The sequence below is a fragment of the Streptomyces sp. NPDC026246 genome, from assembly GCF_055567995.1.
On record NZ_JBVHPJ010000002.1, the window covers coordinates 337,685 to 453,027 of the forward strand.

Sequence of the window (115,343 nt, forward strand, 5' to 3'; positions counted from 1 at the left end):
CCACCATCGTGTCGGTGAGGACGGGTCGGCCCCCGACCCCGTCCACCGACGCGACCCGATGGAGGCTCCATGCCGAACGCCCCGTGGACCGGCGTCGTCCCGCCCGTCTGCACACCCCTGACACCGGACCGCGAGGTGGACGTCCCGTCGCTGCTCCGGCTGGTCGACCACCTGGTGACCGGCGGGGTGCACGGGTTGTTCGTGCTCGGCTCGACCTCCGAGGCGGCCTACCTGACGGACGCGCAGCGCGCACTGGTCGTCGAGTCGGTCGCCGCGCACGTGGGCGGGCAACTGCCGTTGCTGGCCGGGGCGATCGACATGACGACGCCCCGTGTCCTCGGCCACGTCGCCGCGGTGACGGCGGCCGGGGCGCAGGCCGTCGTCGTCACGGCCCCGTTCTACGCCCGCACCCATCCTGCGGAGATCGCCCGCCACTACCGTGCGGTCGCGGCGGCGAGCCCGGTGCCCGTCCTCGCCTACGACATCCCCGTCGCCGTCCACACGAAGCTGCCGGCGGAGGTGGTCCTGGAACTGGCCGCGGACGGCGTGCTCGCCGGGCTGAAGGACTCCAGTGGCGACCTGGCCGCCTTCCGCCGGGTCGTCACCGGGGCCCGGGACCTCCGGCCGGTCTCCGGGTTCAGCGTGCTGACCGGCTCCGAGCTCCTGGTCGACGCGGCCCTGGCGATGGGCGCCGACGGGGCCGTGCCCGGCCTCGGCAACGTCGACCCGGACGGCTATGTGCGCCTGGACCGGCTGCACCGCGCCGGTGATCTCCCAGGGGCCCGGGCCGAACAGGAGCGCCTGTGCGCCCTGTTCGGTCTGGTGTCGGCCGGAGACCCGGCGCGCATGGGACCGAACTCCTCGGCGATCGGCGCCTTCAAGGCCGCCCTGCACCTGCGGGGCGTCATCGACTGCCCCGTCACGGCCGAACCGCAGGTGCCGCTGTCACCGGACGAGGTGGAGCGGGTCGCCCGGCACCTCCTTGCGGCCGGACTCCTGTGAGGCGCCCGTCCGGAGGTCAGGACGGCGTGCGCGCGGCCGCGGCCAGCAGCCGGGTGACGTCGTCCGTGCACAGGGTCAGTGCCGCCCCGACGGTGGCGAGGACGTCCCGCTCGGCCGGGGTGTAGGGCCCGTCCGCCAGCGCGATGCGGGCGCCCTGCAGCAGGATGGACTCGCGGCCGACGGTGGCCAGGTGCGGGGCGAGCGGGTCCAGGGCCTCGTGGAGCTCTATGGCCAGTCCCGCGCCGCAGGGTTCGCCGGTGATGCGGCCGGTGTCCGCCTCCAGCGCTTCGACGAGGGCGGCCAGCTGCTCCTCCGTGCAGTCGTCGAAGCCGGCCGCGCGCACGGCGAGCACGGCGGCCTCCAGTGCCGTACGGGAGGAGGCGCCGCCCGCGGCGAGCACCGCCAGGGCGACGGTGTGCACGGCGTCGCGGAGCATCGCGGAGAAGCGGGTGGTGGTCGGGTGGTCCAGGACGTCGGTGCCGAAGTGGCGGCGGCAGGCGGCGCACTCGATTACCGGTCCGGTCTCGCCGCGCGGCATCACCGGCACACCGCACACGGCGAAGCGCCGTTGCCCGGTCAGCCGCTGGTAGTTGCGGTCGCCGCCGCAGCCGGGGCAGAAGAACTCCCCGTCACCGGCGGCCGTCCACGCGGTACGGGTGCCCAGGATGCGGGCAAGCCCGGCGGCACGGCCGTTTCGTCCCCGTCCTGGCAGCACGTCGCACCTCCGTCACGCCGCGCGGCAACGTCGCCGCGCTTGCGTGATGTTAGCCACATCCGGGACGAGGAGTCAGCACCCCGGAGGAGACCTTTCCGTGACCCTCACAGCAATTGGCCGGTATGTGACGGGGCTCCGCCCGCCGGACCGCGGCGGACGGAGCCCTCGAATCGCCTCCAGGGCTGGTCAGCGCGTCGTGCGGTTGACGGCCGAGACGACGGCCTTCAGCGAGGCCCGCGTCGTGTTCGCGTCGATTCCGATGCCCCACAGGACCTTGTCGCCGATCGCGCACTCGATGTAGGAGGCGGCCTGCGCGGAGGCGCCCTCGCTCATCGTGTGCTCCTGGTAGTCCAGCAGGCGTACGTCGATGCCGATGGACTGCAGCGCGTCGAAGAAGGCCGAGATCGGACCGTTGCCGGTACCGGTCAGCACGGTGTCCTTGCCGTCGACGGTGGCCTCGACGGTGAGCGTGTCGACGCCGTCGCGGTCCGTGGTGGACTGCCCGTTCCTGACCTGGATGCGGCCCCAGGGGTTCTGCGGGTTGGGCAGGTACTCGTCCTGGAACACGGCCCAGATGTCCTTGGGCGTGACCTCGCCGCCCTCGGCGTCGGTCTTCGCCTGGATGATCTTCGAGAACTCGATCTGCATCCGGCGGGGCAGTTCCAGCTTGTGGTCGTTCTTCAGGACGTAGGCGATACCGCCCTTGCCGGACTGCGAGTTGACCCGGATGACGGCCTCGTAGGAGCGGCCGACGTCCTTGGGGTCGATCGGCAGGTACGGCACGGCCCACTCGATGTCGTCGACGGTGACGCCCTTGGCGGCCGCCTCGGCCTCCATCGCGTCGAAGCCCTTCTTGATCGCGTCCTGGTGGGAGCCGGAGAAGGACGTGTAGACCAGGTCGCCCACGTACGGGTGGCGCGGGTGGACCTCCATCTGGTTGCAGTACTCCCACGTGCGACGGATCTCGTCGATGTCGGAGAAGTCGATCTGCGGGTCGACGCCCTGGGAGAACAAATTCATGCCCAGGGTGACCAGGTCGACGTTGCCGGTGCGCTCGCCCTGCCCGAACAGGCAGCCCTCCACGCGGTCGGCGCCGGCCATCAGCGCCAGCTCTGCGGCGGCGACGGCGGTGCCGCGGTCGTTGTGCGGGTGCACCGACAGGCAGACGTACTCGCGGCGGGAGAGGTTGCGGCCCATCCACTCGAAGCGGTCGGCGTGCGTGGAGGGCGTGGAACGCTCGACGGTGGCCGGCAGGTTCAGGATGATCTCGCGGCCCGGGCCCGGCTGGTAGACGTCCATGACCGCCTCGCAGACCTCCAGGGCGAAGTCCAGCTCGGTGTCGGTGAAGATCTCCGGGCTGTACTGGTAGCCGAACTCGGTCTCGGGGCCCAGCAGCTTCTCGGCGTACTCCATGACCAGGCGCGTGCCGTCGACGGCGATCTGCTTGATGTCCTCCCGGGAGCCGCGGAAGACGACCCGGCGGAAGACGGGGGCCGTGGCGTTGTACAGATGCACGGTGGCGCGCTTGGCGCCCTTCAGCGACTCCACCGTGCGCTCGATCAGGTCCTCGCGGGCCTGGGTCAGTACGGAGATGGTGACGTCGTCGGGGATGGCCCCGGGCTCCTCGATGATGGAGCGCACGAAGTCGAAGTCGGTCTGGCCGGACGCCGGGAAGCCGACCTCGATCTCCTTGTAGCCCATCTTCACCAGCAGATCGAACATGGCGCGCTTGCGGGCGGGCGACATGGGGTCGATCAGGGCCTGGTTGCCGTCGCGCAGGTCGGTGGAGAGCCAGCGGGGGGCGGTGGTGACGCGCTGGTCCGGCCAGGTGCGGTCCGGGATGTCGACCTGCTCGTAGCGGCCGTACTTGTGGATCGGCAGGGAACTGGGCTGCTGGCGGTTCGCCATGATGCGGTGGCTCCTCAAGGGGTGTCCGGAAGGACGGCCGACGACGCAGCACCAAGCTCCGCGGGGAGGGAGTCGGCCTCGACTACAGGCCCTCGCCGCGGCAGCTAAGGAGAAGCAGCCCGAAACGCATGATGCGCAGCATGCTAGCCGAGCCCCCTCCGGCGCGCGGGGTCGTATCAGTATGCGGGACCGGACGCCCATACGGGACAAAAAGTGCGCCATACCACTCCGCTACAGCGCGTGAGCACTGGTGTCCCGGTATTTCACCAATCATGGTGGCGAGTAGTGACAGTACGGTCACGCAGTGCAAAGGTGCCGGACATGACGACGCACGGGGGCTTCGAGCCCGTCTTCTGCACCATCGTCCCGCCCCACGTCCTCGACCGGCTCGCCCAGGCCGAGGACCCCGCACTCGCCGGGCCCGCCCGCCGCACCCTGCAGCGCGACGCCTTCGAGCGCACCCAGCGCCGGCTGACCACGGTCCTCGGCGCCGCGGCGGTCCCCTCCGTCGCCGAGGGCCGGCCGCGGCGCACGATCCACGACGCCCGGCACGGCACCGAACTGCCCGGCCACCGGGTCCGCGGCGAGGGCGACGAGCCGGGCGGGGACGCCACGGTCAACCGCGCCTACGCGGGGCTCGGCGCCACCTTCGAGCTGTTCCTGAACGCCTACCGCCGCGACTCCATCGACGGCGACGGTCTGCCGCTGGACGCGACCGTGCACTACGACCGCGACTACAACAACGCGTTCTGGAACGGCGAGCAGATGGTCTTCGGCGACGGGGACGGCGAGATCTTCCTCGACTTCACCATCCCGGTCGACGTGATCGGCCACGAACTCGCGCACGGCGTCACGCAGTACACCGCCAACCTCACCTACTTCGGGCAGCCGGGCGCGCTCAACGAGTCCCTCTCGGACGTCTTCGGCGCGCTGATCAAGCAGTACGCGCTCGGCCAGAGTGCCGCCGAGGCCGACTGGCTGATCGGCGCGGGCCTGCTCGCCCCGCGGGTGACGGGCACGGCGCTGCGCTCCATGAAGGCACCCGGCACCGCCTACGACGACGACGTGCTGGGCAAGGACCCGCAGCCGGCGACGATGGACGACTTCGTGCGCACCGGGCGGGACAACGGCGGCGTCCACATCAACTCGGGCATCCCCAACCACGCCTTCTACCTCGCGGCCACGGCGCTGGGCGGCCACGCCTGGGAACGGGCGGGGCAGATCTGGTACGACGTGCTGACCGGCGGCGAGCTGAAGCAGCAGGCGCTGTTCGCGGACTTCGCCGCGCTCACCGTCGCGGCCGCCCGGGCGCGGTTCGGTGACGGGGAGGAGCTGGACGCCGTGTCGAAGGCGTGGGAGAGGGTCGGGGTGCGGACGCCGTAGTTCCGTACTAGACAGGTGCCATGCGGATTCAGGTGAGGCGCACGGGCGGGTTCGCGGGCATCGAGCGGTACGCCGAGGTCGACACCTCGGGCCGCTCGGACGCCCCCGAGTGGCACGACCTGGCCGAGCAGGCCGTCGCCGCGGGCCGGAGCACACCGCCGGTCGGCGTCCCGGACGGGTTCAGCTACCAGATCTCCATCGACGGCAGGACGGTCTACGCGGCCGACCCGCGGCTGACGGACGAGCAGCGCAGACTGATCTCGCGCGTGCTGAAGGAGGGGGCGTGACGGAGGGCGGGGCGTGACGGCGGGCGGGGCGTGAGGGCCCGTTCCGACGCGGCCGTTGACTTCCGTTACCGACGGTACGGATGATCCAGCGCATGGTGACTGACGCAGGCAAGGCGATCCCCCGCTTCCCGGCCGGCTTCCTCTGGGGCGTGTCGACCTCGGCGCACCAGATCGAGGGCGCGGCCGGGCTGCGCGAACCCTCCGTGTGGGACGCCTTCACGGCCGAGCCGGGGCGGGTGAAGGACGGTTCGACGGCCGAGGTGGCCTGCGACCACGTCCACCGCCACCGCGAGGACGTGGCGCTTCTGGCGGACCTGGGCGTGGACGCCTACCGCTTCTCGGTGTCCTGGCCGCGGGTGCGCTCCGCGCAGGGCCTGGACTTCTACGACCGGCTGGTGGACGAGCTGTGCGCGGCGGGCGTCCGGCCGGTGCCCACGCTCTTCCACTGGGACCTGCCGGCGGACCTGGACTGGCTGGAGCGGGACACGGCCGCGCGCTTCGCCGAGTACGTGGAGCGGGTGGCGGGCCGGCTCGGTGACCGCGTGACCAAGTGGATCACACTGAACGAGCCCGCGGAGCACACCCTGCTCGGTCACGCGCTGGGCGTGCACGCACCCGGCCGGCGGCTGCTGTTCGACGCGCTGCCGGTCGCCCACCACCAGCTGCTGGCCCACGGGCTGGGCGTGCGCGCCCTGCGGGCCGCGGGCGCCACGGACATCGGGATCGCCAACTCGCACGGGCCGACCTGGCCGGCCTCCGACGCGACGGCGGACCGGGAGGCCGCCGACTTCTACGACCTGCTGCTGAACCGCCTGTTCGCGGACCCGCTGCTGCTGGGCCGCTACCCGGACGGCATCGCCGATCTGATGCCCGGCGACGTGGCCGCCGATCTGGAGGTGATCGCCGAGCCCCTCGACTGGTACGGGATCAACTACTACGCCCCGACCAGGGTGGGGGCGCCGCAGGGAACGGAGATCGAGTTCGGCGGGGTCACCATGCCCGCGGAACTGCCCTTCTCCGTACGGCGGATCGAGGGCCGGCCGGTCACCGACTTCGGCTGGCCGGTGGTGCCCGAAGGCCTCACGGAAGTGCTCACGACGTTCCGCGACCGCTACGGCGACCGCCTCCCGCCCGTGGTCGTCACCGAGAACGGGTGCTCCTGTCCCGGTCTCGACGACCAGGACCGGATCACCTACCTGGACGGTCATGTGCGGGCGCTGCACGCGGCGATGGAGGCGGGCGTCGACGTGCGCGGCTACTTCGTGTGGTCCCTGCTGGACAACTTCGAGTGGGCGGAGGGCTACGCGCGCCGCTTCGGCCTGGTCCATGTCGACTTCGGCACCCAGGAACGCACCCCGAAGTCCTCGTACCGCTGGTACCGGGACATGCTGAAAAGCCGGACGGTGAAGGACTGATGCGTATCGCGAAGATGGTTGCAGTCTGAACTGCGCTGCGAGCATAGTTACTTGTGTGATCCGCGGCCGGATCCCCGCACTTCCCGTGCCGGCCGGGTCGCCGACCGCTCGCGCCGCCCTCGCCTGTTCTTCCACCCCCCACGGAAGGCGACCCCCGTGTCCCCCCACACGACGTCCACCCCACGGTTCCTCGAGGCGGTGCGCCCCGGCCGCGCCGACTGGCTGGAACTGCCGCCGCTGCGGACCAGCGCCGGTCTGGCCCGGCGCGCCCTGCGGGACCGGCTGGCCTCGTGGCAGGTGCCCGACGAGGTGTGCGCCGACGCCGTGCTGCTGGTGTCGGAACTGGTCACCAACGCCGTGCTGCACACGCTCAGCGAACGGATCCTGTGCGGGGTGCAGCTGCTGACCGACGCCCGGCTGCGGATGGAGGTGCACGACGGGGACCGCTCCGGGCGCGGCATCCCCGCCTGCTGCCCGGGCCCGGACGACGAGGGCGGACGGGGCCTGCTGCTGGTCCGGGAAGTCGCGGACGCCTGGGGTGTCGTCCGCTCGCCGCTCACGGGCGGCAACGCCGTGTGGGCGAGCTTCGCGACGGCGTCCTAGCGGCCCGGGATCAGAACCCCAGACGCCGCAGCTGCTTGGGGTCCCGCTGCCAGTCCTTGGCGACCTTCACGTGCAGGTCGAGGAAGACGGGCGTGCCCAGCAGGGCCTCGATCTGCTTGCGGGACTTGATGCCGACCTCCTTCAGGCGCTTGCCCTTGGGGCCGATGACGATGCCCTTCTGGCTGGAGCGCTCGATGAAGAGGTTGGCGTGGATGTCGAGCAGGGGCTTGTCGGCGGGGCGGTCCTCGCGGGGGAGCATCTCCTCGACCACGACGGCGATGGAGTGCGGCAGCTCGTCACGGACCCCCTCCAGGGCGGCCTCGCGGATCAGCTCCGCGACCATGACCTGCTCGGGCTCGTCCGTCAGGTCGCCCTCGGGGTAGAGGGCGGGGCCCTCGGGCAGCAGCGGGATCAGGAGGTCGGCCAGCAGCTGGACCTGCTGGTCGCCGACCGCCGAGACCGGGACGATCTCCGCCCACTCGATGCCCAGTTCCTTGCCCAGCTGGTCGACGGCGATCAGCTGCTCGGCGAGGGTCTTGCCGTCGACGAGGTCCGTCTTGGTGACGATGGCGACCTTCGGCGACTTCTTGATCCCCGCCAGCTCCTTGGCGATGAAGCGGTCGCCGGGGCCGATCTTCTCGTTCGCGGGCAGGCAGAAGCCGATCGCGTCGACCTCGGCCCAGGTGGTGCGCACCACGTCGTTCAGCCGCTCGCCGAGCAGCGTGCGCGGCTTGTGCAGGCCCGGGGTGTCGACCAGGATCAGCTGGGCGTCCTCACGGTGCACGATGCCCCGCACGGTGTGCCGGGTCGTCTGCGGCCGGTTGGAGGTGATCGCCACCTTCTGCCCGACCAGAGCGTTCGTCAGGGTGGACTTGCCCGCGTTGGGGCGGCCGACGAAGCAGGCGAAGCCGGCACGGTGGGCGGTCTCGCCGGACTTCTCGGATGACTCTGCGCGAACACTCATGCCGCCATTCTCCCTGATCCTCCGGGCCGCTCCGCACAGCGGTCCGTCCGCCCCCGCGGCCGTGTGCTCGCCGGGCCCCCGATGCGCGGTGCGGCTCAGTCGAAGACGAACGGGCCGGGCGACTGCGGCCCGGTCGCCGTGCAGGTGGCGGTGAGGCCGAAGGCCGTCAGCCGCAGCGACCCGCCGTGCGCCTCCAGGCGGTCGCCGCGGGCGACGGTGCCGCGCAGGGGGCCGACCTCGACGGGGGCGCCGGCCGCCAGGGCCGGGTTCGCCCTGCCGGTGAAGGAGACCGTGCCGCCGCCGGCCCTCTTCAGGGTGAGGGTGGAGGTGATCGTGTCCTTGCCGAGGGAGATCGGGGCGGTGATGGCCGAGGACCTGATCGTGAAGGTGACGGCGGTGCCGCTCTGCGTCGCGGTGAGCGTGCCCCGGCCGCTGCCGAAGCCGCCGCAGTCGGCGCTGATCGTCGCGGTCACCGGGGTGACGGCGTGGGCCGCGGGGGCGAGGGCGAGCGCGAGGGCCGCGAGGGCCCCGGCCGCCGGCGCCGCACCCGCGGCGAAGCTGTCGCGTCTCATGGGATGCCGGTTCTCGTTTCTCCCCCCGGTCGCGGGGGGAGTTCAGCCGGCGGTCAGGGTGGCCCGGACCGTCCCGTCGGGCCCGGCCAGGAGCACCGGCGTCTGCGCGCTGCCGAGGTCCCGCACGGCTGCCCGGTCCTCGTCGGCGACCGACTCCGCGTCGGTGACGACGGCCGCCGCCTCCAGGGAGCGGGCGCCGGAGGCGACGGCCATCGCCACCGCGGTCCGCAGGGCGCTGAGCCTCAGCGAGTCGAGGGCCACGGTGCCGGCGACGTAGGTCCGCCCGGTCTCGTCCCGTACGGCGGCCCCCTCGGGCACGCCGTTGCGGGCCCGCGCGGAACGGGCCAGGGTGACGATCTTGCGGTCCTCGGGGTCGAGCGCGCTGCTGTCGGTCATGATCCGAGCATACGGAAGGGTCAGGGCCGGTCCAGGCGGAGGCGGTCCGCCCGGGGGAGCCCGGCGACGACGAGGTCGTAGGAGTCCTCGACGAGTTCCCGGACCAGCCGGTCGGGGAGGCCCCCGTCGGCCGTGACGGTGTTCCAGTGGCGCTTGTTCATGTGCCAGCCGGGCACGACGAGCCCCGCGTGCTCCCGGCGGAGGCGGACGGCCTCGTCCGGGTCGCACTTGAGGTTGACCTTCAGGGGGCGCGCGTCCAGCGACGACAGGGCGAAGAGCTTCCCGCACACCTTGAAGACCGAGATCTCCGGGCTGAACGGGAAGTCCTCCTCGGCCGCCGCGAAGGACAGGCAGAAGGCGCGCAGCTCCTGGGGGGTCACTGCGCCTTCTCCTCCTGCGGGGCGTCCTGCGGCTCCACCGGCTCCACCAGGACCGTCACGATCTTGTTCCGGCGGCCGGCCGCGGCCTCCGCGGTCAGCCGCAGCTCCCGCCCGTCGGGCAGGGCGACCACCGAGGACGCACCGGCGATGGGGACCCGGCCCAGTTCCTTCGCGAGCAGGCCGCCGACCGTCTCGACGTCCTCGTCGTCGAACTCCTCCAGGCCGTACAGCTCGCCCAGGTCGCCGATGTCGAGGCGGGCGGTGACCCGGAAGCGGTCCTTGCCGAGGTCCTCCACCGGGGGCAGCTCGCGGTCGTACTCGTCGGTGATCTCGCCGACGATCTCCTCGAGGATGTCCTCGATGGTGACGATGCCGGCCGTGCCGCCGTACTCGTCGATGACGACGGCGACGTGGTTGCGTTCCTTCTGCATCTCGCGCAGCAGGTCGCCGGCGTTCTTGGTGTCGGGCACGAAGAAGGCGGGCCGCATGGCCGTGGAGACCTGCTCGGTCTCGGCGTCCCGGCTGATGTGCGTCCTGCGGACCAGGTCCTTCAGATACACGATGCCGACGATGTCGTCCTCGTTCTCGCCGGTCACCGGGATGCGGGAGAAGCCGGAGCGCAGGGCGAGGGTGAGGGCCTGGCGGATCGTCTTGAAGCGCTCGATGACCACCAGGTCCGTGCGCGGGACCATGACCTCGCGGACCAGGGTGTCGCCGAGCTCGAAGACCGAGTGCACCATGCGGCGCTCCTCGTCCTCGATCAGCGACTCCTTCTCGGCGAGGTCGACCAGCGCCCGCAGCTCCGCCTCGGAGGCGAACGGGCCGCGCCGGAAGCCCTTGCCGGGGGTGAGGGCGTTGCCGATGAGGATGAGCAGCGAGGGGATCGGGCCCATGATCCGCGCCAGCGGCACCAGGACGTACGCCGAGACCGTCGCGGTGTTCAGCGGGTGCTGGCGGCCGATGGTGCGCGGGGAGACCCCGACGGCGACGTACGACACGAGGACCATGACCGCGATGGCGACCAGCAGCGCCTCGGTCGTGCCGTCGAACTCCTTGAGGCAGCCGTAGGTGATCAGCGCGGCGGCGGCCATCTCGCAGGCGACGCGGACCAGCAGCGCCACGTTCAGATAGCGGGTCGGGTCGGCGGCGACCTGGGAGAGCTTGGCGCTGCCGCGGCGGCCGGAACGCACGGCCTCCTCGGCCCGGAAGCTGGAGACCCGGGCGAGGCCCGCCTCCGCGCAGGCGGCGAGCCAGGCCACGACCACCAGGGCGACGGCGCCCAGAACGAGTTGAGGACTCATCGGCGGGCGTTACGAGACCGTCGGCGCCGGGGACGGGCCGGTCAGGCCCCGCTCCGCGCGCCAGCCGTCCACGATGGCCGCCTGCAGCCCGAACATCTCGGCCTTCTCGTCCGGCTCCTCGTGGTCGTATCCCAGCAGATGCAGCACTCCGTGGACGGTGAGCAGCTGGAGCTCCTCGTCCATGGAGTGCTGGGTCTCCGCGTCCTTGCCCTGCTTCTCGGCGACCTCGGGGCACAGCACGATGTCGCCGAGCAGGCCCTGCGGCGGCTCGTCGTCGTCCTTGGACGGCGGACGCAGCTCGTCCATGGGGAAGGACATGACATCCGTCGGGCCCGGGAGGTCCATCCACTGGATGTGCAGCTGCTCCATGGCGTCGGCGTCCACGACGATCACCGAGAGTTCGGAGAGCGGGTGGATGCGCATCCGCGCGAGCGCGTAGCGGGCGATGTCGAGGATCGCCTGCTCGTCGACCTCGGTGCCGGACTCGTTGTTGACGTCGATCGACATGGTGTTGTGCTTGTCTACTTCCCCTTGTGCGCGGACTTGCCCCGGCTCTTGTGCGTGCCGTTCTGGGTGCCGTGCGTGGTGTCGTACTTCTCGTACGCGTCGACGATACGGCCCACCAGCTTGTGCCGGACGACGTCCTGGGACGACAGCCGGGAGAAATGCACGTCCTCGACGCCGTCCAGGATGTCCTGCACCTGGCGCAGACCGCTCTTCGTCCCGTCGGGCAGGTCGACCTGCGTCACGTCACCCGTGATGACGATCTTCGAGTCGAAGCCGAGGCGGGTGAGGAACATCTTCATCTGCTCGGGGCTGGTGTTCTGGGCCTCGTCCAGGATGATGAAGGCGTCGTTGAGCGTCCTGCCCCGCATGTACGCCAGCGGCGCGACCTCGATCGTGCCGGCCGCCATCAGGCGCGGGATGGAGTCCGGGTCGAGCATGTCGTGCAGCGCGTCGTAGAGCGGGCGCAGGTACGGGTCGATCTTCTCGTAGAGCGTGCCCGGGAGGAAGCCCAGCCGCTCTCCGGCCTCGACCGCCGGGCGGGTCAGGATGATGCGGTTGACCTGCTTGGACTGCAGGGCCTGCACGGCCTTGGCCATGGCGAGGTAGGTCTTGCCGGTGCCGGCGGGGCCGATGCCGAAGACGATGGTGTGCTTGTCGATCGCGTCCACGTAGCGCTTCTGGTTGAGCGTCTTGGGGCGGATCGTGCGGCCACGCGAGGACAGGATGTTCTGCGTGAGCACCTCGGCCGGGGTCTCCTGGCCGTCGCTCTCGCCGTTGTCGCTCGCCTTGAGCATGGCGATAGAGCGTTCCACTGCGTCCTCCGTCATCGGCTGCCCGGTGCGGAGCACCAGCATCATCTCGTCGAACACGCGCGCGATGAGGGCGACGTCCTTCGGGTCGCCGACCGCGCTGATCTCGTTGCCCCGGACGTGGATGTCGGCCGCCGGGAAGGCCTTCTCGATCACGCGCAGGAGGGAGTCGCCGGATCCCAGCACGGTCACCATGGGGTGCTGGGCGGGGACGGTGAACTGCGCTCTCGCCTGCTCCTGCGCGGAGGTGTGAGCTGTCGGTGATTGAGTCATGGGCCGGCGCTTAAGGCCTGCGGTTCCTCCTCGTCACGGCCGCGCAGCTGAGGGCGGCCTCGCGATTCCCAGGGTACGACGGTGCGGTGACAACGCCGTAGGGGTTTTGGGGACGGGAGGACGAGCGGCAGCCGCGGCGGCTCCCGGCCGGCGGGGGGCTTCCCGGTGCGACCGGGTCACGCCGAGCGGCGGAATCCGATCGTCGGCACGGCACGCCGCAGCGGCCACGGCCGCACCAGTTCCTCCGGCACCAGCCCGGCCAGGAACCCGTACCGGCGCAGCGCCTGGGGGTCCTGTCCCTCGACGGACTGCACCCTGCGCCACCAGGCCGCGATCTCCGACCACCCCGGCGCCGACAGCGACCCGCCGAACTCCTGCACCGACAGCGCCGCGGTCAGCCCCGCGAACGCCAGCCGGTCGGCCAGCGGCCAGTCGGCCAGCGTCCCGGCCACGAACCCGGCGACGAACACGTCCCCGGCCCCGGTCGGGTCGAGCGCCTCGACCTCGATCGCCGGCACCTCCGCCGTCTCCCCCGTCCGCCGGTCCACGGCGTACGCACCCTCCGCGCCGAGGGTGACGACGGCGAGCGGCACGTGCTCGGTGAGGGCGTGCGCGGCGGCCCGCGGGCAGTCGGTGCGGGTGTAGCGCATGGCCTCCTGCGCGTTCGGCAGGAACGCCTCGCAGTGCTTCAGGTCGGGCAGCCGGGCCAGGTCCCACAGGCCGGTGTCGTCCCAGCCGACGTCGCCGAAGACGCGGGTGCCCTTGCTCGCGGCCTGTGCGATCCAGGGCGCGCTCACGCCGGGCGCGAGGGAGGCGACGGCGGCCCGGGCGCGCGGCGGGCAGGCGGGGGCGGGCTCCTCCGGGGGCGGCTCGTGGCCGTGCGAGACCATCGTCCGCTCCCCCTCGTAGGCCATGGAGACGGTCACCGGGGAGTGCCAGCCGGGCACCGTGCGCGACGCGGACAGGTCGATGCCCTCGCCGTGCTCCAGTGCGTCCCAGCAGTACTCGCCGTAGTGGTCGTCGCCGAAGGCCGCGGCGAGGGAGGTGCGCAGCCCGAGCCGGGCGAGCGCGGTGGCCATGTTGGCGACGCCGCCGGGGCTCGACCCCATCCCCCGCGCCCAGGACTCCGTCCCGCGCACCGGGGCGGAGTCGAGCCCGGTGAAGACGATGTCGAGGAAGACGGTGCCGGTGAGGTAGACGTCCCAGGGCGGGTCGTCCGGCGCGCGCAGCGGGGCGAGGGGATCGACCTGGTTCTGCCGGTGCGATCCCTTTCCGGCCGGGCCCTTTCCGGCCGGGTCCTTTCCGGCCGGGTCCTTTCCTGCCGGGGCGGTGGACGCGATCACGATGCGCTCCCTGACGTGGTGCGGATCAGGCCAGTCTGCACCACGCCGCGGGGAAGCGGCCGCTACCAGCGGGGCATCGTCGGCGTCACCCACCCCGGGTCGGCGATCCGCATGGCCGCCGCGTCGTCCCGGTCCCGCAGCGCCCCGTCGTCCTCCAGCCAGCGCCGGTGGAGTACGGCCAGCCGCTCGCGGTCCAGTTCCACGCCGAGCCCGGGGGCGTCGGACACCACCACCCGTCCGCTCTCGAAGGCGATCCGCTCGGTGAGGACGTCCTCCGACTGCCACGGGTAGTGGGAGTCGCAGGCGTGGTGGAGGTCCGGGACGGTGGCGGCCACGTGGGTCATCGCGGCGAGCGAGATGCCCAGGTGGGTGTTGGAGTGCATCGACACGCCGACCCCGAAGGCGCGGCACACGGCGGCGAGTTGCTGCGTGCGGCGCAGCCCGCCCCAGTAGTGGTGGTCGCAGAGGACGACCTGGACGGCGTCGCGGGTGAAGGCCTCCTCGATCTCGGCGAAGGTCGTCACGCACATGTTGGTGGCCAGCGGCACGCCCGTCTTGGCGGCGACCTCGGCCATGGCCGGCGTGCCGAGGGCGGGGTCCTCCAGGTACTCGAGGACGTCCCCCAGTTCCTCGGCCACGCGCAGGGAGGTCCCGACCGACCAGGCGCCGTTGGGATCCAGCCGCAGCGGGTGCCCGGGGAAGGCCTCCGCGAGGGCGCGCACGGCCGCGATCTCCTCGTCGGGAGGGAAGACGCCGCCCTTGAGCTTGAAGGAGGTGAAGCCGTGGCGTTCGGTGAAGCGGCGGGCCTGCTCGACCACTCCGGCCGGATCGAGGGCGGCGCCCCAGTCGTCGGTCCCGGCCGGGACGCCCTCGGGATGGGCGGCCCATTTGTAGAACAGGTAGGCGCTGTACTCGACCGCGTCGCGCACCTTGCCGCCGAGCAGCGCGTGCACGGGCAGGCCGAGGGCCCTGCCGAGGGCGTCGAGACAGGCGACCTCGAAGGCCGAGACGACGGACAGCCGGAGCTTGTCCGCCGTCTGGACGCCGCGCAGCCCGCCGACGTCGACGGCGGTCTCGACCCGGGAGCCGTCGACCGCGACCCGGTCCGCGAGGGTGAACAGCCCGTTCAGATCGCTGACCGGGTGTCCTTCCAGCCGTTCGGCCAGGGGCCGGGCCAGTTCCAGGTACTTGGTGTCGCCGTAGGTCTCCCCCACGCCGGTGACCCCGTCCGCCGTGACGACCTCGACGATCAGCCGGGGCGTGTACGGCTGGTGGACGCCCTGCGTGTTCAGCAGCGGCGGGTCCGCGACCAGGATCGGCGTCAGCCGTACGTCGGTGATGGCGAGGTTCACGGGGCGGCTCCCACGAGGTCGAGTCCGGTGGCGAGGAGGGCGGTGAGGGCGGCCAGGTCGGCCGGTGCGGGGTCGGTGAGCGGGGCGCGTACGGGGCCCACGGCCTGGCCGCGCAGGCGGGCGGCGGCCTTCACCAGCGACACGGCGTACCCGGGGACGCGGTCGCGCAGCTCGACGAACGGGACGTAGAAGCCGCGCAGGAGCTTGTCGACGGTGCCGTCGTCGCCGTCGCGCAGGGCGGTGAAGAAGGCGCCGGCGATCTCGGGGGCGAAGGCGTGCACGGCCGAGGAGTAGGCGGGGACGCCGACGGCGGCGTAGGCGCGGGCCTGGACCTCGGCGGTGGCGGCGCCGTTGAAGAACAGGAAGTCCTCGGGTGCGGCCAGGGTGAGGCGCTGGAGCCGGTCGAGGTCGCTGTGGCCGTCCTTGAGGCCGATGACGGTCGGCAGGGCGGCGACGCGGCGCAGGGAGTCGGCGGTGAAGGCGGTCCGGCCGCGCTGGTAGACGACCAGCGGCAGCGGTGTGCGGGCGGCGATCTGCTCGACCTGGGCGGCGAGGCCGTCCTGCGGCGCCTCGACGAGGTAGTGCGGCAGGACGAGCAGGGCGTCGGCTCCGGCGTCCTCGGCGATGCGCGCGAACCGGGCGGCCTGGGCCCAGCCGTAGCCGATGCCGGCGACGACGGGGACCCGGCCCGCGGCCTCCTCGACGGTGAGGGCCACGACCCGCCGGTACTCGTCCTCGTCCAGGGAGAAGAACTCGCCGGTCCCGCAGGCGGGGAAGACCGCGCCGGGGGAGGCGGCGAGCCGGTCCGCGACGTGGGCGCGGCAGCCGTCCGCATCGAGGGTGCCGTCGTCGCGGAAGGCGGTCAGCGGGAAGGACAGCACCCCGTTCGCCATGCCCTCGCGCAGCCGCCGCGCGACCGCTACCGCACCAGCGCTCACGTCATCTCCTCACGTAGACGTCATCCACGTATGAGAATGCTGGCTGTGTATGCGAACGTCAACAGGTGCGACCACGGCGGGGCGCGACAAGGGTCCCGACCAGGCGAAGGGGCGCGTTTACCCGGGCTTCCCTCCACCAAACTCAATGTGCTCCAGATCACATCGATCCGGCTCCCGTGTCCGAGTACTTGCTTGATACAAATTGCCCGCGCGTTCCTGTCCGTCGACGGTCGTCGCCCCTCCCCCCTGATCGCCGCTCCTTTCGCACGCCCTGGGAACGCCCGTGTTCGCCCCCCGCACCACTCCCTGGCCCCTCGTCGCCCTTTTCACGGCCGGGTACCTCGCCCCGTATCTGCTGCCCACCACCGTGGGCCGCCTCGACTCCGGGCTCGCGCTCTCCGCCACCCAGGCCGGCGCCGTCGGCAGCGCCCTGCTGCTGAGCTCGGCCGCCGCCGGATTCGCCCTGGCCGCACGCGTCGAGCGGATCGGCGCCCGCACACTCGCCCGGCTCGGCCTCGCCCTGGCCCTGCTCGGCTACGGCGGCGCCGCCCTGACCACCGCCGTCCCGGCCGTCGTCACCGGCGCGATGATCGGCGGGGTCGGCTCCGGCACGGCCACCACCGTCGCCGCGGCCCTCATCGCCGGGCAGAAGGACCCCCACCGGGCCTCCACCGCCGGGCTGCTCAGCGTCTCCGCCCTCGCGGGCGCCGTCTATCTGACGGTGCCTCACCTCGGCCCGGGCCACGGGCTGCCGCTCGCCGCGATCGCCCTCACGGCCGCGGCCGTGTGGCCGCTGACCGGCAAGCTGCCCGCCGGGACTCCCCCGACCCCGGTCCGGACCGGCACGGCCCGTCTGCCGCACGCCCGTTCCGGGCTGGTGCTGGCCGCCGCCATGGTGTGCTGGTCGCTCGCCCAGAACTCGCTGTGGGGCGTGAGCGGCCGGATCGGCCTGGAGCAGGCGCACCTCGGCGAGGCCACCGTCGGAGCCGTCTTCGCCGTGGCCCTGGGCGCCGGGCTCACCGGCGTGCTCGCGGCCGGCGCCCTCGGGGCGCGGCTCGGCCGGGCGGTGCCGATCGGCCTGGGCACCACGCTCATCGCCGGCTGCATCGTGCTGAGCGCCTCCGCGACCGGGTTCGGCAGCTTCGCCGCCGGGGAGATCGCCTGGAACACGCTGTACCCGGTGGTGCTGTCCTACCTGATCGGACTGGCCGCCTCGCTCGACCCGCGCGGGCGGTGGGCGGTCCTGGTCGGCTCGGCGTCCTCGCTGGGCACGGCGGCCGGGCCGCTGACCGGCAGCGTCCTGTCGGCGCAGGCCGGTTTCCCGGCGATGGGCGCCGTCCTCGGGGCCGGGCTGCTGGTCATCGCCCTGCCGATGACCGCCGTCGCCCTGCACACCGGCGGGCGCCCGCTGCTTCCCGGCGCGATCCGCCGCCGCGGCGGCCACCCGGCCGCGCTGGTCGCCGTCGCCACCGGCACGCCCACCGGCGCGGTCCCGGAGATCGGCGCCCCGGAGCAGCCCGTGGTGGAGATCCCCGTGGAGGCCCCGGCCGTCCCCGCCCAGCGCGCCTACGGCAAGGCGGGGTCCGAGGCCTTGTGACGGCCTAGCCGAAGGTGTACGCCTCGACCTCGGCCAGGTAGCGCGCCCGCAGCTCCTCGTCGTCCTCCAGGAACGAGGCGAGGAAGGAGTTGCGGGCCAGCTCGCGCAGCCGCTCCTCGCCGAGTCCGAGCGTCTCGCGCACGGCGGCGAAGTTGTCCCCGGCGTAGCCGCCGAAGTACGCCGGGTCGTCCGAGTTGACCGTGCACATCAGGCCCGCGTCCAGCATGGCCGGCAGGGGGTGCTCGGCGAGGGTGTCCACCGTGCGCAGCCGGACGTTGGACAGCGGGCACAGCGTCAGCGGCACCCGGTCGCGCACCAGCCGCTCCACCAGCGCCGGGTCCTCCACGCAGCGCAGCCCGTGGTCGACCCGCTCGACACCGAGGACGTCCAGCGCCTCGGTGATGTACTCGGGCGGCCCCTCCTCACCAGCGTGCGCGACCCGGCGCAGCCCCAGCGCCGCGGCCCTCTCGTACACCTCGCGGAACTTCACCGGCGGGTGCCCGACCTCGGCGGAGTCCAGGCCGACCCCGGTGATCCGGTCCAGGTAGGGCTGGGCGGCGTCCAGTGTGGCCAGGGCCGACTCGGCGGACTCGTCGCGCAGGAAGCACAGGATCAGCCGGGTCGAGACACCGTGGTTCGCCTCGCTGCTCCCCAGCGCGCGCCACAGCCCCTCGACGACCGTGCCGAGGTCCAGACCCCGCCCGGTGTGGGCCTGCGGGTCGAAGAAGATCTCGGCGTGCCGCACGCCCTGCGCGGCGGCCCGGGCCAGGTAGGCGTTCGCCAGGTCCTCGAAGTCCCGCTCGGTGCGCAGCACGGCCATGAGCTCGTAGTACAGGTTCAGGAAGGACTGCAGGTCCTCGAAGCGGTACGCCTCGCGCAGCTCGTCCGTGTCGGCGTAGGGCAGGGTGACGCCGTTGCGCGCGGCGAGCTCGAAGGCGAGCTCCGGCTCCAGGGTGCCTTCGATGTGAAGGTGCAGTTCGGCTTTGGGGAGGGGCATCAAAGCATCGTACGGGCGTTTCACCGACGCTTCGGAACCGGTACCCGGAGTAGGTCGCGTGCCACGCTGAGCTCGCCCTCGTACCCGGCGGCCCGCGCCTGCCGCTCGAACTCCTCAGGTTCGCCGTAGCGCTGGCTGAAGTGGGTCAGCACCAGGTGCCGCACCCCGCTCTCCCGGGCCACCCGCGCGGCCTGACCAGCCGTCAGGTGACCGTGCTCGACGGCGAGTTGCTCGTCCTCGTCGAGGAAGGTCGACTCGATGACGAGCATGTCGCAGCCCTCGGCCAGCGCGTACGCGCCGTCGCACAGCCGGGTGTCCATCACGAACGCGAACCGCTGCCCGCGCCGCACCTCGCTGACGTCCTCCAGCGAGACGCCGCCGAGGGAGCCCTCGCGCTGGATGCGGCCCACGTCCGGGCCCTTGAGGCCGTGCGCGGCGAGCCGCTCGGGCAGCATGCGCCGGCCGTCGGGCTCCACGATCCGGTAGCCGTAGGACTCCACGGGGTGCGACAGCTTCCGGGCCTCCAGCACATACCCGCCGGTGCGGGCGAGCGGGCCGTCGGCGGCGACCGGCGCCTCGGTGACGCCGACGGTCTCGCGGTAGGCGGTGGCGTACCGGAGCCGGTCGAAGAAGCGCTGCCCGGAACGGGGGTAGTGGGCGGTGACCTCGTGCGGGACCCGGTCGAGGTTGATGCGCTGGATCACGCCCGCCAGGCCCAGGCTGTGGTCGCCGTGGAAGTGTGTGACGCAGATCCGGTTCAGGTCGTGCGCGGCCACCCCGGCACGCAGCATCTGCCGCTGCGTGCCCTCGCCGGGATCGAAGAGGATGCCCTCGCCGTCCCAGCGCAGCAGGTAGCCGTTGTGGTTGCGGTGCCGGGTCGGCACCTGGCTGGCGGTGCCGAGGACCACGAGTTCACGTACGGACAAGGCGCGTCATCCCGGGGGCCACTGCAGACCGCGGCCGCCGAGCACGTGGCCGTGGACGTGCCAGACCGTCTGGCCGGCGCCGCTGCCGGTGTTGAACACCAGGCGGTAGCTGTCGAGCTTCTCCTCCTCGGCGACGGCCCGGGCCTCGCGGAGCAGGTCCGCGGTGAGGGCCGGGTCGGCTTCGGCGAGGGCGGCGGCGTTCTCGTGGTGCGCCTTGGGGATGATCAGGACGTGCGTCGGGGCCTGGGGATTGATGTCCCGGAAGGCGAGGGTCGTCTCCGTCTCACGCACGACCGTCGCCGGGATGCTGCCCGCGACGATCTTGCAGAACAGGCAGTCGTCCTGGGGTTCCCCTGCCATGTCTCCTCCGAGGGTTGGCCGACGTCGAGCTCCGACCCGGGCATCGTATCGTCGTCTGGTGCGGGTGTGTTGTGGCTGGTCGCGCTCCCGCGGCGGAGCCGCACATCGACGGAGTCCCGCGCCCCTAGAAGGTCGGCACGGCCGGCGGCGTTTTGGCCGGACTGGACTCCAGCGCCTCCAGCGCCAGCCGGATCGCCTCGTTCAGTTGGGTGTCCCGGCCCGCCGCGTGGTCCTGCGGGCGCTGGACGATCTCCACGTCCGGGTCCACGCCGTGGTTCTCCACGCCCCACTCGTAACCCTCCAGCCAGAACGCGTACTTGGGCTGGGTGACCAGGGTGCCGTCGACCAGGCGGTAGCGGCTGTCGATGCCGATGACGCCGCCCCAGGTGCGGGTGCCGACGACCGGTCCGAGGCCCAGCGCCTTGATGGCGGCGTTGACGATGTCGCCGTCCGAGCCGGAGAACTCGTTGGCGACGGCCACGACCGGGCCGCGCGGGGCGTCCTCGGGGTAGCTGTAGGGGCGCATGCCGCGCGGGACGGCCCAGCCGACGATGCGCCGGGCGAGCTTCTCCACCACGAGCTGGGAGGTGTGGCCGCCGCGGTTCTCGCGGACGTCGACGACCAGGCCCTCGCGGGCGACCTCGACGCGCAGGTCGCGGTGGATCTGGGCCCAGCCGGGCGCCTGCATGTCCGGGACGTGGAGGTAGCCGAGACGGCCGCCGGACTTCTCGTGGACGTAGGCGCGTCGGTCGGCGACCCAGGCGTGGTAGCGCAACGGCTCCTCGTCGGCGAGCGGGACGACGACGGCGTGCCGGGGCTCGCCTCCACCGGCCGGGGAGATCGTCAGTTCCACCGGCTTGTTCGCCGTGCCGACCAGCAGCCGTCCGGGGCCGGTGACCGGGTCGACCGGCTGCCCGGCGATCGCCACGAGAGCGTCCCCGGGGCGCACGGCGACGCCGGGCGCGGCCAGCGGGCTGCGGGCGTCCGGGTCGGAGGTCTCCGAGGGCAGGATGCGGTCCACACGCCAGCTGCCGTCCTCGTGACGGGAGATGTCGGCACCCAGCAGTCCCTGACGGGGGCCGGTGCCGTGGCCGCCGCGCGGGGTGACGTAGGCGTGCGACGTGCCCAGCTCGCCCTGGACCTCCCACAGCAGGTCGACCAGGTCGTCGTGGGTGGCGCACCGGTCCACGACCGGGCGGTAGCGGTCCAGGACGCCGTCCCAGTCGACGCCGCTCATGTCCGGCCGCCAGAAGTGGTCGCGCATGATGCGGCCGTTCTCGTCGAACATCTGCCGCCACTCGGCGGCCGGGTCGATGAACTGGCGTACGCGGCCCAGGTCGACGGTGATGTTGGAGTCGCTGTCGTCGTCGCCGGAGGCACGCCGGTCGCTGGGGACGACCTTGAGCCGTCCGTCGGTCCACAGCAGCACCCGCTTGCCGTCGCCGCTGACCTCGAAGTGGTCGGCGTCCGCGGCGAGGTGCTCGAGGCGCTGCTGGGCGAGGTCGTAGCGCTCCAGTTCGGTCTTGGGTTCGGGGGCGTCCGGGGTGGCGCGGGCCGCGCCGAGCACCCCGCTGACCGGGTGCCGCAGCCACAGCACCCCGTCCTTGGCGGCGCGCAGGCCGGAGTAGCGGGCGGCCTCGACGGGGAAGGGCACGATGCGGTCGGCGAGGCCGTCCAGGTCGATGCGCGTGGTCGGGGTGCCCTCGCTGTCGGGGGTCTCCTCCCGGTCGGGCGTCTCGAAGGAGCGGCCGTGCCGCTGCGGGCCGAACGGGGAGGGCGTGGTGGCCGCGAGGGTGATCAGGTGCGGCCGGGCGCCCTCCACGAAGGCCAGGTCGAAGACGTGCTCGTCGTAGACCGGGTCGAAGGCGCGGGTCGACAGGAAGGCGAGGTGCTTGCCGTCGGCCGTGAACGCCGGCGCGTAGTCCTGGAAGCGCAGCGGGGTGGCCTCGGTGACCGACAGGTCGGTGGTGTTGGCGAGCTTCAGCTGGCTCAGGGGGCGCGGGCCGGGGTGGGACCAGGCGAGCCAGGCCGAGTCGGGGGAGAAGACCAGGCCGGACATGTCGCCGTCCTCGCTGCGGTCCACCGTCCGCACCTCGCCGGTCTCCCGCTCCACCAGCAGCAGACGCCCGTCGTGGGAGGCGACGGCGGCACGGCTGCCGTCGGGCGCCATGGCGAGGTCCAGCACCCGTCCGAGCTGCCCGGCGGCGAGCCGGCGCGGGGTGGCGCCCGGGGCGAGGCCGGTGGCGGGCGCGAACTCCAGGGCGTCGTCGCCCTCGGCGTCCGTCACCCACACCACCCACTCCTCGCCGTCGGCGCGGAACGTGCGGGGCAGGCGGGCCCGGACGCCGGGCGTCGCGGCGAGCGCGCGGGCCGGGCCGGAGCGGTGGGTGACCCAGTGCACGGAGCCGCGCACGGACACGGCGCTGCCGCGGGCGGTGTGGTCGGGGGACGCCGAGCCGAACCAGCGGGAGGCGTTCACCGTGAACGGCTGGAGGTCGACGCGCTGCCCGCCGAGGCGCACGTCGAGCCGGCGCGGCTCGGATCCGTCCAGGTCGTCGAGCAGCCACAGTTCACCGGCGCTGGAGTAGACGACGCGGCTGCCGTCGGTCGCGGCGTGCCGGGCGTAGAAGCCCCCGAGGGGGGTGTGCCGGCGCAGGTCGGAGCCGTCGGCGAGGGAGGAGTACAGGGCGCCCGTGCCCTCGTGGTCGGAGAGGAAGCCGACCCGGTCCCCCACCCACAGCGGGTACTCGATGTTGCCGTCGAGGTCCTCGTGCAGCCGCACGAACTCCCCGTCGTCCTCGCGGTCGATCCACAGCTTGCCCGCGGTGCCGCCGCGGTAGCGCTTCCACCAGGCCGCCTCGCGGCCCATCGGCGCGGACAGCAGCACGGTGTGCGGGCCGTGGGCGACGTCCCCGACGGGTCCGTAGGGCAGGGTGGCGGCCGGGCCGCCGTCCAGCGGCACGGCACGGGCCCAGGTGCGGCGCAGGCTGGCCTGCCCCTCGGTGCTGATCGCCAGGACCTCGCCCCCGGCGGTCCAGCCGCGCACCTGCGTCTTCAGGCTGCCCCAGTACGTCAGTCTCCTCGCCGGGCCGCCGTCGACCGGGGCGATGTGCACCTCGGGGGCGCCGTCACGGGTGGAGGTCCAGGCGACGGTGGTGCCGTCGGGCGAGATCCGGGGCTGGGTCACCGGCACGTTGTCGGCGCTGGCCCGCCAGGCCCGGCCGCCGTCGAGCGGGGCGAGCCACACGTCGTCCTCGGCGGTGAAGGCGACCAGGTCACCGTGCACATGGGGGAACCGGAGGTAAGCAGGCGATGTCACCCGATCACCCTATGCAGGGACGCCGTCGCGCGGACAGGGTTCGGATCACTTGCCCTCGACGGGGCGGCAGTCCGGGTAGCGGTCGCACCAGATGGTCTGGGTGACCGTCACGGTGACGGCCGGTCCGGGCTGCCCGTTCCCGCCCCCGCCGACCGGCGGCGGGCTGGTGCGGTCGCAGTCGCCGAGCCCGTCGACCGTGAACCAGGTCTTGCCGTCGACCTTCGCGGTGATGGTGCCGCGCACGCAGGCGCCCTCGACGGCGTGGGTGACCCGGCCCGTGACGTCGATGTCCTTGCCGTCCTTCGTCTCCCCCTGGCAGTCGACCGAGGCGACGGTCCGCTCACCGGACCCGCCCGCCGACGGCGACGCCTTGCCGCCGTTGCCGTAGGAGGCCGTGCAGGTCAGCCAGCGCACGCCCGCCTTCTGCCGGTTCAGCTCCTTGGTCACGGTCTCGTCGACGGTGTACGCGACGGACGCGGAGCTGATGCCGCCGGGCTCGCACGCGACGGCACCGCCCACGGCGACCACCGCGAACACCGCCGCCACCGCCGTGCGACGCCCCCGCGACCCCCGCCGAATCCTCCTGAATGCCCCCATCATGGGGGCAGCCTGCCACCGACGGGGTCGGCGCGGTAGGGCGCAAAGGCGTCAACCGCGCAGCGGAAGCCGCTCCTGAGGCTCCGTCAGATCCCCCTCGGGGCAGTGCCTCCCGAGCGAGGAGGTCAGGACCAGCGGCCCGTGCGGGCGAGGAGTACGGAGGCCGCCGCCGTACCGGCCGTCGACGTGCGCAGCACGCTGGGCCCGAGGCGGTACGCCCCGGCCCCCGCTTCCTCGAACAGCGCCAGCTCCTCGGGCGACACGCCCCCTTCGGGGCCGACGACCAGCACGATCTCGCCGGTGGACGGCAGAGCCGTCGTCGCCAGGGGCTCCTCGCCGCTCTCGTGCAGCACGGCCGCGAAGTCCGCCCCGGCGAGCAGCGCGGCGACCTGCTTGGTGGTCGCGGCGTTCGCGACCTCGGGGAAGCGCACCCGGCGGGACTGCTTGCCGGCCTCGCGGGCCGTCGCCCGCCACTTCGCCAGGGCCTTGGCCCCGCGCTCGCCCTTCCACTGCGTGATGCACCGCGCGGCGGCCCAGGGCACGATCGCGTCGACACCGACCTCGGTCATGGTCTCGACGGCCAGTTCGCCCCGGTCGCCCTTGGGCAGGGCCTGCACGACGGTCACCCGGGGCTGCTCCGCCGGCTCCTCGCTCACCGAGTCGAGCTGGACGATCAGCCGGTCCTTGCCCTCGGTACCGAGCACGACGCAGTCCGCCCACCGTCCCGCGCCGTCCGTGAGGACGACGTCCTCGCCGGCCCGCAGCCGCTTCACCGAGACGGCGTGCCGCCCCTCGGGCCCGTCGAGCACGTACCGGCCGCCGCCGCCCGCCCGGAAGTGCTCGACCACGAACACCGGCGCGGTCATCGCGCACCCCCCGCCAGCGCCGCACGGGCGGCGGCGAGTTCCCCGGCGAGCACTTCGACCAGATGCCCGGCGGGCATCTCCCGCGCCATCCGGTGCCCCTGCCCGGCCCACAGCGCCATCCCCTGGGCGTCGCCCGCCTTGGCGGCGGCCTTGCGCAGCGGCGCGGTGAGGTGGTGGACCTCGGGGTAGGCGGCGGGCGCGTAGGGGCCGTGCTCGCGCACGAACCGGTTGACGAGGCCGCGGGCCGGGCGGCCCGTGAAGGCCCGGGTCAGTTCCGTGCGGACGAAGAGGGGATTGGTCAGGGCCTGCTTGTGCAGGGCGTGCGCACCCGACTCGTGCGTGGGGACGAAGGCCGTGCCGAGCTGCGCGGCGCCGGCCCCCGCCGCGAGCACGGCGGCGATCTGGCCGCCGCGCATGATGCCGCCCGCGGCGACGACCGGGATGGTGACGGCCTCGCGCACCTGCGCGACCAGGGAGAGCAGTCCGATGCCGCCGCCGTCGGCCTCGGGGGTGTCCCGGTGGGTGCCCTGGTGGCCGCCGGCCTCGACGCCCTGCGCGATGACGCCGTCCGCGCCGGCCCGCTCCACGGCCCGGGCCTCGTCCGGGGTGGTCGCGGCGGCCAGGACGAAGGTCCCGACGCGGTGCAGGGTGTCGATCACCTCGCGGTCCGGGACGCCGAAGTGGAACGACACGACCGGCACGGGGTTGTCGCGCAGCACGACGAGTTTGGCCTCGAAGCCGTCGTCGCGTCCGCTCTCGGGGTCGCCGAGCTCGGTCTCGTACCAGGTCGCCTCACCGGCCAGCTGGTGGGCGTAGACGTCCACGGCGGCGGGGTCGGCGAGATCCGGGTGCGGCATGAAGACGTTGACGCCGAACGGCCTGCCCGTGAGGCTCTTGAGCTGCTTGATCTCCTGGTACATCCCGTCGGCGGTCTTGTACCCGGCGGCGAGGAACCCGAGCCCGCCCGCCTCGCACACGGCGGCGGCGAGCTGCGGCACGGAGATGCCGCCCGCCATGGGGGCCTGCACGATCGGGAGCGGGAAGAGATCGGTCAGAGCGGAGGACATGACCGCATGTTGTCACGTCCTCCGCGCCCGTCCGAAACCGGCCTGCCGTGTGGCATAGACCAGAGGAATGCCCGCTTCCGCAGCCGCGCTCGACGGCTGCGCCAACCCTCTCCCGGCGGCGCCGTCGACGCCGCTCCGGGTCTCCGTCAGTCGCTCCGGTCGCGGGCTCAGCGCCCGTTGAACGCGTCCTTCAGCCGCGAGAACAGCCCCTGCTGGCCCGGCTGGAACTGGCCCGTGGGGCGCTCCTCGCCGCGGAGCTTGGACAGTTCGCGCAGGAGGCGCTCCTGCTCGGGGTCCAGCTTGGTCGGGGTCTGGACCTCGACGTGCACGATGAGGTCGCCGCGCCCGCCACCGCGCAGGTGCGTGACACCACGGCCGTGCAGCGGGATCGACTGACCGGACTGGGTGCCGGGGCGGATGTCGACCTCCTCCAAGCCGTCCAGCGTCTCCAGCGGCACCTTCGTGCCGAGGGCCGCCGCCGTCATGGGGAGCGTGACCGTGCAGTGCAGGTCGTCGCCGCGCCGCTGGAACTGCGCGTGGGGCAGCTCGTGGATCTCGACGTAGAGGTCACCGGCCGGACCGCCGCCGGGGCCGACCTCGCCCTCACCGGCGAGCTGGATGCGCGTGCCGTTGTCCACACCGGCCGGGATCTTCACCGTGAGCGTCCGGCGGGACCGGACACGGCCGTCACCCGCGCACTCGGGGCACGGCGTCGGGACGACCGTGCCGAAGCCCTGGCACTGCGGGCAGGGGCGCGACGTCATGACCTGGCCCAGGAAGGACCGGGTGACCTGCGAGACCTCACCGCGGCCGCGGCACATGTCACACGTCTGGGCGGAGGTGCCCGGGGCCGCGCCCTCGCCGTTGCAGGTGTTGCAGACGACGGCGGTGTCGACCTGGATGTCCTTGGTCGTACCGAAGGCGGCCTCGTCGAGCTCGATCTCGATACGGATCATCGCGTCCTGGCCGCGGCGGGTGCGCGAGCGCGGTCCGCGCTGCGACGCCGTGCCGAAGAAGGCGTCCATGATGTCCGAGAAGTTCCCGAAGCCACCGGCTCCGAAGCCGCCCGCGCCGCCGCCGGCCTGCGAGAGCGGGTCGCCGCCGAGGTCGTAGACCTGCTTCTTCTGCGGGTCCGACAGCACCTCGTAAGCGGCGTTGATCTCCTTGAACCGCTCCTGGGTCTTCGGATCGGGGTTGACGTCCGGGTGCAGCTCGCGGGCGAGCCGCCGGAAGGCCTTCTTGATCTCTTCCTGCGACGCGTCGCGGCGCACGCCGAGTACGGCGTAGTAGTCCGTGGCCACTACGACTCCGCCAGGATCTGTCCGACGTACCGTGCCACTGCGCGTACCGCTCCCATCGTTCCCGGGTAGTCCATGCGGGTCGGTCCGACCACGCCGAGCTTGGCGACTGCCTCGCCGCCCGAACCGTAGCCGACCGACACGACGGACGTGGAGTTGAGTCCTTCGTGGGCGTTCTCGTGACCGATCCGTACGGTCACGCCCGGATCCTTCGCCTCGCCGAGCAGCTTGAGGAGCACGACCTGCTCCTCCAGCGCCTCCAGCACGGGCCGGATCGTGAGGGGGAAGTCATGACCGAAGCGGGTCAGATTGGCGGTGCCGCCGATCATCAGCCGCTCCTCGTTCTCCTCGACGAGCGTCTCCAGGAGTGTGGAGAGCACCGTGGAGACCGTACCCCGGTCCTCGTGCTCGAACGCCTCCGGGAGATCCTCCACCAGACTCGGCACATCCGCGAAACGGCGGTTCGCCACGCGGCTGTTGAGGCGCGCGCGCAGATCCGCGAGCGAGGCCTCGCCGAAAGGCGCCGGGCAGTCCACCACGCGCTGCTCGACCCGCCCGGTGTCCGTGATCAGCACGAGCATCACCCGCGCGGGCGCGAGGGCCAGCAGCTCCACGTGCCGCACGGTCGAGCGGGTCAGCGACGGGTACTGCACGACGGCGACCTGGCGGGTGAGCTGCGCGAGCAGCCGCACCGTGCGCGCCACGACGTCGTCGAGGTCGACGGCGCCCTCGAGGAAGTTCTGGATCGCGCGCCGCTCGGGCGCGGTCATCGGCTTGACTCCGGCGAGCTTGTCGACGAACAGCCGGTAGCCCTTGTCGGTGGGGATCCGCCCGGCGCTGGTGTGCGGCTGGGCGATGTACCCCTCGTCCTCCAGGGCCGCCATGTCGTTGCGCACGGTCGCCGGGGAGACGCCGAGGTTGTGCCGCTCGGTGAGGGCCTTGGAGCCGACCGGCTCCTCGGTGCCGACGTAGTCCTGGACGATGGCGCGCAGCACTTGCAGTCTGCGTTCACTGAGCATCGCGCACACCTCCAGAAGTCGTCCGCCCGTTGCCCGCCGTTCGCGGCCTGGCACTCTGCGCGTGCGAGTGCCAGCATTCCCCGGCCCAGTGTACGGCGGTGGGGTACGCCCCCGGCAAGGCTGGTCGTGCGCCGTCGCGCCGCGGGGCGGGGCGCACCGCTAGCGTCCCGGTATGACGGTGACTTGGGAAGACCTCGGGTGGGAGCGCGTGGCCGCGGGTGTGGGACGGTGCAGGCTGCCGGTGTGGGACTGCACGATCGGGCTGGTCGTCGGCGAGGGGGCGGTCCTCATGATCGACGCGGGGTCGAGCCTCACCGAGGGCGCGCGGCTGGGCGCGCAGGCGCAGGCGCTCACCGGTCGGCGTGTGACACATCTCGCGCTGACCCACCCGCATTTCGACCACGTTCTCGGTGCCGGGGCGCTTCCCGGCACCGAATCCTTCGGCGCGGTGGGCGTGGACGCGGTGCTGTCGCGGGCGCGGGACCGCGAGGAACTGCGCGAGGACGCGGTGCGCCAGGGCCTGGCGGCCTCCGCGGCCCGGGAGGCGGCGGAGCGGCTGGCTCCGCCCGGGCACCTGGTCTCCGGCGATTGGACCCTGGACCTGGGCGGCGGCCGGCAGGTGCTGCTGGCGAACGTGGGTCCGGGGCACACCGCGCACGACCTGGCCGTGCTGGTGCCGGGCGATCCCGAGGTGGTGTTCTGCGGCGACCTGGTCGAGGAGTCGGGTGAGCCGCAGGCGGGTCCGGACGCCGTGCCCGCGCAGTGGCCGGCCGCCCTGGACCGCCTGCTCGCCCTGGGCAGCGAGGACGCGCTGTACGTGCCCGGTCACGGAGCGGTGGTGGACGCGGCGTTCGTCCGCGCCCAACGCGACGCGCTGGCCGCGCGTTTCGGCGTGTCGTCGTGAGCGTCCGGCGGGTTTCCCTATCGTCGTGCGAATGCGCCAGTACTCGACCGATCTGACCCCGCCGTGGAAGAAGCCGAAGCCGGTTCCCGAGGTCCCGGCCGAGCCGGGCCTGGTGGTGGAGGAGCCGGGGACCGGGTTCTGCGGGGCGGTGATCCGCTGCGAGGCGGGCACGGTGACCCTGGAGGACCGCTTCGGCAAGCACCGGGTCTTCCCGATGGAGCCGCGCGGCTTCCTGCTGGAGGGCAGGGCGGTGACGTTGGTCCGCCCGGCGCCGGGCGCTCCGGCCCGCCCCGCCCGCACGGCCTCCGGCTCGGTGGCGGTCCCCGGCGCACGCGCCCGCGTGGCCCGGGCGGGCCGCATCTACGTCGAGGGGCGGCACGACGCCGAGCTGGTGGAGAAGGTCTGGGGCGACGACCTGCGCATCGAGGGCGTGGTCGTGGAGTACCTGGAGGGCGTGGACGACCTGCCGTCCATCGTCGACTCCTTCGCACCCGGCCCGGACGCCCGCCTCGGCGTCCTGGTCGACCATCTGGTGCCGGGCTCGAAGGAGTGGCGCATCGCCGAGTCGGTGACGAGCGAGCACGCGCTGGTCGTGGGCCACCCGTACATCGACGTCTGGGAGGCGGTGAAGCCGTCGGCCCTGGGCATCGCGTCCTGGCCCCGGGTCCCGCGCGGCCAGGACTGGAAGACGGGCGTGTGCCGTGCGCTGGGCTGGCCGGAGAACACGGGCGCGGCCTGGCAGCGGATCCTGTCGGGCGTCCACTCGTACAAGGACCTGGAGCCGGAGCTGCTGGGCCGCGTGGAAGAACTGATCGACTTCGTGACGGCACCGGCGGACTGAGCCGCCCGGGGCCCCCGCCCGCACGCCCTCCCGGCAGCCGCCGTCCGCCACCGGGCCCGGCAGCCCCGCCGCCCTCAGCCACGCCGGCCCACGGGGATCGGCGCACCGGTCCCCCCAGCCGCGCCGCCGCACCGAGTCCGGCAGGCCCGTCGCTCTCCGCCGCGCCGCTCCGCCGCATCCGGCACGCCCGTCCCGCGGCCGCTCCCTGCAGTCCACCGGGTCCGGCACACCCATCGCGCCCCGCCCCGTCGCTGCACCGGGACCGGCACGCCCGTCCCGCGGCGGCTCCCTGCAGACCGCCGCGTCCGGCAGGCCCGCGCGGCAGCCGCCGTCAGTCGACCAGGTCCCGCACCACGCCGTCCGCCAGCAGCCGGCCGCGCAGGGTCAGTACGGCCCGGCCCTGCTCGTACGGCCCGGCGTCCAGGAGTCCGTCCGACAGCGCCCGGCGGGACGCGGCCAGGCCCTCCTCCCGCAGCAAGGACAGCGGCACCCCGTCCCGCAGCCGGAGTTCGAGCAGGATCCGCTCCACCCGCCGGTCCTCCTCGCCGAGCAGCTCCCGCCCGGCCCCGGGCGACCTGCCCGCCGCGAGCGCGGCCGCGTACGCGCCGGGGTGCTTCACGTTCCACCAGCGCACGCCGCCCACGTGGCTGTGTGCCCCGGGTCCCGCGCCCCACCAGTCGGCGCCCCGCCAGTACAGCTCGTTGTGCAGGCACCGGCCCGCCTCGGAGGTCGCCCAGTTCGACACCTCGTACCAGTCGAACCCGGCACCGGAGAGCACCTCGTCGGCGATCAGGTACCGGTCGGCGTGGACGTCGTCGTCGGTCATCGGCACCTCGCCGCGGCGGATCCGCCGCGCGAGCTGCGTGCCCTCCTCGACGATCAGGGCGTACGCGCTGACGTGGTCGGGTCCGGCGCCCAGCACCGCGTCCAGGGAGGCCCGCCAGTCGTCGTCGGACTCCCCCGGCGTGCCGTAGATCAGGTCCAGGTTCACGTGCTCGAACCCGGCCGCCCGGGCCTCCGCGACGCAGGCCTCGGGCCGCCCGGGCGTGTGGGTGCGGTCCAGCACCTTCAGCACGTGCTGCCGCGCGCTCTGCATGCCGAAGGAGATCCGGTTGAAGCCGCCCTCGCGCAGGGCCGCCAGATACGCCGGGTCCACCGACTCGGGATTCGCCTCGGTCGTGATCTCGGCGTCCTCCGCGAGTCCGAACTCCTCGCGGACCACCCGCAGCATCCGGACCAGGTCCTCGGCGTCCAGCAGCGTCGGCGTGCCCCCGCCCACGAACACCGTCCGCACGGCCCGCGGGTCGTCGCCCAGCACCTTGCGGGCCAGCCGGACCTCGTCCACGAGCGTCCCGGCGTAGTTGTCACGCGAGGCGAGCACGCCGCCGGTGCCGCGCAGCTCGGTCGCCGTGTAGGTGTTGAAGTCGCAGTAGCCGCAGCGGGTCGCGCAGTAGGGGACGTGCAGGTAGAACCCGAGGGGGCGGTCGGCGGCCCCGGCGAGCGCGGACGCGGGCAGCGCGCCGTCGGCGGGGACGGGATCGCCGTCGGGGAGTGCGGAAGGCATGCCTTCCATTGTCCAGCACCGGCGGGCTCACTCCGCCTGGAGCACCAGCAGCGCCAGATCGTCCGCCGGGGGCCGCTCCCCGAAGTCGTGCACGAGCTGCTGGATCCGCTCGGCTATCGGCTCGGCCCCGAGCCCGGCACACCCGGCCAGCGCCGCCGCGAGCCCGTCCCCGTCGTCGAACTGCCGGGAACCGGAGCGGCGCTCGGTCACGCCGTCGGTGACGCACAGCAGGGTGTCCCCGGGGCGCAGGTCGAAGCTCTCGCTGGTGTACGTGGCGTCCTCGACGACGCCCAGCAGGGTCTGCGGCTGCGCGCAGGGCTGGACCCCGCCCCCCGCCCCGAGCAGCAGCGGCAGGGGGTGCCCGGCGGAGGCGACCGTGCAGTGGACCCCGCCGTCGAAGGGGATCAGTTCGCCGTAGAGCAGGGACAGGAAGCGGGTCTGGGGACCGTCGCCGGGCGGGGTCGGGCGCGCCCCCGCGGCCACCAGCGCCCGGGCCGCCGCGTCGGCGGCCTCGGTGGCGTCGTCGAGCAGCAGCTGGTTGAGGCGGTCGAGGACGTCGGCGACGCGGTAGCCCTCGCGGGCCAGCAGGCGCAGCCAGGGGCGGGCCAGGCCGATGACGACGGCCGCCTCGGGGCCCTTGCCCTGGACGTCGCCGACGGCGAAGCACCAGCGGCCGTCTCCGGCCGGGAACAGGTCGTAGAAGTCGCCGCTGGGGCCGCCCTTGTCGCAGGGCTCGTAGACGAGCGCGCTGCGCACGCCGGGGATCTCGGCCACGGCGCCGGGCAGCAGCCCGCGCTGGAGCACGGCGCTGATGGTGGCCTGGCGCGCGTACTGGCGGGCGGCGCCCACGGCGAGCGCGACCCGGCGGCTGAGGTCCTCGACGAGGCCGGTGATCTCGTCGGGGAAACCGGACGTCCCCGCCCGCCCGACGACGAGCGTGCCCAGTGGCCGCCCCCCGGCGACCAGCCGGTACGCCAGGGCCGCACCGGGTTCACCGAGGGCCTCACCGGGCCAGTGGTAGGCGGCGGGCCCGGCGCGGGACGGGTCGGACGGCTGCGGCGGCTCCTTCTCCAGGGCCCGGCGCAGTTCCTCGACGCGGTGCTCGCTGCCGTGCCAGACCCGGGTGGGGCCGGGCCCGTCCGCGCCGCTCCAGCCGCCGGTGGCCTCGTCCTCCATCCACATCGCGCACCAGTCGGCGAGCCGTGGCACGATCAGCTGTCCGGTGAGGGCGGCGACCAGGTCCTCGTCGAGCTGTCCCGCGAGGAGGTCGGAGGCCTCGGCGAGGAACGACAGCGCCCCGCGGCCCAGCCAGCCGTCGTCCTGTTCCTCGTGCCGCTCCCAGCGCTCGCCCGGGCCGGCCGGATCGCGCGGTCCGGCCGGGCCGTCCGCGTGCGGTGCATCGTTCCGCCGGGTCCGCTCCCCGGGCCCGGCGGGCCCCGGCGGCCCGGGGGCGAGGCTCTCCGCGACCCGCAGGTCGCGCGCCAGCGCGTGCTCCCCGGCGTACGCCTCGGCCTGTGCCTCCGCCTCGCACCCCGCCGCGGGCAGCCGTGCCCACACGGTCTTGCGGCCGGTGCGGTAGGTGATCCCCCACGCCTCGGACAGCGCGCCGACGAGCCGCAGGCCGCGCCCGTACTCGGGCGGTTCGTGGGACGGGTCCGGTCCGGCGCCGCGCGGGGCGCGGGAGGGGTGGTGGTCGCAGACCTCCACGACCAGCGCGACCGTGTCCGGCGCGTCGCCCTCCAGCCGGCACTCCAGCTCGACGTCGGTTCCGGCGTGCACGACGGCGTTGGTGACGAGTTCGCTGACGACGAGCCGCGCGTCGGCGGCCAGGCGCTCGCCGAGGTGCTCGGCCCCGGGCAGGCCCGACGCCGTCCACTCGGCGAAGGCGGTGCGCAGCAGGCTGCGGGCGGCGCCCGGCGCGAGGGAGCTGCCGGGCAGTGTGGCGTGCGCCCGCGCATGGGTCACCGCGAGCGCCTGCGCGGCGGGCGCGGGCTCCCCGGCGGCGGGCTCGGCGAGCCCCTCCTGCGCGGGCACGGACGGCTCCCGGGCATGCGCAGGCGCCTGCGATGCACGGGAGACGGTCTCCCGTTGCGTCGGAATGGCCCCCATGGGCGGCTCCCCGGGCAGTTCGTACGAATACGCCACAGTCGATGCCGACAGGGTGACAGACCGGCCACGCCCATAAGCGCGGAGTTACCGAAGAAGGCCGTCATGAGTGAGAAGAGTGCTACGGATGTGGTCGAAGAACGGTCGAAAGACGGTCGGATCCGAGCATCGGGGCGTCACCACCCGCCCGCCCCGCCGGACGGGAGGGCGAACGGCCGGGGCACGACGAAGGGCCGGCGCCTGTACGGCGCCGGCCCTTCGCGGGTCAAGCAGGGCGTGCTACGCCTCGCGGGACCCCTCGTACATCTCGTCGATCAGATGCTTGTACTCCCGCTCCACGACCGGCCGCTTCAGCTTCAGGCTCGGCGTGATCTCGCCGTGCTCCACGTCGAGGTCCCGCGGCAGCAGCCGGAACTTCTTGATGGTCTGCCACCGCTGCAGGCCCTCGTTGAGCTGCTTCACGTACCCGTCGACCATCTCGACGGTGGCGGGCGCCGCGACGATCTCCGCGTACGACTTGCCCTCCAGGCCGTTCTCGGCCGCCCAGGCGGTGATGGCGGCCTCGTCGAGGGCGATGAGGGCGGTGCAGTAGTTCCGGTCGGCGCCGTGCACCAGGATGTTCGACACGTACGGGCACACCGCCTTGAACTGTCCCTCGACCTCCGCCGGGGCGATGTACTTGCCGCCCGAGGTCTTGATGAGGTCCTTCTTGCGGTCGGTGATGCGCAGGTAGCCGTCGGCCGACAGCTCCCCGATGTCGCCGGTGTGGAACCAGCCGTCCGGCTCCAGCACCTCGGCGGTCTTCTCGGGCAGGTTGTGGTAGCCCTCCATGATGCCGGGGCCGCGCAGCAGGATCTCGCCGTCGTCCGCGATGCGCACCTCCGTGCCGGGCAGCGGCTTGCCGACCGTGCCGGTGCGGTAGGCCTCGCCCGGGTTGACGAACGACGCGGCCGAGGACTCGGTGAGGCCGTAGCCCTCCAGGACGTGGATGCCGGCACCGGCGAAGAAGTAGCCGATCTCGGGTGCCAGGGCGGCCGAGCCGGACACACAGGCCCGCAGGTTGCCGCCGAAGGCCTCCCGGATCTTGGCGAACACCAGCGTGTCGGCGACCTTGTGCTTCGCGTTCAGCCCGAAGGGCACGGTCGCGGTCCCGGTGCGCCGGAAGTTGTCCTGCGAGACCTTGGCGTACTCGCGGGCGACCTCGGCGGCCCACTGGAAGATCTTGTACTTGGCTCCGCCGCCCGCCCGGGCCTTGGCGGCGACCCCGTTGTAGACCTTCTCGAAGATGCGCGGCACGGCGGCCATGTACGTCGGCTGGACCACCGGCAGGTTGTCGATGATCTTGTCGACCCGGCCGTCCACGGCGGTGACGTGCCCGACCTCGATCTGCCCGGAGGTGAGCACCTTGCCGAAGACGTGCGCGAGCGGCAGCCACAGGTACTGCACGTCGTCGCCGCTGACCAGTCCGGTCGCGGCGATGGCCTTGGCCATGTACGACCAGTTGTCGTGCGGCAGCCGCACGCCCTTGGGGCGGCCGGTGGTGCCGGAGGTGTAGATGAGCGTGGCGAGCTGGTCCTTGGTGATGGCCCCGACCCGCTCCTTGATCAGCTCGGGTTCCTTCTCAAGCCGGGCGGCGCCGCGCTTCTCCAGCTCGTCGAGGGTGAGGATCCAGTCGGCGCTCTCCGCGCCGGCCGGGTCCACGACCACGACATGGGTCAGCTCGGGCAGCTCGGCCCGCTTCTCCTTGGCCTTGGCCAGCTGCTCGGCGTTCTCCGCGATGAGCACCCGGCTCTGGGAGTCCGACAGGATGTATGCCGACTCGTCGGCGTTGGTCTGCGGATAGACCGTGGTGGTGGCGGCGCCTGCGCACATGATGCCGAGGTCGGCCAGGATCCACTCGATGCGGGTGCTGGAGGCCAGGGCGACACGCTGCTCGGGCTGCACGCCCAGTTCGATCAGGCCCGCGGCGATGGCGTAGACCCGCTCGGCGGCCCGCGCCCAGGTGAGCGACTTCCACTCGTCCGGCCCCTCGCCCGAGGGCGCGGGAACCGGATACCGGTAGGCCTCGGCGTCCGGCGTGGCGGCCACGCGCTCCAGGAAGAGGCCCGCCACGGAGGGCGGACGGTTCTCGATCAAGGTCTGTGTGTCGCTCACGACATCCTCCGGGCCCGCGACAGCGCGGCTGGCTCAGGTGCGGCTGGTTGGTCCTCACGAGCTGCAGGTCACGCCTGTTGTTTAACTGGTGAGTAACTATCGAGCAGGGGATCAGAGTAAAGGTCGGCCGGTTCCTGCGTAAGGGGCCGCGGCCTGTCACTTCGTACAGAGAGCTACCCCGTGGACGCACCGGGGCCCGCCGCACTTTCGCACGACGGGCCCCTGTTCTACCCGGTTTGCGGTGTAACCCGCGGTAATCGGCGGTTACTTCTTGACCTTGCCCGACCCCGCACTGTCATCGCTCGACAGGACCGCGATGAACGCCTCCTGAGGAACCTCCACGGAACCGACCATCTTCATCCGCTTCTTGCCCTCCTTCTGCTTCTCCAGCAGCTTCCGCTTCCGGGAGATGTCACCGCCGTAGCACTTGGCGAGGACGTCCTTGCGGATGGCGCGGATGGTCTCGCGGGCGATGACCCGCGAACCGATGGCGGCCTGGACCGGCACCTCGAACGCCTGCCGCGGGATGAGCTCCTTGAGCTTGGCGACGAGCCGGACCCCGTAGGCGTACGCCTGGTCCTTGTGGGTGATCGCCGAGAAGGCGTCCACCTTGTCGCCGTGCAGCAGGATGTCCACCTTGACCAGGCTGGAGGTCTGCTCGCCGGTGGGCTCGTAGTCGAGCGAGGCGTAGCCGCGGGTCTTGGACTTCAGCTGGTCGAAGAAGTCGAACACGATCTCCGCGAGCGGCAGCGTGTAGCGGATCTCGACCCGGTCCTCGGAGAGGTAGTCCATGCCGAGCAGGGTGCCGCGCCGGGTCTGGCACAGCTCCATGATCGAGCCGATGAACTCGCTCGGCGCGAGGATGGTCGCCCGCACGACCGGCTCGTACACGTCCGAGATCTTGCCCTCGGGGAACTCGCTCGGGTTGGTGACCGTGTGCTCGCTGCCGTCCTCCATGAGGACGCGGTAGACCACGTTCGGGGCGGTCGCGATCAGGTCGAGCCCGAACTCGCGCTCCAGCCGCTCGCGGATCACGTCCAGGTGCAGCAGGCCCAGGAAGCCGACGCGGAAGCCGAACCCGAGCGCGGCGGAGGTCTCCGGTTCGTAGACCAGCGCGGCGTCGTTGAGCTGCAGCTTGTCCAGGGCCTCGCGCAGCTCCGGGTAGTCCGATCCGTCCAGCGGGTACAGGCCCGAGAAGACCATCGGCTTGGGGTCCTTGTAGCCGCCGAGCGGCTCGGTGGCACCCTTGGACTGGCTGGTGACGGTGTCACCGACCTTGGACTGGCGGACGTCCTTCACGCCGGTGATCAGATAGCCCACCTCGCCGACGCCCAGTCCGTCGGCGGGCAGCATCTCCGGCGAGTTGGTGCCGATCTCCAGCAGCTCGTGGGTGGCGCCCGTGGACATCATCTTGATGCGCTCGCGCTTGTTGAGCTGCCCGTCGATGACACGGACGTAGGTCACCACACCGCGGTAGGAGTCGTAGACCGAGTCGAAGATCATGGCGCGCGCGGGGGCGTCCGCGACACCCACCGGGGCCGGCACCTCGGCGACGACCTTGTCCAGCAACGCGTCGACACCGACACCGGTCTTGGCGGACACCTTGAGGACGTCGCCGGGATCGCAGCCGATGAGGTGCGCCAGCTCCTCGGCGAACTTCTCCGGCTGCGCCGCCGGCAGGTCGATCTTGTTCAGCACGGGGATGATCGTGAGGTCGTTCTCCATCGCCAGGTACAGGTTGGCGAGGGTCTGCGCCTCGATGCCCTGTGCGGCGTCCACCAGGAGGACGGTGCCCTCGCAGGCGGCGAGCGACCGCGAGACCTCGTAGGTGAAGTCGACGTGCCCCGGGGTGTCGATCATGTTCAGGATGTGCGTGTTGCCCTTGTCGTGGGTCGGGGCCCACGGCAGACGCACCGCCTGAGACTTGATCGTGATGCCACGCTCGCGCTCGATGTCCATGCGGTCGAGGTACTGGGCGCGCATCTGCCGCTGCTCGACCACTCCGGTCAGCTGGAGCATCCGGTCGGCGAGCGTGGACTTGCCGTGGTCGATGTGCGCGATGATGCAGAAGTTGCGGATCAGAGCCGGGTCGGTACGGCTCGGCTCGGGCACGTGGCTGGGGATCGCGGGCACGCAGGGTCCTGATTCTTGAGGCGTCCGCAGTGTCTGCGGTCTCGGGTCGGATCGATACGTAGCCTCCATGGTCCCACGGGTGCGGACCACGGACGGGTTTGGGCCGGGAAAGGCCGCGCTGGTAGCCTGAGTGGCTGTGCCTCATGCCCTCTCGCAGGAGGCACGACTCAAGAAATCACCGGTACGGGGCCCGAGCGGTGCCGTGCCAGAACCTGAGAAGGCTCATTCGTGGCGAACATCAAGTCCCAGATCAAGCGGATCAAGACCAACGAGAAGGCGCGGCTGCGCAACAAGGCCGTCAAGTCCTCCCTCAAGACCGCGATCCGCAAGGCCCGCGAGGCTGCTGCCGCGGGTGACGTCGAGAAGGCCACCGAGTACCAGCGCGCTGCCGCGCGTCAGCTCGACAAGGCCGTCTCCAAGGGCGTCATCCACAAGAACCAGGCCGCCAACAAGAAGTCGGCGCTGGCTCAGAAGGTCACCGCGCTCAAGGGCTGACGTCTGATGTGACGCCGGAGGGAATCGAGCGGGCCCTCTCTCATCCGCTCCCGTCCGGCACCCCTTCGGATCCGCGCGCGGCCTGCGTTCGCCACGCGGGCGCGGATCCAGCAGCGTGAACCGAACGGCCGGGTGTCCTCCTTCCCCATGGGAGGGCCCCCGGCCTTCGGCTTTCCCGGGCCTGTGTCCTCGACCCGACGTCTCCGGGCCTGTCGGCTTTCCGGGCCTGTCGGCGCTCCGGGCCGGTCAGCCTCTCCGGGCCGGTCTCCTCAGGACCAGAACTCATTGCTCCTGTCGATGTCCTCGACGCATTCGTCGAGGTCGGTGACCTTGTCGCCGACGATCCGGAAGACGATGCACCCGGTGTCGTCGAGGTGCCTGCCGTTGCGCTCGGCGGTGAAGCGGGTCATGCCGACCGCGTGGCCGCGGCCGTCGACCGCGATGCCGATCAGGTCGGCACGCATCGTTCCCTGGGTCTCCGCGCCGAGCCGTTCGTACATCTCGATGATCGCGTTCACCCCTTTGAAGTCGCCCGACAACGGGTGGTCGCCGGGCACGTGGTGCGTGGCATCGGCGGCCATCAACCCGCGCAAGGTGTCCATGTCCCCGCGCGAGAAGGCCTCGTAGCCCTTGCGGACGAGCGCTGCGTGCGGGTGTTCAGCCATGATCCTCGCCACCTTTCGCTGACTCGGCGACGTACGGCTGACTGCTTCGATTGTCTCTCCGGCCGGGTCCGGCGGCACAGCGGAGAGCCTGGGCCGTTCCCCGATGACAACCCTCGGCCCGCGGCTGGGGCGCGCGTCAGCCCCGGCCCCGGGAACGGGCCGCCCGGGCGATGGTGACAACCGCCTTCTCCAGGGCGTACTCCGGGTCGTCGCCCCCGCCCTTCACGCCCGCGTCCGCCTCGGCCACGGCCCGCAGCGCCGCCGCCACGCCGTCGGGGGTCCACCCGCGCATCTGCTGCCGCACCCGGTCGATCTTCCAGGGCGGCATGCCCAGCTCCCGCGCCAGGTCCGCCGGCCGGCCGCCGCGGGCCGACGACAGCTTCCCGATGGCCCGGACGCCCTGGGCCAGCGCGCTCGTGATCAGCACCGGTGCCACGCCGGTCGCCAGCGACCAGCGCAACGCCTCCAGGGCCTCCGCGGCCCGGCCCTCGACGGCCCGGTCGGCGACCGTGAAGCTCGACGCCTCCGCCCGCCCGGTGTAGTACCGCCCGACGACCTCCTCGTCGATCGTCCCCTCGACGTCCGCGACCAGCTGCGAGACGGCCGACGCCAGCTCACGCAGGTCGCTGCCGATCGCGTCGACGAGCGCCTGGCACGCCTCCGGGGTGGCGGACCGCCCGGCCGTGCGGAACTCCGCCCGCACGAACGCCAGCCGGTCCGCCGGCTTGGTCATCTTCGGGCAGGCCACCTCGCGGGCCCCGGCCTTGCGGGCCGCGTCGAGCAGGCCCTTGCCCTTGGCTCCGCCGGCGTGCAGCAGGACGAGGGTGATCTCCTCCGCGGGCGAGGCGAGATAGGACTTCACGTCCTTGACGGTGTCGGCCGACAGGTCCTGGGCGTTGCGCACGACGACGACCTTGCGCTCCGCGAACAGCGACGGGCTCGTCAGCTCGGCGAGCGTGCCGGGCTGCACCTGGTCGGGCGCGAGGTCCCGCACGTCCGTGTCCGCGTCGGCGGCTTTCGCGGCGGCCACCACCTCCTGCACGGCGCGGTCCAGCAGCAGGTCCTCCTGGCCGACGGCAAGGGTCACCGGCGCGAGGGGGTCGTCGTTCGCACTCTTCCTGGGCATCCCGACAAGCATCCCACGCAGCGGTGACAGCGAGCCGGGAAGGCCGGATCCGCGGACCGGCCTACGGCTCCTCCCGCCAGCCCTCCCACTCCCCGGCGAACCGGTCCAGCTCGGCCGGGTCCAGCCGCTCCTCCTCGTCGCGCAGGACGACCAGCCACTGCGCGTCCTCGGCGTCGTCCTCACCGGCCAGGGCGTCCCGGACCAGCCGCGGCTCCTCGGCGATGCCGAACCGCTCCCGGAGCGCCTCCACCACTTCCTCGGCCGCGTCCCGGTCGGGCAGCACCAGCACATGTCGCACGTCACTCACGCCGGACATTGTCCGGCACGGGGCCCCGGGGCCGGCTCCCGGCCCCGGGCGGGGGCCAGGGCCCGGGTGGGGCAGGGGCAGGGCCCGGGCGGGACAGAGGCCGGGCGTGGACCGCCCTGGGGGCCAGGGCGTGGGCCAGCCCAGGACCCGGGCGTGGGCCGCCCTGAGGGCCGGGGCGTGGGCCAGCTCAGGACCCGGGCGTGGGCCGCCCTGGGGGCCGGCGCGCTACGCGGGGACGCGCAGGACCGGCACCCCGGCCAGCTGGATCCCGAACCGTTCCCGGTAGGCCGCGAGCACCTCCTCGTCCGTCCCCAGCTCCCGCTCCTCCCGCGTCCCGTCGGCGGCCGTCGCCGTCAGCTTCCGCCCGCTGAGCGTGATGCGCCCGCCTTCCTCCGTCACACGGGAGCAGACCAGCGAGCGGGTGAAATGCGACTCCGGCGACGTCCGGTGCCACCACGCCCCGGCTGCGAAGTCGCCCAGCACCCGCGGCCGCACCTCCAGGCGGTACTGCGGCCGGCCGTCGCGGATCACGTCCAGGTCCGCCGCCTCCGCCGCCTCGTGCCCGCCGCGCACCCCGGCCGCGTCCGGCCCCGCCTCGACGATCCGGAACGTCCCCGCCGGATCCTCCTGCTCGCCGCGCTCCCCGAACGCCAGCGGCAGATGGCTGTGCGCCCCGAACCCGACGTCGGCCAGCCAGTCCCCCGCGTCCACCGTGCGCACCCGCAGCGCGAGGTGGTCGTACGGGATCCCGAGCAGCTCCCCGTCCCCGTGGACCCGCGCGGCCAGCAGCACCACGTCGTACCCGAGCGCGGCGAGCAACGCCCCGAAGGCTCCGTTGAGTTCGTAACAGAACCCGCCCCGGCGCGCCCCCACCACCTTGTCCAGCAACCGCTTCTCCTCCAGCACGATCTCCTCACCGAGGTGAACCGAGAGGTTCTCGAACGGCACCGTCTGCAGATGCCGCAGGTGCAGCTCGCGGAGCGCGTCGACGGTGGGCCACGCCGGCTGCTCGACTCCGAGACGGCGCAGATAGGCATCAACCTGACTTGGATTCATGCCCTCAGTCTCGCGCCACGCTCAGCCCTCCGTCCTGCCCCGTGACCGCCAGGGCACCGTCGCGGTCCGTGCGCAGCACCACCGCTCCCCCGGCGCGCAGCGCCCCGACCGTGCCGGGGGCGGGGTGCCCGTAGGGGTTGTCGTCGCCGCAGGAGATGAGGGCCAGCCGCGGGGCCACCCGGCGCAGCAGGCCCGGGTCCTGGTACGCCGAGCCGTGGTGGGCGACCTTCAGTACGTCCACGCCCTCCAGTGCCCGGGCCGCGGGCGACCGGGCCAGTGCCCGCTGGGCCGGGGGTTCGAGGTCGCCGAGGAGCAGCATCCGCAGTCCGCCGGACCGGACCAGCATGGCGACGCTGGCGTCGTTCGGGCCCTCCGGTGCCGGGTGGGCCGGGAGCGGCTGCGGGGGCACGCCCGGAAGCGGGCTCGCGGGCGGGCTCGAGTGCGGACTCGAGGGTGGGCCGGGGAGCAGGCTCGGCGGCGGGCTGGGGGGTGGGCTCGGGGGCGGCCACACCACCTGCCACGACAACTCCCTCGCGCGCAGCTGTTCTCCCGCCGCCGCGCGCGTCACGGGCACCCGCCGCAGCGCCGCGTGTCTCCGCACGAACGCGGCCTGGTCCGCCGGCTCCTCGAGGCCCGTGGTCGTGATCGCCCCCACGTCCCGCCCGCGCAGCACTCCGGGCAGGCCCGCGACGTGGTCGGCATGGAAATGGGTGAGCACGACCAGGGGGAGACGGGTGATGCCGAGGTCACGCAGGCAGTGGTCGGCCAGTGCCGGGTCGGGCCCCGCGTCCACCATCACCCCGGCGCCGTCACCCGCGGCGAGCACCATGGCGTCGCCCTGGCCCACGTCGCACATGACCATCCGCCAGCCCGGCGGCGGCCAGCCCGTGAGGGTCCGGGTGAGCGATGGCGGCTGCACCACGGCCAGCACCAGCAGCACCCCGCAGGCCCCGCACCACCGGGGACGGCGGAGCAGCCACCGCCCGGCCGGCACCAGGACCAGCGTCACGGCGCCGAGCAGGGCCGCCCCCGCCCAGCTCCCGGGCCAGTCCACTCCCGCACCGGGCAGCGCGGCCCCGGTCCGGGCGATCCGGGCGATCCACCCGGCGGGCCACCGCGCGCACCACGCGAACGCCTCGGCCACCGGCATCGCCACCGGGGCCGTGGCCAGGGCGGCGAAGCCCAGTACGGTCGCCGGTGCGACCGCGGCCTCGGCGAGCAGGTTGCACGGCACCGCCACCAGGCTCACCCGCGACGACAGCACCGCGACGACGGGCGCGCACAGGGCCTGCGCGGCTACCGCGGCGCCCAGTGCCTCGGCGAGCCTCGGCGGCACGCCTCGCCGCCGCAGCCCGGCGCTCCAGCGGGGCGCGAGCGTCAGGAGGGCGCCGGTGGCCACGACGGAGAGCAGGAAGCCGTAACTGCGCGCCAGCCACGGGTCGTAGAGCACCAGCAGCAGGACCGCCGTCGCCAGCGCCGGGATCATGGATCTGCGGCGGCCGGTGGCGAGGGCGAGCAGTGCGACGGCTCCGCAGGCCGCGGCCCGCACCACGCTCGGGTCCGGCCGGCACACCACCACGAAGGCGAGCGAGAGCGCGCCCCCGAGCACGGCCGTACCGCGCAGGGAGATGCCGAGCCGCGGCGCGATCCCCCGCCGCTCGGCCCGTTGAGCCAGACCCGGCGGGCCAAGGAGCAGGGCGAGCAGGATGGTGAAGTTGGCCCCGGACACGGCGAGCGTGTGGGTGAGGTCCGTCTCCTTGAACGCCTCCTCCAGCTCGGGGGTGACCCGCGAGGTGTCCCCGACGACCAGACCGGGAAGCAGGGCCCGGGCGTCCGGGGGCAGCCCCTCGGTCGCCTCCCGCAACCCGGCCCGCAGCCGCCCGGCGAGCCGCTGGGAGCGCGACGGCTCCCGCACCACCTGCGGTGGGCCCGAGCCACGCACCCGCAGGACGGCGGCGATCCGGTCACCGCCCGTCATGGCGGGCGCCGACCGCGCCTCCACCCGGAGCCGCGTCGTGGGAAGCAGCCCCAGCCACGGCGAGGGCGCCGACCCGTCGACGCCCCGGTCCGGTGTCGACGCCCTGACGTCGACGATCAGCAGCACCGGCGTCCGCGTCGCCACCGCCGCTCCACCCGGCTCGTGTACGCGGCGCACCTCCGCGTCGATCAGCACGACCGTCGGAACGAGGTGATCCCCCCTCACCTTCGGCCTGCTGAGCCGTGGATCGGAGGTCAGCTCCACCTCCGCCGACACGGACCGGTACTCCCGTGCCAGACCGGGCACCGGCCCGCGGCGCAGATCCGCTCCGTGCAGCCCGGCCGACGCGGCGGCAGCGGCCACGCACAGCAGCACGGCGGCGGCCGACACCCGCGTCCAGGACGGCACTCCGAGCCGCCGGGCGCACGGCAGCAGCGCGACAGCGGCCAGACAGCCCACCACCAGGCCCCCGACCCATCCGGGTGGCGCGTCCAGTGCGAGGGCTGCCGTGGCCCAGGCCGCGAGGGCGGGCGGCACGAGACGCAGGTCGGTCGGGCCCTCCTGCCGGGGTCGGGAACTGCCCAGCCGGTGGCCGGAGGCGGCGTGCACGACCGACCGGGCGGGGCGGGGGCGCGTGGGCGAGACCGACCGGGCGGGGCGGGGCCGCACGGGCGCATCGTCGTCCGGGAGCACCGGCGTGCCGGACGTGTGCCTCATGGCCGTACGAGGGCGCGCAGGTCGGCGAAGCGGCGGTCGCCGATGCCGTTCACCTCGCGCAGCTCGTCCACGGAACGGAAACCGCCGTGTCGCGTGCGGTAGTCGACGATGTGCTGCGCGAGCACCGGTCCGACGCCGGGCAGGGTGTCGAGCTGCTCCAGGGTGGCGGTGTTGAGCGAGACGGGAGCTGTCGGGGCCGAGCCGCTCGCCGCTCCGCCCGGAGGTGCCACCCCGGCGGTCCCGGCGATCCCCCCGGGTGGTGCGCCACCCGTTCCGGAGCCCGGCGCGCCGACGAGCACCTGTTCACCGTCCACCAGGAAGCGGGCGCGGTTGAGGCCGTCGGTGTTCGTGCCCGGCTTCACACCGCCCGCCGCACGCAGGGCGTCCGCGACCCGGGAGCCGGCCGGCAGCCGGTGGATCCCCGGTTCGCGGACCTTGCCGCCGACGTCCACGACGATCTCCGCTGCCCCCGCCTTCGCCGCCCCGCCCGACGCCCCTGCTGAGGCGGCAGCGGAACCGGCGGACGCGCCCTCGTCCCCTCCGGCGCCGCCGGGCCCACGCGCCTGTCCCGCCCCGTCGGCCTCGTCCTGTGCCCCGTAGGGGGCTGCCGCCCTCACCACCTCCGGCGGCCGTACGGTCTCGGTCCGGCCGACCCAGAAGTGCTGCGCGGCGAACGTCGCGGCGAGCACCAGCACCGCTGCCAGAGCGAGGACGCTCCGCCGCTCCAGACCGCACCTCGCCTGCACCCACACCGGCAGGCGCTCCCGCAGGGCCGGCCCGGACCGCTCGCGCCAGGTCCCTCGCGCAGGGAAACCGCCTCGGCCCTCGGGAGAGGAGCCGGGCCGGCCCTGCCCCGTGCCCTCGTCCCCGGCCGAGACTCCCGCCCTGCCCTCGACGACCACCCCCCGGTCGAAAACCACCCCCTGATCACCGCGCACGGTTCGTGCCCCGCTCCTCAGGGCCTCGCCGGTTGGGGCGGTACCCGGCGGCGGCCCCTGCCCCGACTCCCGCCGCAGCCCTGCCTCTTCAGCACGTCCCGAGGACGCGCCGAACAACAGCCCCGCCCGCCGCCGCAGTTCCTCCTCCGAGGCGTGCGCACGCGCACCCCGCCCCCCGGATCGCCCTGGCCGCTCGGATCGCCCGGATCGCCCGATTCGCCCGCGCGTGCCGAACCGATACCGCCGGTCCCGGCGGTGCCGTACGCGTCCGTCCGACGTCGGCCCCCGGCCCGGCCCACTGGTCACCGGCCCCGTGTGTGAACGTGATCGCAGTGCCATGCGAGGAGGATCGGCCCCACCGGCCCACCCGCGCTGATCTTGGTCGAATCCCGTGGACAACCCACAGGCTGTGGACAACTCCGCCCCTCACACGGGTGACGCCCGCGGTGTTCACCGAGGCGAAACCACGACCCCCAGCAACCCGGGCCCGGTGTGCGCCCCGATCACCGCCCCGACCTCGCTCACATGCAGATCCGCCAGCCCGGGCAACCGCGTCCGCAGCCGGTCGGCGAGGGCCGACGCCCGGTCGGGGGCGGCGAGATGGTGGACGGCGACATCCACGGGCGCGCTGCCCGCGCGGTCGGCCGCGATCTCCTCCAGGCGGGCGATCGCCTTGGACGCGGTGCGCACCTTCTCCAAGGGCTCGATCCGCCCGTCGGCCAGCTGCAGCAGCGGCTTGACCGCGAGCGCCGAACCGAGCAGGGCCTGCGCCGCCCCGATACGGCCGCCCCGGCGCAGGTAGTCGAGGGTGTCCACGTAGAAGTAGGCGGAGGTGCCCGCGGCCCGCTTCTCCGCGGCCGTGACGGCCTCGTCCACCGTGCCGCCCGACTCGGCCGTCTCCGCCGCCGCGAGCGCACAGAAGCCGAGCGCCATGGCGATCATGCCGGTGTCCACCACCCGCACCGGCACCGGCGCCCGACGCGCGGCGAGGACGGCCGCGTCATAGGTGCCGGACAGCTCGGCGGACAGATGGAGGGAGACGATGCCCGTGGCGCCGGACTCGGCGACCTCGCGGTAGGTCTCCTCGAAGACCGCGGGCGCGGGCCGCGAGGTCGTCACCGGGCGCCGCTTCTGCAAAGCCTGGGCGAGGGCGCGGGTGGAGATCTCGGTGCCCTCCTGCAGGGCGCGGTCGCCGAGGACCACGGTCAGGGGGACCGCGGTGATGCCGTGCCGCTCCATCGTCCGGGCCGGAAGGTAGGCCGTTGAATCGGTGACGATCGCGACATGGCGGGACATGAGCTGGAGGTTACCTGCCGTAGTGGCCGTGCGGCAGCCCGGCCCTGAGGCACCGGGGCACGCGTGACCGGATCAAGTGGTGCTCTCGGGGCGGGGCTTCTTCTGCCAGGGGTAGGTCGGGCGGGGTGCGGGCGCCGCGATGGCCGGTCGCGCCGCCGGCTCCTGCTCCGCACCGGACTGCGTGGTCTCGGGCCAGGTCTGCCCCGCGGCGGGGGCGTCGGCCGCCGGGGCGTCGGGCCAGGGACGCGCGGCGGGGCGGGGCTTCGGCGCGGAGGCCTCGCCGGCCCTCCTCGTCTCGCTCGCGCCCTCTGGGGAGGCCTGCGTCGTCGTCCAGTGCCGCAGGGCGCCGGCCTCCACGTCGATCTGCGCGCTGAGGGTGTCCAGGTCGTCGCCCGAGAAGCGGTGGGCGCGGTCGCGGACCGCCCAGCGCAGCGCGTCCGCCGACTGTGTGATGCGCGCGGTGCGCTCACGCAGCTCCGGCAGGCGCTCCCGCAGGGCGGTACGGTCCGGCTCCGACTCCAGGCGCTTCAGCTCGCCGTCCAGCTCGCGGCCGTGCACGCTGAGTCGCTCGAAGAGGCCGAGGGACTCCTTCACGGACGCGTCGTCGGTGGCGGCCGCGTTCAGCGCGTCCTGGGTGGCGCGCATGGAGGTGCGCAGCTTCAGTCGCAGCTGGGCGAGTTCTCCCGCGGCGCCGGTCTGGGCCAGGGACTTGGCCCTCAGAGTGTGGTCCTCGACCGTGCGGCGGGCCTGGCTGATGCCGCGGTCCACGCTGCGCTTGGCGGCGCCGACCGCCTTCACGGTGGCGTACGCGCCGAGCGCGACGAGAAGCACGAAGAGCAGGGCGAAGACTGCGAACACTGCTTCCACAGGGGCTCCTCCTCAGGGCGCCGCGGCACACCTCACATCGCTCTCCACGGTAAACGCAACAGGCAGGCCCGGAGTTCCAGAAGAACCCCGAACCTGCCCTTAGGGGACCAATAGGGGATCACCGGCAGGTCATCCCCGTGGCTGCCGCGGAGCCCGGGCGCTCACGCCGGGACGATGTTCACCAGCTTCGGCGCGCGCACGATGACCTTGCGGATCCCGGCGCCGCCCAGCGCGGCGACCACCTTCTCGTCCGCCAGCGCGACCTTCTCCAGCTCGTCGTCGGAGATCGACGGCGGCACCTCCAGCCGCGCCTTGACCTTGCCCTTGATCTGCACCACGCAGGTCACGGTCTCGTCGACGACGTACGCCGGGTCGGCCACCGGGAAGTCCCGGTGGACCACCGAGTCGGTGTGGCCCAGCCTGCGCCACAGCTCCTCGGCGATGTGCGGGGCCAGCGGCGCGATCATCAGCACCAGCGGCTCGGCGACCTGGCGCGGCACGGCCCCGCCCGTCTTGGTCAGGTGGTTGTTCAGTTCGGTGACCTTGGCGATGGCGGTGTTGAACCGCATGCCCTCCAGGTCCCCGCGCACCCCGTCGATCGCCTTGTGCAGGGCGCGCAGCGTGTCCTCGTCCGGCTCGGCGTCGACGACGGTGACCTCGCCGGTCGCCTCGTCGACGATGTTGCGCCACAGCCGCTGCAGCAGCCGGAACTGGCCGACCACCGCGCGCGTGTCCCACGGCCGCGAGACGTCCAGCGGGCCCATCGCCATCTCGTACAGGCGCAGGGTGTCGGCTCCGTACTCGGCGCAGATCTCGTCGGGCGTGACGGCGTTCTTCAGGGACTTGCCCATCTTGCCCAGCAGCCGGGAGACCTTCTCGCCCTGGTACCAGTAGGCGCCGTCGCGTTCCTCGACCTCGGCGGCCGGCACCGCGATGCCACGGCTGTCGCGGTACACGTAGGCCTGGATCATGCCCTGGTTGAACAGCTTGTGGAACGGCTCGGCGGAGGAGACGTGGCCCAGGTCGTACAGCACCTTGGACCAGAAGCGGGCGTACAGCAGGTGCAGCACGGCGTGCTCGGCGCCGCCGACGTACAGGTCGACACCGCCGTGCGGCATGCCCTCGCGCGGGCCCATCCAGTACTGCTCGATCTCGGGGTCGACCAGGCGCTCGCTGTTGTGCGGGTCCAGGTAGCGCAGCTCGTACCAGCAGGAACCGGCCCAGTTGGGCATGGTGTTGGTCTCACGGCGGTACTTCTTCGGGCCGTCGCCCAGGTCCAGCGTGACGTTGACCCAGTCCTCGTTGCGCGACAGCGGCGTCTCGGGCTGGGTGTCGGCGTCGTCCGGGTCGAAGGTGCGGGGGCTGTAGTCCTCGACCTCGGGCAGCTCCAGCGGCAGCATCGACTCGGGCAGCGCGTGGGCGATGCCGTCCTCGTCGTAGACGATCGGGAAGGGCTCGCCCCAGTAGCGCTGGCGGCTGAACAGCCAGTCGCGCAGGCGGAAGTTGACGGTGCCCTCGCCGGCGCCGGTCCGCTCCAGCCACTCCGTGATGCGCGCCTTGGCCTCGGCGACGCCCAGGCCGTCCAGGCTGACCTGGTCGTTGGACGAGTTGATGATCCTGGCGTCGTGGGAGGAGAAGGCGTTCTCCCACGTGGCGGTGTCCGTGCCGCGGCCGTCGGTGGGCTCGACGATGCAGTGGATCGGCAGCTCGAAGGCGCGCGCGAACTCGAAGTCGCGCTGGTCGCCGGCCGGCACGGCCATGATCGCGCCGGTGCCGTAGCCCATCAGCACGTAGTCGGCGATGAAGACCGGGACCTGCTCGCCGTTGACCGGGTTGGTCGCGTAGGCGCCGATGAAGACGCCGGTCTTGTCCTTGGCCTCGGCCTGGCGCTCCACGTCGGACTTGGACGCGGCCTGCGCGCGATAGGCGGCGACGGCCTCGGCCGGGGTCGCGTGGCCGCCGGTCCACACCGCGTGGGTGCCCTCCGGCCAGGCGGCCGGGGTGAACTTCTCGACCAGCGGGTGCTCGGGCGCCAGCACCATGTAGGTGGCGCCGAACAGGGTGTCGGGCCGGGTGGTGAAGACGGTGATGCGCTCGCCGTCGATGGGGAAGTCGACGCGGGCACCCTCGCTGCGGCCGATCCAGTTGCGCTGCTGCAGCTTGATGGCCTCGGGCCAGTCCAGTGCGTCCAGGTCCTCCAGCAGCCGGTCGGCGTAGGCCGTGATGCGCATGTTCCACTGGCGCAGCTTCGCCTTGAAGACCGGGAAGTTGCCGCGCTCGGAGCGGCCCTCGGCGGTGACCTCCTCGTTGGCCAGCACGGTGCCCAGCCCGGGGCACCAGTTGACCGGCGCGTCGGAGGCGTAGGCCAGCCGGAACTCGCTCAGGACGTCGGCCTTCTCGGCGGCGTTCAGCTCGCTCCACGCGCGCGTGTGCCCCGGTACGGGCCGCTCACCGGACTCGAACTCGGCGACCAGCTCGGTGATCGGGCGGGCCCGGCGGGCGTCCTGGTCGTACCAGGAGTTGAAGATCTGCAGGAAGATCCACTGGGTCCACTTGTAGTAGTCCGGGTCGATCGTCGCGAACGAGCGGCGCTTGTCGTGGCCCAGGCCCAGCCGGCGCAGCTGGGCCTTCATGTTCTCCATGTTGGCCTCGGTGGACACGCGCGGGTGCGTGCCGGTCTGCACCGCGTACTGCTCGGCGGGCAGGCCGAAGGCGTCGAAGCCCAGGGTGTGCAGGACGTTGTGGCCGGTCATCCGCTGGAAGCGGGCGAAGACGTCCGTGGCGATGTAGCCCAGGGGGTGGCCGACGTGCAGGCCCGCACCGGACGGGTACGGGAACATGTCCATGATGAACTTCTTGGGCCGGGCGACGGCCTCCGGGGCGCCGGCCAGGTCGCCCGTGGGGTTGGGCGCCGCGTAGGTGCCGTCCGCGTCCCAGAAGTCCTGCCAGCGCGCCTCGATGTCGGCAGCCATGGCAGCCGTGTAGCGGTGCGGCGCCGCCACCTCGGAGGCGGCGGCGGGGTTCGTCTCGCTCATGATCCTCAAAGCTCCATCGATCGTCTCTGCCTGCGGCTGTCTGGTTCGAGAAACGAAAAATCCCCTCGCACAGGAGGGGACGCCGCGCCGATTCCGGCCACTCGTTTCGTCCGGTGGCCGGGACTGATCAGCGCGGCCCGCTAAGCAGAAGGCGTACGGCACGCATGGCGTCAGGGTACCGCAGGCCCTCAGCGCGCCGCGACGCGCTTGTCGAGGGCCCCTCGGCAGGCGAAAGGCTGAACCATGGTCAATAGTTACTTCGCGTAACAGACGCTATGGGGCATCACAACGACCACATTGTCCTTTGATAACAACGCAATAACTCAAACCTGCTACCGATCGGTATGGCTCCGCTTAGAGTGCGGCACGGGACCGCTGCTTTCCCGAACCGCTCGGAGTTGCCCCCATGAACCCTCTTCGCAGTATCAACTCGCCACACCCGGTCACCGGGACGTGGGGAGGCCGGTCGTGAACCCCTACGACTCCACGGCAGACGACTCGTTCGCCGAGTTCCTGAACTTCGGCGCCGGTGTGCTCTCCCTCGTGTGCCTGTCGTGCTCGGTGATCTGGGGCCTGGTCGCCCAGGACCGGATCCTGCTCGACGCGCGCAGGCGCATCCTGGCGCAGGCCGTGCACCGGACCACGGCCGTCGCCTCGATCGTCTTCCTGCTGGTGCACATCGGGGTGAAGCTGGCCCTGGCCCACACCTCGTGGATCGCCGCCGTGATCCCCTTCGGGCTGCTCCTCACCGACGAAGAGCTGGTCACCGGCCGGGCGTTCCTGATCGGTCTGGGCACCCTGGCGGGACTGCTCATGATCTTCGTGGGGATCACCGGCGCACTGCGCAACCGCTTCGCCTCTCCCGCGCCCGTCGCGGCCCGCTGGCGCGCCATGCACATGCTGGCCTACCCGGCCTGGTGCGCCGCCCTCGTGCACGGCCTCTACGCGGGTCGCGCGGCCAAGCCGGTCTTCGTCGTCCTGTACGGCCTGTCCCTGGCCGGTGTGACCGCCGCCCTCGCCCTGCGGGCCGCCCCGCGCCCGGTGAAGCGCAAGGTCGCCGACCGGTTCGCCGCCCTGATCGGCCCGGGCGAGGGCCAGGGCCGCAGAAACCTGGAGGAGAGCCGGGCCCGGGCGGCCGGCGGCTCCGCACTGCCCGGCTACGAGGGCCGCAAGGCCGGCGCCGGGCGGGAGGCGTCCGCGCCGCGCTTCGAGCAGGCGGAGCGCCCCTCGCCGCAGGAGTCCACGGGCGGCTTCGCCGCGGCCTACCGCGCGGTCTCGGCCCCTCCCCTGGGCCGCCAGGCCTTCGCCCCGGGACCGACCACCAGCATGGAACTGCCGCTGGACCTGCAGCCCACCCAGGTCGTCCCCACCGTGGACGGCCCCTCCAGCACCTCGGGCAACTGGCCGATACCGTCCCCGCCCCCGGTCGGCGAGGCCCCGCCGTCGGCCTACGACCCGCTCCAGGACACGGGCTTCAACATCCCGCCTTACGACCCCCTGCAGGACACCGGACAAAGCATCCCGGCCTACGGCAATCCCGGCACGGGTGGCTACGGATCGAGTGATGTGTACGACACGGGTGAGACGAACACCCCGCGCGACACGTACTACCCGGACGACACGTACAACAGCGGTCCCGCCACTGAAACACTGCCCGGTGCGTCCTACGACTTCGACGCACCGGGATCGGGCGAACCTTGGAACACGCCTTCCGGAGGCTTTAAGTGAACGAGGCCCTGCCCGACGTTCCCGAAGTCCGCGTGGTCGGACTTCCCCAGCTCACGTCGGGCTTCGACCTTGTCGATCGACTCGATCTGCCCATGCACCTGAAGGTGCACGGGCCGCTCGAACCGATGGGCGGTGAGCAGCTCGCGCAACTCGCCGAACGCATCAACCTGAAGGGCCGCGGCGGCGCGGGCTTCCCCTTCCACAAGAAGCTGCGCTCGGTCGCCGAGGCGGCGATCAAGCGCGGCGTCCGGCCGGTCGTCGTCGTCAACGGCAGCGAGGACGAACCGGCCTGCCGCAAGGACACGGTGCTGATCAACCGTGCCCCGCACCTCATCCTGGACGGTGCGCTGCTGTGCGCCGAGGCCCTGGGTGCCCGCACGCTCGTGGTGGGGGTCACCCGTGAGTCGACGCAGCGCTCCATGGAGGCCGCCCTGGCCGAGCGCGGTCTCAGCAACGGCCGCAGGTCGGCCCTGCGTGCCCGCGTGCAGCGCAACCCGGTCCGCATGGTCACCGGCGCCGCCGCGTCGCTGATCCGCTCGATCGACGGCGGCCCCGCCGTCCCGCCCGGCCGCAAGGTCAGCGCCTCGCAGAACGGCGTCGGCGGCGCGCCCACCCTGCTGTCCAACGCCGAGACCTTCGCCCAGCTGGCCATCGCCGCCCGCATCGGCCCGGAGCGCTACGGCAACACCGGCCTGTACGACGAGCCGGGCACCGTCATGCTGACGGTCTCCGGGGCGGTCGCGCGGCCCATGGTGATCGAGGTCCCCACGGGCGTGCCGTTGCGCTACGTCCTGCAGCTGGCCGGGGCGCCGCCGGTCCCGCAGGGCGTGCTCACCGGCGGCTACCACGGCAAGTGGATCGACGCGGCGACGGTCAACGAGGCGATCGTCTCCCGCAACTCCCTGGACGCGGTGGGCGGTTCCCTCGGCGCCGGGGCCATCCTGCCGATCAGTCAGGACACCTGTCCGCTGGGCGAGTCGCTGCGGGTCGCCCAGTGGCTGGCCGAGGAGAGCGCGGGCCAGTGCGGCCCCTGCTACCTCGGCCTGCCGGCGGCGGCGCGCGGTCTGGAGGACATCCTCAACGGCGGCGGACCGGCGGCCCTGGAGGCCCTCAAGCAGGTCGCCAAGAACGTGAAGCGGCGCGGGGCCTGTTCGCACCCCGACGGCTCCGCGATGTTCCTGGAGTCGACCATCAAGGCGTTCACGGACGACCTGGCCGCCCACGTCCTCGGCAACGGCTGCGGACGGCGTGTGGAGGGCGTCCTGCCGCTCTTCGAGGGGGGCAGGGGCCCGACGGGCATCCCGGGCGGGGAGTCGGAGGAGAACGGCCCCAGCCGCCAGAAGATCTTCGTGGACTGGACGCTGTGCCGGGGCCACGGCCTGTGCGCGGACATCCTGCCCGAGGTGTTCCAGCTGGGCGCCGACGGCTTCCCGACGGTGGCACAGGCGCAGGTGCCGCGGTACGCCGAGGCCAAGGCTCTACGCGCGGTGCGCCGCTGCCCGGCGCTGGCCCTGCGCATCGAGGAGGACACGCGCGGCCAGGCCCCCTCCCGCAACCTGCCGGTCCTCTCCCAGGGCCGCGGCCGCCGCGCCCTGGGCCGCTGAGCACGGCTGCGGGCGGGCTCCCACCGGAGTCCCCGCCCGCAGCCGCACGGACGCCACGGACGCCGGTTGCCACGGACGACAAGAAGGCGGGCCATCCATTCGGATGACCCGCCTTCTCATCTGCTGTGGAGCTAAGGAGAATTGAACTCCTGACCTCCTGCATGCCATGCAGGCGCTCTACCAACTGAGCTATAGCCCCTTGCGGTGTTGCCCCCCGGGTTTCCCCGGCGGCGACGCCAACATTACTGGTCCTGCGGGCCCAACACCAAATCGGTTGCGCCGCGCCCGATATGACCGATTTGCCAACCTGTCGCCGCTCAGGCCGTCACGAACGAGTAGAACCGCTTGAGGGTGCAGTGCTCCTCCAGGAGCCGGCCGTAGATCGGCTCACCCTCCAGTTCGCGGTACGTCTCGATCGGGTCGCCCTTTATGATCAGCGCCCGCGCGCATTCCTCGCACCAGTACTGGTAGTCGGGATTGATCGGTTCCATGTCGCGGACGATCGGCGTGCCGCTGCCGCACCAGTCGCACTTCCGCCTGTGTGCACCCATCGATCAGCTCCAGCTGTGGCCGCAGGCCGTGCACACGTAGGAGATACCGCCGTTGTCGCCGAGCATCTGGGCCACATGCGCGGATCCGCAGGAAGGGCAGCTGAGGCGGGTGGACATCACCGGTGGCACCGCTGAGCCGAGGAGGTGGTCGGCCTCCTCGAGGATGCTCGCAGGCATCGCTACTCCCTCCCGTCGGGTCGCGCCCCCTTCCGGCCGTTTGATTCTGCCACGGCCGGACCAATACGGTCAGCGACGCCTCAGTACCAGTCCGGACACGGCACCCCGGCGGGGCTGTAGAGGTATACGCCCGGAGCGGCCCGGACGACTCAACCGCGCGCATGAAAAATCCCGCCCCCTGGCGGGAACGGGATCTTGATGTGGAGCTAAGGAGAATTGAACTCCTGACCTCCTGCATGCCATGCAGGCGCTCTACCAACTGAGCTATAGCCCCTGGTGTTCTCTCCCCGCTGGCGGGGCGAACAAGAAGAACTTTAGCCTGCGACCTGCCGGAAAGTGAAATCCGGGGTCAGTCGTCGTCTCCGAGCACCGGCTCCGGCAGGGTGCCGGCGTTGTGCTCCAGCAGCCGCCAGCCGCGGGCGCCTTCGCCGAGCACGGACCAGCAGCAGTTGGACAGGCCGCCCAGGCTCTCCCAGTGGTGCGCGTCCAGCCCCAGCAGACGGCCGATCGTGGTGCGGATGGTGCCGCCGTGGCTGACCACGACGAGCGTGCCGTCCTCGGGGAGCTTGTCGACGTGCCGGAGCACCACGGGGGCGGCCCGGTCGGCCACCTCGGTCTCCAGTTCCCCGCCGCCGCGGCGTACGGGTTCACCGCGCTTCCACGCGGCGTACTCGTCGCCGTGCCGGTTGATGATCTCGTCGTGCGTCAGGCCCTGCCAGACGCCCGCGTAGGTCTCGCGCAGCCCCTCGTCGTGGGCGACGTCGAGGCCGGTGAGCACGGCGAGCTCGGCGGCCGTCGCCGCCGCGCGCCTCAGGTCGGACGCGACGATCGCGTCCGGCTTCAGCGAGGCCAGCAGACGGGCCGCGCGGCGCGCCTGGCCGACACCGGTCTCGGTGAGCTCGACGTCCGTGCTGCCCTGGAAGCGGCGCTCCACGTTCCAGGAGGTCTGGCCGTGCCGCCACAGGATGATGCGGCGGCCGCGGCCCGGCCTGCCGGCCTCACCGGCGGCGCTCACCGCCAGTCACCGTCCAGCTCCGCCGCCTCCTCGGCCGCCTGCAGCTTGGCGTGCTCCTCGGCCTTGCCGCGGGTGGCCCGGGCGTCCTCGGGCAGCTCCAGCTCGGGGCAGTCCTTCCACAGCCGCTCCAGGGCGTAGAAGACGCGCTCCTCGCTGTGCTGGACGTGCACGACGATGTCGACGTAGTCGAGCAGGACCCAGCGGGCCTCCCGGTCGCCCTCGCGGCGCACCGGCTTGGCGCCGAGTTCCTTGGACAGCCGCTCCTCGACCTCGTCGACGATGGCCTTGACCTGGCGGTCGTTGGGCGCGGAGGCCAGCAGGAAGGCGTCCGTGATGGAGAGCACGTCACTCACGTCGTAGGCGACGATGTCGTGGGCCAGCTTGTCTGCGGCCGCCTGGGCGGCGGTGTTGATGAGCTCCTGGGAGCGGTCGGTCACGGTCACTGCAAGGCTTTCCGTCGGCGGACACTTGTCCTCAAGGGTCTCACGGACGACAGCGGGCCCCCCACGCGCTCACGACGGATCGCACGGAGGGCCCGCTGTCACGGCCCACCCTCGTCACTTCCGCGTCAGCCGGACGACGGTTCGTAGTCCTGGCCGAGGAGCACGGCGACGTCCGCGCTCGCGGGGGTCTCGCCCTTGGCGACGGAGCTCGCGGGCAGGCCCAGGGTCTTGGCGACCTCGGTGGCGTGCTCCTTGCCGGCGGCGTCGGCGTACACGACCTTCGACGTGGCACGGGCGGTCGCCGTGCCGCCCTCCAGGAAGGTGAAGCCGCCGTTGAGCAGGACGACGCGGGCCTTCTCCGTGTTGTCCTTCACACCGGTGGCGTTCTGCACGGAGACGGTCGTGGCGGCGTCCTTGTCCGGGCTCTTGGCCGTGCCGCCGAGGACCTCCCGGACGATCTTCGCGCCGGCCTGGGCGCCGAGCGTGCCGTCGCCCTGGACGGGCAGCAGGTCGGTCCGGTAGTCGCCGCCCTTGGCGAGGTCGGAGAGCCCGGCGAGGAAGGTGCCGAGGTCCTTGTCGGTCAGGGACGGGTCGAGGATCTGCGCCAGCGTCTGGATGGTGGTGGTCGCGGCCCCCGGGTCGGAGGAGAGCTTGCGCAGCACCCCCTGCATGACCTGGCCGAACCGCTTGAGCTGCGCGGTCTCGGACTCGCCGGGTGCGCGGTAGGTGGCGTAGGCGACGGCCGCCTTGCCGCTGAGGGTCTGGTCCGTTCCCCGGTGGACCAGGGGGGCCTCGCCCTTCTTCTTCGCGGCCGGGTCCGGCACGTCGGTGTCGGTGTCGGTGTCGATGGTGCCGACGAGGTCGACGAGGTTCTGCAGGTACGGGGTGTCCAGGCGCCAGGTGCCCTCGATGTCGGTGCCGAGCACCGTGTCCAGCGCCTCGCGGGTGCCGTCGGAGCCGTCGTCGTCCACCGACTTGGCCAGGGTCGTCGTGGTGCCGTCCTCACCGCTCAGGGCGAGCGAGTTGGGCAGCAGGACGGTGGTGCCCCGGTGGGCGGTGGTGTTGTCGACGAGGAGGGCCGTGGAGGTGCCGCCGCCCTTCGTGTCGTGCAGGTGGACGACGATCACGTCGCGCTTCTGGGCCCCGGCCGCCGTGGTGGTGCCGGTGCCGGAGTCGCCGGAGGACAGGCCGGGCAGCTTGCCCGCGTACCAGAGCCAGCCGACGCCGCCGGCCGCGACCAGCGCCAGGACGACGGTCAGGGCGACGATCCGGCTGCGCGCGCGGCGCCGGGCCTCCTCGCGCCGCTCGGTGCGGTTCTCCGTGAACTTCAGCCAGTCGATGACGTCTTCGGAGTTGTCGTCCGGTTCCTCGACGAAGGCGAACTGCTCGGTGTGGTACTCCCGTTGCGGCTCGTCGGTCTCCTCGCGCCCGGCCGGACCGGCCTGCTGCGGGATGTGTGCGGTCTGCTGCACGGGCTGCTGTGACGTCTGCTGGGCGGTGTGGCCCTGCCCGCCGTACGGGTCGTGCTGCCCGGTGGAGCCGTACGGATCGTGCTGCCCCGTGGCGCCGTACGGGTCGTAGCCGTGACCCTGCGGGTACGTGGGGGCCGCGCCCTGGTCGTACGCGGCCGGGGGCTGATGGCCGCCGGTGCCGTAGGGGTCGTAGCCGTAGCCCTGCTGGTCCTGGTGGGCGTACGGGTCGTAGGTGTGCTGCTGGGTCTGGACGTGCCGGTAGACGGGCCGGCCGTACTCGTCGTAGCCGACGAGCTCGTACGGGCCGGCGCCGTGGTCGGCGGCCCCCGCGTCGTATCGGTCGTTCACCGGTGCCCCTCTCGGCTCACTCGCCGCGGTACAGCTCGCGCTTGTCGATATAGCGCACGACTCCGTCGGGCACCAGGTACCAGATCGGGTCGCCCTTGGCGACTCTCGCGCGGCAGTCGGTGGAGGAGATGGCCAGCGCGGGGACCTCCACCAGCGAGACGCCGCCCTCGGGGAGTCCGGGGTCGTCCAGCTGGTGACCCGGGCGGGTCACCCCGATGAAGTGCGACAGGGAGAACAGCTCCGCCGAGTCCCGCCAGGTGAGGATCTGGGCGAGCGCGTCGGCGCCGGTGATGAAGAACAGGTCCGTGTCCGGGTTGAGGGCGCGCAGGTCCCGCAGGGTGTCCACGGTGTAGGTGGGGCCGCCGCGGTCGATGTCGATGCGGCTGACGGAGAACTGCGGGTTCTCGGCGGTCGCGATGACCGTCATCAGGTAACGGTCCTCGGCCGGCGAGACGCTGCGGTGGCTCTTCTGCCAGGGCTGCCCGGTCGGCACGAAGACCACCTCGTCGAGGTGGAACGCCGCGGCGACCTCACTGGCGGCCACCAGGTGCCCGTGGTGGATCGGGTCGAAGGTGCCGCCCATGACACCGAGCCTGCGCTTGCCGGGCCGCGACGGGCTCGTGCCGGGGCCGGCGGCCCGGCGCGCCGTCCCGGCGGCACGGCGCGGCTCGTCCGGGTGCCGCTCGGTGCCGCTCGCCGTGTCCGTTGCCGGGTCGTGCGGCGTCTCGTTCGCCGGACCGGTAGGCATGTCCTGCTCTCCCATGCGAGCAGACCCTACCGGCCCCGCCCGAGGGCTCCGGCCGCCCCCGTGCTCCCCGGGGCGCCCCGCGGGGGGCGCCCGGCCGGGCTCAGCGGTCGCGGTTGAAGCGGGTGGTGATCCACAGCAGGAGCAGCAGGATGAACAGGGCGCCGCCACCGGTGAGGTAGGGGCTCAGGCTCTCGTGGTTTCCGCCGTGCTCCTCGCCCTCGGCGGCGAGGGTGACCAACTGGGCAGCGGTGCTGTGGAAGCTCATCTTCGGCAGGACCTATCGCGTGTGGGCGGGATAAAGACGTCGGCTCATCGTAAGCGGGAGCCCCCGCCGCGATCACCCCGACTCCGCCTGTCGGTGCCCCGGACGCCCCGCGCCTGCGCCGCCGGTGCCGCCGCCCGCGCCCGGCGGGGAACCTTCCCGATCGCTCAGTCGTCCTTGTGTCTGTAGCCACGCAGCAGGAACCACGCGGTCAGCGCGGAGCCCACGAGCATCACCAGGAGCACGACGCGGAGGATCCCCGGTCCCCCTCGTCCGTCGGCGGTGTTCGCGGCCTGCGCGAGCCAGGCGGCCGCGAGGTGGTGCTCCATGGCGGTGGTTCCCTTCGCTGTACTGCCCGACCACGGTAACTCCGCCTAGGCTGGGCTCCGCCCAGGGAGGGCAAAGGGCCGCACAAGGTGCGGCAAAGGCCATACAGACGCATGGGGGAAGACATGTCCGACGGCCACGAGCACCACGGGCACGAGCACGTGCCCGGCAGGCAGCGCAGGCGCTTCCCCGGCATCTCCTCACGTGCCTACGAGCACCCCGCCGACCGCTCCGCCCTGGTGGCGCTGCGCAGGCTCAGCGGCTTCGACACGGTGTTCAAGGCCCTCAGCGGCCTGCTGCCCGAGCGCAGTCTGCGGCTGCTGTTCCTGTCCGACTCGGTACGCGTCTCCGATCAGCAGTTCTCGCATCTGAACGTGATGCTGAGGGACGCCTGCTACATCCTGGACCTGGAGAAGGTCCCGCCGATGTACGTGACGCAGGACCCGCAGCCCAACGCGATGTGCATCGGCCTGGACGAGCCGATCATCGTCGTCACGACGGGCCTGGTCGAGCTGCTGGACGAGGAGGAGATGCGGGCCGTCGTCGGCCACGAGGTCGGGCACGCGCTGTCCGGCCACTCGGTCTACCGGACGATCCTGCTGTTCCTGACCAGCCTGGCCGTCCGGGTCGCCTGGATCCCGCTGGGCAATCTCGCGATCATGGCGATCGTGACCGGGCTGCGCGAGTGGTTCCGCAAGTCGGAGCTGTCGGCGGACCGGGCGGGGCTGCTGGTGGGGCAGGACCTGCAGGCGTCCATGCGCGGCCTGATGAAGATCGCCGGCGGCAACCACCTGCACGAGATGAACGTGGACGCCTTCCTCGCCCAGGCCGAGGAGTACGAGGCCGGTGGCGATCTGCGCGACTCGGTGCTGAAGATCCTGAACGTGCTGCCCCGCTCCCACCCCTTCACCACCGTGCGCGCGGCCGAGCTGAAGAAGTGGGCGGCGTCGCGGGACTTCCAGCGGCTCATGGACGGCCACTACGCCCGCCGCGAGGACGACGGGGACACCTCGGTCCGTGACTCCTGGCGCGAGTCGGCGAACCACTACGGCAGCAGCGTGAAGAACTCCAAGGACCCGCTGATGAAGCTGGTCACGGACCTCGCGGGCGGCGCCGGCGACCTGGGCGACCGGGTCCGTCGCGGCTTCGGCGGTTTCACCGGTTCGGCCCAGCGGCCGCCCCGCGACACGGACGCGCCCGGCTCGTCGGACACGCCCGGTGACGACCGCCCGCCGGGCGACGGCAGATAGCGGTCCGGTCGGCGGCTCTGGCCCGGCGCGGCCGGGTCAGACCTTCGGCTGCGCGCTGGTCGCCAGGGAGCCGCACAGAGCGGTCGCGCTGCCCGTCGCGTAGGGGTCGGTGCCCGCGGGTCCGCCCTCCTTGGCCGTCTGGCCGGCCAGCAGGGGGCGGAGGTAGTTCGCGGAGTCCTCGGCGCAGGACAGCGGGCCGGCCTGGACGTAGGAGACCACGAGCCGGGCCTGGTGCAGGCGCAGGTCGTCGCGGTCGAAGCGGAACTGCAGCTCGCGTCGGAGGGTGAACAGGGACACCTCGTTCTCGGCCGCGGCCCCCGCCGGGCGCAGGGCGTAGACGAAGGTGTGGTCGCTGGTGACCTCCAGCGTGGAGGAGTCGGTCTCGGCGGCCTGCAGGGTGCCCTGCACCCGGACCTCCCGCTCGGCCAGTTCGGCGCGGGAGGGGTCGAAGCGGACCAGCCAGCCGGTGGGGGCGTGCCGTCCGTCGGCGGTCGGGCGGGCGAAGCTCTGGTCGAACTGCCCCAGCTGGTCGGGGTCGAGCAGGACCCGCACGGAGCGCACCTCGCGCCCGCTGAGCACTTCCGGGTCGAGGGCGGAGCGGACGATGTAGTCCTTGGCCGTGGTCAGGGCGGCGACGACCTGGCTGTCGGAGAAGTGCGCGGTGCGCCGCGAGGCCGGCAGCGGTACGCCCTCCGCGCCGGACTTGAACTGCGCGGCGGGGCTGTGGGCGTACAGGTACGCCGGGTCGGCCGTGCCGGGCACCTCGTCCTCGGGTGCGAGCGGGATGACGGTCATCCGCAGCGGCTCGCCGGGCTGACGGGCGGCCGGGGTCTGGTAGGGGTGGCGGACGCCCATGTAGAGGGCGGTGCCGAAGGCGACGGCGATGAGCACGACCAGCACCAGCGCCTGCCGGGACAGGCCCCGGCGCACGGGCGGGCGGCGGCGTACGGCGGGCGAGTGGTCGGCGATGCGCTCCTGGGCGGAGAACTCCTGGAGGCGGGCAGCGCGGACGAACGACTCGTCGAAGACGACGGATCGGTACTCGTCCTCGCCACCTCCGGGAACGCCCTCGGGAGTGCCCTCAGGTGGGTTGCCAGGCCCGCCCATATCTTCACTGTAGGTTCCGCGGCGCCCGGGTAAACGCCGGGTTGCTCCACAAGTTCTGACAGGTTCTCACCAAGACGGGCGGGTTTCGGTCAGGGGGTGCGCGGGATCACCGACATGGCCGGCCGCGAGTGGTCGGCGGATGCGGAGGGGGCGGCCCCGCTGCCCTGCTCCGGTCCGGTCGACGTGGGCGGGGGCAGGGGCTCGTCGTGGTTGGCGGAGGCTCCGCGGTAGACGGCCGTGAAGGCCAGGGCGACCATGCCGACGCCCATCACGAGGGCGAGTACCCAGGCGACGGGCCGGTGCCAGCGGACCTGCCTGGAGTAGGGCCCGGGGTGGCGGTGGTGGTCCTCGAGGACGTCCGGGTCGTCGAACTCGCCCAGGCCGGGATCACGGCCGATCGCGCGGTGGGCGTCCGGGCCGAACCCGTCGTCGTAGCGCTCGCCTCTGGCGTGGGCGCGGCGGGCCTCCGCCTCGGAGGCCTCGGCTCTGGCCTGGGCTGCGGCCAGGAGACGTTCGACGGCGGTCGGCTCGTGCACCACGGCCGCGCGTACGAAGGCCTCGTCGAAGACCACGGAGGCGAACTCTTCGTCCGACACCCCGCGGTCGTGGTCGTCGTCGGGCTCCCGGCCGTCCGGAAACGGCGTGCCCCCCACGTCCTCCGGCACGGATCCAGAGTAGACCTGGGGGGTCGCTTTGGGCAGACGGTATGCACATTCGTCCGCCCCGCGGGACGGGTCGCGCGGGGCGCCGGGCGGCGTGCGTCCGGCCGGTCAGCGCCCGTGCCACGCGTGTACGCCGCCCCGAGCGGTCCCCGGCGGGTATGCGGGGATCCGCATACCCCGTTACGCCGTTCGGGTCAGCGCCGCACGTGGCCGTCGCCGGTCACGATGTACTTCGTGCTGGTGAGCTCCGGCAGGCCCATCGGGCCGCGGGCGTGCAGTTTCTGCGTGGAGATGCCGATCTCGGCGCCGAAGCCGAACTGGCTGCCGTCGGTGAAGCGGGTGGAGGCGTTCACGGCGACGGTGGTGGAGTCGACCAGCTGGGTGAAGCGGCGGGCGGCCTGCTGGGAGGTCGTCACGATGGCCTCGGTGTGGCCGGAGGTCCACAGCCGGATGTGCTCCACGGCCTTGTCGAGGGAGTCCACGACGGCCGCGGCGATGTCGTACGACAGGTACTCCGTCTCCCAGTCCTCGGCCGTCGCCTCGACGACGGTGGCCTTGGTGTCCTGGGCGTGGGCCCGCACGCGCTCGTCGGCGTGCACGGTGACCCCGGCCTCCGCGAGGGCGTCCAGGGCGCGGGGCAGGAACGCGGCGGCGATGTCCTGGTGGACCAGCAGGGTCTCGGCGGCGTTGCAGACGCCGACCCGCTGGGCCTTGGAGTTGATCAGGATCTCGACGGCCATGTCGAGGTCGGCCTGGGCGTCGACGTAGACGTGGCAGTTCCCGGTGCCGGTCTCGATGACGGGGACGACGGACTCCTGGACGACCGTGTTGATCAGGGAGGCGCCGCCGCGCGGGATGAGCACGTCGACCAGGCCGCGGGCGCGCATCAGCTCGCGCACGCTGTCGCGGCTCTCGCCGGGCACGAGCTGGACGGCGTCCGCGGGCAGCCCGGCTCCGCCCACGGCGTCGCGCAGGACCCGCACGAGGGCGGTGTTCGACCGGTACGCAGAGGAGGAGCCCCGCAGCAGGACGGCGTTGCCGGACTTCAGGCACAGGGCTGCGGCGTCGACGGTGACGTTGGGCCGGCCCTCGTAGATGATGCCGACGACGCCGAGGGGGACGCGGACCTGGCGCAGGTCGATGCCGTTGGGCAGCGTGGAGCCGCGGACGACCTCGCCGACCGGGTCGGGCAGGGCGGCGACGTCGCGCACGTCGGAGGCGATGGAGCGGACCCGCTCGGGGGTGAGGGTGAGCCGGTCGATCATGCCTTCGGCGACGCCGGCCTCACGGGCCCGGGTGACGTCCTCGGCGTTGGCCTCCACGATCTCGCTCGTGCGGACCTCCAGCGCGTCCGCGATGGCGAGCAGCGCGTCGTCCTTGTCGGCCCGCGGCAGCGGCGCGAGGGACGCGGCGGCGGCCTTGGCCCGGTAGGCGGCCTCGGTGACCGGGGACATGGAGTCGTACGGAGAGAGCGTGGTCATGAGGGAAGGGTAGTGCGCCGAAGGCGCCGGTTCACGGCACGTTCCACAGCCCGAGACGCTCCCCGGACGGCCGTCAGAACGGGTGGATGCCCACGGGCGAGGCGGGCGGCGGGCCGTAGCCCTCGGCGACGCGCTGGTGGTAGGTGGCCCGGTCGATGACCTCCAGGCCGACGATCTCCCAGGGCGGCAGTCCGGCGGTCTGCCGGTGCTCGCCCCACAGGCGCAGGGCCACCGCTGCCGCGTCGTGCAGGTCGCGGGCCTCCTCCCAGTAGCGGATCTCCGCGTGGTCGACGGCGTAGCGGCTGGTGAGGAGGAAGGGGTGGTCGTGGGCGAGCTGCTCCAGGGCGCGCCGGACCTCGGGCAGCGGGGCCTGCTTGCCGGAGACGCTGAGGGTGACGTGCCACAGGCGCGCGGTGTCCGCGGGCTGCTCCCCGTCGAACCGGTCTCCGGCCGCCACGCTGGTCAGGGCGCGCTCCTCACCGGCCGTGCGGGAGCCGGCACCACCACGGGACACGGTGGCCCCCGGGCGCACTCGTCTCACGACGGCCTCCTTCGCTCAGTGGCGATGCTGCGGGACAGTTCCCCGAGACAAAGTTGAGCAGGCCGCAAGGGCTCGTGGGGCGGTTTTGCGGAACGTCCACCACCGGGGGCGGACGTTTCGGAACATTACGGGTGCAGGACCACCAGGTCGTCCCTGTGTACGACCTCGCGTTCGTACGCGGGGCCGAGGTCCCGGGCCAGCTCCCGGGTGGAGCGGCCGATGAGCCGCGGGATCTCCTTGGCGTCGAAGTTGACCAGTCCCCTGGCCACGGCGTGCCCCGCGGCGTCGCGCAGCTCGACCGGGTCGCCGGCGCTGAAGTCGCCCTCGACGGCGGCGATGCCGGCGGGCAGCAGCGACTTGCGGCGGTCCACGACGGCCTGCACGGCGCCGTCGTCCAGGGTGAGCGCGCCCTGCGGGGTGGAGGCGTGCTGGAGCCACAGCAGCCGGTCGGCGGAGCGCCTGCCGGTGGGGTGGAAGTAGGTGCCGGTGTCCTGCCCGGCCAGCGCGTCGGCGGCGTGGACGGCGCTGGTCAGGACGACGGGCACCCCGGCGGCGGCCGCGATCCGGGCGGCCTCGACCTTGGTGACCATGCCGCCGGTGCCGACACCGGCCCGGCCCGCGCTGCCGATCTCGACGTGGGCGAGGTCGGCGGGGTCGCGTACTTCGGCGATGCGGGAGGTGCCGGGCCTGGCCGGGTCGCCGTCGTAGACGCCGTCCACGTCGGACAGCAGGACCAGCAGGTCGGCGTGGACGAGATGGGCGACGAGGGCGGCCAGACGGTCGTTGTCGCCGAAGCGGATCTCGTCCGTGGCGACGGTGTCGTTCTCGTTGACGATCGGGAAGGCGCCCATCGCCAGCAGCTTGTCCAGGGTGCGCGAGGCGTTGCGGTGGTGGGCGCGGCGGCTCATGTCGTCGCTGGTCAGCAGCACCTGGCCGACGCGCACGCCGTAGCGGGCGAAGGAGGCGGTGTAGCGGGCGACCAGCAGGCCCTGGCCGACGCTGGCCGCCGCCTGCTGGCGGGCCAGGTCCTTGGGGCGGCGGCGCAGGCCGAGCGGGGCGAGACCGGCGGCGATGGCACCGGAGGAGACCAGGACGATCTCGCGCTCCCCACCGCTGCGGACCTTGGCCAGGACGTCGACCAGCGCGTCCACCCGGTCCGCGTCCAGGCCGCCCGAGGCGGTGGTCAGCGAGGAGGACCCGACCTTGACGACGATCCTTCGGGCCTCGCCCACGGCCTGCCTTGCCCCTGTCACGTCCCGGTCCGTCCCCTCGCGCCGCGTCGGTCCCTCACCGGGGGATTCTCCGCCGTCCCACCAGCGAAGTCCTCCGGTTTCCCACCACGGAATCTACGGGACGACAGGGCGGGTCGCCTCGCCGGTCCACGCTGCGGACGGTGCGTCCCGGCTGACGTGACCACGATCTCCATACCCCGATGACGACAGCTGCGCAATCTTCCGCTACGGTCCCTGGGCACGGCTCCCTACACTCAGACGGCACGCACGTGTCGTCGGGAGACAGCCGCGCGTTAACCCGGACGGCCGATGTGCGCCGAACCGACGCATCTGGAGTGACCGCAGTGCCCCTATCTCTCCCTCGTCCGCCTGCCCTGTCCAAGGGGCTGGCGGCCGTCGCCCTGGCCGCAGCCTTCGCCGCGCAGGCGGTCGCCGCTCTGCTGCCCAACGTGCCGCTGCTGCTCGCCTCCACCGCCCTCTCCCTGGCGGTGGAGGTGGTGCTGTACAAGTGGCAGCGCGGGGTTCAGTCGCTGTTCGCCAAGTCCCACGCGGACATCACCGTACGGCACGTCCTGCGGGACCTGCTGCTCGTCGTGGGCCTGCTGCGGCTCGGCGAGCAGGACCGGGAGACGGTCTACGCCCCGCTCGTGGCCGGGCTGCTGCTGTTCTACGTGCTGCACTTCGCGGTGCAGGCGGTCTCGGTCCTGGTGCGGCGCACCCGCACCCTGCCGGTGGTGACCCGGAACATAGACGCCTCCGCCCTGCGGCTGTCCCCGGCCCCGGCCGCGGTGCTGCGCCGCCCCGGCAAGCGGCTGCTGCTGTTCGGCCTGCCCGCGACGGCGGGCCTGCTGGCCGCCGTACCGGGCGACGACCCGGTGTACGCCGCGGTGGGCATCGCCCTCTCGCTGGTCCTCGCCCTGGGCGGCCTCTGCGCGCTGCTGCTCCGGCTGCTGCCGAGCCGCCGGCCGGCCGGCGAGGAGGAGGTGCTGGCGTGGTTCGACCAGTGGCTGGCGGAGTACCGGCCGACCGCCGGGCTGTACTTCTCCGGCGGGGTCTCCTCCGCCTACCAGGCGAACATGTGGCTGGAGCCCCTCGCCCACATCGAGGGCAAGCCGATCATCGTGCTGCGTGAGCGGTTCATGGTGCAGAAGATCGCGGCCACGGACATCCCGATCGTGTGCCTGCCGAAGGTGTCCACGCTGATGCGGCTGGAGCACTCCACGCTCCAGGTCCTCATCCACCCCTCCAACTCGGGCAAGACCTCCCAGGTGCTGCGCATCCCGACGATACGGCACACCTTCGTCAACCACGGCGAGAGCGACAAGCTCTCCTCGTGCAACCCGTACGCGAAGGCGTACGACGAGGTGTGGGTGGCCGGGCCCGCGGCGCGCGAGCGGTACGCCCTGGCCGAGGTCGGCGTCGAGGACAAGGACGTGGTGGAGACCGGCCGCCCGCAGCTGGACGGCGTGCTGCCGCACGCGGGCGCGCCGAAGGGCGCGTACACGACCGTCCTGTACGCCCCGACCTGGGAGGGCTGGGACGGCAACCCCGGCAACACCTCCGTGGTCGCGGCCGGGGAGAACCTGGTGCGGGCGCTGCTGGCGGACCCGGGCGTGCGGCTGCTGTACAAGCCGCACCCGCTGACGGGCTCGGTGGACCCGCGCGCGGGCGCCGCCGACCTGCGCATCCGCGAGCTGATCCGCGCCGCGAACCGGCAGCGGCAGCAGACCCAGCCGCGGTCCGCCGGTGAACTGGCGCGAATGACGGCCGAGCTGGAGCGGCTCACCACCTCGGTGTTCCGGTCCGCGGCCGACGTGGCGGAGCGGATGCTCGTGCAGTCGGCACCCGAGCCGGGCCGTGCCGCGGCGGTGCGGCGGGCGACGGCCGCGTGGGAGGAGGCGTACTGGGCCTCGCTGCCGGCCGGTGAGCACCAGATCATCACGGACGCCCGGCCCACGCTGTACTCCTGCTTCAACGTGGCCGACCTGCTGATCAGCGATGTGTCGAGCGTGATCAGCGACTTCCTGGCGAGCGAGAAGCCGTACGCGGTCGCCAACACCAGCGGACTGCCCGAGGACGTCTTCCGTACGGCGTTCCCGACGGTGGCCGCGGCGACGGTGCTGACCCCGGACGCGACGGGCGTGCCCGCGCTGCTGGAGACGGTCCGGCACCCGGAGAGGGACGAACTGGCCGAGGCCCGCGCCGCGTTGAAGCTGCGGCTGCTGGGTCCTGCCGAGCCCTCGTCGCAGGAGCGCTTCAACGCGGCCGTGCAGGCGCTGTGCGAGGAGGCCCGGGAGCACCGGGCCCGGGTGGCGGAGCGGCTGACGACGGAGCGGCTGGCGGCGGAACTGCCGGGCCAGCGCACCGAGCCGACCGTGTCCACCGCACCGCGCTGACGGGCGGCGGGAGAGCCACCGCGGGGGTCGCCGGCGATGCCGGCGGCCCCCGTCGCGCTGTTCACGCCGCCGCCCGGGCCCCGCGGGCCCGCCACACGCCGCGCGCCTTGCGCACGGCCGGCGCACGACCATGCCGGCACCACCCTCCCAGTAGCCCGGGAACGTCCGCGCCTCGCGAGGACCCGCGAGGTGGACCGAGTCGGCAACTGCGGCAGCAGGAACGGCCGGACCATGAGCTGGTCGCGCCGGCCGACCGCCGGGACGTGCTCCGCGACGAGGTTCGCCAGGGCCCGCGCGGAGTCGAAGCACGGCCTCGATGCGGTCGGGACCGATGCTCTGCGCCCTCGGCCAGGTGTTCCCGAGTCACCTCCCCCTACGGCGCGCGGGGCCGGAGACCTCAGGAGTCCGGCCCCGAGGCGACTTCCCCGGGGCCGGGCTCCTCGGCGCGGCGGCCGGTCAGGCCGTGGCGGCTCCGCCGGTGTCACCGGCGGCGGGCACGCGCGGCCCGGGCACGGCGTCGGTGAGCTCGGCCGCAGCCTGCGTCTCGGCCTGCGTCTCGGCCTGCGTCTCGGCCTCCGCCTGGTCGAGGGCGGCCGCGTCCCGTGACCGCAGGCCGACGTTGCGCGTCTCGGCCTTCAGCGCCAGGTTCGCAACGGCCGTGTTGAACTGCTCCAGGGAGGTCGGCTCGTCCGGGCCCAGCAGGTACTGCTTGAGCTTCCTGCGGTCCTCGGCCAGCGGGTCGGCGGCCGGGTCGCGGACGGCACCCAGCAACTCGTCCAGCCCGGCGGCGCTGTTGGTGAGGATCACCGCGGCACGCACCGCCGTGTTGTTCCGCTTGAACTCCTCGGCCCCCACCTCGGCGGAGTCGGTGACCGCGTAGGGCTTGCCGCTGGCGATGAAGTCGGACACCACGCTGGAGATGTCGGAGACCATCGCGTCGGAGACGTTGAAGCAGTCGTACAGGGGCGGTTCGGCGCCGGTGATGACGCGGTGCTCCCAGGAGGGGAAGGAACGCCAGTAGGCGTCGTTCCACTCGGCGCGCAGCCGCGCGACCTCCTCGTGCCTGGCGGTGTCGAGCAGCCCGTCCCGGCTGGCCTCGGCCTCGTCGACCCGGTCGGAGCCGAGACCGGACAGCTCGGCGAGCCGGGCCTCGACGCGCCGCAGTTCGGCCTCGGCGTCCGCATGGGCGGCGGTGTCCGGGACGAACCGTGCGTCGAGGGCACGCTCGGCGGCGGCCTTCTCGACCAGGGCGGTGATCCGACGGTGCGCGGCGTCGGCCTCCTGGCTGACGGTGCCGGTGAACGGGTGCGGCTTGTACAGGACACGGACGGGCGGGTCGGCCGCGACCAGCCCGCGCACGATGTTCTCACCGGCCAGCAGGATCGAGGTGTTGCCCGGGTTGTCGTCCCAGCCCTCCCAGGTGGGGGCGTACAGCACGGTCGGCATGCGGTCGTCGGGCACGCCCTGCCAGGTCCGGATCGCGGCGAGCTGGGGGCGGCCGACCTCGACGATGTCCTCGTCGAGGACACCGACGTCGGCGATGGCGTAGCGGTCGCGGCCCGCGCGGCCGGCCGTCCAGACCTCGTCGTAGACCTTGCTGTACGGGTTGACGCTGGCGAGCTTGTCGCTGTCGCCGTGGCCGATGAAGACGTGCTTCATGGTGGGCACGCGCAGCAGGTGGATGTTCTTGCCGACGTTGGCCGCGTAGAGGGCGACGCGCACGGTGGACAGGTCCAGGTTCATCAGGTGCACCCCTCCGGGCACGCAGACGACGGGGACCGTGGTGGGCGCCAGGTTCGCGAGGATGACGCGCTCTCGCAGGATGATCAGCGGTCTGGTGTCGAGCTTCTCCATGGTGTCCAGCCACATGTTGACCTGGTACGCGGAGTCCTTGGACCCGGAGAAGTACAGGACGGTCTCCGGCTTGTACTCCCCCAGCCAGTCGTCGACGGCGGCCAGCACCCGCTCGGCGTTCGGCGGGATCCGGCGGCCCCGCACATAGGGCGCGAGGGCGAGGACGTACAGGGTTCCGAGGACCAGGGTGAGACCGATGCCGACGAAGCCGATCAGGGACGACTTCACCTGGGCGGCGACCACTATGCCGGCGACCGCCGCCAGGTCCAGGTGCAGCATCTTCTCGGCGGAACGGTGCAGCAGCACGTGCGGCGGGGCGTCGGGGATGCGGATGCGCGAGGCGAGGTCGACGTTGCGGGTGGCGACCGGCATGCGGCGGCGGTTGCGGATGAGCTGGACCAGCGCGCCGTGCGGGGCCTGCAGACCGTAGAAGGCGATGAAGCAGGCGATCGCCCCGTAGTAGATCAGGTTGTCCGCGAGGGACAGCCGGGCCAGCAGCAGGACGAGCAGCAGTTGCCGGATCAGGAAGCGGATCGGCAGGCCGGCCCGGACCTTGCCGAGGCGGTTGATCAGGTAACTGCCCTTGTGGTGCAGATAGTGGTCCGCCAGGTACGTCACGGCGGCCGCTGCCGCGAAGGCGGGCACGCTCGGCACGAGCGCGGCCAGCATGAGGGCGGGGTAGCCCGCCCCCATGAGGATCGCCGCGGCGAGCTCGGCCGCGCTGCCCACCCTGGCTACGCGAATGGCTGTGGATATCACGGAGGAACCTGCTCTTGTGAGGGATGTGCGGTCTTGCTCACTGAATGCGGCTGGTCTGTGAATCTGCCCAGGGGTACGGATGCAGGCCTCTGCGCACGCGCCTGTTGTCCGAATGGACAACAAGAGTGCACAGAGGCCCGATTTGCCGGGGTTTAGCGGTCGGCAATTATTACACGCCGTCCTGCCGGTCCAGAACCGAGGCCAAGGCCTGCTCGAAGCCGGAGGCCCGGGCCGCGCCGGCGGTGGGGTCCTGCTGGCGGACGTCGATGACGTGCCCGGTCAGTGCGCTGAGCAGCACGTCGAGCGAGGCGCGGGCCACCGCCTGGGAGGACAGCAGCGAGCCCGTCGGCTCCTGACCGAACGCCTTGGTGCGCATGGGAGTGGCGGTGCGCTCGGGGTTGATGCAGTTGACGCGGATGCCGTCGCCGGCCCATTCGTCGGACAGGGCCTGGGTGAGGTTCACCATGGCGGCCTTGGTCGAGGAGTACAGGCTGTACTCGGCGCGGCCGCGGGTGTAGCTGCTGGAGGTGTAGAGCAGCAGCTGGCCCTTGGTCTCGGACAGGTACTTGTGCGAGGAACGCGCGATCTGCACGGGGGCCAGGTAGTTGACCCTCAACGCCTCCTCGATGGTGGCGTTGTCGGTCTCGGCCAGCTTGCCGATGCGCAGCACACCGGCGGTGTTGACCACGTAGTCGATGCGGCCGGTCTCGGCGTACGCCTTGGACAGGGCGTCGTCGACCTCCTCCGGGTTCTCCACGTGGGTGCCGGTGGTGGAGCGGCCCAGGGCGTAGACCTCGGCGCCGTAGGACCCGGCCAGCTCGGCGATGTCCTTGCCGATGCCGTAGGAGCCGCCGAAGACGACGACGGTCCTGCCGGTCAGCAGCTCGCGGTACGCCTCCTCGGTGACCTGTTCGGGCGCGGCGGTGGAGGCGAGCTGGAACAGCTTGTCGGCGATGAAGACGTCGACGGGCTGGGTGACCTTCATGTTGTACTCGTCGCCGGCGACGACGTGGATCGGCACGTCCGGCAGGTACTTGAGCACCACGGAGCAGTCGTCGGTGGCCTGGAAGTTGGGGTCGCCCGAGGCGACCTCGTAGGCCCGCTTGATCGTGGACAGCTTGAAGGCCTGCGGGGTCTGGCCGCGGCGCAGGCGGGACCGGTCCGGGATCTCGGTGATGAACTCGCCGTCCTGGCCGTGCGTGCGCGTGACGATGATGGTGTCCGCGGACGGGATGGCCACGTCGACGGCCTCGTAGCGCTCCAGCGCGGCCACGCAGTCGTCGATGACGCGCTGCGACAGCAGGGGGCGCACGGCGTCGTGGAAGAGGACGTTGAGGTCCTCGCCCTCGGCCAGACCCTCGCCGAGGGCGGCGATGGCGCGCTCGGTGGTCTCGTTACGGGTGGAGCCGCCCTCGATGACCCTGGAGACCTTCTTGAACCCGGCCTTGGCGACGATCTTCTCGACGTCCGGCACGTAGCCCTGGGCCATCAGCACGATGACGTCGTCGATCGAATCGGCGTTCTCGAAGGTGGCCAGAGTGTGCTCGATGACTGCCTTGCCGGCGATCTTCAGCAGCTGCTTGGGGATCGACAGTCCCACCCGCTGTCCGGTGCCCCCGGCCAGGATCACCGCGGTGGTACGGGGCTTGGCTATGTGCTGAGGCACAGGTTACCTACCTTGAGACGACAGGGAACCTCAAAAGGGTCCCACTTGCGGTTAACGCAGTGCAAGGTGAACGACCTGTACCGCTTATGTGCGCGCAACCCGTCCTTCACCTCCCACTGCTGGTGATCGGTAAGACGGTTGTGCGGGCCATTTGGAGGCCCTCCTGTGAGTAACTCCACAAGATTTCTACGACTCGCGGGCCGCGCGAGACGGCGACGACCGGCGATCTTCGCGGGATTCCCCCGCACGAAGTCCGTTGCGTGGCAGGTCCGTTGACGCGCCGGGCGAACCGGCCGGGGCGAATGCAGCGCGCTGATCAGGCCTTTAGGGGAATTCCGCTTGCGGTCTCCGCGCAGGGTGATGGCGACGGGGCGCGCACCGGACCGGGGGCCGTCCGTCCGGACGGACGTAATCAAGTGCATGACAATTGCGCAGACACGTGCATGACACTCACGCAGGCAGGCAGGCAGGCAGGCAAAAAGAAAGACCCGCCGCCGGCGGCCGGAAGAGGCATGCGCCGGGGCGGGTCTGACGGGCGCTCGACGGGGACGCGTCCGAGGGCTGTGCGGAGGGTTGCACAGGGTGCAGCGAGTACCGCGGGTGCGGCCGGTGCCCGGACGGGCTCCCGGCAGCGGGGGTCCGGTCAGAACGGCTCGAAGTCGTCGAACTCCTGCTGGGCCTCGTCGCGTTCGGCCTGCCGGTCCCTGCGGCGCTGAGCGGCGGGCCGCGCCGCCTCCAGCCGGTGGTCCTCGCCGCGCCGGCCGAGCATCTCGGCACCGGCCATCATGGACGGCTCCCAGTCGAAGACGACCGCGTTCTCCTCGGGGCCGATGGCGACGCCGTCGCCGCCGCGGGCACCCGCCTTGAGCAGCGCCTCCTCGACACCGAGCCGGTTGAGCCGGTCCGCGAGGTAGCCGACCGCCTCGTCGTTGTTGAAGTCGGTCTGCCGCACCCAGCGCTCGGGCTTCTCGCCGCGCACCCGGTACAGGCCGTCCTCCTCCTGCGTGACGGTGAAGCCCGTGTCGTCCACGGCCTTGGGCCGGATGACGATGCGCGTCGCCTCTTCCTTCGGCTTCGCGGCCCGGGCCGTCGCGACCAGCTCGGCGAGCGCGAACGACAGCTCCTTCAGGCCCATGTGCGCCACGGCCGACACCTCGAACACGCGGTAGCCGCGCGCCTCCAGGTCGGGCCGGACCATCTCGGCGAGGTCCTTGCCGTCCGGCACGTCGATCTTGTTCAGCACGACGATCCGCGGACGCCGGTCCAGACCGCCGTACTGGCGCAGCTCCTCCTCGATGATGTCGAGGTCGGACACCGGGTCGCGGTCGGACTCCAGGGTCGCCGTGTCCAGGACGTGCACGAGCACGCTGCACCGCTCGACGTGCCGCAGGAACTCCAGGCCGAGGCCCTTGCCCTGGCTGGCCCCGGGGATCAGCCCGGGCACGTCGGCGATCGTGTAGACCGTCGAACCGGCGGTGACGACACCGAGGTTGGGCACGAGGGTGGTGAAGGGGTAGTCGGCGATCTTCGGCTTGGCGGCGCTCAGCACCGAGATCAGGGACGACTTGCCGGCGCTCGGGTAACCGACCAGGGCCACGTCGGCGACGGTCTTCAGCTCCAGGACGACGTCCCGCAGGTCACCCGGCTCGCCGAGCAGCGCGAAGCCGGGCGCCTTGCGCCGGGCGGAGGCCAGCGCGGCGTTGCCGAGTCCGCCCCGGCCGCCCTGCGCGGCGACGAAGGAGGTGCCGTGGCCGACCAGGTCGGCGAGGACGTTGCCCGCCTTGTCCAGCACCACGGTGCCGTCCGGCACCGGCAGCACCAGGTCCTGGCCGTCCTTGCCGGAGCGGTTGCCGCCCTCACCGGGCTTGCCGTTGGTGGCCTTGCGGTGCGGCGAGTGGTGGTAGTCGAGGAGCGTGGTGACGGACTGGTCGACGGTGAGGATCACGTCGCCGCCACGGCCGCCGTTGCCGCCGTCCGGGCCGCCGAGTGGCTTGAACTTCTCACGGTGGACGGAGGCACAGCCGTGGCCTCCGCTACCCGCGGCGACGTGCAGCTCGACGCGGTCCACGAAGGTGGTCATGGGATGTGCCTCCAGTTACTACTTACTGCGGGGATGTCTCTTGGGTAACACGCGAAAGGCGGACCCGCTTCCCCTGGGGGAAGTGAGGCCCGCCTCGCGAAAGGTTGCCGATCAGGCGACCGGAACGATGTTCACGACCTTGCGGCCACGGTGGGTGCCGAACTGCACCGAACCGGCCTGCAGGGCGAACAGCGTGTCGTCGCCACCGCGGCCGACACCGGCGCCCGGGTGGAAGTGGGTGCCGCGCTGGCGGACCAGGATCTCACCCGCGTTGACGACCTGACCGCCGAAGCGCTTCACGCCGAGCCGCTGGGCATTGGAGTCGCGACCGTTCCGGGTGGACGATGCGCCCTTCTTGTGTGCCATTTCTCCTCAGTCCCTTACTTCGCAGCCGCGGGGATCTCAGTGACCTTGATCGCCGTGTACTGCTGGCGGTGGCCCTGGCGACGGCGGTAACCCGTCTTGTTCTTGTAGCGCAGAATGTCGATCTTCTGGCCCTTGTGGTGGTCCACGACCTCGGCCTGGACCTTGATGCCGGCCAGCACCCACGGGTCGCTGGTCACGGACTCGCCGTCGACAACGAGCAGGGTCGAGAGCTCGACCGTGTCGCCAACCTTGGCAGTGGAAATCTTGTCAACCTCAACGATGTCGCCGACAGCAACCTTGTGCTGGCGACCACCGCTGCGCACGATGGCGTACAAGCGGAACTCACTCTCTCGCTCGGGAAACGGCACCCCCGCAGGCCAGCAGCCCGACACAGCGGGCCGCCTCTCCTGGGCGCCCGGCGCCCTGGAGGATGAGGTTTACGGGGATGTGACGCGTCAGTCGACACGCCGACGGTCAAGGTTACGGGGCCGCGGCCGAAAGGGTCAAACCGAGCCGGGCCGGCCCCCTGTGCGACCGGTCACGCCGGTCCGGTCCCCCGGGGCGGGCGCGTGCATCACGCCCGCCCCGAGGGAGTCCGGGCCGGTCAGGCCTCGTCGGTGGAGGCCGAGACGGAGGTCCCGGAGGACTGCTCCGCCGCGACGGTCTTCTTCGACGTGGCCTTCTTGGCGGCGGTCTTGGTGGTCTTCGCCGCCTTCTTGGCCGTCGTCTTCTTGGCCGCGGTCTTCTTGGCCGCCGTCTTCTTCGTGGCGGCCTTCTTCGCCGTGGCCTTCTTGGCCGTCTTGCGGGCCGTCTTCTTGGCCGGTGCGGACTCCTCCACACCCTCCTCGGCACCCTCCTGCGCGCCCTCCTCGGCGGCCTGCGGGGCCTCCTCGGACGCGGCCGACGGGACGACCACGACGGCCGCCTCCTCGGACGCGGTGGACACGGTGGGCTTGCGCACGGCCCGGCGCCGCGGACGGGCCGGAACGGCGCTCTCGGCGGGCGCCTCGGCGACCGCCTCGGGCTGCGCGGCCGGCTCGGGCTCCTCGGTGACCGCGGGGGCCTCCGGGGCGGCGGGCGCGGTCTCCGCGACCGTCACCACGGCTGCCTCGGCACCCGCCGGCGAACCGGCCGGAGCGGAGACCTTGCGCGTGGCACGGCGACGGCCACGGCCCTTGGGGGCGGCCTCCTCGGCAGCCGGAGCCTGCTCGGCGACGGGGGCCTGCTCGGCGACCGGCGCCTCGACCACCGGGTCCTCGACGGCCATCGGCTCGGCCTGCGCCTCGGCGGCGGGCTCGGGCTGCACCGGCCGGGCGGCCTCCTGCTCGGCGGTCACGTCCTGCGCGGTCGGCGCCTGGGTGCTGCCCGAGTCCGGCTCGGCCTTGCCCCTGCCCTTCTCGGCCCTGGACTCCGCCGCACCACCGCGCGGCGCACCGGCCGGGGCCGACGCACGCCGGCTCGCCCGGCGCCGCGACCTGCCACGACCCGCCGCGGCCTCCGCCTCGGCGGCGCTGCTGTACAGCTCCTCGTCCGGCTCGAAGGCCGGCTCCGGCAGGGCGGCCGGCTCGGCGATCTCGGCCACGACCTCGGCCTCGGTCTCCGCCTCCTGCTCGGCGGTCTCGACGGCCGCCTCGTGGACGTGCGGCTGGTCGGCGGCACCGGCGCGGGCGCGCTTCTTGCGCTTGCCGCCGCCCCCGGCGGAGGTCGGCTGCTCCATGTGCACGATGACGCCGCGCCCGTTGCAGTGGACGCAGGTCTCGGAGAACGACTCCAGCAGTCCCTGGCCGACCCGCTTGCGGGTCATCTGCACGAGCCCCAGCGAGGTCACCTCGGCCACCTGGTGCTTCGTACGGTCCCGGCCCAGGCACTCCAGCAGGCGCCGCAGCACCAGGTCCCGGTTCTGCTCCAGCACCATGTCGATGAAGTCGATGACGATGATGCCGCCGAGGTCGCGCAGCCGCAGCTGGCGCACGATCTCCTCGGCCGCCTCCAGGTTGTTCCGGGTGACGGTCTCCTCGAGGTTGCCGCCCTGACCGGTGAACTTGCCGGTGTTGACGTCGACGACGACCATCGCCTCGGTCCGGTCGATCACCAGCGAACCGCCGCTGGGCAGCCACACCTTGCGGTCGAGGGCCTTGGCGAGCTGCTCGTCGATCCGGTAGGTGGCGAAGACGTCGACCTCGGAGGTCCACTTCTGCAGCCGCTCGGCGAGGTCGGGCGCCACGTGCGAGACGTACCCGTGGATCGTCGACCACGCCTCGTCGCCGCTGACGACGACCTTGGAGAAGTCCTCGTTGAAGATGTCGCGCACGACCCGGACGGTCATGTCCGGCTCGCCGTACAGCAGCGTCGGGGCGTTGCCGCTCTTGGCCTTCTTCTGGATGTCCTCCCACTGCTGCTGCAGCCGCTCGACGTCGCGGCGCAGCTCGTCCTCGCTCGCGCCCTCGGCGGCGGTGCGCACGATGACGCCCGCGTCCTCGGGGACGATCTTCTTGAGGATCGTCTTCAGCCGGGCCCGCTCGGTGTCGGGCAGCTTGCGGCTGATGCCGGTCATCGAGCCCTCGGGCACGTACACGAGGTAGCGGCCCGGCAGGGAGACCTGGCTGGTCAGCCGGGCGCCCTTGTGACCGATCGGGTCCTTCGTCACCTGGACGAGCACGGACTGCCCGGACTTCAGGGCGGACTCGATGCGGCGCGGCCCGTGGGCCATGCCGAGCGCCTCGAAGTTGACCTCGCCGGCGTAGAGCACGGCGTTGCGGCCCTTGCCGATGTCGATGAAGGCGGCCTCCATCGACGGCAGCACGTTCTGCACCTTGCCGAGGTAGACGTTGCCGACGTACGAGGTTGCCTGCTCCTTGTTGACGTAGTGCTCGACGAGCACGTCGTCCTCGAGGACGCCGATCTGCGTGCGGTCGCCGTGCTGGCGGACGACCATCACGCGCTCGACGGCCTCGCGCCGGGCCAGGAACTCGGCCTCGGTGATGATCGGGACGCGGCGGCGGCCCTGCTCGCGGCCTTCACGGCGGCGCTGCTTCTTGGCCTCCAGACGGGTCGAGCCCTTGATGGACTGCACCTCGTCGGCGGCGTCGGAGCCCTTCTCGCGCTGGGGGCGGGGCTCGCGGACCTTGACGACCGTGCGCTCCGGGTCGTCGTCGGAGGGCTCGGGGTCGGCACCGGAGTCACCGGCGCGGCGACGGCGGCGACGGCGACGGCGGCTGCTGCTGGAACCGCCTCCGGCCGACTCGTCCCGGTCGCCGTCCCCGGAGTCCTCGCGGTCCTCCTCGGTCTGCTCGGCGGTGTCCTCGGCGTCCTGCGCGGCCTGGGCGGCGGCGACCTGGTCGGCGTCGTCGTCCCCGGTCTCGCCGGACTCGCCGTCGAGGTCGGCGGAGTCACCGCGGCGACGGCGGCGGCCACCCCGGCGGCGGCGACGGCGCGAGCCGCCGCCCTCGGACTCGTCGTGGTCCTCGCCGTCTGCCTCGTCGTCGGCCTGGTCGTCGGCGTCGTCCGTCTCGTCCTCGGCGGCCGGGGCCTCCTGCGCGGCGGGCTCGGCGGTCCGGGTCTCGGTGGCACGGTCCTCGGTGTCCTCGGCCGCGCCGCGGCGGCGACGGCGGCGACGGGCACCGCCGGACTGCTCCTCGCGGGGCTCCTCCGCCTGCGCGGTCTCCCCGGCCTCCGCGGACTCCTCGGATCCCGCGGGCCCGGCGGCCTCGGCGGCGGCCGCCGCTGCGGCCCGCTCCGGGGTCTGGAACTGGGGCTCGGCGAACACGGGGGCCTGGAACAGGGCGACGGCGGGCCGCGCCGGACGCGCCGGGGCCTCGCTCTCGTCGTCGGCGGCACCGGCGTCGGACTGCGCGGCGCGCTTGGCGGACCTGGCGGGCCGGGCGGGCTCGGCGAAGCCGCCCGCGGCCCGGCGCACGGCCCGGCGACGACGGCGCGGACCGGCGTCCTCGGCCGGCTCGGCGGACTCCTCGGCCCGGTCGGCCTCGGCGGCCGGGGCCTCGGCGGTCTTCTCGGCGGCGGCCTCCACCTCGGGGGCGGGCTCGGCGGCCGGGACCCCGCTCACGGCGGGCTGGGCCTCTTCGGCGCCCTCGTCCGCACCGGCGGGCGCGGCCGCGGGTGCGGAGACCCGTCGCGAGGCGCGCCGGCGGGTGCGGCGCGGAGCGGCGTCCTCGGCGTCGGCGGCCACGGGCTCGGCGTCGTCCGACGCGGCGGGTGCGGACTCGGCCTGCACCACGGCGGGCTCGGCGGCGGCCGGTGCGGCCTGCGCGGTCCCGTCCTGCCCGGCGGTGGGCGAGGTGACCGTGCGCGTGGCGCGGCGCCGGGTGCGGCGGGGAGCGGGCTCCTCGGACACCTCGGCGGCCGCGGCGGGCTCGGGCGCAACGGGGGCGTCCGCGGCGGAGGTCACGGGCACCACGGTCTGGGCGGCCTCGGCGTCGGCCGGGGAACCCGCGGGCGAGGAGGCGCGGCGCACCGCGCGCCGCCGCTTGGGGGCGGGGGGTGCGATGTCCTCGGCAGCGGCCTCGGGGGTCTCCTCGATCTCGGCGGCGGCCGCCTCGACCTCGTGGGACTCCACTCCGTCGGCGGCCAGCTCGTCGGCGTCGGCGGCCGGTACGGCCGGCGCGACGGTCTCCGCCGTCGTGTCGGAGGCGCCACCGACGGGGGGACCCGCCGGCCGGGAGGCGGCACGGCGCCGCCGGCGGGGCGGCAGGGTGTCGCTGGGGGTGTTGTTGTTCTCGTCAGAGCCGGTCGAGGACTCTGCGGATTCGGTCGGTTCGAGCATGCGGGCTTTTCTCCCGTCAGGCTCCCGGGCGCCGCGCCTGGCCCGGCGATGCCGGTGACGTCCGCGGCTCGCGCTGTGCGCGTCGCCGCCGTCCGGGGCGCGGGCGCCGCACGGGAGCTCTCCGTGTCCTGTCTCGCCGGTTCCGTACGCCGAATGCGTACGGCCTGGCGAAAGTCTTCTGGTCGGTGCGCTGCCCGACCCAGGTGGCTCCCGAGTCCGAGGGCGGCGCTACGACGTCCGTCCCTACGCGGTACCTACGCCGGCGCCGTCGCGGCGGCAGTCTCCTCGGCCGTTGTGGGGGCCTCGGCTGCCTCGCGGTCGGGCGCGAGCGGGTCGGTCACCGTGCCGGTCTCTTCATCGAGCAGCCCCTGCGCCAGCCTGGTCACCGCTGCGGGGACCGGCGGCGCCAGGTCGGCCACGGCGCGGAGACCGGACAGGACGTCGTCGGGTCGTACGGCAGGCGTCACGTGCCGAACAACCAGCCGCAGTATCGCACAGGGCTGGTCGGTCGGCCTATCAGCCTGCGAACCGTGGGTCTCCGGGAGGTCGCGCACCTCCAGGCGCACGACGGCGGAGCGGGCGTCGAAGGTGCGCACGCCGTTCTTGGCGAGTCGCTGGACCTCGACGGTCGCGGCCGCCTCGAAGGCGTCCGCCGCACGGCGGGCCTCCTGCGGCGCCACACCGTCCAGCCGCAGCTCCCACACGGAAGCCGTCAGCCGGTCGGCGAGCCCCGAGGTGCGGGCCTCGACCGCCTCGACGATGTCGAGCCCGGTGGGCATGGACTCGTCGAGGAGGACCCTGAGCTGCTCCGGGTCGCGCGGCGCGGTGAGCGCGATCTCCAGGTACTCCGCCTCACTGCCCGTGCCGGTGGGTGCGGCATTGGCGTACGACACCTTCGGGTGCGGTGTGAAACCGGCCGAGTAGGCCATCGGCACCTCGGCACGGCGCAACGCACGCTCGAAGGCGCGCTGGAAGTCACGGTGGCTGGTGAACCGGAGGCGGCCGCGCTTGGTGTAACGCAGTCGGATGCGCTGCACCGCGGGTGCGGGCGGCGGGCCTTCGGGCTGTCGCTTGCCCAGTGTCGTTCAGTCCTTCGTGAGAGCGGTCGTACTGCTACCAAGAGTACGCGGCTCGCGCCCGGAAGGTTCCCTGCGGGCCACAGGCCGGGGCCGGCTCGGGCCGCCGAACAGCGTCCGCCGCAGATCGGCGCGCACCTGGCGTGCGGACTCCCGCGCGGCGGCCAGGGCCTGCCGCGCGGTCCGCCCGGCGGCGCGGGCGGCCTCGGCGGCGGGCCGCAGGACGGTGTCCCGTACGGCGTGCCCGACGGGCGTCAGCACACTGCGGTACACCCACCGCACCGGCTCCACGAAGATCCACCGCAGGACGGTGGCGAGGAACCGGCCCACGGCGAGGGAGACGTGCCCGGCGACGCGCCAGGCGTGGCCGAGGGCCTCCCCCACCTCGCGTCCGACGACGGCGAGGACGCGGCCGACCGGTGCGAGGACCCAGCGCCACACGGCCAGGGCGGGCAGGACCAGCAGGATGCGCGCGATCCAGTACAGGCCCGTCCCGATACCGCGGACGACGGTGCTCACCAGCCACACCAGGCCCCTGCCGCACCAGGCGAGCGCGCGGCCGACCGGCGCGAGCACCCAGGCGTACAGCCAGAGGGCGGGCACCACGACCAGGATCTTCGCGAGCCAGGCCACACCCGTCCAGAGGCCGGTGCCGAGGGCGGCGAGGACCGCACCGAGCCCCCGCACCACCCACGTCACGGCATGCCCCACCGGCGTGAGCAGCCCGGCGTAGAGCCGGCCGAGGGCGGCCCACAGGCCACGTGCGGCCCAGGCGGCCGCCCGGCCCAGCGGGGTGAGGAGGTGCCGGTGCGCCCACACGGCCGGCACGACGACGAGCAGGTGCCCCAGCCAGGCCAGGGCCTTGCCCACCGGCACGGCCACGTACCGCCACAGGCCGACGAACGGCCAGACGAACACCGCCCGCGCCAGCCACAGCAGGGCCCGGCCGAGCGGCCGGAGCAGCAGGTCGTTCAGGAACCGTCCGGACACGGCCAACGCGTCCCACACCATGCGCACGGGGACGACCAGCACGAGCACGACGATCCGCACGGGGATCCGCACGGCGACGGCGAGGCAGCCCCCGGGTTCCTCCGGTGCGCGCCGGGCCGGTTCGGCGGTCCGCCCGTGCTGCTCGACCCGCGCTGCGGCCTGCTCGCGGGACGGTTTCTCCAGGTCCATACCGTCGTAGACGCCTCGGGGCCCCGTTCGGATGCAGCGGGTCAGGGCACGGCCGGTTCCGCCGGCACGTCCGCCTCCCAGCGCAGCAGGTCCCCCGGCTGGCACTCGAGCACCTCGCACAGCGCGGCGAGGGTGGAGAAGCGGACCGCCTTGGCGCGGCCGTTCTTGAGCACGGCCAGGTTGGCGGGGGTGATGCCGACCCGCTCCGCCAGCTCGCCCACGGACATCTTCCGCCTGGCCAGCATCACGTCGATGTCGACGACGATCGGCATCAGATGACCTCTTCCAGCTCGGCCCGCATCCGGCCGGCCTCGAGGTCGCGGGCGACGGCCTGGGCGAGCAGCATCCGCAGCACGAGCACGACGAGCGCGACCCCCAGCACGGCCACGCCGACGCCGCCCAGCAGCAGCACCACTCCCGGGGCGACGGCCTCACCCGGGGCGAGGACGACCCCCAGCGCGAACACCAGGCACGCGGCCGCGACGAACGCGCCCATCACGAGGTGCACGTACCGGAAGGCGGCGTGCGAGAACACCGTGCCCCGCCGCACCATCGTCACCAGCCGCCACACGCACACCGCGACGACCTGGGCCGTCAGTACCCCCAGGACGAGGATCACCAAAATCGGTGTGCGCAGATACGCGTATTCCGGCTTGAGTCCGTTCAGGTCGACCGCCAGCAGCGGCACCATCACGCCCTGCACGAACAACGACCCGGTGAGCAGCACCACCAGCACCACGCGCAACGCCACCACGGCCAGCTTTCCCATCGCCCACTCCCTCGATCGACCCACGATGGAAAACTATCGAAATTCGATAGGCAAGGCAACCGGGTCGCCCGAGGAGGGGACAATGGACTGGCGCGTGTGCGCCCGGAACATGGCCGCCAAGGCCAGGGGCATCCTCAAGGGCAGCCACGACCTCAGCGAGCAGCAGGTCTTCGACGGCTCCCCCGGCACACAGTCTGAACCGGGGGAGCCTCGGCCGGGCCGATCCCCCGGGGGAGCGTCACCGACCCTGCCTGTTGAGTGGGTCCCCAGGGAAACGGCCCTCTCACCTCCCGCCTGCGGCGCACGGAAGGCTCTCGCCCACCGGACCGTTGCGGCAGCAGGCAGCACTGCCCCGCACCTGGCCCCGGGGGGCCGGTGCGGGGACCGGCTGTCCGGCGCCGAACGCCGGCTAGTTCGTGAGCGAGCCGTCGTGGGCGTGGGAGGCGGAGTCGTGCCACGCCTGCACGCCCGCCCGGGACGCCTCCTTGGCCTGATGCCACTTCGCGGCCGCCTGCTGGGACGGCGGCACGTCCATGGTGCGGATCATGCGCCGGCCCGCCGCGAACACCGCGACGGCCCCGAGGGCCATGCCCACGCTCGCCACCACGGCACCGGCCGCGGTGAGCAGGGCACCGGCCCTCACGAGGCGGGTGTCGATGTCGATCGTCCGGGAGGAGAGCTGATGGTGCTGGTTCATGCCCTCACCATCCGCCGGGACGCGGTCCTCCGCATCCCGGCAGCCGCTGCCCGCTCCGGTTGCCCGGCGCGGGACTCAGTGCGCGTGGCCGCTCGGAGCCGGCGCCGCGTTCTTGACCGTCAGGGGCAGCAGCTTCTTGCCCGTGGGGCCGATCTGGATGTGGGTGTCCATCTGCGGGCACACCCCGCAGTCGAAGCACGGTGTCCAGCGGCAGTCCTCGACCTCCGTCTCGTCGAGGGCGTCCTGCCAGTCCTCCCACAGCCAGTCCTTGTCGAGGCCCGAGTCGAGGTGGTCCCAGGGGAGGACCTCCTCGTAGCCGCGCTCGCGGGTGGTGTACCAGTCCACGTCCACGCCGAACGGCTCCAGCGCCTTGTCCGCGCACGCCATCCAGCGGTCGTAGGAGAAGTGCTCGCGCCAGCCGTCGAAGCGGCCGCCGTCGTCGTAGACCGCGCGGATGACCGCGCCGATGCGGCGGTCGCCGCGGGAGAGCAGGCCCTCGACGATGCCGGGCTTGCCGTCGTGGTAGCGGAAGCCGATGGAACGGCCGTACTTCTTGTCGCCGCGGATCTTGTCCCGCAGCTTCTGCAGGCGGGCGTCGGTCTCCTCCGCGGACAGCTGCGGGGCCCACTGGAAGGGCGTGTGCGGCTTGGGCACGAAACCGCCGATGGAGACCGTGCAGCGGATGTCGTTGGAGCGGGAGACCTCGCGGCCCTTGGCGATGACCTTCGTCGCCATGTCCGCGATCTGCAGGACGTCCTCGTCGGTCTCGGTGGGCAGGCCGCACATGAAGTACAGCTTCACCTGGCGCCAGCCGTTGCCGTAGGCGGTCGCGACCGTGCGGATCAGGTCCTCTTCCGAGACCATCTTGTTGATGACCTTGCGGATGCGCTCCGAGCCACCCTCGGGGGCGAAGGTCAGACCCGAGCGGCGGCCGTTGCGGGTCAGCTCGTTGGCCAGGTCGATGTTGAACGCGTCCACGCGGGTGGACGGCAGCGACAGACCGATCTTGTCGTCCTCGTAGCGGTCGGCGAGACCCTTGGCGACGTCGCCGATCTCGCTGTGGTCCGCCGAGGACAGCGACAGCAGGCCGACCTCCTCGAAGCCGGTGGCCTTCAGTCCCTTCTCGACCATGTCGCCGATGCCCGTGATGGAACGCTCACGGACCGGGCGGGTGATCATGCCGGCCTGGCAGAAGCGGCAGCCCCGGGTGCAGCCGCGGAAGATCTCCACGGACATCCGCTCGTGGACCGTCTCGGCCAGCGGGACCAGCGGCTGCTTGGGGTAGGGCCACTCGTCGAGGTCCATGACGGTGTGCTTGGACACCCGCCACGGCACGCCCGACCTGTTGGGCACGACCCGGGCGATACGGCCGTCGGGCAGGTACTCCACGTCGTAGAACGCCGGGATGTACACGCCGCCGGTCTTGGCCAGGCGGAGCAGGACCTCCTCGCGGCCGCCCGGACGGCCCTGCGCCTTCCACTCGCGGATGATGCGCGTCATGTCGAGGACGGCCTGCTCGCCGTCGCCGATGACCGCGGCGTCGATGAAGTCCGCGATGGGCTCCGGGTTGAACGCCGCGTGGCCGCCGGCCAGGACGATCGGGTCGTCGACCGTGCGGTCCCGGGACTCCAGCGGGATCCCCGCCAGGTCCAGGGCCGCCAGCATGTTCGTGTAGCCCAGCTCCGTGGAGAAGGACAGGCCGAACACGTCGAAGGCCTTCACCGGGCGGTGGCTGTCCACCGTGAACTGGGGGACGCCGTGCTCGCGCATCAGCTCCTCCAGGTCCGGCCACACGCTGTACGTGCGCTCGGCGAGGACGCCCTCCTGCTCGTTCAGCACCTCGTAGAGGATCATGACGCCCTGGTTGGGCAGGCCCACCTCGTAGGCGTCCGGGTACATCAACGCCCAGCGGACGTCACAGGCGTCCCAGTCCTTGACCGTGGAGTTGAGTTCTCCGCCGACGTACTGGATCGGCTTCTGCACGTGCGGGAGCAGAGCTTCGAGCTGCGGGAAGACCGACGCAGCGACTTCGGCAGGCATGTCGCGCACCTTCGTGAGCTGGACTGAACTGACAGGGGTGACCATCCAGCCTAACGCGAGCGCGGAGCACCTCCGTACGCCCGCCGGATCACAGCCCCGAGGCCGAGCCCTTGGTCCGGTCCCACAGGCCGGGCAGTTCGGCCTCGGCGCGCAGGGCGCGCTGCTCCTCGCGCTCGTGGAGCAGGCCGTAGGTGAAGGTGTTCTCACCGGCGGCGTGGGCGACGGCCGACAGCTCGCGCAGGGTCTGCCGGGCCATCACGCTGTCCTGGTGCTCGCCGAGCAGGTTCTGGAGGGTCTTCATGGACTTGGTGAGGGTCTTGGCCGGCTTGCCCAGGACCGGACGGGCGGCCTCGGCCGCGTAGCGGGTGCGCTTGGCCTTCTTGCGGGCCTCGTGCAGGGCGACGTCCCGCTCGGTGCCCGGTTCCAGCTCCAGGGCCCGGCCGACCAGCTCGGCGACCTTGCGGAAGTCCTTGGTCACCGCCCGGGTGATCGGCTTGCCGGGTTTCTTCGCGGCCGCCTCGAGCAGGGGCGGGTCGGCGAGCAGGGCGTCGAGGGTGTCCAGCAGGGTGAGGTAGCGGCGCGAGTCGAGCACACCGGCGAGGCGGCCCCTGGCGCCGCCGTGCTCGGCCTTCGACCAGGCGAGCATCCGCTCCTTCACCGGGCCGCGGACCAGACCGGCGGGCACCTCGTCCAGGGTGTCCATGAGCCGCTCGGTGAGGACCTCGCGGTCCCGGTCCACGCCCAGTTCGCCGGCGAGCCACTTCAGTTCGTCGGCGACGGGGTCGGTGACGGTCCGGTCGAGGACGGTGCGGAAGGTCTTGAAGGTGCTGCGCAGCCGGCGGGTGGCCACGCGCATCCGGTGCACCGAGTCCTCGGCGTCCTGCCGCACGGCCGGGTCGAGTCCGACGATCGCGTCGCGCTGCTCCCGCACGTACGCCAGGACGTGGTCGCCGGCGGTCTCGGGCCCGCCCGCGGGGGTGGACGGGCCACGGCGTCGCTGCGGTGCCGTGTCGGCCAGCGCCCGGGCCAGCTTCGACGCCGACCGCGACGGCCGTACGCCCGCCTTGCGCAGTCGCTTGTCGACCTTGTCGAGGAAGGCCGGGTCGCCGCCGTCGGCCAGCTCCACCTCGATCTCGGTCCACCGCACCTCTCCCCCGGCGCCGGTGAGCCGCTCGGCGTGCACCGCGTCCGTGCTGACCTCGGCGAGCAGCCGTCCGGCGGTGTCGAGCAGGTGCCGCACGTCGCGGTCCGAGCGCAGCCGCACCAGCGGCAGCAGTTCCCCGTCGCGGACCCGGGAGCGGACCAGGGCGGCGAGTTCCTCGGGGAGGGTGTCGCTCAGCGGGGCCCGGATCTCGTCGCGTACGCCCGGGCCGACCGGGAGCTTGAGGTGCCAGCCCGCGTCCGAGCCGCCGGTGCGGCGCCGCAGGGTGACGGACGCCGCCGCGAGGCGTTCGTCGGCGGTGTCGTAGTAGGTGGCGTCGAGGTGGGTGATCCCCCGGTCGACGACGGTGGCGACCGCGCCGACGCCGGTCAGGTCGGGCAGGCCGCCGTCCGGGGCCTCGTACTTCCGCTCGATCTCGCGCTTGGTGTCCGCCATGCAGCGAATCTAACCGTCCGGGCCGGAACGCGGTACGGGGCGCCACAAGGCACCCCGTACCCGCTCAGGCCGACATCGGCCGCTGCACTCTGATCGACTGCAGCAGTCCCACCGCTATCCACACGGCGAACATCGACGAGCCGCCGTAGGACACGAAGGGCAGGGGCAGGCCGGTGACGGGCATGATCCCCAGGGTCATGCCGACGTTCTCGAACGTCTGGAAGGCGAACCAGGCGATGATGCCCGCGACGACGATCGTGCCGTACAGGTCCGAGGTGTCCCGGGCGATCGCGCAGGCCCGCCACAGGACGATCCCGAGCAGCAGGATGATCAGGCCGCCGCCGAGGAAGCCGAGCTCCTCCCCCGCCACCGTGAAGACGAAGTCGGTCTGCTGCTCGGGCACGAACTGCCCGGTGGTCTGCGAGCCGTGGAAGAGGCCGGAGCCGGTCAGTCCGCCCGAGCCGATGGCGATCCGGGCCTGGTTGGTGTTGTAGCCGACGCCGGCCGGGTCGAGCTCGGGGTTGGCGAAGGCGGCGAAGCGGTTGATCTGGTACTCGTCGAGAATCCCGAGCTGCCAGACGGTGATCGCCCCGAGGGCGCCGGTGCCGATCAGGCCGAAGACCCAGCGGTTGGAGGCCCCGGAGGCCAGCAGCACGCCCAGCACGATGATGACCATGACCATCACCGACCCGAGGTCCGGCATGAGCATCACGATCGCCATGGGCACGGCGGCCAGGCCGAGCGCCTGCACGACGGTGCGGTGGTCGGGGTAGGTCTTGTCGCCCGCGTCGACCCGGGCCGCCAGCAGCATCGCCATGCCCAGGATGATCGTGACCTTCACGAACTCCGAGGGCTGCAGCGAGAAACCGCCGGGCAGCTTGATCCAGGAGTGGGCGCCGTTGATCGTCGAGCCGAGCGGGGTCAGCACCAGCAGGATCAGCAGCACCGAGACGCCGTACAGCAGCGGCACGACGGTGCGCAGGCCGCGGTGGCCGAGCCAGATCGTGGCGACCATCAGGGCGAGCCCGATGCCGGTGTTCAGCAGGTGCCGGACGAGGAAGTAGTACGGGTCGCCCTGGTTGAGCTCGGTGCGGTTGCGGGTGGCCGAGTAGACCAGGAGCGTGCCGAGCAGCGACAGGGCGAGCGCCGCGAGCAGGATCGGCCAGTCGAGGCGCCGGGCGACCGAGTCGCGGGCGAGCAGCCGCGTCCAGCCGGAGCGCTCGGGCCCGTAACCGGAGACCTGGAAGCTGTTCACACCGCCGGTCATGTGGGCAACCTCCGGCTTCCCCGCCGGCGCCGGCGCCTGCGGGTGTCGCGGTTCTCGGGCGACGGCGGGGCCGACGTCGCGGGCTGGAGCGGATCGGCCGGGGCGTTCGGGTCCTGCTTCTTCGCCTGCTGGTCCTTGGCCGGGTCCTTGGGCAGCTTCGGCGAGGCGATGGTGCCGTCGACCTTGATCTTGGGCAGGGTCTTCTGCGGCGTGGGCAGCAGGGCCTTCTTGGTGTCGATGTCGCCTTCCGGGGAGACGCCGTAGAGCGCGTTGTAGATGTTGCGCACGGCGGGGCCGGAGGCGCCGGAGCCCGTACCACCCTGGGAGATCGTCATGACGATCGAGTAGTCCTTGGTGTACGTGGCGAACCAGGAGGTCGTCTGCTTGCCGTAGACCTCCGCCGTACCCGTCTTGGCGTGCATCGGGATCTTGTCCTGCGGCCAGCCGCCGAACCTCCAGGCGGCGGTACCGCGGGTGGCGACTCCCGCGAGGGCTTCGTCTATCTCGTCGCGCGTCTTCTGCGTCATCGGGAGCTTGCCGTGGGACCGGGGCTTGATCGGCGTCACGGTCTTGCCGTCGGCGCTGATGACCGCCTTGCCGACGGAGGGGTTGTACATCGTGCCGCCGTTGGAGATGGCCGCGTAGATGGTGGCCATCTGGATCGGCGTGACGAGGGTGTCGCCCTGTCCGATGGAGTAGTTGACGGAGTCACCGGCGCGCAGGCGGTTGCCTTCGAGGCAGTTCTCGTAGGCGATCTTCTCGGCGTAGCTGCCGTTGCGCTTGCCGGTGCGGCACCAGACGTCCTTGTTGGCCTTCCAGTAGTTCAGCTTCCACTGGCGGTCGGGGACGCGGCCGGTGACCTCGTTGGGCAGGTCGATGCCGGTCTCCTTGCCGAGACCGAACTGGTGGGCGGTCTTGTAGAACCAGTCGTTGGCCTTCTTCTTCGGCTTGGTGCCGCCGTCGCGCTTCCACTCCTCGTGGGAGAGGCGGTAGAAGACGGTGTCGCAGGAGACCTCCAGGGCGCGGCCGAGGCTGATCGCCCCGTAGCCCTTGGACTCGAAGTTCTTGAAGACCTGGCCGCCGATGGAGTAGGCGCTGGAGCACTCGTAGGGGCCGTTGAAGGAGTAGCCGGCGTTGACCGCGGCGGCCGTCGGGATGACCTTGAAGATGGAGCCGGGCGCCGACTGGCCCTGGATGGCGCGGTTCAGCAGCGGGTAGTTGGAGCTCTTGCCGGTGAGGCGGGCGTAGTCCTTGGCGGAGATGCCGCCCACCCAGGCGTTCGGGTCGTAGGTCGGGTTGGAGGCCATGGCGACGACGCGGCCGGTCTTGGCCTCCATGACGACGACGGCGCCGGAGTCGGCCTTGTAGTTCGTGCCCGTGTTGCGGTCGTGCTCCTTGCGGGCCTGCTTCATGGCCTCGTTCAGCTCGTACTCCGCGATCCGCTGGACGCGGGCGTCGATGCTGGTGACGAGGTTGTCGCCGGGGTGGGCGGGGTCGGCTTCCGCCTGGCCGATGACACGGCCGAGGTTGTCGACCTCGTAGCGCGTGACGCCGGCCTTGCCGCGCAACTGCTTGTCGTACTGGCGCTCCAGGCCCGAGCGGCCGACCTGGTCCGAGCGCAGGTACGGCGAGTCGGTGTCCTGGGCCTTGGTGATCTCCTCGTCGGTGACCGGGGAGAGGTAGCCGAGGACCTGGGCGGTGTTGGCCTTGCCCGGGCCCGCGTAGCGGCGCACGGCCTGCGGCTCGGCGCTGATGCCGGGGAAGTCCTCGGCGCGCTCGCGGATCTGCAGGGCCTGCTTGGGGGTGGCCTCGTCGGTGATGGGGATGGGCTGGTAGGGCGAGCCGTTCCAGCAGGGCTGGGGCGTCTCGGCGTCGCACAGCCGGACCTTCGCCTGGACCTCCTTGGGCGACATGCCGAGGACCCCCGCGAGCTTGGTGAGGACCTCCTTGCCGTCGTCCTTCATCTTCAGCAGGTCCGTGCGGGACGCGGAGACCACCAGGCGTGTCTCGTTGTCGGCGAGGGCCACGCCCCGGGCGTCCAGGATGGAGCCGCGCACGGCGGGCTGGACGACCTGCTGGACGTGGTTGCCGGAGGCCTCCTTGGCGTAGGCCGCGCCCTCACGGATCTGGAGGTACCACAGGCGTCCGCCGAGGGTGAGCAGGAGGGAGAGGACGAGGACCTGGATGACGACGAGCCGGATCTGGACGCGTGAGTTCCGCCCGGTCTCGGGGATGTTGGTCACTGCGGCTGCCTCCCCCTCTCGGTGTGCGTACGGCTGTGCGCGACCGGCCGTCTGCCGGCGCACGTGTGTGCGGTGTCGAGTGATGAACGCCCGGTCCCTGAACCGGCGTTCCCACCGGAGCGGTCCGTTCGGGTGAACTTCCCCGTGCGTGCCCCCGGGTTCACAGGCGCTTGACCCCCTTGATGCGCCCGGCGCGCGCCATCCGCGCCCGGGCCGCCTTCACCCGCAGGCCGTTGCGCTGGCTGCCGATCTTCAGGCCGGTGCCGCCGGCGAGCCAGCCGGAGGAGATGTCGGTGGCCTTGGCGGCGGCCGAGGTGGACTCGGCGAGCGGATCGTTGTCGACCTTGCGGGCCAGCGCCATCACACCCGGCACCACGAACGGGGCGAGCAGCAGGTCGTACAGGGCGGCCGTGAACAGCAGTCCGCCCAGGCCCACGTGGCGGGCGGCGGTGTCCCCGACGAGGGCGCCGACCCCGGCGTACAGCAGGGTGGAGCCGACGGCGGCGGCCACCACCACGACCATGGGCCCGGTTGCGGACTTCAGCTGGCCGGTCTCGGGCTTGACCAGGCCCGCGAGGTAGCCGATGACGCACAGCACCAGGGCGTACCGCCCGGCCGCGTGGTCGGCGGGCGGGGCGAGGTCGGCCAGCAGTCCCGCGGCGAAGCCGATCAGGGCGCCGCCGACGTGCCCGTACACCAGCGCCAGGCCCAGCACGGTGAGCAGCAGCAGGTCGGGCACGGCGCCCGGCAGGTGCAGGCGGGCGAGGACGCTGACCTGGATCACCAGGGCGACGACGACCAGGGCGGAGGAGAGCAGGATCCGGTTGACGCGCATGGGATGTGAGCTCCTACTGCTCTTGCTGGTTCTGGCCGTCCACGGGGGCCTCGGCGGACGGCGTCACGGTCACCGTCACCGTCGGCCTCGGGGTGGGCTTGGGCTTGGGCGGGAGCACCGTGTCGCGGGGGTCCTTCTTCGGGGCCTGGACGACGACACCGACGATGTCGAGCTTGCTGAAGGCGGCGTACGGCGTGACGTAGAGCGTGCGGGTCAGGTCGCCGCCGGAGGGGTCGACGCGGGAGACCACGCCGACGGGCACGCCGGGCACGAACGGCCGGTCGGCCTGCGAGCCGAAGGTGACCAGGCGGTCCCCCTTCTTCACCTCGGCCTTGCCGTTGAGCAGTTCGACGCGCAGCGGGCGGTCGCCCTGGCCGGAGGCGAAGCCGAGTTCGTCGCCGGACTCCATGCGGGTGCCGACGGTGAAGTCGGGGTCGCTGGCGAGCAGCACGGTGGCGGTGTGCGGACCGACGGTGGTGACGCGGCCGACGAGCCCGTCGCCGTTCAGGACGGTCATGTCGCGCTTGATGCCGTCCTGGGCGCCGACGTCGATCGTGATGGTCCAGGAGAAGCCCTGCGCCGCGCCGATGGCGATGACCTCGGCGCCCTTGATGCCGTACTGCCCCTGGCCGGCGACCTTCAGCATCTTGTCGAGTTGCTTGAGCCGGCTGCGGCTGCGGTCGTCGCTGCCGAGGCGGGCCTTCAGGGCCGCGTTCTCCCGCTCCAGCGTGGCGAGCCGGTCGTGCCGCTCCCCGGAGTCACGGATGGCGGAGACCGCGTTGCCGACCGGGTCGACCGCGGCCGAGACTCCGCTCTCGATCGGGCCGAAGACCGTCGCCGCGCCCTGCCGGGCACCGTCGACGGGCGAATCCTCCCCGCCGCGGATGTCCACCGTGATCAACGCGAAAGCGATGGCGATCAGCAGCACCAGGAGCAGCCGGCTCTCTCGTGTGTCCCTCACGTGCGGCGGCCGTGCCTTCCTCATAGGAATTCGGGATGCCCCACGGAATACCGGGGGGCTGCTTTTGTGGGAGCTTATGCCTCTATATCAACGATCCGCCGTACGAGAGGAGATCGTCCCGTACGGCGGAATCGAAGAGTTATGTCATCTGCGCGGCTGGGCGTCCAGCACCTGCTGGAGTGCCTCGAACTCCTCGACGCACTTTCCGGACCCGAGCGCCACGCTGTCCAGGGGGTCCTCGGCGATGTGGATCGGCATGCCGGTCTCCCGGCGCAGCCGCTCGTCCAGGCCCCGCAGCAGCGCTCCACCGCCGGTCAGAACGATTCCCCGATCCATGATGTCGCCGGACAGCTCCGGCGGGCACTTGTCGAGGGTCGTCTTGACGGCGTCGACGATCGCGTTGACCGGCTCCTCGATCGCCTTGCGGACCTCGGCGGCGGAGATGACGACGGTCTTCGGCAGCCCGGACACCAGGTCCCGGCCGCGGATTTCGGTGTGCTCGTCGGTGTCGAGGTCGTACGCCGAACCGATCGTGATCTTGATCTGCTCGGCCGTCCGCTCACCCAGCAGGAGCGAGTACTCCTTCTTGATGTGCTGGATGATCGCGTTGTCCAGCTCGTCGCCCGCGACGCGGATGGACTGGGCGGTGACGATGCCGCCGAGGGAGATGACCGCGACCTCCGTCGTGCCGCCACCGATGTCGACCACCATGTTGCCCGTGGCCTCGTGGACCGGCAGGCCGGAGCCGATGGCCGCGGCCATGGGCTCCTCGATGATGTGCACCTGGCGGGCGCCGGCCTGGGACGACGCCTCGATGACGGCGCGGCGCTCGACGCCCGTGATGCCCGAGGGCACACAGACGACGACCCGCGGACGAGCCAGATAGCGCCGCTTGTGGATCTTCAGGATGAAGTAGCGGAGCATCCGCTCGGTGATCTCGAAGTCGGCGATCACGCCGTCCTTCAGCGGACGCACGGCAACGATGTTGCCGGGCGTGCGCCCGATCATCTTCTTCGCTTCGGCGCCGACCGCGAGGATGCCACCGGTGTTGGTGTTGATCGCGACGACGGACGGTTCGTTGAGTACGATCCCGCGACCCCTGACGTACACCAGCGTGTTGGCGGTCCCGAGGTCGACAGCCATGTCACGGCCGATGAACGACATTGAGTTCCCCATCGAGATTCGTCTGGCCTTCCTGTGCGCTTTTGAGGGCTTTTCAGGTCGGCGAAGGTGGGTGCTGTGACGTGAAGGCTTCCATGGTAGACGCGCCTTCGCGAACACTGCGGGAGGGTCCTGGCCATTGTCAGCAGATGGCGGCCGCATCCGCTTGTGGAGACGGGCGTTCGGGGCCGTTCGTTCCCTCGATCGCCACGCATATGCCGCAAAGCCCGGGGACCTCGGCCCCCGGACCCGCCCTGTGTGCCGGTGCGGTGCGGACGTTACGAACGGCCGGGGAAGAAGATCTTCACCTCGCGCTCGGCGGACTCCTCGGAGTCCGAGGCGTGGATCAGGTTCTCCCGGACGATCACACCGAAGTCACCGCGGATGGAACCGGGCGCCGCGGCGATCGGGTCGGTCGGGCCGGCCAGCTGCCGCACACCCTCGATGACGCGCTCGCCCTCGACGATCAGCGCCACGACCGGGCCGGAGGACATGAACGCCACCAGCGGCTCGTAGAAGGGCTTGCCCTTGTGCTCGCCGTAGTGCTGCTCCAGCGTGTCCTGGTCCAGGGTGCGCAGCTCCAGCGCGGTGATCGTCCAGCCCGCCTTGCGCTCGATGCGGCTGATGATCTCGCCGGTCAGGCCGCGACGGACGGCGTCGGGCTTGAGGAGGACGAGGGTGCGCTGGCTCACGACGGGCTCCTTATGCAATCAAGGTGGTGCGGTGGGACGAGGTTACCCGGCGTGTCGGCGTGCCCGTCACGCAGCGTCAGGCGTGGAGGATGCCGCCTGGGCCGCGAATCTCGCCTTTGCCGCGTCGACCTTCCGGCCGTAGTGCACCGACGCCCACCACAGGGCCGCGAAGACCACGCCCAGGAAGAACATCATCGGCACCGCGAACCCCGACGCGATGAGCGCGATCTGCAGCGCCCAGCCCAGGGCGACCCCGCCGGGACGCGTCACCAGGCCGCACAGCAGCAGGCACAGGAACATCGCGACACCGCTGACCGTCCACACGGTCGTCATGGACAAGTCGGGGTCCTTCATGGCGACCAGGCCGGCGAAGCCGATGATGAAGAACTCGCCGATCAGCGTCGAGGAACAGAGCGTGCGCACGGAACCTCAGCCCCTTCCCAGCAGCAGTCGGGCCTCGCCGACGGTGATGACGGAACCGGTGACGAGCACACCGCCGCCGGCGAACTCGCCCTCCTCCTCGGCCAGCGTGATCGCGGCCTCCAGGGCGTCCGGCAGCCGCGGCTCGACCTGCACGCGCTCCTCGCCGAACACCTCGACGGCGATACCGGCCAGCTCGTCGGCGTCCATCGCGCGGTGGCTGGAGTTCTGCGTGACGACGACCTCCGCGAACACCGGCTCGAAGGCTTCCAGGAGGCCGCGCACGTTCTTGTCGCCGCTCGCGCCGACCACCCCGATGAGACGGCTGAACTGGAACGCCTCCCCGATCGCCTCGGCCGCGGCCCGGGCACCGGCCGGGTTGTGCGCGGCGTCCAGCACGACCGTCGGCGAGCGCCGCACGACCTCCAGACGGCCCGGCGAGGCCACGGCCGCGAACGCCTTGCGGACCGTGTCCACCTCCAGCGGCTCGGGCCGCTGGGCGCCGACCCCGAAGAACGCCTCCACCGCGGCCAGCGCCACGGCCGCGTTGTGCGCCTGGTGCGCCCCGTGCAGCGGCAGATAGACCTCCGGGTACTCGCCGCCCAGCCCCCGCAGCGTCACCAGCTGACCGCCGACGGCCACCTGCCGGTCGACGACGCCGAACTCCAGGCCCTCCCGGGCCACCGTCGCGTCCACGTCGACGGCCTTCTTCAGCAGCACCTGCGCGGCGCCGACCGGCTGCTGCGCCATGATGACCGTCGCGTCCTGCTTGATGATCCCGGACTTCTCCGTGGCGATCTCGGCGTGCGTGGAGCCCAGCCGGTCGGTGTGGTCCAGGTCGATGGGCGTCACGACGGCGACGTCACCGTCGATCACGTTCGTGGCGTCCCAGGAGCCGCCCATGCCGACCTCGACGACGGCGACGTCCACGGGGGCGTCCGCGAAGGCCGCGTACGCCATGCCCGTGAGCACCTCGAAGAACGACAGCCGGTACTCCTGCTGCCCGTCGACCATCTCCACGTACGGCTTGATGTCCTGGTACGTCTCGATGAACCGCTCGGGGGCGACCGGGGCGCCGTCCAGGCTGATGCGCTCGGTGATCGACTGCACGTGGGGCGAGGTGTAGCGCCCGGTGCGCAGCTCGAAGGCGCCGAGCAGGGCCTCGATCATGCGGGCGGTGGAGGTCTTGCCGTTGGTGCCCGTGATGTGGATCGAGGGGTACGACCGCTGCGGCTCGCCCAGGACGTCCATCAGCGCGGCGATGCGGGCGACGGACGGCTCCAGCTTGGTCTCGCCCCAGCGCGTGGCGAGCTCCGTCTCGACCTCGCGCAAGGCCTTGTCCACCTCGGGGTCGGCGGGCCGCGTGGGGACGTCGGCGTCGGGCGGGCCGCCCTGGGTGCGCAGGGTGCGGCTGCCGGCCTCGATGACGGCGAGGTCGGGGTCGCGGGTGGTCTCCTCCGCGATGATCTCGTCGAAGGGGTCCAGGGGGTCGGGCTGGTCGTCGGCGCTGTGGTCCGGGGGGAGCTCGCTCACGGGGCCCAGTCTACGGAGACCGACTGACATTGTTCGCGGTGGCTTGTGTCGTCGGGTGCGTGCCCGTTCGTCCTGGCTCGTCGCGCCGTTCCCCGCGCCCCTGTACGGCGTGAAGGCCCCCGGCGCCGACAAGCACCGGGGGCCTTCACGCCGTACGGGCGGGCTACGCCTGCGGCAGGCGCTCCAGCTGGGACTGGATGCGGGCGATGTCCTCCTCCGCCTTGGCCAGGCGGGTGCGGATCTTGTCCACGACGTGGTCGGGGGCCTTCGCCAGGAACGCCTCGTTGCCGAGCTTGGCGTTCGCCTGGGCCTTCTCCTTCTCGGCCGCGGCGAGGTCCTTCGCCAGGCGCTTGCGCTCCGCCGCCACGTCGATCGTGCCGGACAGGTCGAGCGCGACCTCGGCACCGGCGACCGGCAGGGTCGCCGTGGCCGTGAAGGACTCGCCCTCCGGCTGGAGGCGGAGCAGCTGTCGGATGGCCGCCTCGTGCGGCGCGAACGGCGTGCCGTCCAGGGTGAGCCGGGCCGGGACCCGCTGGCCGGGCTGCAGGCCCTGGTCGGCGCGGAAGCGGCGGACCTCGGTGATGACCGACTGGAGCGACTCGATCTCGCGCTCGGCGTCGGCGTCCCGGAAGCCGCTGTCCTTCGGCCAGTCGGCGATGACGACCGACTCGCCGCCGGTCAGCGTCGTCCACAGCGTCTCGGTGACGAAGGGGACCACCGGGTGCAGCAGCTTCAGCGTGACGTCGAGGACCTCGCCCAGGACGCGCTGGGAGACCTCGGCCGCCTCGCCGCCCGCCTGGAACGTCGTCTTGGACAGCTCGACGTACCAGTCGAAGACCTCGTCCCACGCGAAGTGGAACAGGGCGTCGGAGAGCTTGGCGAACTGGTAGTCCTCGTAGAACGCGTCCACCTCGGCGACGACCGAGTTGAGGCGGGAGAGGATCCAGCGGTCGGTCGACGACATCTTCGAGGCGTCCGGCAGCGGGCCCTCGATCGTCGCGCCGTTCATCAGCGCGAAGCGCGTCGCGTTCCAGATCTTGTTGGCGAAGTTGCGCGAGCCCTGGACCCAGTCCTCGCCGATCGGGACGTCGACGCCCGGGTTGGCGCCGCGGGCCAGGGTGAAGCGCAGGGCGTCGGAGCCGTACTTGTCCATCCAGTCCAGCGGGTTGACCGCGTTGCCGAAGGACTTCGACATCTTCTTGCCGAACTGGTCGCGGACCATGCCGTGCAGGGCGATGGTGTGGAACGGCGGGGTGCCGTCCATCGCGTACAGGCCGAACATCATCATCCGGGCGACCCAGAAGAAGAGGATGTCGTAGCCGGTGACCAGGACGGAGTTGGGGTAGAACTTCGCGAGCGACTCGGTCTGCTCGGGCCAGCCGAGCGTGGAGAACGGCCACAGGCCGGAGGAGAACCAGGTGTCGAGGACGTCGGTGTCCTGACGCCAGCCCTCGCCGGTCGGGGCCTCGTCGTCGGGGCCGACGCAGACGACCTCGCCGTTCGGGCCGTACCAGACCGGGATGCGGTGGCCCCACCACAGCTGGCGCGAGATGCACCAGTCGTGGAGGTTGTCGACCCAGTCGAAGTAGCGCTTCTCCATCTCCTGCGGGTGGATCTTGACCCGGCCGTCGCGGACGGCGTCACCGGCCGCCTTGGCCAGCGGGCCGACCTTGACCCACCACTGCATGGACAGGCGCGGCTCGATGGTGGTCTTGCAGCGCGAGCAGTGGCCGACGGAGTGGACGTAGGGCCGCTTCTCGGCGACGATCCGGCCCTCGGCGCGCAGTGCGGCGACGATCGCCGAGCGGGCCTCCAGCCGGTCCAGGCCCTGGAAGGGGCCGTGGGCGGTGATGACCGCGTGCTCGTCCATGATCGTGATGGCCGGCAGGTCGTGGCGCTGGCCGATCTCGAAGTCGTTCGGGTCGTGCGCGGGGGTGACCTTGACGGCGCCCGTGCCGAACTCGGGGTCGACGTGCTCGTCGGCGACGACCGGGATGGAGCGGTCGGTCAGCGGCAGCTTGATCTGCTTGCCGACCAGATGCTTGTAGCGCTCGTCCTCGGGGTGGACGGCGACGGCCGTGTCGCCGAGCATCGTCTCGGCGCGGGTGGTGGCGACGACGATGGTGTCGTCCCCGTCGCCGTACGTCATGGAGACGAGTTCGCCGTCGTCGTCCTGGTACTCGACCTCGATGTCCGAGATGGCCGTCAGGCACCGGGGGCACCAGTTGATGATGCGCTCGGCACGGTAGATCAGCTCGTCGTCGTAGAGCCGCTTGAAGATGGTCTGGACGGCCTGGGACAGGCCCTCGTCCATCGTGAAGCGCTCGCGCGACCAGGCGACGCCGTCGCCCAACCGCCGCATCTGACCGCTGATCTGGCCGCCGGACTCGCCCTTCCACTGCCAGACCCGCTCGACGAAGGCCTCCCGGCCGAGGTCGTGCCGGGACTTGCCCTCCTTGCCGAGCTCGCGCTCGACGACGTTCTGCGTGGCGATGCCGGCGTGGTCCATGCCGGGCTGCCACAGCGTCTCGAAGCCCTGCATCCGCTTACGGCGGGTCAGGGCGTCGATGAGGGTGTGCTCGAAGGCGTGCCCGAGGTGCAGGCTCCCGGTGACGTTCGGCGGCGGGATGACGATGGTGTACGGCGGCTTCTCACTCTTGGCGTCCGCCTCGAAGTAGCCCCGCTCCACCCAGCGCTCGTACAGCGGCCCCTCTACGTCGGCCGGCGCGTACTGGGTCGGCAGGTCGGTGCTGGGCGCGGGTGGCTGCTGCTGAGCGTTCTCGGTCACGGGGCTCAGTTTAGAGGTGTCACGACCCCGTCCCGAAACGCGTTTCGTTTGTAACGGTGGCGGCCCCGATGCCATGCACACGGCGGGTCTGCGCCAGGATGTCGGTAAGACCTGAACATCTGGAGGGGAACCCAGAAGATGAGCTACAACCAGCCGGGCCCGTACGGCGGGCAGCCCCAGCAGCCCGGACCGTACGGCCAGCCGGGCCCGTACGGCCAGCCGCCGCAGGCGCCCCAGCCCGGCTACGGCTACCCCCAGCAGGCTCCTCCGCCCCAGCCCGGCTACGGCTACCCGCAGCAGCCCCCGCAGGGCGTCCCGCCGCAGCAGCCCCCGTACGGCCAGCAGCCGCAGCCGCCCTACGGCCAGGCCCCCTACGGCCAGCCCCCCTACGGCGTGCCGCAGCCTCCGGCGCCGGGCGGCGGCAAGAAGAAGACGGGCCTGATCATCGGCGCGGTCGCGGTCGTCGCGGCGATCGGCGTGGGCGCGTACTTCGTCCTCGGCGGCAGCGGGGGCGCGGGCGCGCTGGAGGACGACGGGCCGCACAGGCTGGCGACGCCGGCGAAGGTGCTCACCGACTACCAGCGCACCACCAAGGACGGACAGACCGCCGGCGACGACTCGACGGCGGAACTGGAGAAGAGCGGCGTCAAGAACGCCAAGACGGCGGCGGGCCTGTACTCGACGGTCGACCTGAGCGACTACGACCCGAACGACCCGGCGTCCGCCGCGAAGATGGCCACGGCCAAGACCCTGTCGGTGGCCGGTGCCTACGGTGAGATCTCCGACCCGGAGGCGACGCTGGACCTGTTCTTCGCCAACTTCAGGAAGTCGGCCGAGAAGGAGTCGTCCACCGGGTCCGGCAAGCCCGAACTGGTCGGCGAGCCGGAGTCGGCGGACCTCGACGGCGCGGTCATGAAGTGCCAGTCGGTCAAGGGTCAGGACCAGCGGACCAAGAAGGAGAAGACCAACTGGTTCTGCGCGTGGGCCGATTACAGCACCATCGCCATCATCTCCCCCGGTGACGCGGCGCAGGGCGTCACCAAGGACGTGGCGATCGACCTCACCACGAAGGTCCGCGGGGAAGTCCGCGTCAAGGCCTGACCCCAGAGGACGACGAAGGCGCCCGGCGATGTCGCCGGGCGCCTTTGCGTGGTCTGGGGGGTCAGGCCGTCTTCTGTTCGCCCGGGCCCCGGCCGCGCGCGTCCCTCGGGATCAGCGTCGGGTTGACGTTGGACTGGACGACGTCCGCCGTGATGACGACCCGGGCCACGTCCTTGCGGGACGGGACTTCGTACATGACGCCCTGGAGGACTTCCTCCATGATGGCGCGCAGGCCGCGCGCGCCGGTCTGGCGGAGGATGGCCTGGTCGGCGATGGCCTCCAGCGCCTCGCGCTCGAAGTCCAGCTCCACACCGTCGAGTTCGAACAGGCGCTGGTACTGCTTCACGAGCGCGTTGCGCGGTTCGACGAGGATCTGGAGCAGCGCCTCGCGGTCGAGGTTGTGCACCGAGGTGATGACCGGCAGGCGTCCGATGAACTCGGGGATCATGCCGAACTTGACCAGGTCCTCCGGCATGACCTCCTGGAACTGGTCCTTGGACTCCATCTCACGCTTGGAGCGGATCTGCGCGCCGAAGCCGATGCCCTTGGCGCCGGCCCGGGCCTCGATGATCTTCTCCAGCCCGGAGAAGGCACCGCCCACGATGAACAGCACGTTCGTCGTGTCGATCTGGATGAACTCCTGGTGGGGGTGCTTGCGCCCGCCCTGCGGCGGCACGGAGGCCGTGGTGCCCTCCAGGATCTTCAGCAGGGCCTGCTGGACGCCCTCGCCCGACACGTCACGCGTGATGGAGGGGTTCTCGCTCTTCCGCGCGACCTTGTCGATCTCGTCGATGTAGATGATCCCGGTCTCGGCCTTCTTGACGTCGTAGTCGGCCGCCTGGATGAGCTTGAGGAGGATGTTCTCGACGTCCTCGCCGACGTAGCCGGCCTCCGTCAGGGCCGTGGCGTCGGCGATCGCGAACGGGACGTTCAGCATGCGCGCGAGGGTCTGCGCGAGGAGGGTCTTGCCCGAGCCCGTGGGGCCGAGCAGGAGGATGTTGGACTTCGCCAACTCGATGGCGTCGTCACGGCCGTTGCCCCCGCCGTTCTCCCCGGCCTGGACGCGCTTGTAGTGGTTGTACACCGCGACGGACAGGGCCTTCTTGGCGGCCTCCTGGCCGACCACGTAGCCCTCGAGGAACTCGTAGATCTCGCGCGGCTTCGGGAGTTCCTCCCAGCGGACCTCGCTGGTCTCCGCGAGTTCTTCCTCGATGATCTCGTTGCAGAGGTCGATGCACTCGTCGCAGATGTACACACCGGGCCCTGCGATGAGCTTCTTGACCTGCTTCTGGCTCTTGCCGCAGAACGAGCACTTGAGCAGATCGCCGCCGTCACCGATGCGTGCCACGGTGTGCTTCCCCTTCGCCTGGGAGACTCCTGAAGGTCGGCGACGCCGACGTCCAGCGGACTCCTGGTGCTGCCTTATGTCCGACGGTACCTTGCCGGGCCCCCCGTCCGGGCCCCCCTTGGCGCGGTTCGCTTTGACGTGGACCGTGTCAAACCGTGCCAAGGGGCGGCAGACGTTACAGCCTCTCGCCTCAGCGCAGGCTCGAGTTGTCCATCTTCCGGGTGGTGATGATCTGGTCGATCAGGCCGTAGCTCAGGGCGTCCTCGGCCGTGAGGATCTTGTCGCGCTCGATGTCCTCGCGGATCTTGTCGATCGCCTGGGTGGAGTGCTTGGCCAGCATCTCCTCCAGCTGCGTGCGCATGCGGAGGATCTCGTTGGCGGCGATCTCCAGGTCGGACACCTGGCCGCGGCCCGTCTCGCTGTAGGGCTGGTGGATCAGCACGCGCGCGTTCGGCAGGGCCATGCGCTTGCCCGGCGTGCCGGCGGCGAGCAGGACGGCGGCGGCGGACGCGGCCTGGCCCATGCAGACCGTCTGGATGTCCGGCTTGACGTACTGCATGGTGTCGTAGATCGCCGTGAGCGCGGTGAAGGAGCCGCCCGGGCTGTTGATGTAGACCGAGATGTCACGGTCGGGGTCCATCGACTCCAGGCACAGCAGCTGCGCCATGACGTCGTTGGCGGAGGCGTCGTCGATCTGGACGCCGAGGAAGATCACGCGCTCCTCGAAGAGCTTCGCGTACGGGTCGTACTCGCGGATGCCCTGCGAGGTGCGCTCGACGAAACGCGGGATGACGTAGCGGGACTCGGCCTGCGGGCCGGTGTAGCGGCCCTGCGAGCCGCTCGCGTCCTGCATGGCGTGCATACGGTCGTAGATCCCACTGCCGGGGAACTGGTTCACGGTGTCTCCTGGAAAGGGCTGAGGCGGTCGGCTGGGGCTGACTGGGGTCCGCTGGAGCCTGGAGGGGCTCCGTGGCCTCACGGGGCGCCACAGGCCCCGTGAGGACCGCTCAGGCCCCGGTGCCGCCGCCGCCCGGCATGCCGGCGGCCGTGGGGATCACGTCGTCGATGAGGCCGTACTCCTTGGCCTCGAAGGCGTCGAACCAGCGGTCGCGGTCCGAGTCGCGGGTGATCTGCTCGACCGACTGGCCGGTGTGCTGAGCGGTGAGCTCGGCCATGCGCTTCTTGGTGTGCAGCAGCCGCTCGGCGTGGATCTTGATGTCCGAGGCCGAACCGGCCAGACCGGCGGAGGGCTGGTGGATCAGGATCTCGGCGTTCGGCAGCGCGAAGCGCTTGCCGGGGGTGCCCGCGCTGAGCAGGAACTGCCCCATGGAAGCCGCGAGACCCATGGCGATGGTCACCACGTCGTTCTTGATGAACTGCATCGTGTCGTAGATCGCCATGCCGGCCGTGATCGAACCGCCGGGGCTGTTGATGTACAGGTAGATGTCCTTGTCCGGGTCGGCGGCAAGGAGCAGCAGCTGTGCGGTGATCTTGTTGGCAATGTCGTCGTCGACCGGCTGGCCGAGGAAGATGATCCGCTCGCCAAGCAGCCGGTTGTAGACCTGGTCGCCGAGGCCACCACCGATGGAAGGCTCGCCGGCGGCTGAAGGCATCAGATTCGTCACGTATCCACCTGCTCGTCTTACGACGGCGCCGGGCCGTCTCACGTTTCCCTGCGGGGCTCGGAGCCGTTCGGGGACTCCTCTGCCCTGGTATTCATGGACCCTAACGCGCGGGTCCCTTCGGGGAATCCCGGAGATGGGAGTGTTCGCCGGGGGCGTAGCGCGGTGGGCTCCGCAGTATCGGTTGCTCGCGCAGCGCCCCGTGCCCCTTGAGGCCCGGCGCGCCGGCAAGATCAAGAAGGCCCCGGGGCGTGCCCCGGGGCCTTCTCAGTGACTCACGACGACCGGAGGTCAGCCCTCGGTCTTCTCCTCGGCGGACTCGGCCGGGGTCTCCTCGGCGGAAGCCTCGGCGGTCTCCTCGTCCTCGTCGTCGTCGAGGTCGACGATCTCGCCGTTGGTGTCCTTGACCGTGGCCTTCTCGACCACGACGGCCAGGGCCTTGCCGCGGGCGACCTCGCCGACCAGGAGCGGAACCTGACCGCCCTCGACGACCGCCTGGGCGAACTGGTCGGGGGACATGCCGGAGGAGGCGGCGCGACGCATGAGGTGCTCGGTGAGCTCCTCCTGGTTGACGTTCAGCTTCTCCTGCTTGACCAGCTCGTCGAGGACGAACTGGGTCTTGATGCCCTTGACCGCGGCCTCACGGGTCTCGGTGTCGAACTCCTCCTCGGTCTTGCCCTGGATCTCCAGGTACTTCGCGAGGTCGAGGCCCATCTGGCCGAGCTGGTGGTGCTCCAGGTTGTGCTTGCGGGTGTTGATCTCGTCCTCGAGCAGCTTCTCGGGGACGGGCACCTCGACCAGCTCGAGCAGCTTCTCCAGGACGCGCTCCTGGGCCTGCGTGGCCTGGTCGTACTGCTTCATGTTCTCGAGGCGCTTGCGGCTGTCGGCGCGCAGCTCCTCGAGGGTGTCGAACTCGGAGGCGAGCTGCGCGAACTCGTCGTCCAGCTCGGGCAGTTCGCGCTTGGCGACCTGGGTGACCTTGACGGTGACCTCGGCCTCCTTGCCGGCCGCCGAGCCGCCCTTGAGCTCGGAGGTGAAGGTGGCCTCGCCACCGGCCTCCAGGCCCTTCACGGCGTCGTCGATGCCGTCCAGCAGCTCGCCGGAGCCGATGGTGTAGGAGACGCCGTTGGCGATGCCGTCCTCCAGGACCTCGCCGTCGACCTTGGCCTCCAGGTCGATGGTGACGACGTCGCCGTCCTCGGCGGCACGCTCGACCGGGGCGGTGGAGGCGAAGCGCTCGCGCAGCTCCTCGACGGCCTTGTCGACGTCCTCGTCGGTGACCTCGACCGCGTCGACCTCCACCTCGATGCCGGAGTAGTCCGGGATCTCGATGGCCGGGCGGATGTCGACCTCGGCGGTGAAGTTCAGCGTCTCGCCGTCCTTCAGCTCCGTGATGTCGACCTCGGGCTGGCCCAGCACGTTGAGCTCGGCCTCGTTCACCGCGTCGGTGTAGAACTTCGGAAGCGCGTCGTTGACGGCCTCCTCCAGCACCGCACCGCGGCCGAACCGCTGGTCGATGACCCGGGCCGGGACCTTGCCCTTGCGGAAGCCCTTCACCGTGACCTGCTGGTTGATCTTCTTGTACGCCGCGTCGAGGCTGTCCTTGAGCTCCTCGAAGGGCACCTCGACAGTGAGCCGAACCCGAGTCGGGTTCAGGGTCTCCACGGCGCTCTTCACGGTTCGGTCTCCTTGTGGCTGACTGCTTGGGTTCTGCCGGGGCCAGAGCGGCCCGGCGGATTTCGCCGCCCGGAGGACTTCAGACGCTGAGACACACGGGCGTGCAGCTTGCATAGTAACGGCAGGGACTACACCGCCCAAAAGGCGATCACATCAGTGACCGAGAGACGATCACGCGAGGTGACCGGGTGGCTGGTCGGGGTGGCGGGATTTGAACCCACGGCCTTCCGCTCCCAAAGCGGACGCGCTACCAAGCTGCGCCACACCCCGTCTGGTGCGACACGTAGGGTACATGCCGGCAGGCGGTACGGCCGCCGCATTTCCGGGGTGCCGGCGTCGCGTCGGGCCGTGCGGGAATGCGGTGTGCGGCGAGGGGGGGCGACCCGCTACGATGCCTGCAGTGCCGCGGTCACCCGACCTGCGGCGCGTGCTGTGCGGGCGTAGCTCAATGGTAGAGCCCTAGTCTTCCAAACTAGCTACGCGGGTTCGATTCCCGTCGCCCGCTCTTCATGGCTCAGGGCCAGGCCGGAGGATCTTTCCTCCGCCTGGCCCTGAGTGCTTTCCGCGGGTGGGGGCGCGCTGCCCCGGGTGGTGCCGGTGCGGGCAACCGGTTCGCCGACGGCGACACCGCCACCTCAGAGGTCGCGGACGTTCAGGGTGTAGACGGAGCGGGTGCCGTAGGGGACGTACAGGGCGTCGCCGACCAGGGTGGGGGGTGCGCCCGTGGCGTTGTCCGGTTCGCCGCTGTCGTCGCGGCCGTCCCGGTCGCCCTCGACCTTCCCGGTGCGCACGTTCAGGGCCGCCACCCGGCCGCTGGGTGACGCGAAGTAGACGTGCGTGGCGGAGGCCGCCGGGGGGCCCTGCCGCTCCACGGTGGAGTTGCTGTTCCACAGCGTCCGTCCGGTGCGCGGCGAGACCGCGCTCACGCTGCCGCTCCCCCGCGTGAAGTAGACCCTGCCCCGCAGCAGGTGGGCGGCGGAGGCGTCGGCCTGCCGGGCGGAGACCCGGACGGTGGTCACCGCGTGGGTGCCGGTGTGGACCCGGGTCAGGCCCTTGCCGGGCGCGTCCCGGACGGCCAGCACCAGGTGGTCGCCGTCCCGGCCGAGCAGCTCCAGGTCGTCCTTCGCCCGGGCCGTCCAGCGGGTCTCGCCGGTGGCCGCGTCCAGCTCCGACACGGTCGTCCGGGCGGTGTCCTGCTGCCACATGCCGGTGGTGCAGATCAGATAGGGCCGTTTCGCCTCGGTGCGCAGGGCGCAGCTCTGCGTGCCCTGCGGTTCGGGACGCTTCCAGCGGACCTCTCCGGTGGCGGCGTCGAGCAGGGCGTACTCGTTCCCCATCGCGCCGTAGGCCGTGAGGACGCCCTCGGGGACGGTGGTGGCGCCGCCCACTTCGGCGTCGGGCGGGCCGGCGGTCTGGCCGTCGGCCGTACGGGTCCGCCAGAGCACCTCGCCGGTCTCGGCGGACAGGGCCGCGACCGTGTAGGTGAACAGGGGGCCGGCGCCGTTCGCCAGCTCCCGGCTGTCCGCCTGGTAGGCGTAGACGCGGTCGCCGTCCGTGCCGATGACCGAGCCCTCGTCCGAGGCCAGGCCGTCCGGCGCCGTCGGGTCGACGAAGCGGGTCCAGGTGCGCTCGCCGCGGGCGAGGTCGTAGCGGGTGGCCATGACCTGACCGCCGGCGCACACCAGGGACGTGTCCACGGCGGTGCACCGCTGGAACGCGGCGGAGTCGCCGGGCCGGCGTTCGGCCCCCTTCAGCGGCACCGGCTCGGCGGCCCACGCCCGCCAGCCCTCGGGGAGGTCGGCCGCGTCGGCGGACGACGAGGGCGTGCGGCCGGTGTCGCGGGTCAGGGTGAGCGTGGTGGTGACCAGCGCGGCGAGAACGACCGAGACGGCGGCCCCCGCCAGCATCAGGGCGTTCCTGCGGCGCCTGCGGACGCGGTCGGGGGCGGGCGGGGTCGGGGGCGGATCGGTCTGCGGGTTGCTGGAGGCGGCCGGGGTGCGGTCGGTGGCGGGTGCGGAGGGGTCCGCCGACGGGATCCCGGGGCCGGGCGGAGGGCTGTCGGTGGCGGGTGCCGGGGGCACGGCCTGCGGGATCCCGGGGCCGCGCGGAGTGCGGTCGGGGCCGGGTGCCGAGGGTTCGGTCGGCGACTTTCCTACGCCGGTGAGGGCGCCGTCCCTGCCAAGTGCCGAGAGCTCGGCCGACGGGGTTTCCGGGCTGGGCGGAGTGCGGTCGATGCCGGGTGCCGAGGGCTCGGTCGGCGACTTCCCCAGGCCAATGAGGGCAGCGCCCCTGCCGAGTGCCGAGGGCTCGGACTGCGGGGTCCCGGGGCCGGGCGGGGTGCGGTCCGTGCCAGGGGCCGAGGGCTTGGCCGACGGGCTCCCCGGGCCGGGAGAGGTGCGGTCCGTGGTGGGCGTCCGAGGGCCGGGCGGGGTGGCGTGGTGTCGCGTGGGGTGTCCGGCGTCCGCCTCCCCCGGGACGGGCTGCGGGACTCTCCCCCGCTCGGTGCGGGCCGGTTCGGGCCAGACCGTGCCGGACGGCTCGGTCGGGCGAGGGCCTGGCCCGGGGGCGGCGGTGCCGGGCCGGGGATGCCCGGCGGACGCGGTGGGGGCCTCGCGCAGCAGCGTGAACAGCTCGTCCGCGGCGGGGCGGACGAAGCGGTCCTTGTCCAGGCACAGGCGCAGGCAGGGCAGCAGTTCCTGCGGCACGCCCGTGAGGTCCGGCTCGCCCTCGACGACCTTCAGGGCCGTCTCGTAGGCGCTCGGGCTGTCGAAGGGGCCGCGTCCGGTGGCCGCGTAGGTGAGGACCGAACCCAGGGAGAAGATGTCGGCGGCCGGGCCCACGTCCTGCGGCGAGGCGAACTGCTCGGGGGACATGAAGGGCGGCGTGCCCATGACGCGTCCGGTCTGCGTCAGGGCCTCGGAGGCGGCGGCCTCGGCGGCGCGGGAGATGCCGAAGTCGATGACGCGCGGGCCGTCCTCGGCGAGCATCACGTTGGCCGGCTTCAGGTCGCGGTGGACCACTCCGGCCCGATGGATGTCGCGCAGCGCCTCGGCGAGGCCGGCGGCGAGTTCGCGCAGGCGGGGCAGCGGGAGGGGGCCGTGTGTGCGGACGTGGGTGCCGAGGTCCTCGCCCGGTATGTAGAGCGTGGCCATCCAGGGGCGGGGCGCGTCGGCACCGGCGTCCACGACGGGGGCCGTGAACGCGCCGCTCACCCGCCGTGCCGCGGCCACCTCACGGCGGAAGCGGGCACGGAACTCGTCGTCGTCGGCGTACTGGTCGTGCACCACCTTGACCGCGATGCGCCGGCCGGAGGCCGAGCGGGCGAGGTAGACCACCCCCATGCCGCCGGAGCCCAGGCGGTCCTCGATGCGGTAGCCGCCCACCTCGGCCGGGTCGGAGTCGCGCAGCGTCATCCCCGTACGTTCCCCCCGTCACGCACCGTCCTTGGTCGGGGCGAGCGTATCCGCCCGGGCCGGGGAACGCGGCGCGGGGCGGGCCCCACCGGTCAGAAACTGATGGAGTTGATGGTTTCCGCTATCGAGTTGAGGAACCTGTTGATGGAAGGGGCCATGCCGGTCGAGGCGAGGAAGAAGCCGAAGAGGATCGCCACGATCGCGGGACCTGCCTTGATGGAGCCCCCTCTCAGCAACACCACAAGGATGATCGCCAACAGCAGCACCACAGACAGTGAAATGGCCACAACTGATCACACCCTCGGTCGGTCCGCTCTCCCGGCCCGGGGACGCGACCCCGCGCACCCCCGCCAGAACCATCGTGCCACCAACACGGCCCCGCTATGCGGCCGGTGACACATCGGCCACGCTCCGGCGGGGGCGGACCGGCGTGTCGCCCGGCACCGGACGGCCAACGGCTGCCGGTCGCACGGGAATTCGACACACCACCCGCGCAGGGAATTCATTCGAATCGTTGCCGTCCCCACACAACGCGTTCGCAGCTAATTCAAATCACCGCCGCAGACTGGCCGACAGCCGTCGGACAAGCCCGCGAAGAGGGCGGAAGCAGACATTCCACCAGAGTCGCCTGCTGGCCTTATGCCCGGCTTAGTCGGGATGTATCACCCCAAGCAGGGGCCGATCCGGGCACGCGTCGCAGCTCGGAAGTGTGGCACCCGTCACGCATGTTGTGATGTCAACTACCCGTTATCCGGGGGTATCCGAGGTGAATAGCCAGGATTCACGTCCGGCGTTTTACGAATAGCCGCAGGGAACGCTAGGGTGCCTCGAATGTTCCACGCTGCCTCGTCCCCCGCACGCGCAGCGAGGTCCCGGATCGTCTCCCCGAGCTCCTGGTGGGAGGGTCTGTGACGAACTCGCTGCGACCGAACGGCGACCGGAGTGCGCCACTTCCCCCGGCACGGCCGCCGGCGGGCGGAGTGCCGAGCCCTCGCTCGCCGCAGAGCCCGCAGAAGAAGCAGAGCGGCAAGCAGCGCGACGCCTTCTTCGACAACGCGAAGTACCTCGCGATCGTGCTGGTGGCGATGGGCCACTCCTGGGAACCGCTCCGGGGCGACAGCCGCGTGATCGACGCCGCCTACCAGGTCGTCTACGCCTTCCACATGCCGGCGTTCATCATCATCTCCGGCTACTTCTCCCGCAGTTTCGACATGCGGCCCGACCGGCTCAAGCGCCTGGTCACCGGCGTCGCCGTGCCATACGTCGTCTTCGAGACGGCCTACTCGCTCTTCAAGCGCTGGATGGACGACGACCCGGGCCACGCGATCAGCCTCCTGGACCCCTGGTATCTGACCTGGTTCCTCATCGCGTTGTTCGTGTGGCGGCTGACCACGCCTCTGTGGAAGGCGGTGCGCTGGCCCCTGCCGCTCGCCCTGGTCCTCGCCGTGCTGGCGACCGTCAGCCCCTCGATCGGCGACGACCTCGACCTCCAGCGCGTCCTGCAGTTCCTGCCGTTCTTCGTGCTGGGGCTGTCGATGAAGCCCGAGCACTTCCACATGGTGCGCCGTCGTTCGGTGCGGATCGCCTCGGTGCCCGTCTTCGCGGCCGCGCTGGTGATCAGCTGGTGGGCGGCGCCGCGCATGAACGCCGCCTGGTTCTACCACCGCGACTCCGCGCAGGAGCTGGGCGCGCCGTGGTGGACCGGCCCGGTGATGGTGCTGGCGCTGTTCGGCTGCTCCCTGGTGCTGACCGCCTGCTTCTTCGCCTGGGTGCCGCGCCGCCACATGTGGTTCACCTCGCTGGGCGCCGGCACGCTGTACGGCTACCTGCTGCACGGCTTCCTGAAGAAGGCCGGTGACTACCAGGGCTGGTTCGAGCCGTCGTGGCTGCACCACCCGGCCGGTGAGATCGCGGTGACCGTCCTCGCCGCCGCCGCCGTGACCGTGCTGTGCACCGCGCCCGTGCGCCGGGTCTTCCGGTGCGTGATGGAGCCCGCGATGGACTGGGCCTTCAAGCGGGACGCGGCCGCGGACGCGCGTGAGCGCCAGGGCGTGGAGCGCCGCGAGCGAGAGAAGGCGGCCGTGGGCTGAGCCCACCTGACTCCGGTCGACGCGGACGGCCCGCACTCCTCGCGGAGTGCGGGCCGTCCGTCGTGTTCCCCGAGGGTGTGGCCTACTCGCCCTTCAGATGGCGCATGAGGCGTTCGAAGTCCTGCCAGCCGGCGAGGTCGGAGGGGTTGCCCGGGAACGCGTAGTAGAGCGCGGGGCGGGTCTTCGGGCCCAGCTCCCGCGGCGCCTCGGGCAGCGGGGTGCGGCGGGCCCGGTCGCCCGGCATCTCGCGGACCTCCTCCGCGCCCAGGACGAACGCGTAGGGCACGCCCGGGCCTTCGAAGCGCGGCGGGACGGACAGGTCGCGGCGGGCCCGGCGGATCTGCACCAGCATGGACTGCAGGTCGTGCCGGGTGGCGAGAGTCTCCGCGGCGGCGATCACGGTGTCCGTGGGGACGGGTTCGCCCGGTCCGTAGCCGAGGACCATCGTGACGTCCTCCTCCACTCCGGCCTCGGTCCGGGTGACGCGGACCGTCGCCAGGCCCGGCCGCTCCGGGGTGCCGACGACCACGAACCAGCTGGGCTCGGGGGCCCGTTCATGGGCGACGTCGGTCAACTGGCGCAGCGACCAGGGAAGGTTGGCGGGCTCCTCGGTGCCCCAGCCGGCCGGGGGCTCCCCGGTGACCTCCCGCCACACCGCCTCCACGGCGCCGCCGAGCACGAGCCGGTCGTCGGCGGGATGGACGGCGCGGAAGGAGATCGCCAGCTGGCGCTCCCCCGTGTCGCCCTGCTCGACGACCCCCTCCTGGAAGGAGGCGGCCACGGGGGTGCGCGGGTCCTCGGCGGTGGCCTGCGGGGACTCCACCGTCACGAACAGGCCGTTGCTCCACTGCAGTACGGCCCCGGTGAGACCGTCGTAGTAGCCGTCCCGCTCGTCCTGCACGACCCAGCGCGAGGGCCAGCCCGGGAGGCTGTTGCGCACGGCCGGGGACAGGCGGGTGCCCGCCGGGGTGACGATCTGCAGGCCGAGGCCGGCGTTCGCGGCGGCGCGGAAGGCGTCCGACAGCCAGGCCGTCATCGCGACCACGGGACGGTCCTGGATGACGACGGCGACCTTGTCGGTGAGCACGTCCACGGCGGGCTGCGCGGCGGCCGGGGCCGGCGCCACCGTCATCCCGTCCGTCCTGACCACCGCGAGGGACCACGCCGTCTGCGGCGGCCAGGCCGTACCGCCGACCAGGGTGGCGATCCGGGCGGCGAAGGTCCCGGCGAGCTCCTCCGCCTCCTTGACCCCGGTCGTGGCGCGGGCCTCGGTCCACCAGTAGGGCACCTCGGGCTCCCGCGCCCCGAGCAGCCGCTCGGCCTCCCCCCTGACCTGCACCAGCAGCGGCGCCTCCACGGACACCAGCGGGCGGCCCTGCGGATCGCACAGCTGCACCACGGCGCCCTCGCCCTCGGCGCCCACCAGCAGGTCCGGGCCTCCGGACAGCAGGCCCGCCAGCACACTGAGCGGATCGGGCATCTTCCTGGTGAGGGCGATGACATCCTTCGTCACGCGTTTACCTCGTCCCCTCGTAGACGGTCTGGATGAGCCGGCTCGGTTCGCCCCTGCGGACCAGCACGCCGCGGCCGGGCGGCTGGTGGCTCGCGTACACGTTCGAGAAGAGCTGTCCCTCGCTGCGGTCCCCCGCCATGACCAGCGCGGAGGCGCCGGACTCGCGCAGGCTCTGCATCAGCGGCTCGTACAGGCCGCGTGAGGCGCCCGCGACCCGGCGGGTGAGGACGAAGTGCAGGCCGATGTCGACGGCCGAGGGGATGTACGGCACGAAGGGCGCCAGGGGTTGCTGGCCCGCAGTGGTGAGCACGTCGTAGTCGTCGACGAGGATCACGATGCGCGGGCCGGAGAAGCTGCCCGGTTCCAGGTCGGCGTTGTCGGCGGTCTCGTCGGGCAGCCGCTTGTCCAGCTCGGAGGCGATGCCGGCGGCCAGCCCGGCGCACAGCTTGGCGTTGTACGCGTAGCCGCCCCGGTACTCCTCCGGGACGACTCCGCGCAGTCCGCGGCGCGGGTCGAACACGCCGAAGACCAGCTCGTCGTCGCCGTAGCGCTCGATCAGGCTCCGGGCGATCACCTTCAGCAGGTTGGTCTTGCCGCACTCGCTGTCGCCCATGATCAGCAGGTGCTGGTCGCGGTGGAACAGATCGACCAGGACGGGCGCGAGCTGCGTCTGGTCCAGGCCGATGGGCACGCGCCGCGGTTCGGCGGCGGGGCCGGGCAGTTGGCGGGCCTCCAGGACGTGCGGCAGGACGCGCACGGGCTGGGCGACCTCGCCGGTCCAGGTCGCGCGGATCGCCCGGGCGGTGGTCTCCAGTACGGCGCCGAGGTCAGCGGTGTCGGCGGCACCGTCGGTGCGGGGCAGGGCGACCTGGGCGAAGAGCTTGCGGTCGATGAGGACGCGGCCCTTCTCCTCGGGCGAGAGGGTCTCGCCGAGCTTGCGGTCGATGCTGGACTCGCTCGGGTCGTTCAGGCGCAGTTCCACCCGGGTGCCGAACTGGGACTGGGTGGCGATGCGCACGTCGTTCCAGCGGAGCATGCCGGCGACGACGTGGATGCCGTAGCCGCTGCCCCGCTTGAGGATGTCCACGACCGGGTCGTCGAGGTCCTCGAAGTCGTCGCGCAGGGCGCCGAACCCGTCGATGAGCAACACGATCTCGGTGCTGGCCAGTTCGGGCAGGCGGCCGGCGGTGCGCAGGGCGCGCAGCTGCTCCAGCGAGTCGATGTTGTGGATGCGGAAGAGTTCCTCGCGCTGGTCGAGCATGGCGCGCACCGAGTCGATGGTGCGGGCGGCGCGCTCCCGGTCGGCCCGGCCCGCGATGCCGCCGACGTGCGGCAGCCCGGACAGGGCCTGCAGTCCGCCGCCGACCAGGTCGAGGCCGTAGACCCCGACCTCCTGCGGGGTGTGGGTGAGGGCCAGGGAGAGGGCGAGCGTGCGCAGGAGGGTGGTCTTGCCGGACTGGGGGCCGCCGATGATCGCGGCGTGGCCGCCGGCCAGCGTGAGGTCCAGGTACCACTGGCCCTGCCACTGCTTGGTCGGGTCGTCGAGGACGCCCAGCGGCACCTGGAGCGGGCCGCGGCGCTTGGCGAGCTGCATGCCGCGCGGACCGACCTGGACGGGGCCGGCGACCTTGTCCAGCGGGACCGCCGAGGGCAGCGGGGGCAGCCAGATCTGGCGGACCGGGCGGGCACCGGCGCGCTCCAGCTGGTCGATCATCATGCCCATCTCGGTGGGGCCGGTCTCCCGGCGCCGCATCTGCGGCTCCTCCGGGGAGGCGGCGTCCTCCTGGCCGAGCGTGTTGTACGCGTCGTACTCCAGCACCAGCGGCCCGGTGTCCTCCTCGCTCTCGCGCCGGACGGGGCCGCGGTAGGCGCCGGAGACGTAGCCGGCCTTGAACCGCTCGTAGTGGCTGGTGTCGACCTTGAGGTAGCCGAAGCCGGGCAGCGGGGGCAGGTGGAAGGCGTCGGTGGTGTCCAGGACCGTGCGGGACTCGTCCGGGGAGAAGGTGCGCAGGCCCAGCCGGTACGACAGGTAGGTCTCCAGGCCCTTCAGCTTGCCGGCCTCGATGCGCTGGCTGGACAGCAGCAGATGCACGCCGATGGACCGGCCGATGCGGCCGATGGACAGGAACAGGTCGATGAAGTCCGGCTTGGCGGTGAGGAGTTCACCGAACTCGTCGATCACGACGAACAGGTGCGGCAGCGGCTCCAGGTCGGGGCGCTTCTCGGCGCGCAGCGCGGCGTAGTGGCCGATGTCGGCGACGTTGCCGGCGTCCTTGAGGACCTGCTGGCGGCGCTTGACCTCGCCCGCCAGGGAGGCGTGGACGCGCTCGACCAGGCCGGCCTGGTTCTCCAGGTTGGTGATGACGCCGGAGACGTGCGGCAGGTTCGCGAACGGGGCGAAGGTGGCGCCGCCCTTGTAGTCGACGAGGACCAGGGCGAGGTCCTCCGGCGGGTGGGTGGCGACCAGGGCGAGGACGAGGGTGCGCAGCAGCTCGGACTTGCCGGAGCCGGTGGCGCCGACGCACAGGCCGTGCGGGCCCATGCCCAGCTCGGAGGACTCCTTCAGGTCGAGCAGCACCGGTTCCTTGGCGTCGCTCACGCCGATCGGCACGCGCAGGAACGCCCGTTCGCCCCGGGGCGCCCACAGCCGGCTCAGATCGAGCCCGGCGACGTCGTCGATGCCGAGCAGTTCGGCGAAGTCGACCGGGCCGGTCAGGGGCGCGTCGACCATCGACTCCGCGGACAGGCGCAGCGGGGCCAGCATCCGGGCCAGGCCCTCGGCGAAGGGGGCGCCTATGTCGTCGACGGTGCCGTGCGCGCTGATCGGCTCCTTCTCGCGCAGGTCCTCGATGAGGACGCGTTCGCCGTCGACCGTGATGCGCACGCCCACGCTGCCGGGCTCCTGCACGCGCTGGTCGAGCAGGTGCAGCACGGTGACGCTCATGTCGCGCAGGCCGACCGCGTCGTCGGGGCGCGGCAGGTCGACGGCGTCGCCGCCGTGCGCGTCCGCCACGACGAGCAGCCGCGAGGACATGGCCAGGGCGTCCTTGTCGGACAGGCCGCGCCGGACCTCGGCGGCGTAGGAGGCGCGGCGGCGCAGTTCGCCGCCGATCTGCCGGGCCAGCTGCGGCAGCGAGGGGGCGATGCGGCGGGCCGCGACCGGGCCGTCGAACTGCTCGGAGTCGAGCAGGTGCGGCAGCCACTTGGCCCAGGCCCAGTCGACGATGCGGTCGCCGGGCACGGCCAGGGCCATGGCCACGTCGTCGGGCGCGTGGGTGGCGGCGGCCTGCGCGACGAGTGCGCGGGCGACGCGGAGCGTGTCCTCGCGCCGGCCGATGACGGTGACGTTGCCGACGCGGTCGAGGGGGACGGTGAGCGGCAGTTCGGTGCCGTTGCCGAAGCGGGCGACGAGGGCGGAGGCCTCGTTCAGCATGAACTCGTCGGGCGGGGTGAGCACGGAGGATCCGGGCGGGTCCACCTTGAGGTCGCGCACGGGCATCTCGCCGGTTCCGACGCGCACCCGCAGGAAGTCGGCGTCCAGGCGGCGCCGCTCCCACAGCCGGGCGGGGTCGCGCACGATGTCGTACAGCGCGTCCGGCGGCGGGTTGAGCACCTGGGTGCTCTCGCGCCGCTCGCGCTCCTCCCCGGACAACTCCTCGCGCAGGTCCTCCAGATAGGCCAGGTAGGCCTCGCGCTGGGTGCGGCGGGTGCGCTGGGCCTTGCCGCGCTGGGAGAAGACCAGGACGAGCGAGCCGACGATGGTGACGACGAGGATGATCGCGCCGAGGCCGGCGAACTGGCTGTTGCGCACGACCGTCATCATCACGACGGAGGACATGACGCCCGCGACGGGCAGCAGCGAGGTCGCGATCGACCCCGTCTTGCCGTCGGGCAGGTTGGGCGGCGCCTCGATGGAGCGCGGTTCGGGTGCGGCCGGCGGGCGGGTGGTGCGGGCCGGCCGGTGGATCAGTCGGGTGCTCATCGTCGTCGCCTCGTCCTGTGAGTCCTCGGGTTCCCTTCGTGCAGGGCGGGTTCAGCGGCGCCGGTGGGAGAGCTGGAAGGCCTGGGCCGCCAGGCGGGCGGCGGCCTGCCGGGT

General features: G+C 72.3%; 93 protein-coding genes and 4 tRNA genes (1 of these 97 cut by a window edge). 16 read left to right on the top strand and 81 right to left on the bottom strand.

The features are described from left to right. Positions 1-69: 69 nt before the first annotated feature. On the top strand, positions 70-1,002 hold the full coding sequence (locus tag ACZ4M5_RS05645) for a dihydrodipicolinate synthase family protein (protein ID WP_467733420.1): 933 nt from the start codon (positions 70-72) through the stop codon (positions 1,000-1,002). A gap of 16 nt (positions 1,003-1,018) precedes the next feature. Here the strand turns inward: ACZ4M5_RS05645 and ACZ4M5_RS05650 are convergent, their stop codons facing one another. Next, positions 1,019-1,717: a TerB family tellurite resistance protein gene (locus ACZ4M5_RS05650; protein ID WP_467733422.1), complete on the bottom strand. Its 699-nt coding sequence runs from the start codon at positions 1,715-1,717 to the stop codon at positions 1,019-1,021. Positions 1,718-1,903: 186 nt separating this feature from the next. Continuing rightward, on the bottom strand, positions 1,904-3,625 hold the full coding sequence (gene leuA / locus ACZ4M5_RS05655; protein ID WP_467733424.1) for a 2-isopropylmalate synthase: 1,722 nt from the start codon (positions 3,623-3,625) through the stop codon (positions 1,904-1,906). 321 nt (positions 3,626-3,946) lie between these two features. On the opposite strand from leuA, the gene ACZ4M5_RS05660 reads away from it, so the two are divergent. From ACZ4M5_RS05660 to ACZ4M5_RS05675, 4 genes are all read left to right on the top strand, one after another. Next, on the top strand, positions 3,947-5,008 hold the full coding sequence (locus tag ACZ4M5_RS05660) for a M4 family metallopeptidase (RefSeq protein WP_467733426.1): 1,062 nt from the start codon (positions 3,947-3,949) through the stop codon (positions 5,006-5,008). 20 nt (positions 5,009-5,028) lie between these two features. Then, positions 5,029-5,295, top strand: coding sequence for a protealysin inhibitor emfourin (locus tag ACZ4M5_RS05665; RefSeq protein WP_467733428.1), 267 nt, complete (start codon positions 5,029-5,031; stop codon positions 5,293-5,295). A gap of 92 nt (positions 5,296-5,387) precedes the next feature. Next, a complete protein-coding gene (locus ACZ4M5_RS05670; RefSeq protein ID WP_467733430.1) occupies positions 5,388-6,710 on the top strand; it encodes a GH1 family beta-glucosidase in 1,323 nt (440 codons plus the stop codon). 156 nt (positions 6,711-6,866) lie between these two features. Further along, entirely contained in the window at positions 6,867-7,313 is a 447-nt protein-coding gene (locus tag ACZ4M5_RS05675) for an ATP-binding protein (protein ID WP_467733432.1), read from the top strand. A gap of 10 nt (positions 7,314-7,323) precedes the next feature. Here the strand turns inward: ACZ4M5_RS05675 and era are convergent, their stop codons facing one another. From era to ACZ4M5_RS05725, 10 genes are all read right to left on the bottom strand, one after another. Beyond that, on the bottom strand, positions 7,324-8,277 hold the full coding sequence (gene era, locus ACZ4M5_RS05680; RefSeq protein ID WP_467733434.1) for a GTPase Era: 954 nt from the start codon (positions 8,275-8,277) through the stop codon (positions 7,324-7,326). Positions 8,278-8,372: 95 nt separating this feature from the next. Next, positions 8,373-8,849, bottom strand: a complete 477-nt coding sequence (locus ACZ4M5_RS05685; RefSeq protein ID WP_467733436.1) for a hypothetical protein — start codon at positions 8,847-8,849, stop codon at positions 8,373-8,375. Positions 8,850-8,891: 42 nt separating this feature from the next. After that, positions 8,892-9,245 carry a cytidine deaminase gene (locus ACZ4M5_RS05690; protein WP_467733438.1) on the bottom strand — a complete coding sequence of 118 codons (354 nt, stop codon included), beginning with the start codon at positions 9,243-9,245 and terminating at the stop codon, positions 8,892-8,894. A gap of 20 nt (positions 9,246-9,265) precedes the next feature. After that, complete coding sequence (locus ACZ4M5_RS05695) at positions 9,266-9,625, bottom strand: MmcQ/YjbR family DNA-binding protein (protein ID WP_467733440.1); 360 nt, start codon at positions 9,623-9,625, stop codon at positions 9,266-9,268. Continuing rightward, positions 9,622-10,926, bottom strand: a complete 1,305-nt coding sequence (locus ACZ4M5_RS05700; protein WP_467733442.1) for a hemolysin family protein — start codon at positions 10,924-10,926, stop codon at positions 9,622-9,624. The genes ACZ4M5_RS05695 and ACZ4M5_RS05700 overlap by 4 nt, the downstream gene beginning before the upstream one ends. 9 nt (positions 10,927-10,935) lie before the next feature. Next, on the bottom strand, positions 10,936-11,433 hold the full coding sequence (gene ybeY / locus ACZ4M5_RS05705; RefSeq protein WP_190898580.1) for an rRNA maturation RNase YbeY: 498 nt from the start codon (positions 11,431-11,433) through the stop codon (positions 10,936-10,938). Between the two features lie 14 nt (positions 11,434-11,447). Next, a complete protein-coding gene (locus tag ACZ4M5_RS05710; protein ID WP_369195715.1) occupies positions 11,448-12,515 on the bottom strand; it encodes a PhoH family protein in 1,068 nt (355 codons plus the stop codon). Positions 12,516-12,691: 176 nt separating this feature from the next. Next, positions 12,692-13,858: a carbohydrate kinase family protein gene (locus ACZ4M5_RS05715; protein ID WP_467733445.1), complete on the bottom strand. Its 1,167-nt coding sequence runs from the start codon at positions 13,856-13,858 to the stop codon at positions 12,692-12,694. A 62-nt stretch (positions 13,859-13,920) separates the two neighbouring features. Next, entirely contained in the window at positions 13,921-15,210 is a 1,290-nt protein-coding gene (locus ACZ4M5_RS05720; RefSeq protein WP_467733447.1) for a glucarate dehydratase family protein, read from the bottom strand. Beyond that, the gene (locus ACZ4M5_RS05725) at positions 15,207-16,103 is read right to left on the bottom strand and encodes a 5-dehydro-4-deoxyglucarate dehydratase (RefSeq protein ID WP_467734245.1); all 897 of its coding nucleotides are present in this window, start codon (positions 16,101-16,103) and stop codon (positions 15,207-15,209) included. The genes ACZ4M5_RS05720 and ACZ4M5_RS05725 overlap by 4 nt, the downstream gene beginning before the upstream one ends. Positions 16,104-16,431: 328 nt before the next feature. On the opposite strand from ACZ4M5_RS05725, the gene ACZ4M5_RS05730 reads away from it, so the two are divergent. Beyond that, positions 16,432-17,745 (top strand): MFS transporter, encoded by a 1,314-nt coding sequence (locus tag ACZ4M5_RS05730; protein ID WP_467733449.1) that lies wholly within the window; start codon positions 16,432-16,434, stop codon positions 17,743-17,745. 4 nt (positions 17,746-17,749) lie between these two features. On the opposite strand, the gene ACZ4M5_RS05735 is transcribed toward ACZ4M5_RS05730, so the two are convergent. The 9 genes from ACZ4M5_RS05735 to hrcA form a co-directional block, all read right to left on the bottom strand. Then, complete coding sequence (locus tag ACZ4M5_RS05735) at positions 17,750-18,742, bottom strand: adenosine deaminase (RefSeq protein ID WP_467733451.1); 993 nt, start codon at positions 18,740-18,742, stop codon at positions 17,750-17,752. Positions 18,743-18,762: 20 nt separating this feature from the next. Next, positions 18,763-19,668: a ribonuclease Z gene (locus tag ACZ4M5_RS05740; protein ID WP_467733453.1), complete on the bottom strand. Its 906-nt coding sequence runs from the start codon at positions 19,666-19,668 to the stop codon at positions 18,763-18,765. Between the two features lie 6 nt (positions 19,669-19,674). Continuing rightward, positions 19,675-20,028, bottom strand: a complete 354-nt coding sequence (locus ACZ4M5_RS05745) for a histidine triad nucleotide-binding protein (RefSeq protein ID WP_467733455.1) — start codon at positions 20,026-20,028, stop codon at positions 19,675-19,677. 124 nt (positions 20,029-20,152) lie between these two features. Continuing rightward, positions 20,153-23,347, bottom strand: coding sequence for a S41 family peptidase (locus tag ACZ4M5_RS05750; protein WP_467733457.1), 3,195 nt, complete (start codon positions 23,345-23,347; stop codon positions 20,153-20,155). Positions 23,348-23,392: 45 nt separating this feature from the next. After that, entirely contained in the window at positions 23,393-23,944 is a 552-nt protein-coding gene (locus ACZ4M5_RS05755; RefSeq protein ID WP_467734247.1) for a hypothetical protein, read from the bottom strand. A gap of 125 nt (positions 23,945-24,069) precedes the next feature. Continuing rightward, positions 24,070-24,810 carry a 16S rRNA (uracil(1498)-N(3))-methyltransferase gene (locus ACZ4M5_RS05760; protein ID WP_467733459.1) on the bottom strand — a complete coding sequence of 247 codons (741 nt, stop codon included), beginning with the start codon at positions 24,808-24,810 and terminating at the stop codon, positions 24,070-24,072. Further along, positions 24,807-25,877 (bottom strand): nitronate monooxygenase, encoded by a 1,071-nt coding sequence (locus ACZ4M5_RS05765; protein WP_467733461.1) that lies wholly within the window; start codon positions 25,875-25,877, stop codon positions 24,807-24,809. Before ACZ4M5_RS05765 ends, ACZ4M5_RS05760 begins: the two co-directional genes overlap by 4 nt. Positions 25,878-26,044: 167 nt before the next feature. Further along, positions 26,045-27,178 carry a molecular chaperone DnaJ gene (gene dnaJ / locus ACZ4M5_RS05770; protein ID WP_467733463.1) on the bottom strand — a complete coding sequence of 378 codons (1,134 nt, stop codon included), beginning with the start codon at positions 27,176-27,178 and terminating at the stop codon, positions 26,045-26,047. Then, complete coding sequence (gene hrcA, locus ACZ4M5_RS05775; RefSeq protein WP_369195704.1) at positions 27,178-28,194, bottom strand: heat-inducible transcriptional repressor HrcA; 1,017 nt, start codon at positions 28,192-28,194, stop codon at positions 27,178-27,180. Before hrcA ends, dnaJ begins: the two co-directional genes overlap by 1 nt. Positions 28,195-28,366: 172 nt before the next feature. Between hrcA and ACZ4M5_RS05780 the strand changes: the two genes are divergently transcribed. Both ACZ4M5_RS05780 and ACZ4M5_RS05785 read left to right on the top strand, forming a co-directional pair. Continuing rightward, positions 28,367-29,098: an MBL fold metallo-hydrolase gene (locus tag ACZ4M5_RS05780; protein ID WP_467733466.1), complete on the top strand. Its 732-nt coding sequence runs from the start codon at positions 28,367-28,369 to the stop codon at positions 29,096-29,098. A 31-nt stretch (positions 29,099-29,129) separates the two neighbouring features. Further along, a complete protein-coding gene (locus ACZ4M5_RS05785; RefSeq protein ID WP_467733468.1) occupies positions 29,130-29,939 on the top strand; it encodes a DUF3097 domain-containing protein in 810 nt (269 codons plus the stop codon). A gap of 331 nt (positions 29,940-30,270) precedes the next feature. Here ACZ4M5_RS05785 and hemW read toward each other — a convergent pair whose 3' ends face one another. The 4 genes from hemW to lepA all read right to left on the bottom strand — a co-directional run bounded on the left by hemW (position 30,271) and on the right by lepA (position 37,896). After that, positions 30,271-31,503 carry a radical SAM family heme chaperone HemW gene (gene hemW / locus ACZ4M5_RS05790; RefSeq protein WP_467733470.1) on the bottom strand — a complete coding sequence of 411 codons (1,233 nt, stop codon included), beginning with the start codon at positions 31,501-31,503 and terminating at the stop codon, positions 30,271-30,273. A 27-nt stretch (positions 31,504-31,530) separates the two neighbouring features. Then, positions 31,531-33,612 carry a SpoIIE family protein phosphatase gene (locus ACZ4M5_RS05795; protein ID WP_467733472.1) on the bottom strand — a complete coding sequence of 694 codons (2,082 nt, stop codon included), beginning with the start codon at positions 33,610-33,612 and terminating at the stop codon, positions 31,531-31,533. A 276-nt stretch (positions 33,613-33,888) separates the two neighbouring features. Then, positions 33,889-35,763, bottom strand: coding sequence for an AMP-dependent synthetase/ligase (locus tag ACZ4M5_RS05800; protein WP_467733474.1), 1,875 nt, complete (start codon positions 35,761-35,763; stop codon positions 33,889-33,891). Between the two features lie 264 nt (positions 35,764-36,027). Further along, positions 36,028-37,896, bottom strand: a complete 1,869-nt coding sequence (lepA, locus tag ACZ4M5_RS05805; RefSeq protein WP_467733476.1) for a translation elongation factor 4 — start codon at positions 37,894-37,896, stop codon at positions 36,028-36,030. Between the two features lie 228 nt (positions 37,897-38,124). Here lepA and rpsT point away from each other — a divergent pair, with 228 nt between their 5' ends. Beyond that, the gene (gene rpsT / locus ACZ4M5_RS05810; RefSeq protein WP_359191700.1) at positions 38,125-38,391 is read left to right on the top strand and encodes a 30S ribosomal protein S20; all 267 of its coding nucleotides are present in this window, start codon (positions 38,125-38,127) and stop codon (positions 38,389-38,391) included. Between the two features lie 269 nt (positions 38,392-38,660). Here rpsT and ACZ4M5_RS05815 read toward each other — a convergent pair whose 3' ends face one another. From ACZ4M5_RS05815 to leuS, 9 genes are all read right to left on the bottom strand, one after another. Then, positions 38,661-39,056: a nuclear transport factor 2 family protein gene (locus tag ACZ4M5_RS05815; RefSeq protein WP_467733478.1), complete on the bottom strand. Its 396-nt coding sequence runs from the start codon at positions 39,054-39,056 to the stop codon at positions 38,661-38,663. Positions 39,057-39,192: 136 nt separating this feature from the next. After that, on the bottom strand, positions 39,193-40,182 hold the full coding sequence (holA, locus tag ACZ4M5_RS05820; RefSeq protein ID WP_467733480.1) for a DNA polymerase III subunit delta: 990 nt from the start codon (positions 40,180-40,182) through the stop codon (positions 39,193-39,195). 61 nt (positions 40,183-40,243) lie between these two features. Beyond that, complete coding sequence (locus ACZ4M5_RS05825) at positions 40,244-40,489, bottom strand: hypothetical protein (RefSeq protein WP_467733482.1); 246 nt, start codon at positions 40,487-40,489, stop codon at positions 40,244-40,246. A gap of 225 nt (positions 40,490-40,714) precedes the next feature. Then, positions 40,715-41,545 (bottom strand): arylamine N-acetyltransferase family protein, encoded by an 831-nt coding sequence (locus ACZ4M5_RS05830; RefSeq protein ID WP_467733484.1) that lies wholly within the window; start codon positions 41,543-41,545, stop codon positions 40,715-40,717. Positions 41,546-41,549: 4 nt separating this feature from the next. Continuing rightward, positions 41,550-44,240 (bottom strand): ComEC/Rec2 family competence protein, encoded by a 2,691-nt coding sequence (locus ACZ4M5_RS05835; RefSeq protein WP_467733486.1) that lies wholly within the window; start codon positions 44,238-44,240, stop codon positions 41,550-41,552. After that, positions 44,237-45,517: a ComEA family DNA-binding protein gene (locus ACZ4M5_RS05840; RefSeq protein WP_467733488.1), complete on the bottom strand. Its 1,281-nt coding sequence runs from the start codon at positions 45,515-45,517 to the stop codon at positions 44,237-44,239. The genes ACZ4M5_RS05835 and ACZ4M5_RS05840 overlap by 4 nt, the downstream gene beginning before the upstream one ends. A gap of 111 nt (positions 45,518-45,628) precedes the next feature. After that, positions 45,629-46,474, bottom strand: a complete 846-nt coding sequence (locus ACZ4M5_RS05845; protein ID WP_467733490.1) for a DegV family protein — start codon at positions 46,472-46,474, stop codon at positions 45,629-45,631. A 72-nt stretch (positions 46,475-46,546) separates the two neighbouring features. Further along, complete coding sequence (locus tag ACZ4M5_RS05850; protein WP_467733492.1) at positions 46,547-47,341, bottom strand: hypothetical protein; 795 nt, start codon at positions 47,339-47,341, stop codon at positions 46,547-46,549. Between the two features lie 161 nt (positions 47,342-47,502). Further along, positions 47,503-50,376, bottom strand: a complete 2,874-nt coding sequence (leuS, locus tag ACZ4M5_RS05855) for a leucine--tRNA ligase (RefSeq protein WP_467733494.1) — start codon at positions 50,374-50,376, stop codon at positions 47,503-47,505. Positions 50,377-50,844: 468 nt separating this feature from the next. Here leuS and ACZ4M5_RS05860 point away from each other — a divergent pair, with 468 nt between their 5' ends. Beyond that, the gene (locus ACZ4M5_RS05860) at positions 50,845-52,104 is read left to right on the top strand and encodes a cytochrome b/b6 domain-containing protein (RefSeq protein ID WP_467733496.1); all 1,260 of its coding nucleotides are present in this window, start codon (positions 50,845-50,847) and stop codon (positions 52,102-52,104) included. After that, a complete protein-coding gene (locus tag ACZ4M5_RS05865; protein WP_467733498.1) occupies positions 52,101-53,708 on the top strand; it encodes an NADH-ubiquinone oxidoreductase-F iron-sulfur binding region domain-containing protein in 1,608 nt (535 codons plus the stop codon). Before ACZ4M5_RS05860 ends, ACZ4M5_RS05865 begins: the two co-directional genes overlap by 4 nt. Positions 53,709-53,834: 126 nt before the next feature. On the opposite strand, the gene ACZ4M5_RS05870 is transcribed toward ACZ4M5_RS05865, so the two are convergent. The 10 genes from ACZ4M5_RS05870 to ACZ4M5_RS05915 form a co-directional block, all read right to left on the bottom strand. Beyond that, a tRNA-Ala gene (locus ACZ4M5_RS05870) sits at positions 53,835-53,907 on the bottom strand. A 118-nt stretch (positions 53,908-54,025) separates the two neighbouring features. Next, on the bottom strand, positions 54,026-54,259 hold the full coding sequence (locus ACZ4M5_RS05875) for a hypothetical protein (RefSeq protein WP_006136074.1): 234 nt from the start codon (positions 54,257-54,259) through the stop codon (positions 54,026-54,028). A 3-nt stretch (positions 54,260-54,262) separates the two neighbouring features. Next, a complete protein-coding gene (locus ACZ4M5_RS05880) occupies positions 54,263-54,436 on the bottom strand; it encodes a hypothetical protein (protein WP_383509898.1) in 174 nt (57 codons plus the stop codon). Between the two features lie 201 nt (positions 54,437-54,637). Then, positions 54,638-54,710 (bottom strand) — tRNA-Ala (locus ACZ4M5_RS05885). Between the two features lie 75 nt (positions 54,711-54,785). Continuing rightward, on the bottom strand, positions 54,786-55,457 hold the full coding sequence (locus ACZ4M5_RS05890) for a histidine phosphatase family protein (protein ID WP_467734249.1): 672 nt from the start codon (positions 55,455-55,457) through the stop codon (positions 54,786-54,788). After that, positions 55,448-55,894 carry a ribosome silencing factor gene (rsfS, locus tag ACZ4M5_RS05895; protein WP_376323015.1) on the bottom strand — a complete coding sequence of 149 codons (447 nt, stop codon included), beginning with the start codon at positions 55,892-55,894 and terminating at the stop codon, positions 55,448-55,450. Before rsfS ends, ACZ4M5_RS05890 begins: the two co-directional genes overlap by 10 nt. Before the next feature lie 125 nt (positions 55,895-56,019). Continuing rightward, positions 56,020-57,714 (bottom strand): LCP family protein, encoded by a 1,695-nt coding sequence (locus ACZ4M5_RS05900; RefSeq protein WP_467733501.1) that lies wholly within the window; start codon positions 57,712-57,714, stop codon positions 56,020-56,022. A gap of 16 nt (positions 57,715-57,730) precedes the next feature. Continuing rightward, positions 57,731-58,477, bottom strand: a complete 747-nt coding sequence (nadD, locus tag ACZ4M5_RS05905) for a nicotinate-nucleotide adenylyltransferase (RefSeq protein WP_467733503.1) — start codon at positions 58,475-58,477, stop codon at positions 57,731-57,733. An 85-nt stretch (positions 58,478-58,562) separates the two neighbouring features. After that, positions 58,563-58,727 (bottom strand): hypothetical protein, encoded by a 165-nt coding sequence (locus ACZ4M5_RS05910; protein ID WP_003990192.1) that lies wholly within the window; start codon positions 58,725-58,727, stop codon positions 58,563-58,565. 164 nt (positions 58,728-58,891) lie between these two features. Beyond that, complete coding sequence (locus ACZ4M5_RS05915; protein ID WP_369195683.1) at positions 58,892-59,053, bottom strand: hypothetical protein; 162 nt, start codon at positions 59,051-59,053, stop codon at positions 58,892-58,894. Between the two features lie 123 nt (positions 59,054-59,176). Between ACZ4M5_RS05915 and ACZ4M5_RS05920 the strand changes: the two genes are divergently transcribed. Further along, positions 59,177-60,301, top strand: coding sequence for a M48 family metallopeptidase (locus ACZ4M5_RS05920; protein ID WP_467733506.1), 1,125 nt, complete (start codon positions 59,177-59,179; stop codon positions 60,299-60,301). Between the two features lie 36 nt (positions 60,302-60,337). Here the strand turns inward: ACZ4M5_RS05920 and ACZ4M5_RS05925 are convergent, their stop codons facing one another. The 5 genes from ACZ4M5_RS05925 to proB all read right to left on the bottom strand — a co-directional run bounded on the left by ACZ4M5_RS05925 (position 60,338) and on the right by proB (position 65,324). Next, positions 60,338-61,408 carry an SCO2583 family membrane protein gene (locus ACZ4M5_RS05925; protein ID WP_467733508.1) on the bottom strand — a complete coding sequence of 357 codons (1,071 nt, stop codon included), beginning with the start codon at positions 61,406-61,408 and terminating at the stop codon, positions 60,338-60,340. An 89-nt stretch (positions 61,409-61,497) separates the two neighbouring features. Further along, positions 61,498-62,073: an SCO2584 family spore wall biosynthesis protein gene (locus ACZ4M5_RS05930; protein ID WP_467733510.1), complete on the bottom strand. Its 576-nt coding sequence runs from the start codon at positions 62,071-62,073 to the stop codon at positions 61,498-61,500. A 191-nt stretch (positions 62,074-62,264) separates the two neighbouring features. Next, complete coding sequence (locus ACZ4M5_RS05935; protein WP_467733512.1) at positions 62,265-63,551, bottom strand: glutamate-5-semialdehyde dehydrogenase; 1,287 nt, start codon at positions 63,549-63,551, stop codon at positions 62,265-62,267. Between the two features lie 73 nt (positions 63,552-63,624). After that, a complete protein-coding gene (locus ACZ4M5_RS05940; protein ID WP_467734251.1) occupies positions 63,625-64,083 on the bottom strand; it encodes a hypothetical protein in 459 nt (152 codons plus the stop codon). Between the two features lie 134 nt (positions 64,084-64,217). Next, the gene (proB, locus tag ACZ4M5_RS05945) at positions 64,218-65,324 is read right to left on the bottom strand and encodes a glutamate 5-kinase (protein WP_467734253.1); all 1,107 of its coding nucleotides are present in this window, start codon (positions 65,322-65,324) and stop codon (positions 64,218-64,220) included. A 344-nt stretch (positions 65,325-65,668) separates the two neighbouring features. Here proB and ACZ4M5_RS05950 point away from each other — a divergent pair, with 344 nt between their 5' ends. After that, positions 65,669-67,720, top strand: coding sequence for a hypothetical protein (locus tag ACZ4M5_RS05950; RefSeq protein WP_467733514.1), 2,052 nt, complete (start codon positions 65,669-65,671; stop codon positions 67,718-67,720). Positions 67,721-68,176: 456 nt separating this feature from the next. On the opposite strand, the gene ACZ4M5_RS05955 is transcribed toward ACZ4M5_RS05950, so the two are convergent. From ACZ4M5_RS05955 to ACZ4M5_RS06060, 22 genes are all read right to left on the bottom strand, one after another. Beyond that, positions 68,177-70,303 (bottom strand): hypothetical protein, encoded by a 2,127-nt coding sequence (locus ACZ4M5_RS05955; protein WP_467733516.1) that lies wholly within the window; start codon positions 70,301-70,303, stop codon positions 68,177-68,179. A 199-nt stretch (positions 70,304-70,502) separates the two neighbouring features. Beyond that, positions 70,503-71,999 (bottom strand): D-ribitol-5-phosphate cytidylyltransferase, encoded by a 1,497-nt coding sequence (locus ACZ4M5_RS05960; protein WP_467733518.1) that lies wholly within the window; start codon positions 71,997-71,999, stop codon positions 70,503-70,505. 643 nt (positions 72,000-72,642) lie between these two features. Then, the gene (obgE, locus tag ACZ4M5_RS05965) at positions 72,643-74,079 is read right to left on the bottom strand and encodes a GTPase ObgE (protein WP_467733520.1); all 1,437 of its coding nucleotides are present in this window, start codon (positions 74,077-74,079) and stop codon (positions 72,643-72,645) included. Between the two features lie 111 nt (positions 74,080-74,190). After that, positions 74,191-74,445, bottom strand: coding sequence for a 50S ribosomal protein L27 (gene rpmA, locus ACZ4M5_RS05970; RefSeq protein ID WP_010041940.1), 255 nt, complete (start codon positions 74,443-74,445; stop codon positions 74,191-74,193). A gap of 14 nt (positions 74,446-74,459) precedes the next feature. Beyond that, entirely contained in the window at positions 74,460-74,780 is a 321-nt protein-coding gene (gene rplU / locus ACZ4M5_RS05975; RefSeq protein ID WP_289920160.1) for a 50S ribosomal protein L21, read from the bottom strand. A 269-nt stretch (positions 74,781-75,049) separates the two neighbouring features. Next, positions 75,050-79,225, bottom strand: a complete 4,176-nt coding sequence (locus ACZ4M5_RS05980; protein ID WP_467733522.1) for an Rne/Rng family ribonuclease — start codon at positions 79,223-79,225, stop codon at positions 75,050-75,052. 254 nt (positions 79,226-79,479) lie between these two features. After that, on the bottom strand, positions 79,480-80,262 hold the full coding sequence (locus ACZ4M5_RS05985; RefSeq protein WP_467733524.1) for a TIGR03936 family radical SAM-associated protein: 783 nt from the start codon (positions 80,260-80,262) through the stop codon (positions 79,480-79,482). Between the two features lie 48 nt (positions 80,263-80,310). Beyond that, on the bottom strand, positions 80,311-81,480 hold the full coding sequence (locus tag ACZ4M5_RS05990; protein ID WP_467733526.1) for a hypothetical protein: 1,170 nt from the start codon (positions 81,478-81,480) through the stop codon (positions 80,311-80,313). A 41-nt stretch (positions 81,481-81,521) separates the two neighbouring features. Next, positions 81,522-81,752 (bottom strand): helix-turn-helix domain-containing protein, encoded by a 231-nt coding sequence (locus ACZ4M5_RS05995; RefSeq protein ID WP_467733528.1) that lies wholly within the window; start codon positions 81,750-81,752, stop codon positions 81,522-81,524. Next, complete coding sequence (locus tag ACZ4M5_RS06000) at positions 81,752-82,249, bottom strand: DUF2975 domain-containing protein (RefSeq protein ID WP_467733530.1); 498 nt, start codon at positions 82,247-82,249, stop codon at positions 81,752-81,754. The genes ACZ4M5_RS05995 and ACZ4M5_RS06000 overlap by 1 nt, the downstream gene beginning before the upstream one ends. 409 nt (positions 82,250-82,658) lie before the next feature. Next, on the bottom strand, positions 82,659-82,946 hold the full coding sequence (locus ACZ4M5_RS06005; RefSeq protein WP_467733532.1) for a hypothetical protein: 288 nt from the start codon (positions 82,944-82,946) through the stop codon (positions 82,659-82,661). 75 nt (positions 82,947-83,021) lie between these two features. Then, positions 83,022-84,986: a TIGR03960 family B12-binding radical SAM protein gene (locus ACZ4M5_RS06010; protein WP_467733534.1), complete on the bottom strand. Its 1,965-nt coding sequence runs from the start codon at positions 84,984-84,986 to the stop codon at positions 83,022-83,024. Between the two features lie 88 nt (positions 84,987-85,074). Then, the gene (locus tag ACZ4M5_RS06015) at positions 85,075-86,583 is read right to left on the bottom strand and encodes a CYTH and CHAD domain-containing protein (RefSeq protein WP_467733536.1); all 1,509 of its coding nucleotides are present in this window, start codon (positions 86,581-86,583) and stop codon (positions 85,075-85,077) included. Between the two features lie 64 nt (positions 86,584-86,647). Next, on the bottom strand, positions 86,648-87,850 hold the full coding sequence (rodA, locus tag ACZ4M5_RS06020) for a rod shape-determining protein RodA (protein WP_467733538.1): 1,203 nt from the start codon (positions 87,848-87,850) through the stop codon (positions 86,648-86,650). Further along, positions 87,847-90,093: a penicillin-binding protein 2 gene (mrdA, locus tag ACZ4M5_RS06025; RefSeq protein WP_467733540.1), complete on the bottom strand. Its 2,247-nt coding sequence runs from the start codon at positions 90,091-90,093 to the stop codon at positions 87,847-87,849. The genes rodA and mrdA overlap by 4 nt, the downstream gene beginning before the upstream one ends. A gap of 160 nt (positions 90,094-90,253) precedes the next feature. After that, positions 90,254-90,928, bottom strand: coding sequence for a rod shape-determining protein MreD (gene mreD, locus ACZ4M5_RS06030; RefSeq protein WP_467733542.1), 675 nt, complete (start codon positions 90,926-90,928; stop codon positions 90,254-90,256). Positions 90,929-90,941: 13 nt separating this feature from the next. Further along, the gene (mreC, locus tag ACZ4M5_RS06035; protein ID WP_467733544.1) at positions 90,942-91,889 is read right to left on the bottom strand and encodes a rod shape-determining protein MreC; all 948 of its coding nucleotides are present in this window, start codon (positions 91,887-91,889) and stop codon (positions 90,942-90,944) included. A gap of 144 nt (positions 91,890-92,033) precedes the next feature. After that, positions 92,034-93,053 carry a rod shape-determining protein gene (locus ACZ4M5_RS06040; protein ID WP_006133575.1) on the bottom strand — a complete coding sequence of 340 codons (1,020 nt, stop codon included), beginning with the start codon at positions 93,051-93,053 and terminating at the stop codon, positions 92,034-92,036. Between the two features lie 275 nt (positions 93,054-93,328). After that, a complete protein-coding gene (ndk, locus tag ACZ4M5_RS06045) occupies positions 93,329-93,742 on the bottom strand; it encodes a nucleoside-diphosphate kinase (protein ID WP_369195661.1) in 414 nt (137 codons plus the stop codon). Between the two features lie 66 nt (positions 93,743-93,808). Beyond that, complete coding sequence (locus tag ACZ4M5_RS06050) at positions 93,809-94,165, bottom strand: DUF4233 domain-containing protein (protein WP_467733546.1); 357 nt, start codon at positions 94,163-94,165, stop codon at positions 93,809-93,811. 6 nt (positions 94,166-94,171) lie between these two features. Beyond that, the gene (gene folC, locus ACZ4M5_RS06055; protein ID WP_467733548.1) at positions 94,172-95,695 is read right to left on the bottom strand and encodes a bifunctional tetrahydrofolate synthase/dihydrofolate synthase; all 1,524 of its coding nucleotides are present in this window, start codon (positions 95,693-95,695) and stop codon (positions 94,172-94,174) included. A 163-nt stretch (positions 95,696-95,858) separates the two neighbouring features. Further along, positions 95,859-98,483, bottom strand: coding sequence for a valine--tRNA ligase (locus ACZ4M5_RS06060; protein ID WP_467733550.1), 2,625 nt, complete (start codon positions 98,481-98,483; stop codon positions 95,859-95,861). 138 nt (positions 98,484-98,621) lie between these two features. Here ACZ4M5_RS06060 and ACZ4M5_RS06065 point away from each other — a divergent pair, with 138 nt between their 5' ends. Then, positions 98,622-99,584, top strand: a complete 963-nt coding sequence (locus tag ACZ4M5_RS06065; RefSeq protein ID WP_467733552.1) for a hypothetical protein — start codon at positions 98,622-98,624, stop codon at positions 99,582-99,584. A gap of 61 nt (positions 99,585-99,645) precedes the next feature. Here the strand turns inward: ACZ4M5_RS06065 and clpX are convergent, their stop codons facing one another. The 5 genes from clpX to ACZ4M5_RS06090 all read right to left on the bottom strand — a co-directional run bounded on the left by clpX (position 99,646) and on the right by ACZ4M5_RS06090 (position 104,501). Then, the gene (gene clpX / locus ACZ4M5_RS06070; RefSeq protein WP_467733554.1) at positions 99,646-100,932 is read right to left on the bottom strand and encodes an ATP-dependent Clp protease ATP-binding subunit ClpX; all 1,287 of its coding nucleotides are present in this window, start codon (positions 100,930-100,932) and stop codon (positions 99,646-99,648) included. 190 nt (positions 100,933-101,122) lie between these two features. Then, entirely contained in the window at positions 101,123-101,830 is a 708-nt protein-coding gene (locus ACZ4M5_RS06075) for an ATP-dependent Clp protease proteolytic subunit (protein ID WP_467733556.1), read from the bottom strand. Between the two features lie 109 nt (positions 101,831-101,939). Continuing rightward, positions 101,940-102,545: an ATP-dependent Clp protease proteolytic subunit gene (locus tag ACZ4M5_RS06080; RefSeq protein WP_392035458.1), complete on the bottom strand. Its 606-nt coding sequence runs from the start codon at positions 102,543-102,545 to the stop codon at positions 101,940-101,942. A gap of 300 nt (positions 102,546-102,845) precedes the next feature. After that, on the bottom strand, positions 102,846-104,231 hold the full coding sequence (tig, locus tag ACZ4M5_RS06085) for a trigger factor (RefSeq protein WP_467733558.1): 1,386 nt from the start codon (positions 104,229-104,231) through the stop codon (positions 102,846-102,848). Positions 104,232-104,424: 193 nt separating this feature from the next. After that, positions 104,425-104,501: transfer RNA gene (locus ACZ4M5_RS06090), tRNA-Pro, on the bottom strand. A 164-nt stretch (positions 104,502-104,665) separates the two neighbouring features. Here ACZ4M5_RS06090 and ACZ4M5_RS06095 point away from each other — a divergent pair. Beyond that, a tRNA-Gly gene (locus ACZ4M5_RS06095) sits at positions 104,666-104,736 on the top strand. A gap of 130 nt (positions 104,737-104,866) precedes the next feature. Here the strand turns inward: ACZ4M5_RS06095 and ACZ4M5_RS06100 are convergent. Both ACZ4M5_RS06100 and ACZ4M5_RS06105 read right to left on the bottom strand, forming a co-directional pair. Continuing rightward, positions 104,867-107,644 (bottom strand): protein kinase domain-containing protein, encoded by a 2,778-nt coding sequence (locus tag ACZ4M5_RS06100; RefSeq protein WP_467733560.1) that lies wholly within the window; start codon positions 107,642-107,644, stop codon positions 104,867-104,869. A gap of 92 nt (positions 107,645-107,736) precedes the next feature. After that, positions 107,737-107,931, bottom strand: coding sequence for a hypothetical protein (locus tag ACZ4M5_RS06105; RefSeq protein ID WP_010041885.1), 195 nt, complete (start codon positions 107,929-107,931; stop codon positions 107,737-107,739). A 621-nt stretch (positions 107,932-108,552) separates the two neighbouring features. Between ACZ4M5_RS06105 and ACZ4M5_RS06110 the strand changes: the two genes are divergently transcribed. After that, a complete protein-coding gene (locus tag ACZ4M5_RS06110; protein WP_467733563.1) occupies positions 108,553-109,734 on the top strand; it encodes an acyltransferase family protein in 1,182 nt (393 codons plus the stop codon). A gap of 82 nt (positions 109,735-109,816) precedes the next feature. Here the strand turns inward: ACZ4M5_RS06110 and ACZ4M5_RS06115 are convergent, their stop codons facing one another. The 3 genes in view from ACZ4M5_RS06115 to ACZ4M5_RS06125 are tightly spaced (at most 51 nt apart) and all read right to left on the bottom strand, a layout consistent with a single transcriptional unit that may run on beyond the window. After that, positions 109,817-111,247 carry a DUF6177 family protein gene (locus tag ACZ4M5_RS06115; RefSeq protein ID WP_467733565.1) on the bottom strand — a complete coding sequence of 477 codons (1,431 nt, stop codon included), beginning with the start codon at positions 111,245-111,247 and terminating at the stop codon, positions 109,817-109,819. Between the two features lie 4 nt (positions 111,248-111,251). Beyond that, the gene (eccCa, locus tag ACZ4M5_RS06120; RefSeq protein WP_467733567.1) at positions 111,252-115,229 is read right to left on the bottom strand and encodes a type VII secretion protein EccCa; all 3,978 of its coding nucleotides are present in this window, start codon (positions 115,227-115,229) and stop codon (positions 111,252-111,254) included. A 51-nt stretch (positions 115,230-115,280) separates the two neighbouring features. Next, positions 115,281-115,343, bottom strand: the 3' portion of a protein-coding gene (locus tag ACZ4M5_RS06125; RefSeq protein WP_467733569.1) for an AAA family ATPase. 1,353 nt of this gene lie beyond the right edge of the window; only the last 63 of its 1,416 coding nucleotides appear in the window; the start codon falls outside the window, past its right edge; it ends in the stop codon at positions 115,281-115,283.

Bases quoted from the DNA above. Each gene is read 5' to 3' on its own strand.
- ACZ4M5_RS05795 (WP_467733472.1), bottom strand. From the start codon at position 33,612: ATGGGGGCCATTCCGACGCAACGGGAGACCGTCTCCCGTGCATCGCAG.
- mreD (WP_467733542.1), bottom strand. From the start codon at position 90,928: ATGCGCGTCAACCGGATCCTGCTCTCCTCCGCCCTGGTCGTCGTCGCC.
- ACZ4M5_RS05765 (WP_467733461.1), bottom strand. From the start codon at position 25,877: ATGTCCTCCGCTCTGACCGATCTCTTCCCGCTCCCGATCGTGCAGGCC.
- ACZ4M5_RS05935 (WP_467733512.1), bottom strand. From the start codon at position 63,551: ATGACCACGCTCTCTCCGTACGACTCCATGTCCCCGGTCACCGAGGCC.
- ACZ4M5_RS05665 (WP_467733428.1), top strand. From the start codon at position 5,029: ATGCGGATTCAGGTGAGGCGCACGGGCGGGTTCGCGGGCATCGAGCGG.
- ACZ4M5_RS05670 (WP_467733430.1), top strand. From the start codon at position 5,388: ATGGTGACTGACGCAGGCAAGGCGATCCCCCGCTTCCCGGCCGGCTTC.
- ACZ4M5_RS05815 (WP_467733478.1), bottom strand. From the start codon at position 39,056: ATGGCTGAACACCCGCACGCAGCGCTCGTCCGCAAGGGCTACGAGGCC.
- rpmA (WP_010041940.1), bottom strand. From the start codon at position 74,445: ATGGCACACAAGAAGGGCGCATCGTCCACCCGGAACGGTCGCGACTCC.
- ACZ4M5_RS05660 (WP_467733426.1), top strand. From the start codon at position 3,947: ATGACGACGCACGGGGGCTTCGAGCCCGTCTTCTGCACCATCGTCCCG.
- ACZ4M5_RS05880 (WP_383509898.1), bottom strand. From the start codon at position 54,436: ATGCCTGCGAGCATCCTCGAGGAGGCCGACCACCTCCTCGGCTCAGCG.
- ACZ4M5_RS05710 (WP_369195715.1), bottom strand. From the start codon at position 12,515: ATGACTCAATCACCGACAGCTCACACCTCCGCGCAGGAGCAGGCGAGA.
- ACZ4M5_RS06005 (WP_467733532.1), bottom strand. From the start codon at position 82,946: ATGAACCAGCACCATCAGCTCTCCTCCCGGACGATCGACATCGACACC.
- leuA (WP_467733424.1), bottom strand. From the start codon at position 3,625: ATGGCGAACCGCCAGCAGCCCAGTTCCCTGCCGATCCACAAGTACGGC.
- ACZ4M5_RS05725 (WP_467734245.1), bottom strand. From the start codon at position 16,103: ATGGCGAACGGGGTGCTGTCCTTCCCGCTGACCGCCTTCCGCGACGAC.
- ACZ4M5_RS05760 (WP_467733459.1), bottom strand. From the start codon at position 24,810: ATGACCGCGCCGGTGTTCGTGGTCGAGCACTTCCGGGCGGGCGGCGGC.
- ACZ4M5_RS05780 (WP_467733466.1), top strand. From the start codon at position 28,367: ATGACGGTGACTTGGGAAGACCTCGGGTGGGAGCGCGTGGCCGCGGGT.
- hrcA (WP_369195704.1), bottom strand. From the start codon at position 28,194: ATGCTCAGTGAACGCAGACTGCAAGTGCTGCGCGCCATCGTCCAGGAC.
- ACZ4M5_RS06015 (WP_467733536.1), bottom strand. From the start codon at position 86,583: ATGGCGGACACCAAGCGCGAGATCGAGCGGAAGTACGAGGCCCCGGAC.
- ACZ4M5_RS05910 (WP_003990192.1), bottom strand. From the start codon at position 58,727: ATGAGCTTCCACAGCACCGCTGCCCAGTTGGTCACCCTCGCCGCCGAG.
- ACZ4M5_RS05920 (WP_467733506.1), top strand. From the start codon at position 59,177: ATGTCCGACGGCCACGAGCACCACGGGCACGAGCACGTGCCCGGCAGG.
- ACZ4M5_RS06010 (WP_467733534.1), bottom strand. From the start codon at position 84,986: ATGCCTGCCGAAGTCGCTGCGTCGGTCTTCCCGCAGCTCGAAGCTCTG.
- ACZ4M5_RS06000 (WP_467733530.1), bottom strand. From the start codon at position 82,249: ATGGGAAAGCTGGCCGTGGTGGCGTTGCGCGTGGTGCTGGTGGTGCTG.
- ACZ4M5_RS05925 (WP_467733508.1), bottom strand. From the start codon at position 61,408: ATGGGCGGGCCTGGCAACCCACCTGAGGGCACTCCCGAGGGCGTTCCC.
- ACZ4M5_RS05745 (WP_467733455.1), bottom strand. From the start codon at position 20,028: ATGGCAGGGGAACCCCAGGACGACTGCCTGTTCTGCAAGATCGTCGCG.
- ACZ4M5_RS06100 (WP_467733560.1), bottom strand. From the start codon at position 107,644: ATGACGCTGCGCGACTCCGACCCGGCCGAGGTGGGCGGCTACCGCATC.
- leuS (WP_467733494.1), bottom strand. From the start codon at position 50,376: ATGAGCGAGACGAACCCCGCCGCCGCCTCCGAGGTGGCGGCGCCGCAC.
- hemW (WP_467733470.1), bottom strand. From the start codon at position 31,503: ATGCCTTCCGCACTCCCCGACGGCGATCCCGTCCCCGCCGACGGCGCG.
- holA (WP_467733480.1), bottom strand. From the start codon at position 40,182: ATGCCCAGGAAGAGTGCGAACGACGACCCCCTCGCGCCGGTGACCCTT.
- ACZ4M5_RS05845 (WP_467733490.1), bottom strand. From the start codon at position 46,474: ATGTCCCGCCATGTCGCGATCGTCACCGATTCAACGGCCTACCTTCCG.
- ACZ4M5_RS05690 (WP_467733438.1), bottom strand. From the start codon at position 9,245: ATGACCGACAGCAGCGCGCTCGACCCCGAGGACCGCAAGATCGTCACC.
- ACZ4M5_RS05980 (WP_467733522.1), bottom strand. From the start codon at position 79,225: ATGCTCGAACCGACCGAATCCGCAGAGTCCTCGACCGGCTCTGACGAG.
- nadD (WP_467733503.1), bottom strand. From the start codon at position 58,477: ATGGGAGAGCAGGACATGCCTACCGGTCCGGCGAACGAGACGCCGCAC.
- ACZ4M5_RS05875 (WP_006136074.1), bottom strand. From the start codon at position 54,259: ATGGGTGCACACAGGCGGAAGTGCGACTGGTGCGGCAGCGGCACGCCG.
- ACZ4M5_RS05735 (WP_467733451.1), bottom strand. From the start codon at position 18,742: ATGCCCCTCCCCAAAGCCGAACTGCACCTTCACATCGAAGGCACCCTG.
- ACZ4M5_RS05685 (WP_467733436.1), bottom strand. From the start codon at position 8,849: ATGAGACGCGACAGCTTCGCCGCGGGTGCGGCGCCGGCGGCCGGGGCC.
- ACZ4M5_RS05830 (WP_467733484.1), bottom strand. From the start codon at position 41,545: ATGAATCCAAGTCAGGTTGATGCCTATCTGCGCCGTCTCGGAGTCGAG.
- ACZ4M5_RS06065 (WP_467733552.1), top strand. From the start codon at position 98,622: ATGAGCTACAACCAGCCGGGCCCGTACGGCGGGCAGCCCCAGCAGCCC.
- ybeY (WP_190898580.1), bottom strand. From the start codon at position 11,433: ATGTCGATCGACGTCAACAACGAGTCCGGCACCGAGGTCGACGAGCAG.
- ACZ4M5_RS05835 (WP_467733486.1), bottom strand. From the start codon at position 44,240: ATGAGGCACACGTCCGGCACGCCGGTGCTCCCGGACGACGATGCGCCC.
- rodA (WP_467733538.1), bottom strand. From the start codon at position 87,850: ATGACCGGCGGTGTGAACAGCTTCCAGGTCTCCGGTTACGGGCCCGAG.
- era (WP_467733434.1), bottom strand. From the start codon at position 8,277: ATGAGTGTTCGCGCAGAGTCATCCGAGAAGTCCGGCGAGACCGCCCAC.
- ACZ4M5_RS05990 (WP_467733526.1), bottom strand. From the start codon at position 81,480: ATGGACCTGGAGAAACCGTCCCGCGAGCAGGCCGCAGCGCGGGTCGAG.
- ACZ4M5_RS05995 (WP_467733528.1), bottom strand. From the start codon at position 81,752: ATGCCGATCGTCGTCGACATCGACGTGATGCTGGCCAGGCGGAAGATG.
- eccCa (WP_467733567.1), bottom strand. From the start codon at position 115,229: ATGAGCACCCGACTGATCCACCGGCCGGCCCGCACCACCCGCCCGCCG.
- ACZ4M5_RS06080 (WP_392035458.1), bottom strand. From the start codon at position 102,545: ATGCCTTCAGCCGCCGGCGAGCCTTCCATCGGTGGTGGCCTCGGCGAC.
- ACZ4M5_RS05755 (WP_467734247.1), bottom strand. From the start codon at position 23,944: ATGGGGGCATTCAGGAGGATTCGGCGGGGGTCGCGGGGGCGTCGCACG.
- ACZ4M5_RS05785 (WP_467733468.1), top strand. From the start codon at position 29,130: ATGCGCCAGTACTCGACCGATCTGACCCCGCCGTGGAAGAAGCCGAAG.
- obgE (WP_467733520.1), bottom strand. From the start codon at position 74,079: ATGACCACCTTCGTGGACCGCGTCGAGCTGCACGTCGCCGCGGGTAGC.
- ACZ4M5_RS05645 (WP_467733420.1), top strand. From the start codon at position 70: ATGCCGAACGCCCCGTGGACCGGCGTCGTCCCGCCCGTCTGCACACCC.
- ACZ4M5_RS05840 (WP_467733488.1), bottom strand. From the start codon at position 45,517: ATGGCACTGCGATCACGTTCACACACGGGGCCGGTGACCAGTGGGCCG.
- ACZ4M5_RS05700 (WP_467733442.1), bottom strand. From the start codon at position 10,926: ATGAGTCCTCAACTCGTTCTGGGCGCCGTCGCCCTGGTGGTCGTGGCC.
- ACZ4M5_RS06040 (WP_006133575.1), bottom strand. From the start codon at position 93,053: ATGTCGTTCATCGGCCGTGACATGGCTGTCGACCTCGGGACCGCCAAC.
- ACZ4M5_RS05915 (WP_369195683.1), bottom strand. From the start codon at position 59,053: ATGGAGCACCACCTCGCGGCCGCCTGGCTCGCGCAGGCCGCGAACACC.